The sequence below is a fragment of the Amycolatopsis sp. NPDC023774 genome, from assembly GCF_040639695.1.
Taxonomy (GTDB): Bacteria; Actinomycetota; Actinomycetes; order Mycobacteriales; family Pseudonocardiaceae; genus Amycolatopsis.
On record NZ_JBFAAJ010000003.1, the window covers coordinates 308066 to 421762 of the forward strand.

Sequence of the window (113697 nt, forward strand, 5' to 3'; positions counted from 1 at the left end):
GGGGGCCCGGGGGGGGGGGGGGGGGGGGGGGGGTGGGGGGGGGGCGGGTGTGGGGCCGGCAAAACCCCCCCCAAGGGGGGGGTGGGGGGGGTCGCCCCCCCCCAACGCCACATTGGGGCGCTTGGGACGGGCCGGGGTCAGCGCTTGGGCGCCAGGCCCTTGACCAGGTCGAAGGGGTCGGTGCCCGTGGGGAGGACAGCGATAATGGGGGTGGTGAGGCCGTTGTCCACATAGGACTGGACCTGGTCGCGGCAGGATTCGACGCTGCCGTGGATGACCAGGGAATCGACGACGGAGTCGGGGATGACTTCGTTGGCCTTCTTGCGATCGCCGGCGGCCCAGGCCGCGTGCATGGGGGCGAGGTCGTCGCCGCGGCCGAGCCAGTCGTGGAACTTGGCGTACACCGGAACCGTGAGGTAGCTGGAGATCATCATGCGGCCCAGAGCCCTTGCGGCGTCCTTGTCTTCCGTGGGGCAGACGAAGATGCGGGCGGCGAGTTCGACGTCCGGGCCGATGACACCTCGAACCCGGGGGACGTCGGTGGCGGCGAGCCAGTTGGTGATGGCGCCGTCGGATTCCTGGGCGGCGAGGCGGAGCATGCCCGGACGCAGGGCCGCGAGCATGATCGACGGGGCGGGATCCGGGGCGCGTTCGAGGCGGAACTTGCTCACGGAGAAGGTGGCGTACTTTTCGGACACCTTCTCGCCCGCCAGTGCACTGCGCAGGAAGTGCAGGGTGTCGCGGGTGCGGGCGAAAGGTTCTTCGAACGCGGCGCCGTTCCAGCCTTCGACGATGACCGGGGACGAGGCGCCGATGCCGAGGACGAAGCGGCCCGGGGCGAGCTCCGCGAGGGTAGACGCGCTCATGGCGAGGAGGCCGGGGCCGCGCGTGTAGACGGGCACGATCGCGGTGCCGAGGCGTAGCTGCGGGGCCCACTGCGACGCCAGCACCAGGGGCGCGAAGGCGTCGGTTCCGGCGGTTTCGGCCGTCCACGCGTCGGTGTAGCCCAGGTCGGGCAGTTGTTCCACGAGGGCGCGGTGCTCGCGCAGCGGCACCCCCGTGAGCGGGATGGTCAGGCCCCACCGGTTCATGCGTTCTCCTTGTCGACGGTGACGGCGGCGAGTTCACGCAGGATCCAGTCGACCTGCGTGCGCATCAGGTTTTCCGCGACTTCCTCGGCCTGCGGGGTCATGTGGGTCGCCCCGGCCAGCGGGAGGAAGACGTGGGGCCGGCCCTTCGCCAGCAGCGCGCCGGACAGCCGGAGCGAGTGCGCCGGGAAGACGTTGTCGTCGGCGAGGCCGTGGACGATCAGCAGGGCGCGGGACAGTTCGCCGGCGTCGGCGATCAGGGAATTGTGCTCGTAGACCTCGGGGGCGTCCTGCGGTTTGCCCAGGTAGCGCTCGGTGTAGTGCGTGTCGTAGAGCGCCCAGTCGGTGACGGGCGCGCCGGCGACGGCGGCGTGGAAGACGTCCGGGCGGCGCAGCACGGCCAGCGCCGAGAGGTAGCCACCGTAGGACCAGCCGCGGATGGCGACGCGTTCGAGGTCCAGCTCGGGGTGGTCGGCCGCGGCGGCGTGCAGGGCGTCGACCTGGTCGGCGAGCGTGACGTCGGCGAGCTTGCCCGCGATCTCCCGCTCCCAGGCCGGGCCGCGGCCGGGCGAGCCGCGGCCGTCGGTGACGAGCACGGCGAAGCCCTGGTCGGCCAGCCACTGCGGGGTGAGGAAAGCGTTGCGGCTCTGGAGCACGCGCTGGGCGTGCGGGCCGCCGTACGGGTCGAGCAGCACGGGCAGCTTGCCCTCGCTGGGTTCGTAGCCGCGCGGCAGCACGAGGGCGGCGCGCAGGCCGCGCTCCCCCAGCGTGAGCCAGCTGAGGTTCGGTTCGATCTCGGGGTCCACAGTGGACGAGGCGATCCGGCCGATCTCGGTGCCGTCGCGCAGGACCGTGACCACCGGGCCGCTGTGGGCGAGGCTCCATTCGGTGAGCACGGTCAGCTCCGCGCTGCCGGAACCGACGTGCACCCCGTCCTGAGTGGACAGTCGCTGGACGCCGCCGGAGGCGGTGCGGTAGACGTGGATCTGCGTGGAGTCGGACTCGGACGCGGTGAAGAGCACCTGCTCGCCCGCGTGCAGCACCGCGCGCAGCTGCATCCCCGGCGGAGTGACGGGCTCCCCCGCCACCACGAGCCGGTGGTCGCCGTCGGCCGCGCTGGTGGTGACGAGCCGGCCGTCGGCTGTCCACGCGGGCACGCCCTGCACGATGTCGACCCAGTGCTCGTCGGTCTCGGTGTGCAGTTCGGTCACGGAGCCGTCGGCCGGGTCGAGGGCCAGCACGGTGAGGCGCTTCTGGTCACGCGGCTGCACCGCGAGCAGCGGCGCGCCGCCGGCCGACCAGTGCACCGTGACCAGGTACTCCCAGTCGCCACGCTCGACGTCGACGCGGCTGCCGTCCAGGCCGAGCACGGCGAGCGACACGAGGGCGTTGGGCGAGCCCGCCGACGGGTAGGCCACGACGTTGGCCGGGTGGTCCGGGTTCGCGGGGTCACCGATGGTCCAGCGCGGCACGGGGCCGCGGTCGGAGCGCTCGACGATGAGGCTCTGCCCGTCCGGCGCCCACCAGTAGCCGCGCGTGCGGTCCATCTCCTCGGCGGCGATGAACTCCGCGAGGCCCCACGCGATGTCGTCGCCCTCTTCCTCGACGAGCGCGCGGTCGGTGCCCGTGGCCAGCTCGATCACGCGCAGGCGGCGGTCGCGGACGTAGGCGACGTGCGTGCCCGTCGGGTTGGGGCGCGGGTCGACGACCGACCCCTCGACGAGCACGGCGGTCGCGCCGGTGGCCAGATCGAGCGTGTAGAGCTTGCCGGAGAGCGTGAAGGTGACGACGGTGAACGCATCGTCCACGCCGTAGGCCACCACGCCGCCGCCGGTCTCCCGCGCGCGTTCGCGCCGAGCCCGCTCCTCCGGCGGCAGATCCTCTTCGCCGGGCAGCAGCTCCGCCGCGTCGACGAGCTTGGCCTCCGCACCGCTCGCGAGGTCGAGCGACCACAGGCTGTGGCGCGGGTCGGTGCCCGTCTCGCTGCGCAGGAACAGCACGCGCGAGCCGTCCGGGGCCACGCGGAACTGCTTGGGGGCGCCCAGGGTGAAGCGCTGCGTGCGGGCCTGGCGGCGGAGGAACGGAACGTCGTCGAAAGCAGAGTCGGTCACGCCCGCACTCTTCCAGACGATCAGGCCGGCACGCCATCACCCTTCAGCATCACCAGCTGCTCGGCGACGTCGAAGTGCGGCTCCGGGAACCGCGGCGCCATCTCCGTCATCGTCTCGATCAGCAGCTCCGCGACGGCCCAGTTGCGGTACCACTTGCGGTCGGCCGGCACGACGTACCACGGCGCGTGGTCGGTGGACGTGCTCGCGAGCAGGTCGGCGTACGCCTGCGCGTAGGCGTCCCAGTGGCCGCGGGCCTCGACATCGGACGGCGCGAACTTCCAGATCTTGTCGGGGCGTTCCAGCCGCGCGACGAGCCGGCGCAGCTGTTCCTCGGGCGAGATGTGCAGGAACACCTTGACGATCGTGGTGCCCCCCGCCACCACCTCTTTCTCGAACGCGTTGATCTGCGATATCCGGTTGCGCCGCTCGGCCGCGGTCAGCAGGCCGGACACGCGGGGCACGAGCACGTCCTCGTAGTGCGACCGGTCGAACACCCCGATCTGGCCCGAGGCCGGGAGTTCCTTGCGGATGCGCCACAGGAAGTCGTGGCGGCGCTCGGCGGGCGTGGGCACCTTGAAGCCCTTGTAGCGCACGCCCATGGGGTTCACCAGACCCAGCACGTGCCGAACAGTGCCACCCTTGCCGGAGGTGTCCATGCCCTGCAGCACGAGCAACACGCTGCGGCCGCCGCCGCTCGCGCCCTCGGCGTACAGCGCCTCCTGCAGGGCGTCGAGCCGGTCGCCGGCGGTGGCGAGCTTCTTCTCGCCCTTGCCCTTCTTGCCCGGCCCGACGGGTGAGGACCCCGGATCCGGCAGCTCCGCCGTGGCACGGAGCGCGTCGCGGACCCGGGTCCCGTTGTCCTTCTTCGCCATCCGGCGACGATAACGTCAGGAAGCGGCCTTCGCGGCGAAGAGTTTCAGCAGCCCGGTCCAGCCGTCGTCGGTGTCCACGCCGTCGTGAACCTTCTCGGCGGTGGCGCCGTGCCGCTCGAACGCGCGGTGTTCGATGGCGACTCGCGTGGTCCCGGGCCCCTTCTCGGTGAAAACGACCTCGATCTCGCTCGCGCGTGCCGGGTCCGGATCGATCTTCCAGTCCCCGTCGATGTGCCACGACAGAACCACTCGGCCGGGTGGCTCCCAGGCGAGCACGCGGCCCCAGACACACTCGGACCCGTCGGCGAGCCGCTCGTACCAGCGCCCGCCTTCTCCCGCCTCGAGCACCACCTCGACGAGTTCGGCCTCGCCCAGGTGGTGTTCGCGCGGCCACCAGCTGTCGAAGCCCTCGGTGTAGACCTTGAACGCATGCTCGCGCGAGCAGGCGACGGTGATCGTCTTGCGGATCGGTTCGAGTGTCATGGCTCTTCGCTTCCTCGGTCGGGGGCGGTGGCTTCGGCTTGCTTCGCGAACGAACTCAGCGCGTCCGACCACATCTCGTCGAGGTAGGCGCGCAGCGCGGCGATTCCGTCGGGGCGCAGCCGGTACAGCCGTTTCGTCCCGGCCGCCTGGTCGACGACCAGGCCCGCCTCCTTGAGCACCTTCAGGTGCTGCGAGACCGCCGGACGGCTGATCGGCAACGTCGCGGCCAGCTCACCCACCGCGCGCGGCCCTTGGCGGAGCGCCTCGAAGATCGCGCGCCGCGACGGGTCGGCGAGGGCGGAGAGCCGGTCGCTTCCGTAAGTCGCCACGAACGGTAAGTTACAGCTTACCAATGCCAGCGGTCAACGCCACGCAGCGATTCGCCGGTCAAACCGTTCGACTGCGCAACAAACGCCGGGTGCAAGCAACGTTTCCCGGCTGAAGTCCCCGCCCGTTGGATCTAGCCTGAACGCATGACGACGCTCGCCGGTCGGGAGACCGCCATCCCTGCCTCCGCCGACGGCTTCATCGAGCTCGACGAGCGGTGGAGCACGCACAACTACCACCCCCTGCCCGTCGTGATCGCCGAAGCCGAGGGCGCGACGGTCACCGACGTCGAGGGCAAGTCCTACCTCGACTTCCTGTCCGGTTACTCCGCGCTGAACTTCGGCCACCGCCACCCCGCGCTGATCGGCGCGGCCGTGGAGCAGCTGGGCCGGGTCACGCTGACCTCGCGTGCGTTCCACCACGACCAGCTCGGGCTGTTCTGCCGCGAACTCGCCGAGCTGACCGGCACCGAGATGGTGCTGCCAATGAACTCCGGCGCGGAGGCCGTGGAGTCGGCGGTGAAGGTGGCGCGCAAGTGGGCCCACCAGGTCAAGGGCGTGCCGGACGGCACGGCGGAGATCGTGGTCGCCGGCTCCAACTTCCACGGCCGCACCACCACGATCGTCTCGTTCTCCACCGACGACACCGCGCGCGCCGGCTTCGGCCCGTTCACGCCGGGCTTCGTCACGGTCCCCTACGGCGACGCGGCCGCCCTGCGCGCCGCGATCACCCCGCGCACGGCCGCGGTCCTGCTGGAACCGGTGCAGGGCGAGGCCGGTGTGATCGTGCCGCCGGCCGGCTACTTCGCTGACGTGCGCCGCGCCTGCGACGAGAACGGCGTGCTGCTCATCGCCGACGAGATCCAGTCCGGCCTCGCCCGCACGGGCACCGTGCTGGCCCTGGACCACGAGGGCGTGCGCGCCGACGTCTACACCCTCGGCAAGGCCCTCGGCGGCGGCATCCTGCCCGTGTCCGCCGTGGTCGGCAGCCGCGACGTGCTGGGCGTGCTGAAGCCGGGCGAACACGGCTCGACGTTCGGCGGGAACCCGGTGGCGTGCGCCGTCGGCCGCGCTGTGGTGCGGCTCCTGCAGACCGGTGAGTACCAGCAACGCGCCAAAGAATTGGGTGCGCACCTGCACGAACGGCTGTCGGCGTTGGTCGGCCACGGCCTGTCGGAAATCCGCGGCCGCGGTCTGTGGGCGGGTGTGGACATCGCCGCGGGCGGGCCCACGGGGCGCGCCGCGTCGGAGGCGCTCGCCGGGCTGGGCGTGCTGTGCAAGGAGACGCACGACCACACGCTGCGCATCGCTCCCCCGCTGGTGATCAGCCGCGCGGAGCTGGATCGCGGGATCGACGCGATCGCCCAGGTGGTGCGCGGCTAGGTCGCTCACGGGAGCGTTTCGCCCGGTTCGCTCGTTGAGTCCGGTATGGGACGAGGGGACTGGGTGGAACGGCCGCTGGTCGGCACGGACGACGTCGACCCGGCGCAGCTGTACGCGCGGGGCAAGCGGCTGCGGGAGCGTGCGCCGGTCGAGGCGCACGACCACGCGGCGGCGGGTGCGGGCCGCCCGGGGGTGCGGGAGTACTTCGAGGCGAGCAACGCGTGGCGGCTGCCCGAGCTGGTGGAGCTGCGGCGGGAGCGGATGGAGGCGTCGCCGTTCACGTTCTTCCGCGGGGCGGCCGGGTTGATGGCGGCGGACCTCGCGGGGTCGCCGTCGTCGGGGCTCACCGCGCAGCTGTGCGGTGACGCGCACGCGGCCAACTTCGGGCTGTATGGCACGCCCGAGGGCCGGATCGTCATGGACGTCAACGACTTCGACGAAACCGCACCAGGGCCGTGGGAATGGGATCTCAAGCGGCTGTCGGCGAGTCTGGTGCTCGCCGGGCGCGAGGGCGGCATCGGCGAGGCGGCCTGCCGCGACGCGGCGGAGGACGCGGTGAAGTCCTACCGCCGCACGATCCGCGCGCTGGCGCAGCTGCCGTTCCTGCAGTCGTGGAACGCGCTGCCCGATGCGTCGGCCGTGTCGCGGGCGCGCGCCGACGAGCTGATCGACGACTTCGCCGAAGCCGAGGAGAAGGCGCGCCGCAACACCAGCGCCAAGGTGGTGGCCAGGTGGACCCGCCACGTCGACGACCACGAGACCGGCCTGGCGCGCCACCGGTTCGTCGAGGACCCGCCGGTGCTCACGCACGTGGCCGACGCCACGGCCGACTCGATCGTCACCGCGCTGGCGTCCTATGTGGACACCCTGCGGGAGTCGCGGCGCACGCTCGCGTCGCGCTACCGGGTGGCCGACGTCGCGTTCCGCGTGGTCGGCACGGGCAGCGTCGGGCTGCGCAGCTACGTCGTGCTCCTGCACGGCAACGAGAACGAAGACCTGGTGCTGCAAGTGAAACAGGCGCAGCCCTCGGCGCTGGCGCCCTACCTCGGCGTCTCCCCCGCCGACCACGAAGGCCGCCGCATCGTCACCGGCGCCCGCCTCGTCCAGGCCGAGACCGACATCCTGCTCGGCTGGACGACGATCGACGGCATCCCCTTCGTGGTCCGCCAGTTCCGCAACCTCAAGGGCGCCATCGACCCCGCCGCCCTGCGCAAAGACCACCTCGACGACTACGGCCGCCTCGCCGGCGCTCTGCTCGCCCGCGCCCACACGCGTTCGCTGCACCCCCAGCTGCTCGCCGGCTACTTCGCCGACGACGAGGACCTCGACGAGGCGATCGGCGCGTACGCCCTGCGTTACGCCGATCAGACGGAGGCCGACCACGCGAGGTTCACCGGCTGAGGTGGACAAGTCACCGGCCCACGTTGGAGAACGTATTCCGCGCGGTGCCAAGGCTGAGGTGGCGTTCGGTGCTCACGGTGGTGGTGGGTCGGCGCCGGCCACGCCCGTCGCGGCCTCCGCGGCACCGCAAAGGCGCAAGCGGGCGTTCCGGCTCGGGCGGACTACACGCCGGCCACGCGGTGATTCCACAGGTGGGAGGACTGGCGCGAACGCGACCACCTCTCCGCCCGCTACTGGACGCCCGACCGGCTGCAGACCACCCCGAAGCCCCGTCAACTGGTTCACCGACCCCGCCGCGCTCGACGCGCAGCGCGTGCTGCTCACCAAGCTCGGCGAACGCATCGGCCGGCACCCGCGGTTCCTCGGGTTCGAGCTGTCTAACGAGCCGTACTACCACTGGGACTCCTCCGCCGGCCTCGCCGTCACCCCACAGCAGGCCGACGCGTGGGCCATGAGCCTGTGCGAGAAGGCGGAAACCGTCGCGCCGGGCAAGGCGCACACCGTCGGCTGCGACCGCGCGCCGTGGGGCAACGGGCGGCACAACGTCGTGGCGATCCACCCGTGGAAGTCGTTCTTCGGCACGCTCACGACCGACCCGCTGAGCGCCTTGGCCACCCACAACGCCGAGCGCCTGATCCAGGTCGCGCGGACGTAGGCCATCGACCCGGCGCGCACGGTCTGGATCCCGGAAGACGGTGCCGCGCCATCGATCCACTTCTCCGACGCCAAGCGCCCGCAGTGCGGCGAGCGGCCGTCGCGCTCGATCGGCAACGCCGCGAGCAGCGCCCGCGCGCTCGGCTTCACGGTGGTGCTCGCACGACGTGAACCCAGCGTTGGTGGCGAAACTCGACCCGCTCGCGGACGACCTCGGCCGCTACACCCACGACCGCGAGCTCAAGCCCGCCGGCAAGGCACACAAGACGTTCGTGGCCGAATCGACCGCACCCCACCGAAACCCGAGCCGCGGACCACCGGCATCGTCGTCCCCGACGACAGTCCTACCCAGGGAGATGACTGCCTCTGCGCCCTCGCGACAGCGGGAACCCGCGCCGCGTACGTCCTCCGGAGCCGGGCGAGCGACAGCGCCTACCGGAAAGGCCGCGGCATCACCCAGCTCGTCCAGCCCTAGACGAGCGAAGCCACGTCCTCCGCGCAGCCCACGCCAGCGTGATCCCCGCTCCGCCGTGGCCGTAGCAGTGGATGACGTCACCGACGCGTTCCAGCCGCACGCTCGGCCGCCCAGGCCGCAGGCCCACGCGGGTGCCCAGCACGACGGCGTCGGCCAGCCGTGGCTCCAGCTCGCGGCACCGGCGCACGATCGCCGCCGCCACGGCGGAGTCCGGCTCGAGGTCGTTGCGGCCGATCTCCTCAGTGCCTCCGCACACGACGTGGCGGCCGTGCGGGATCACGTACGTCAGGTCGCCGTCGGCCTCCTCCACCGACCACGACGTGAGCCCGGGGTCGGCGAGGTGCACGACCTGGCCGCGCACCGGGACGAGCGTGTCGTCGCCCGCGAGCGTGCCGCCGGCCAGGCCGGTGGCGTTCACGACCACGTCGGCGTCGAGGTCGGCCGGCGAGGCGACCGTGCGGTACTCGGTCCGCACACCCAGCGCGGCGACCTGCTCGGCCAGCCACGTGAGGTACACCGGCGTGTCCACGAGCGCCGTGGTGAACGCGAGCACGGAGCCCTCGCGCGACACGTCGGTCATCGCGGTGAGCCAGCGGGGATCAGGCACCTCTTCGGGGACGCGGATCCAGCCCGGCAGGAACCGGATGCCGGGCGCGGCGAGCAGCGAGCGGTACACGCCGACGGTGGTCCCGGTCCAGCGCACCACGCGCTCGTCCGGCCGCGCCACCGGCGGGTAGATCAGCCCGCCCGCCACGGCCGACGTGGTCTCCGCCGGCTTGCCCGCCGTCACGACCGTCGCGCTGTGGCCGGCCTCGGCCAGCCGGTACGCGCAGCTCAGCCCGACGACCCCGCCGCCGGCCACGGTGATCCGCATGCCGCTCCCTCCGCTCGTGCTCCCGCCCGTGATCGTCGCCGACGCCGGGCCACCGGCGCCACCCGCCATCCGCGTAAGCTCGCCCCGGGAGGGGAGAAACTGTGAACACGAGCCGCATTCTTGCGCTCGTCGCCGTGCTGTGCGCGCTGGCGACCGTCGCACTGGGACTCGGTTATGCGGGCGGGCACGCCCCCGGCGCGCTCGACGCGTGGGCCGCCGGCGCGCTCGCGGGAATCGGCCACGGGACGCTCGACGTGCTCGTGCTGCCGACCGAGCCGTACGTGCTGATCCCGGCCATCGTGGTCATCGCCGGCACATGCCTGTACCTGCGCCGCCGCACGGACGCGCTGCTGGCCGTCGCGGGCCCGGCGCTCGCCCTGGCGCTGAACACCTGGGTGCTCAAACCGCTGTTCGACCGCTGGAAGAACGACATCCTCGTCTACCCCAGCGGCCACACGGTGAGCCTGGTGACGGTGCTGGTGGTGCTGGTCCTGGTGGCGCGCCCGAAGGTCGTCACCGTCGTGCTCGGCGTGGTTCTCCTGTGCTGCGCGGCGATCGGCATGATCGGCCTCGGTTACCACTACCTCACCGACATCGCCGGCGGCACGGTCTTCGCCACCGCCGTGGTGACCGGGCTGCGGGCCGTCACACCGCGTCGCGTGCCAGCGCCGTCAGCCGGCTGACCGCCCGCAGGTACTTCTTGCGGTAGCCGCCGTTCACCATCTCCTCGGTGAACAGCTCCGGCAGCGCCACGCCCGACACCACGACGGGGATCGCGCGGTCGTAGAGCCGGTCGGCGAACGCCACGAGCCGCAGCCCCACGTTCTGGTCCGGCGCCGGCGTCACGTGCTTGAGGTGCACGCGCCGGACTCCGTCGAGCAGCTTGCCGTAGCGAGACGGGTGCAACTTGGCCAGGTGCGCCACGAGCGCTTCGAACTCGTCCACAGTGGACCCCTCGTGCGCGGCGGCCGACGCTTCGAGCTCCTCGTCGCTCACCGGCGGCGGGGCGTCGGGCAGCCCGCGGTGGCGGTAGTCCGGCCCGTCCACCCGCACCACTTCGAAGCGGCGTGAGAGCGCCTGGATCTCGCGCAGGAAGTCCTCGGCCGCGAAGCGACCCTCGCCGAGCTTGTCGGGCAGTGTGTTGGACGTCGCGGCGATGTACACGCCCGCGTCGGTGAGCTCCTGCAGCAGTCGGCTCACGAGCGTGGTGTCGCCGGGGTCGTCGAGCTCGAACTCGTCGATCGCCAGCAGCCGGTGCTCCGACAGCCGCCGCACGGCCTCGGCGAACCCGAGCGCGCCGACGAGGTGCGTGAGCTCCACGAAGGTGCCGTACGCCTTGGGCGAAGGCGCGTCGTGCCACGTCGACGCGAGCAGGTGGGTCTTGCCCACGCCGAACCCGCCGTCGAGGTAGAGGCCCATCGGTCCGGCCGGGGCGGCCTCGCCGCCGAAGAGCGAGCGCAGCCGCGACTTCCTCAGCGGCCGGTCCCCGATGCGCCCGGCGAACGCCGAACACGACTTCACCGCGGCGGCCTGACTGGGCTCGTCGGGGTTCGGGAGGTACGTGGAGAACCGCGCCTCGCCGAACCGCGGCGGCGGCACCAGCGAGGAGATCAGCTCGTCGGCCCCGAGCTCGGGAAACCGGTCCGTCAGGGCAGCTGCGGGCATGGCTGCAGAGCCTAGCCAGGCCCGGCACCCGGCCGGTCCGGGTGTCCCACCCGCGTATCCCCCGGTCGGGGCCGGATCGGTGCCCGTGCTGGGATAACGGGCGTGCGGAGCGTGTGGCCACCATCACCGGCCGGGACCGGGCCCTTGTCCGACGAGGATCTGGCGCGCGTCTACGGCTACCCCGAGGAGCTGACCGGCCCGTTCGTGCAGGTCAACTTCGTGGCGTCGGCCGACGGCGCGGTGGCCGTGGACGAGCTGTCGAAGGGGCTTTCGCACCCGGCCGACCGCCGTGTGTTCCTGCTCGCGCGCGACCTCGCGGACGTGATCCTCGTCGGCGGCGGCACCGCGCGCGCCGAGAACTACCGCGGCGCCCGGACCAACGCGGTGCGCTCGGCCCGGCGCGCGCGCCTGGGTCTGGCCCCGGTGCCGCCCATCGCCGTCGTCACGCGCACGGGTTCACTCGACCCGGCGGGCCCGCTGTTCACCGACACGCGCGTGCCGCCGCTGGTCGTCACGACTTCGCGCGCCGACGCCGCGGTGGTGCGGGAGGCCGGTGCCGACGTGCTCGTGGCCGGTGACGACGACGTGGACCTGCCGCGTGCGCTGGCGATGCTGGCCGACCGCGGGCTGCGGCGCGTGGACTGCGAAGGCGGGCCCGGGCTGTTCGCGGCGATGATCGCGGCCGACCTCGTCGACCAGCTCAACCTCACGGTCGCCCCGCTGCTCGTCGGCGGCGACGCGGGCCGGATCGCGGCGGGGCCGGCCGCGCGGCCACCGCGCCGGATGGACCTCGCGTCGATCCTCGTGGACGACGGCTTCACGCTGCTGCGCTATCGGCGGGGCAGCGGCTGATGGCCGACAGCGAGGCGCTCGTCGCGGCCGCGGCGGCGGGTGACCACGCCGCGTTCGACACGCTGGTGCGCCGGCAGACGCCGATGATGTACCGCGTCGCACTGCGCATCACCGGCAGCCCGGCCGAGGCCGAGGACGTGGTGCAGGAGGCGTGGCTGGCCGCGTGGCGCTCGCTCGCGACTTTCCGCCACGAGTCGGCGGTGTCCACGTGGCTCTACCGGGTGGTCACGAACGGCGCCCTCGACCTGCTGCGCCGCCACCGCCCGACCGTCTCGATCGAAACCGTGTCGATCGCCGAGGCGCCGGACCTCGTCGTGGACGGCACGCCCGAACGCCAGGTCGTGCACGCCGAGCAGGTGGACGCCGTGCTGCGGGCGATCGCCCGGCTCGACGTCGCGCAGCGCGTGCCGCTCGTGCTGCGTGAACTCGAGGGGCTCAGCTACGAAGAAGTGGCCGAAGTGCTCGAAGTCGGGGTCCCGGCCTTGCGCTCGCGTCTGCACCGGGCCAGGGTGGCGCTGCTCGGCCAGCTGAGGGAGCGGTGATGATGGACCAGGGCGCCGGCGGCCCGGAGGACCCCGAACGGGATCCTCGCTGGGACCTCGTGCGTGCCGTCGCCCGCCGCCACGTCGCCACGCCGTCCGGCCTGGTGGACCGCGTGCTCCGCGCGCTGACCGTCGCCCGCCGGGTCCCGCCGCTCCGGCTTCCGTGCGACGGCGGCGTGCTGACCGTTTCCGAAGCCACGTTGGTCCGCCTGGCCCGCACCGTGGCCACCGACCAAGCCGAAGACGTCGACGGAGTCACGGTTTCCGCCGTCGCCCTGGCCGACGGCGAGCTGCAGATCCTGGCCACGATCCGGTTCGGCGTGGTCGCCGACGAGGCCGCGCGCGTGCTGCGGCACCGCCTGACCGCGGAGCTCACCCGGCTGTTGCGGGCGCGGCCGCCGCGGGTCAACGTCCACGTCGTCGACGTGCGTCCCGGCTGAAGAACCACCGCCGACCGGCCGGGCGGAGTAACCCCTGCGCGGTCGGCTTTCGGCCCTGGATCTGGGGGGCGCTACCCTCGGTGCCGCATCAGTCACGGTGTCTCGGCTGTCTCGCCATCGGGAGAATCGCGTGGCGCTCGAATCGGAAAACACCCCCGTGGGAGTGGACCCGACCCGGGCGTTCGTCGCGCGTGTGTACGACTACCTGCTGGGCGGCAAGGACAACTTCGACGTCGACCGCCACGAGGCCGAGCGGATCATCGCCGCGATGCCGGAGGTGTCCGACGTCGCCTGGGAGAACCGCAACTTCCTGACCCGGGTGTGCCGCTTCCTCGCGAACAACACCGAGGTGCGCCAGTTCCTCGATTGCGGCTCGGGCCTGCCGACCGCCGAGAACGTGCACCAGGTGGTGCAGCGCATCCACCCCGAGGCGAAGGTCGTCTACGTCGACTAGGACCCGGTCGTGGCCGCCCACGGGCGCTCGACGAGACGCCGGGCGCCGAGCTGACCGTGACCGCCGGCGCGGTGCAAGCCGACGCCGAGGCCATCGCCGGCGTCACCCAGGCGCGGGCCCGCGCGGTCGGCACGTCCACCGAGCCGGCGCTGCGCGTGACGCTGTGGTTGAGCGAGGACACCGACGTCCGGCGCATCTGACCGACCTCGACACGTACGTGCTCACGCGCGCCCGCGAGGCGCACGGGCTCGACTCGCTGCCCAAGGCCGTGCGGCTCGAACTCGACACGACGGGCCCGGCACGCGTGCGCTGACCGCGCGTTTCGCACAGAATGCCCGCATGGCCCTCCCCGTGCAGGCTCCGATCAAGCCCATGCTCGCCAAGCCGGCGAAGGCGATCCCCGACTCCGGCGGGCTCCTGTTCGAGCCCAAGTGGGACGGGTTCCGTTGCCTGGTCTTCCGCGACGGCGACGAGCTCACCCTGCAGTCGCGTGCCGAAAAGCCGCTGAACCGGTACTTCCCCGAGGTGGTGGAGCGGCTGCTGGCGACGCTGCCCGAACAGGTCGTGCTCGACGGCGAGCTGGTCGTGGGCAGCGGCGGCAAGCTCGACTTCGACGCGCTGACCGAGCGCATCCACCCGGCCGACTCCCGTGTGCAGCTGCTGGCGAACGAGACGCCCGCGGAGTTCGTGGCATTCGACGTGCTCGCGCTGGGTTCGGAGTCCTTCCTGGACGAACCGACGTCCGCTCGGCGCGCACGGCTGGAGGGCATCGCCGGCGACGGCGTGCACCTCACGCCGGCCACCACCGACCCGGACACCGCGCGGCACTGGTTCGAGCTGTTCGAGGGCGCGGGGCTCGACGGCGTGATCGGCAAGCCGCTCGATGAGCCGTACTCGCCGGGCAAGCGCGTGCTGTTCAAGTACAAGCACTCTCGGACCGCCGACTGCGTGCTGGCCGGGCTGCGCTGGCACGTCGACGGCGAGCCGGGCGAAGCGGTCGGGTCGTTCCTGCTCGGGCTGTACGACGCCGAAGGGCTGCTGCACCACGTCGGTGTGGTCGGCTCGTTCCCGGTCAAGCGGCGCCGTGAGTTGGCCGAGGAGCTGGCCCCGCTGATCACCGACGGCGAGGGGCACCCGTGGGTGGGCGACGCCGTGCGCGAGGGCCAGCGGATCCCGGGCGGCATCACGCGCTGGCGCTCGACCGAGCACGCGTGGGTGCCCCTGAAGCTGGAGCGCGTGGTCGAGGTCGGCTACGAGCACACCGAGGGCGGCGAGCCCGCGCGGTTCCGCCACACCGCGCAGTTCAAACGGTGGCGACCGGACCGGGAACCGGCGTCGTGCGGCTACGCGCAGCTGGACGAACCGGCGCGCTACGACCTGTCGGCGGTGTTCCGCGGCGAGGTCGTGCGGACCCGCTAACTTCCGCGTCACACCCGGCGTGCCAAGCTCGTCGGACAGCTCCACCGACACCACGTGAGGACCAGCCCGTGCGCCGCCGTTCCACCAGCCGCCCCCGTCTGCGCGTCCTGGTGGCGACGCTGCTGGGCGCGTTGACCGCCGCGGGCTGCACCACGGGCCCGTCGGTGCGCCCGGCGGTGGTGGACAACGACGGTCGGGTCACGCAGCCGCCGGCCTCCAGCGCCGCGCCCGTGCCGCTGCCACCGCTCGTGCAACCGCAGTCGACCAGCCTGCGCTGGACCGATTGCGACGACGACACGCGCCAGCGCATGGGCTCCCCCGCCGCGCCGGACTCGCTGCACTTCACGTGCGCGCGCCTGACCAGCCCGCTCGACGCGCCCGACGACACGCAGCACCTGCTCGCGCGCATCCTCGTGCTCAAGGCCGGCGACGGCCCGATCCCGCTGGTGGTCGTGAACGACATCGGCGGCGAACCCGGCTCCGTCTTCGCCGCGCGCCTGGCCTCGCAGCTGCCGCCGGCGTTCCTGCAGAAGTTCTCGCTGATCGGCGTGGACCGCCGCGGCACCGGCCTTTCGGGCGGCGTGCAGTGCGTGCCGCCTGAGGCGCGCGAAGCGCTGCTCGGCGCCGACCCGGCCCAGGGCAACCTCACGGACGTCCTCGACGCGTCCCGCCGCGCCGGCCAGCAGTGCGCCATCGACCTCGACACCGCCCAGACGGCGCTGGACAGCTGGCGCACCGCGGGCGATCTCGAGCAGCTGCGGACCCAGCTCGGCGTGCCGCACCTCAACGCCCTCGGTCGGGGTGACGGCTCGAAGGTGCTGTCGGAGTACGCCGTGCGCTATCCCGCGCAGGTCGGGCGCATAGTGCTGGACGGCCTGCCCGACCCGGGTCAGGACCGTGCCGCGGTGCTGGACGCCGTTGCCGCCGGTGCGCAGGCCACGCTGGCCGCGTTCGGGGCCGATTGTGCTGCTCGTGGGTGCGCGATGGGTGATCCGAAGGCGGCGTTGGAGCAGGTGACCGACCGCTTGCGTGCGGCGCCGGAGACGACTCCGGATGGCGTCACGGTGACTCCCGGCATCGCGACTTACGCGGTGTATCTCGGGTTGGCTGACCGCACCCGCTGGCCTGCTCTCGCCGATGCGCTCGCCGCGGCCAAATCCGGTGACGTGACCGCTCTCGAGTCGTTCGCGGATCCGGTGATCGTCGACGCACAGGGGCGTACGTCGCGGATCGGCGGGGTGATGGCCACGCGGTGCAACGACGCGGCCACCCGGCTGCCTGCCGACCAGATCAACAAGGTCGATGAGGGGATGCGGGCGAAGTACCCGCAGTTCGGCTCCGCTGTCGCGCAGGAACTCGCGTGGTGCGGGGCGTGGCCCGTGCGTCGCGAGCCGTTGCCCGCCGCCGGTGCCCCTGGTGCGCCGCCCATTCTGGTCGCTGCGACGGCCGCTGACCCGGTGACCCCGGAGATCGGGACGACGCGTGCCGCGGATCAGATGCCGAGTGCGGTGACCATCTCGTGGCAGGGTGCCGGGCACGGCGCTGTCGGGCAGTCTCCGTGTGTGACGTCCGCCGTTCAGGCGTTTTTGATCGACGGGAAGGTTCCCACCGACGGGACTCTGTGCCCGGCTTGAAGTTTGTTCCCGGCGTACCCCCGGACAGGAGGTTCACCATGACCGACAGCACTGTGGCCGAGGTACTCGCCGAATTGGCCGCCCTGGAAGACCCGAAGGCCCGCGCGGTGAACGAGAAACATGGCGATGACCATGGTGTGAACCTGAGTAAGTTGCGTGCGCTGGCCAAGCGGTTGAAGACGCAACATGAGCTCGCCGTCGAGCTCTGGACCACGGATCAAACGGACGCCAAGCTGCTCGCGCTCCTGATTTGCCGACCGAAAACGTTCAGCCGCGCGGATCTGGACGCCATGCTGCGTGGAGCTCGGACGCCGAAGGTGCATGACTGGTTGGTGGGGTATGTGGTCAAGAAGAGTCCCCACGTCGAAGAGCTGCGAGTTGCGTGGTTTTCCGATGCCGACCCGGTTGTCGCCAGTGCTGGGTGGGCTCTGACCACCGATCGGGTCGCGAAGGCTCCCGATGGCCTCGATCCGGCCGGGTTGCTGGATGTGATCGAGGCCGAGATGAAGGATGCTCCGGCACGGCTTCAGTGGGCGATGAACCATTGTCTTGCTCAGATCGGGATCGAGCATCCGGAGTTGCGAGAGCGCGCGGTGGGCATCGGGGAGAGGTTGGGGGTTTTGAAGGATTACCCGACTCCTGCGAATTGTACTTCACCTTATGCGCCGGTTTGGATTGCCGAGATGGTGGCTCGTCGATCCCGGTAGTGACGGCTCGGCGCGCGGAACGCACCATGGCCGGATATAGGTGATGGAGATGGCACCCCGATTTTCCATTGTTGCGACGGTAGCGATGAGGAAAAGAATCGGGGGGCGGGAGGCGAGGATACGGGAAGGGTTGGGAGAGCTTCATTCGCGTTGCCAGGTGAGGGTCGGGCAGGGGCAAGGACACGGGGACGTCAGGCGGGGCGGTGAGGTGCGCTGCCGGCGAAAGTCGGGCACGGGCAAGAACACGCAGACGTCACGTAAGGCAGTGAACTGCGCTGCCGAGCGGTGGGCGACGAGAGGCAAGAGCCCGCGAAGCTCAGCGCTTTGGCGGGTTGCGTTGCCGGGGGCGGCTGAAGAGGGACAAGAACCGCCCGGGGTGAGCGCAGCGGCCCGCGAGGCAGGCGGTCGGCCGCTGGGGAGTGGCGAGAGGGCCCCGATGTGGCGTTCGGTGCATTGGACGCAACGGGCGCGGCGTTCGGTGCGCTGAGCGCAACGAACGCCGCATTGGGGCGATGGGACTGTGGGGCTGGGGCTGGGGCTGGGGCTGGGGCTGGGGCTGGGGCTGGGGCTGGGGCTGGGGCTGGGGGTCAGCGTTTCGGGGCTAGACAGCCCAACCGGAAGCGGACTTACCAGCGAGGAGCCGCGAACCCACTCAGAGTTGAGCGGACCGGAACTGCACAACCCGCGCGCGATTTGAAAGGCAACCAAACGACCCGGATCGCGCCGCCCTTGCCCCACTCAACCGCCCTTGCCCCACCCAACCGCCGCCCGGCAACGCAACCCACCAGCGCACTACCCCTCCCCGCACCCTTCCCCCGCCCGGCCCCCGATTCTTTCCCCAACACGGCCTGGGTCGGTTTGTCAAGGCACTCTTTCCCGCCTTGCCAAACCGACCCAGGCCGTAGTGACGATAAAAAATCGGGGTGCTCCAGCACCCACCCCTACACTCGGCAATGGTGCGCTCCGCGCGCCGAGCCGGGCAGGAGCGGGCCAGCACAAAAAACCCTACTGCCGATACCCCTCAACCTCACCCACAGGCCGCACCTTCGCCTCATCCGGGTTCTCGTGGAACTCCGTCCGAGCCCGCCGCTGCCTCAACAGGTCCCAGCACTGATCAAGCTCCTGCTCCACCTTCGTCAGCTTCGCCTGATCATCCCCGGACAGGCCGGTACCGACCGACCGCGACCGCAGCTGGTGCTCCTCCGCGATGAGCTCGTCGATCCGGCCCAGGATCTCGCCATTCGCCATGGGGTGGTCCTCCTCACCTCGTTATACCGGCCCCTGACGCTACCCGCCGCCGGGGAATTCCCGTCCGGCGCCGTCCGTTGAGACAACCATGAGCACCGTTGAGCTGACCACCGCCAACTTCGACCAGACCGTGACCGACAACGACTTCGTCCTGATCGACTTCTGGGCGAGCTGGTGCGGGCCGTGTCGCCAGTTCGCGCCGGTGTACGACAAGTCGTCGGAGAAGCACTCCGACATCGTCTTCGCCAAGGTCGACACGGAGGCCGAGCAGCAGCTGGCCGCCGCGTTCGACATCCGGTCCATCCCGACGCTCGCCGTGATCCGCGACAAGACGCTGATCTACGCGCAGCCGGGCGCGCTGCCGGAGTCGGCGCTGGAGGACCTCATCCGCCAGGCCCGTGAGGTCGACATGGACGAGGTCAAGAAGGCCGCCGCCGAGCAGGCCGCCCAGGAGCAGGCCTGACGAAACACCCCGGAGCCGGGGTCATCCACGACGAAGGCCCCCTCAACCACCGGTGAAGTGGTCGAGGGGGCCTTCGCATGTCCTCAGGATCGGGTGACGAGCCCGCGCAGGAAGAACGCCAGGTTGGCCGGACGCTCGGCGAGCCGGCGCATGAAGTAGCCGTACCACTCGTCGCCGCACGGCACGTACACGCGCACCGTGCGCCCCTGCGCCGCGAGCTTCTTCTGCTCCTCGGGACGGATGCCGTAAAGCATCTGGAACTCGTGGTCGCCGGGCTTGCGGCCGTTGGCGGCGGCCAGCTGCTTCGCGATGGCGATCATCCGCGGGTCGTGCGAGGCCACCATCGGGTAGCCTTCGCCGGCCATCAGCACGCGCAGGCAGCGCACATAGGACTTGTCGACCTCGGCCTTGTCCTGGAACGCCACCTCGTCGGGCTCCGCGTAGGCGCCCTTGCACAGGCGCACGCGCGACCCCGGGCCGGACAGCTCGCGGCAGTCCTGCTCGGTGCGCTTGAGGTAGGCCTGCAGCACCGCACCGACCCACGGGTACTCGCTGCGCAGCTCGCGCAGAATCGCGAGCGTCGAGTCCGTGGTGGTGTGGTCCTCCATGTCGAGCGTCACCGTCGCGCCGACGGCCTCGGCCGCCGCACAGATCTTGCGCGCGTTCTCCAGCGCCACGCCCTCGCCGTCGCCGGGCAGGAACTGGCCGACGGCCGAGAGCTTCACCGAGACGTCGGCACCGGCGGCGAGGCCCTGGTCGGCGAGCGCCGAGAGCAGTTCCTCGTACGCCCGAACGGTGTCGGCCGCCTGCGTGGCGTCGGTCGTGTCCTCGCCGAGGTGGTCGATGGTGATCGACCGGCCGTCGGCGGCCAGCTCACGCGCGGCGCGCACGGCGTCGGCGGTCGTGGACCCGGAGACGAAGCGGCGCACGACGGATCGCGTCGCGGGCACCGCTTCGATCAACGCGCGCATCCGCTGGGATCGAGCGGCGGCGAGCAACGGGGCACGCAGCATGGCGGTCTCCCCCTCAGCCCTGGTGCGGGTAGCGCACGGTGGTCGGCGGCACGAACGTCTCCTTGATCGAGCGCGGGCTCGTCCAGCGGAGCAGGTTGAAGATCGAGCCGGCCTTGTCGTTGGTGCCCGAAGCGCGGGCCCCGCCGAACGGCTGCTGCCCGACGACGGCGCCGGTCGGCTTGTCGTTGACGTAGAAGTTGCCCGCCGTGTAGCGCAGCGCCTGCGAGGCCTTGGCGACGGCGGCGCGGTCGTTGGCGATCACGGAACCGGTGAGCGCGTAAGCCGCTGTCTCGTCGATGACCTTGAGCATCTCGTCGAACTGCCCGTCCTCGTACACGTGGACCGACAGGATCGGGCCGAAGTACTCGGTGCTGAAGATCTCGTGCTTCGGGTTGCTCGACACGAGGACCGTCGGCTGGACGAAGTAGCCCACACTGTCGTCGGCGGTGCCGCCCGTGAGGATCTCCACCTCGGCGTCGCCCTTCACGCGCTCGAACAGCGACGCGTGCTTGTCGAACGCGCGGCGGTCGATCACGGCGCCACCGAAGTGCGACAGGTCGCTGACGTCGCCGTAGGTGATGGCCTCGGTCTCGCTGATCAGGCCGTCCTTCAGCTGTTCCCACAGGCTGCGCGGCACGTACGCACGCGACGCGGCGGAGCACTTCTGGCCCTGGTACTCGAAAGCACCGCGGACCAGCGCCGTGCGCAGCACGTCGAGGTCGGCCGACGGGTGCGCGAGCACGAAGTCCTTGCCGCCGGTCTCGCCGACGAGGCGCGGGTAGCTGCGGTAACCGGCGATGTTCGCGCCGACGGTGCTCCACAGGTGCTGGAACGTCGGGGTGGAGCCGGTGAAGTGGATGCCCGCGAGGTCGCGGTGCGTCAGCGCCACCTCGGACACGGCCTTGCCGTCGCCGGGCAGCAGGTTGATCACGCCCGGCGGCAGGCCGGCTTCTTCGAGCAGCCGCATGGTCAGGTGCGCGGCGAGGCTCTGCGTGGGCGAGGGCTTCCACAGCACGGTGTTGCCCATCAGCGCGGGCGCGGTGGGCAGGTTGCCGGCGATCGCGGTGAAGTTGAACGGCGTGATCGCGTAGACGAAGCCTTCGAGCGGGCGGTGCTCCATGCGGTTCCACACGCCGGGCGAGCTGGCGGGCTGCTCGGCGAGGATGCGGCGGCCGAACTCGACGTTGAACCGCCAGAAGTCGGCGAGCTCGCACGCGGAGTCGATCTCGGCCTGCGTCGCCGTCTTCGACTGACCGAGCATGGTGGCGGCGTTGAGCGTGGCGCGCCACGGGCCGGTGAGCAGGTCGGCGGCGCGCAGCAGCACGGCGGCGCGGTCGTCGAACGACAGCGCGCGCCACTCCGGCGCGGCCTTGCCGGCGGCCGCGATGGCGTCCTGCGTGTCTTCCTCCGAAGCGCTGGAGATGGTGCCCAGCACGTGGCTGTGGTTGTGCGGCTCGACAACGTCGATCTTCTCGCCGCCTCCGGCGCGCTGCTCGCCGCCGACGGTCACGGTCAGGTCGACCGGACCGGCCTGACCCAGTTTCTTCAGCGCCCCTTCCAGCTCGGCGCGCTCGGCGCTGCCCGGTGCGTAGGTGTACACCGGCTCGTTCTTCGGGGCGGGTGTCTGGGTCACGGCGTCCACGGCGGCTCCCTCTGGTCTTTCTTCTGCAGTGGTGCTCTGTACTGCTGGGATGCCCGAACGGTAACTCCGGAAAGCGCCGACAGGTTTGTCCGAGCGGCTAGAATTGGAATGATGAACTTGTCCGATCGGATGAAGGTGGTCCAGTGACTGCCGAAGCGCCGGACGGCCTGCCCGCCACCTCGCTGCGCCACGTGCTGGCGACGCTGGGCGAGCCGCTCGTGCGCGTGCTGGTGGCGCCGCAGGGGCTGGGCGTCCGGGTCGACGACGTGGTGATCCTCGACCCCGAAGACCCCCCGGAGGCCCACCCGGGTGACCTCGTGCTGGTGATCGGCGCGCGCGGCCGGGCGGCCGCCGCGGCCATCCGGGCGGCTGGACGCGGCGGGGCGGCCGCGGTGGCCGTCAAGGGCGAGGGCGGCACGGACGTGGCGGCCGACGCGGGCGTCGCGCTGCTCACGGTGGGGACCGAGGCGCGGTGGGAACAGGTGGAGGCGCTGGCGCGCGGGGTCGTCGACGCGGCCCGGGCGGGCGGCGAGGCGGAGACCGGCGAGGTGCTCGGCGACCTGTTCGCACTGGCCCAGACGGTCGCGACACTCACCGGCGGTCTGGTCAGCATCGAGGACACCGCGAGCCGCGTGCTGGCGTACTCGCGCTCGTCGGACGAGGTCGACGAGTTGCGCCGGCTGTCGATCCTCGGCCGTGAGGGACCCGAGCGGTACCTGGCGATGCTGCGGCAATGGGGCGTCTACCAGCGGCTGCGCGCGGGCGAGGGCATCGTGCGGATCGACGAACGGCCCGAGCTGGGCATCCGCCGGCGCATCGCGGCCGGCATCCACGCGGGGCCGCAGCCGCTGGGCACGATCTGGGTGCAGGAGGGCGCCACGCCGCTCACCGAGCAGGCCGAGGTCGCGTTGCTCGGCGCGAGCCGCACGCTGGCGCCGCAGCTCATCCGGGCCCGCACGCTGCCGAGCCCCCAGCTGCGGCTGCGCGAAGACCTGCTGGCCGGGCTGCTGGAGGGCCGCGTCGACGCCGAGTCGGTGGCCGACGACATCGGCGCCGATCCCGCGCGGCCGGCACAGGTCCTGACGTTCGCGCTGTCCTCGACCGGTCCCGCCGCGTCGGACCGACTGCTGCGGCGCGCGGAGCTGGTGCACCTGATCGCGGTGCACACCGCGGCGTACCGGCGCAGCGCCCTGGTGAGCGTGCTGGGCGGGCGCGTCTACGCGTTGCTGCCCGATCTGCCGGAGCATTCGGACGCGGCGGTGCTGGCTCTGGCCAAGGAGATCGTGACGGCGGCGGAGCGGCACCTCGACGTGCCGGTGCGCGCGGCGCTCGGCGGCGTGGTCCCCCGGCTGTCCGACGCGGCCGCGTCTCGCGGCGACGCGGACCGCGTGCTGGTCGCGATGGCACGCGGCCGCTGGCCCGACAGTGTCGCGTCGCTGGCCGATGTCCGCGCCGACGTGCTGCTGTCGGAGGTTTTGGCGTACCTCGCCGACCAGCCCCGCATCCGCGACCCGCGGCTGACCGAGCTGCTCGCGCACGACGCCGACCACGGCGGGATCCTCGTGCCGGCAGTGCTGGCGTACCTCGACGCGTTCGGGGACGTGCGCGCGGCCGCGAAGGCGTTGAACATCCACCCGAACACCGTGCGGTACCGCGTGCGGCGGGCGGCGGAGGTTTCCGGCGTCGATCTCGGGGATCCGGCTCAGCGGCTGCTCACCCAGCTGCAGTTGCGGCTGTAGAAACCTTGTGCGGGGCGGAGTGCGGCCTCGCTAGGGTGCGGCATGGATCTTTTCCCCGGGCCTGGGGCGCCCTGCAGGAAGCCGTCCACTCCCTCGACGACGCGCAGTGGGTCGCGCCGTCCGGCTGCGCCGGGTGGCTGGTGCAGGACCTCGTGTTCCACCTGATCATCGGGGCGCAGGACATCCTGATCACGCTCGTGACGACCACCGACGCCCCCGCGACACGCGACGCCGTGACCTACTGGGAGCCCGGCGAACCGGGTGACGGCACGGAGGCCGAGTCGGTGTTCGTCCGGCGCGCCGCCGTCGCGTACTCCGGGCCGACCTCGCTCACGCACCACTTCGACGACCTGGCCGTCGCGGCGGGGAAAGCCGCGGCGGCCGCTGATCCCGCCGCCCGCGTGGAAACCCGCGACGAAGTGCTGACGGTCGCGGACTACCTCACGACGTACGTGGTCGAAGCGACGCTGCACCACCTCGACCTGACGCTGCACCTGTCCGGTGTGGACGGTCCACCGGCGTCGACACTGGCGGCGACGCGGGCGGTGGTGGAGGGCGTTGCCGGCCGGCCGCTGCCGTCGGAGGACGACCGGGAGGCGCTGCTGTACGCCACGGGCCGCCTGCCCGCTCCGCCCTCGTGGGCCGGGTTCGAGCCGGTGGCGCTGGGATGATCGTGTGGCTGAACGGCACGTTCGGCTCCGGCAAGACCACGACCGCGCGGGAGCTCACCGGGGCGCTGGGTGCGCGCCTGTTCGACCCGGAGTACGTCGGGTACTTGCTGCGCGTGCCATTTCCCGAACCGGAGGGGGATTTCCAGGACCTCGAGCTGTGGCGTCCGCTGGTGGTCGAGACCATGGCGCGCGTGCACGCGCACACCGGCGGACCGCTCGTGGCGCCGCAGACGATCCTCGTCGAGCGGTACGCGCGGGAGATCTTCGACGGTCTCCAGGCGCGCGGCATCACCGTGCACCACTTCGTGCTGCACGCGGACCGCGACGAGCTGCGCAGGCGCATCGAGGGCGGCGAGCAGGGTATTCGGCGGTGGCGGCTCGATCACCTCGACGCGTACGAGAAAGCTCTTCCCTGGCTTGAAAAATCGGGCACGGTGCTCGACACGGCGGGCACGCCGCCGGCCGAGGTCGCGCGCACGATTCTGGCCGCGGTGAACCGAACGCCGTGAACTGGAGGCCGTCAGCCGAGGGCTGGGGCAGCAGCGCTTCTGCCCCAGCCCCGCGCGCGTCACGCCGGGACGAGGCTGAACCGGCGACGTTCGACGTCGATCTGCTCGATGCGCACCGACAGGCGGACGCCGACTTCAGGAGCGGCGCCGCGGTCGGTCACGAGCAGGCCCCGGATGCCGGGCGCCACCTCGACGAACGCGCCGAACGGCAGCCGCTGCACGACGACGCCGTCAAGCACTCCGCCCGTGGCGTGCTCGGACAGCCAGGAGCGCCAGGTGGTTTCCGGGGCTCCGGTGGATTCCGATGTGGACAAAACGATTTCACCTCCCTTCGCGAACCGCGGAAATGTCCTCGGAGTTCGCGGGGGAGGGGTGGGCCACGGGCCCACCTGGGGGTCACGGCAAGGCCGGGTACCCCGTCTGCTCACGGCGCTCGGCCGACCCGGCAGTCATGCCTTTACCGTAGCAGTGTGTTCCGTTGCGGGTAAGCGTTTTTAAGCTGAGACCGAGAGCCCGGCCAGCTCGGCCAGTGCGGCGAACGACTCGACGCGGGCAGCCTGGTCGTAGGTACTCGTGCTGACCAGGAGCTCGTCAGCCCCGGTGGCCTGGACCAGCTCGCCGAGCCGGTCGGTCACCTCGGCGGGAGTGCCACCGATCTGGCTCGCGACGATGTCGTCGAGGCGCACGCGTTCGCGGTCCGTCTTGGGCAGCGCCAGGATCTCGTCGACGGGCGAGAGCGGCGGGAAGACGCCGTGGCTGCGCGAGTACACCGTCGACCACGCCTCGGGCACCAACAGCCGGCGGGCCTCCTCGTGGGTGTCCGCGACGGCGACCGATGTCGACACGACGACATACGGTTCGGCGCCCGCGAACGTGCTCCGGTAACGCCGGATGGCCTCGACCATCGCCCGCTCCCCGCGCGCCGGCGCGATCACCAGCGGCAGGCCCAGCTCGGCGGCGAGGTCGGCGCCGGAGCCGGTGGCCAGCAGGAACGTCGGCAGGCTCAGCCCCTCCGCCGGAATCGCGTGCACGCCGGGGTAGGCCGTCTGGTCGCCCCCGAAGAACGCGAGCAGCTCGCGCACCTGGCCGCCGAAGTCCTCGGCCGCCTCTCGCCCCTGCCCGAGTGCTTGCCGCACGCCGTCGGTGAACCCCACCGACCGGCCCAGCCCCAGATCGATCCGGCCCGGGAACAGGGACTCCAGCACCCCGAACTGCTCCGCCACCACCAGTGGCCGGTGGTTCGGCAGCATCACGCCACCCGTACCCACCCGGATCCGCGATGTCACCGACGCGACTGCCGCGGCCAGCACCGTCGGCGCCGACCCGGCCACCCCGGGCACGCTGTGGTGCTCCGACACCCAGAACCGGTGGTACCCGAGCCCCTCGATGTCCCGCGCGAACGCGACGGTGTCCCTCAGCGCCTGCGCGCTGCCCCGCCCGCGCCTGGCGGGCGAACGGTCGAGCACGGAGATCCGGAACGTCACCCTGGGATCAACACGGCCGCTGCGCGGCGGATTCCCCGGTGTGGCGAGCTACGGACGCCAGCGTTCGCTGTAGTCCGGGTGGTCGGCGTACGGCAGGGCGAGCAGCCGCAGCGTCAGGCACCAGTTCGACCCCGCCTCGTCGGCCGGGACGTGACAGGTCTCGCACCAGTACTCGCTGCCGTACAACGGAAAACCGGGGACCTTTTCGGACACCGTGGTGCGGTGGGCGAGCATGATACGGCGCGTGACCTCGACCTCGTTGATCATTTGGTTGACCACGTCGAGCTCGATGTCGCCGAGCGCGCGCACGCGTTGTTCGACCGCGACCTTCGTCTCGCCGCGGTTGAGCGCCTCGCCGTTCTTCGCCTTCTGCACCGCCTGCATGATCAGCGCCTGCCGCTGACCCACCCGCGCGGCGAGGAACGCGATCAGGTCGTCCACGAAAGGCCTCCCTCCTCGAGCCGGGCTCCTCCGGCGCGGGATAGTCGCCACGCAGCGCCGGGGCGTTACGCGCCAGACGTGCCGCGGGGGTCAACCCGAGCCCGCCGGACGCTACCCCACCCGCAGGCTGACCTGCGGGAACATTACGCAGCCGTAAAGGTGGGAATTCTTCGCGTTCGCCGAAGTTGATCACGGACGGTGAGTACCCGCGGCGACCGAGCGATCACTCGGTGTCCGGCCGCGCCTTGCTGGGCTGCACGCGCTTGGGTTCACCCGGCATCTTCGGGTAGTCCGGCGGGTACGGCAGCTCCGCGCCGCCCAGGTCGCGGTCGTCGCGGTCGTACCACTCCAGCAAGGTTTCCAGGCCGAACGCCGTTTCGTCCATCGGCGCGTGGAGGTCGCCGTGCTCGGCCAGGAAGGCCGGCACGGTGAGCACGTCGAAGTCGTCCGGGTGCACGTCGTCGAGCATCGTCCAGGTCAGGGGCGTGGACACGGTCGCGCGCTGCGTGCCGCGGACCGACCACGTGGATGCGACGGTGCGGTCGCGCGCCGCCTGGTTGTAGTCGAGGAACACGCGGCCGCCGCGTTCCTCCTTCCACCACGAAACGGTGGCCTTGTCCGGGACGCGGCGTTCGACCTCGCGCCCGAGCGCGATCACCGCGTGGCGCACGGCGATGAAGTCCCATTCCGGCCGGATGCGCACGAGCACGTGGACGCCGCGTCCGCCGGACGTCTTGGGGTAGCCGGTGAGTCCGGCGTCGGCCAGCACCTCGCGGACCACACGCGCCACCGCGACGGCGTCGTCGAAACCGGCCGAGTCCGGCGGGTCGACGTCGATGCGCAGCTCGTCCGGATGGTCCACATCGGACCGCCGAACGGGCCACGGGTGGAAGTCGAACGTGCCGAGGTTCGCCGCCCACGCGAACACCGCGGGTTCGGTCGGGCAGACCTCGTCGGCGGTGCGCCCGGACGGGAACGTGATCCGCGCGGTCTGGACCCACTCCGGCGCGCCCTTCGGCACGCGCTTGGCGTAGAACCACTCGCCCGCAACGCCGTCGACGTAGCGTTTGAGCGTGGTGGGCCGCTCGCCGATCGCGCGCAGCAACGGCTCGCCCACCGCGAGGTAGTGCTCCACCACCTGTCGCTTGGTGATGCCGCGCTCCGGGAAGTACACCTTGTCCGGGCTGGTGACCCTGACGGTGCGCTCCCCCACCTGGTACTCGACCGGATCGCCGTTCTTGGGCATGGGCCCACCGTAGCCGGATCCACGCCGCGCGCCTGCCGATCACGCGTTCCTCTACCGTGGACCGGGTGTCCGGCAGAACCAAGCTGATCCTCGCGCTCACCGTGCTCGTCCTCCTCGCGGCGGCCGCGGTGTTCCTGCCGATCCCCGGCCCGGCGGACCTGCGCCGGTGGGGCCAGGCGACCGGTCCCGCGACGCCGCTGGTGCTGCTGGTCGCGTACTCGTTGCTCACCGTGGCGCCCATTCCGCGCACGGTGTTCAACCTCGCGGCCGGGCTACTCGTCGGCAGTGTCGCGGGGATCGCGATCGGCCTGGTGTCGACGACGATCGCAGCTGGCCTGTCGTTCGGGCTCGCACGATTGCTGGGCCGTGACCTCGTGCTGCGCCACCTGCACCGCGCCCCCGTGCGCATCGTCAACGAACGGCTGTCCGGCGGCGGTGTGCTGGCGATCACCTCGCTGCGGCTGATCCCCGTGGTCCCGTTCGCGCCGCTGAGCTACCTGTGCGGGGTGTCGACGGTGAAACTGGTGCCCTACCTGGTCGGCACGCTGCTGGGCAGCGTCCCAGGCACGGTCGCCGTGGTGGTGCTGGCGGACGCGCTGACCGGCGACACGCCGCCCGCACTCCTCGGGTGTTACGCCGTTTTCGCCGCGGCCGGAGCCGTCGGCCTGGTCACGGTGCTGAAGAAGCGCACTCCCGCCGTCGAGGAGCAAGAGCCCGCCGCCTCCGCACCGGCTGGCTGACGGCGGCAACATCCACCCGACCGCTACACTCATTCGGGTGCGCGAGGGGTATCCGCGCTGAGTAAGGCCAGGATCACCGGGATTTCGTCAGGAGCGGTCGCCATCGACACCGGTCAGCTGATCGCGGGGCACTACCGCCTCGTCGAGCACATTGGTAGCGGTGCCATGGGTGTGGTGTGGCGCGCCGTCGACGTGCGCCTGGAACGGTCGGTGGCGATCAAGCAGATCCTGCCCCAGCCGGGCGTCTCCGAGGCCGAACGCGACAACATGCGCCAGCGCGCCATGCGCGAGGCGAAGAACGCGGCCCGCTTCCAGCACCCGAACGCGATCGTCGTCTTCGACATCGCCGAACACGGCGGCGACCCCTGCCTCGTGATGGAGTTCCTCGACGGCCCGAGCCTCTCGGCCGTGCTGGCCGAGCAGGGCACGCTGCCCGTCGGGCAGGTCGCGCGCATCGGGGAGCAGGTGGCCGCCGCGCTCGTCGCCGCGCACCGCTCCGGGATCGTGCACCGAGACGTGAAGCCCGGCAACATCCTCATCGACGAGACCGGCACCGCGAAGATCACCGACTTCGGCATCTCGCGCGCCGCCGGCGACATGACGCTCACGCAGACCGGCCTCATCGGCGGCACCCCGGCGTACCTCGCGCCCGAGCTGGCGCGCGGCGCCGACCCGGTGCCCAGCTCCGACGTGTTCGCCCTCGGCGCCACGCTCTACCAGGCCATCGAGGGCCAGACGCCCTACGGGAACACGACCAACCAGCTCGCCCTGCTCTACGCGGCCGCCAACGGCCAGATCAACCCGCCGACCCAGGCCGGCCCGGCCACCGCGCTGCTGATGAGCCTGCTGCGCAGCGAGCCCGGCGAGCGCCCGAGCATGGCCGAGGCCCGCGAAGGCCTGGCCAAGCTCGCGGCGGGCGAGCCGGCCGTGGGCCCGGAACTCCTTTCGTCCGGCCCCACCGAACGCCTCGACCGCGGCGGCTCACGTCCGCCGTGGCAGCGCGTGGACGGCCCGAAGCCGGGCGCCCCGATCCCGGCGCAGAAGGCCCCGTCGAACCCGCCGCGCACCCCGACGGCCGCGTTCATGCCGATGCGCTCGCCCGCCGCACCGCCCAACACGCCGCCACGGCCCCAGCCCGCCCTGCCCGCTCAGCCGGCTCCGCCGGCCCGGCCGACGCAGCAGCAGCCCCGCCCGGCTCCGACGGCCGCGGCGCCGAACTACCGCAACGCGTCGAGCACGCCACCGCCTGCCGACAACAAGCGCAAGTTCGCCCTCCTCGCGGGCGGTGCCGCGGCCGTGGTCGTGATCGCGGTGGTGGTGTTCCTGGTGCTGAGCTCGGGCAACAGCGGCGAGGGCAACGGTTCGAACACCGCGAACCAGCCGCAGCAGACGAACTCGACCGGCGCGCCGAAAACCCCCAGCACCGGCCCGTCCGCATCGCCGCCGGTTGCTGGGCTCGGCCAGACGCCGAACGACGGGGGCAAGCTCGCGCTCTCACCCGCCGGCCAGCGGGTGATCGACTTCTACAGCTTCCCGCAGGACGCGGCGGCGGCGTGGGCGATGCTCACCCCGGCCGCACAGCAGGTCTACGGCAGCCAGGCGGCATTCGACCAATACTGGCAGCAGTTCGGCAACGTGAGCAGCAGGGCCGCTCGGGGCAGTTACAACGCCGACAACTCGGTGAACATCTCGGTCACCGTGGTATTCCGCGACCACTCGGAGAGTCGCGAGTTCCGCGTCGTCAACTCCGGCGGACAGATCCTCATCGACTCGGACACGAAGAGCCAGAAGGACACCACCCAGGGCTGACTCGCCGGCTCGCGACGGCGTCACCAGGAGCTACGCCACTGTTGCGAAGCAGTGAGACTCACCGCGCGGGGAGTGTGGTGAGCAGGGGTAATGGCCTACCGTGGAGCCATGGCCGAGAGCGGAGCTGTACAGCCGGGCTGGAATCCTCGGTTCCACGAGGATCTCGTCGGGCTGGATCCGTACGACCCGGAGGCGCGCGCGTTCGCCGCGCACCTCGACCGGATGGAGCGCACTGGCCCGACGTTCACCGTCGAAGCGTGCCTCGACCAGGTCTCCGACTTCGCCGATTCCAGCAGCCGCGCGGGCGGGCTGCGCTACTGGGTTTCGGCGCTCATCGCGGCGTTGATCGTGCTCGGGGTGATCGTGACCGCATGGCAGATCGTGACCCACGCGATCGCTTTCCTGGCGGGGTAACGTGGGCGAAGTGAAAGGTATGAAACCCGTGGTCGGCACCACGCCCCGTGTGGTGAAGTCCGAGCAGGAGTGGCGCGAGCAGCTGAGCCCCGAGGAGTATGCGGTGCTCCGCCAGGCCGGCACCGAGCGGCCGTTCGTCGGCGAGTACACCGACACCAAGACCACCGGCGCGTACGAGTGCCGGGCCTGTGGCGCCGAGCTGTTCCGCAGCGACACGAAGTTCGAGAGCCACTGCGGCTGGCCGTCGTTCTTCGATCCGGCGGACTCCGACGCCGTGCTGCTGCGCGAAGACCGCACGCTCGGCATGCGCCGCATCGAGGTGCTCTGCGCCTCGTGCCACAGCCACCTCGGTCACGTCTTCGAGGGCGAGGGCTACGACACGCCGACCGACCAGCGCTACTGCATCAACTCGATCTCGCTGAAGCTGGTTCCCGAGACCGAGTGACACCGACGATCACCGAAGAGCGCCCTCCCCACCGGGAGGGCGCTTTTTTCTCGGGAGATCAGGCAACCACGACGTCGTCGCGCGCGTGCACGAAACACAACGCACCGGGGGAGGCGCCATGACACTCCTCGCCACCATCGCCGGAACTCTCCTCGGCGTACTCGTGTTCCTCGACGGCCTCCGTCGTGACCGCAGGGCCCGGGCCGGCTTCCGCGGCGCCGCTCGCCCGGATTCCCTGGCGCAGATCGCGTTCCTCACCGCCGGCCGGCACCGGACCGGCGAAACCGTGGTGGCGGCGATGGTCGAACGCGAGCAGCTGCGGCTCGACAGCAGCGGCCGGCTGTACCGCACGCCGCTGGCACCCGCCGACGCGCTGAGCGTGGCCGCGGCCGAGCTCGTGGGCGTCCGGCACCGCACTTCGCCAACGTCGTCCGACGGCTGTCCACGACCGACGTCACGGCCGAGCTCGACGGGGACCTCGTGGTGCGGGGGCTCGTCGTCGACACCGCCAAGCTGCGCCGGCGATGGTGGTGGGCGGCCGCCGCGCAGGCCGCGCTCGCGGTCGGTGGTTTGGTGCTGGGTGTGGCATCCGGGAGCTGGTTCGTCGCCGCGGCCGTGGTTGTGGTCGCCCTTCTCGGGGCGCTGCCGGTCATGCGTTCCCGGCAGGCGGCCGAGCGCACCGACGCGGGCCACGAAGCCGTGCGCGCGGCGTGGGCCGACCGCAGCCTCGTGACGGGAGCCGCGGGCGCCGTCGTGCTCGGCGGGCTGGGAGCCATCCCGACCGCGAGACGCGGATCGTCTTCAGCCGCGGCCGGAAAACCCGGTCCGATCACCCCGAGTACCACCGCGGCGCCGGCCCCGGCGGTGGATGGCTTTATCCGGCGTTGACCGGCTGCGGTTCGAGCTGCGGCAGCGGCTCGGGGTGCAGTGGCGGCTCAGGATGTGGTGGCGGTTCGAGCTGCGGTGGCGGCTCCGGCAGCTGCTGACGGAACCGAGGCGCCGCCGACGGCGTCAGTTGTGCCGACCCACCCGGTGAACCGGGTCGGTATGGTCCGGCGACTGCGAAAGTGAGGGAGGCACACCGTGAACGAGACCTGGGGGATTTCGGGACCGCAGTTCCTGGCGTGGTACGGAATCGTGCTGGCCGTGGTGCTCATGGTGCAGGTGGTGTGGCCGCGCGTCGCGCGCACGCGGGCGGTCGAGCACACCGGTGAGCTTCCGGACGTCTACCACCTCGCGTACCTCGCCGGCGGACCCGAGCGCGTGGCCGACACGGCGATCGCGGCGCTGGTGGACCGCGGCCTGCTGCGGGTGAACAGCGAGGGGCTCGTGACGGCGGCGGGGAAGCGCCCGTGGCACAAGATCGAACGGTCGGTGCACGAAGGCGCCAAGGGCGCCACCGGCGGCACCACTCGCAGCCTGCGGGCCAAGGCCGCCCGGTCGAAGGCGATGAGCGACCTCGAAACCGAGATGCAGCGCACCGGCCTGCTGACCTCCGGCAGCGAAGCGCGGCCGTTCCACACCACGGTCTTGCTGGCTTACCTGGTTCTCCTGGTGGTCGGAGCCGTGCGGTTCGTGACGGGTGCGGCGAACGACCGGCCGGTCGGCTGGCTCTTCCTGCTGCTCGTCGTGGCCTTGGTGCTGACGATCGTCGCCGGGGTCGTGCGCAGCCGCAAGCGCGTGCGGATCACGCCGAGGGGCCGAGGCGCACTCACCCGCGCCCGGTCCTCGAGCAGCACGCAGGGTGCGGCGCAACCGGCCTTGCTGCTCGCCGGAGCGGCCGGCGCCGTGGCGCTGGGCGGGCTCGCGATGTACCCGGACGACGAGCTGAGCGCGGCGCTGATCCCGCCCTTCCAACCGTTCGCCGGGTCCGGCGGTGGTTCGCCGGGCGGCGGTTCATCGTGCAGCAGCAGCTCGTCGTGCAGCAGCGGGTCTTCTTGCAGCAGCGGTTCCTCCTGCGGTTCTTCGTGCGGTGGCGGTGGGGGTTGCGGTGGTTGACCGGCTCGGTGTCGGCATCGGCTGGCGGACCGAGCTGGACCTGTCGATCGCGCGGCTGCCCGGTGTCGACTGGGTCGAGGTCGTCGCCGAGAACCTCCACGCGCCGCACCTGCCCGAAAGCCTGCTGGCGTTGCGGCAGCGCGGCATGCCCGTGTTGCCGCACGCCGTTTCGCTCTCGCTCGGCGGGGCCGAACCGCTGGACACCCAGCGCGTCGAGCACCTCGCCGAGCTGGCCCGGGCGCTCGACGCGCCGCTCGCCAGCGACCACGTGTGCTTCGTCCGCGCGGGCGGGCTCGACTCCGGGCACCTCATGCCGCTGCCGCGCACCCCCGAGGCGCTCGACGTGCTCGTGGCCAATGTCCGCCTCGCTCAGTCCATTGTGGACGTCCCCTTGGCACTGGAGAACATCGCGGCCGTACTGGAATGGCCGGAGAACACGTTGTCGGAGGAGCAATTCCTCACCGAGCTCACCGAGCGCACGGGGTGCCTGCTGATCGTCGACGTGGCGAACCTGTATGCCAACGCACGCAACGTCGGCACCGACCCGGCGGCGTTCCTCGACGGGATCCCCTGGGAGCGCCTGGCCTACGTGCACATGGCGGGCGGGGTCGAGCGCGACGGCGTCTACCACGATACGCACGCGCACCCGGTGCTGCCCGAGGTCCTCGACCTGCTCGCCGAGCTGCGCCACCGCACCGATCCGCCGGGCGTGCTGCTGGAACGCGACGACGACTACCCCACCGACACCGAGCTGGCCGCAGAACTTGCCGCCCTGCGCGCGACGGTGACGGCGTGAGCCGCGAGGAGCTCGCCGCCCGGCAGGCCGCGCTGCTCGACGCGCTGCTCACCGGCGCCCCGCCCCCGCCGGGGTTCGCGCCCGAACGGCTGCGCGTGGAGGCCGACGTCCTGCTCGCCAAACGGCGCCGGCTCATGGCGTACCTCAGGCCCAACCTGGCCGAAAGCCTGGGCGAGCGCTTCGCCCCGCTCTTCGACGCCTACGCCGCCACGCACCCGAAAACCGACACGATCCGTGCGCGCGAGTACGCCGACGCGTTCGCCACCTGGGTCGCCGACCGAGAACCCGCGAAGCGCCGGCGCTGGTTCAGGAACTGACCGGGTGCCACACCGCGCTGTCCGCACCGGGCAGGTGCGACGCGTGGTCCCAGTGCGGCTGGGCGCCCGGCAGGTCGCCGGCCATCTTCACGCGCGTGAGCTTGCCGAAGTCGCTGTCGACTTCTTCGACGAGATCGCCGTAGTCCGCTGAGTCCACAAGGGACGCAGCCGGCTCCTTGCGGCCCAACGAATCCAGCCACCGGCCCGTGCCCGCGAGCGACAGCCGCACGTTCCAGCTGCCGCCCTCGACGACCGTGCGGCGCACCGCCGTCATGATCGCCGCGGCCGCGAGCCAGCCCGTGGTGTGGTCGAGCGCCTGCGCGGGCAGCGGCGTCGGCCGGTCGGTGCCGGCGACGCGAGCGCCTTCCTCGGCGATGCCCGACGCCATCTGCACCAGGCTGTCGAACCCGCGGCGGCGGGCCCACGGGCCTTCCCAGCCGTAGGCCGACAGGTCGGCCGTGACGAGACCCGGCCGCAGCTCGGCCATCTCCTGCGGACCGAATCCGATTCGCTCGAGCGCGCCGGGACGGAACGACTGCAGCACCACGTCGGCGCGCGCGATGAGCTTCTTCAGCCGCGCCCGGCCGCCCTCGGTGTCGAGCGCGACGAACCCCGAACGCTTGCCGTGGCCGGTGTCCATCGTGAGCGCGGGGATGCGCGGCAGGTGCGCGGCACCGACGTGGAGCACGTTCGCGCCGTGGGCCGCGAGCACGCGGCCGGCGACGGGCCCGGCGAGCACGTGCGTCAGCTCCAGCACCCGGACCCCGCCCAGCGGCCGGTCGGAGTCGAAGAGCGTGTTCTTCGGCGCGTCGCCGACCTGCCGGATCTCGGCGATCGGCAGGCCCGCGACGGCCTGGCCCTGCGGGTGCGCGAGCCACTCGTCGCGCGAACGCAGGAGCGCGGCCGCGCCGCCCGCCGTGACCACGGCCGACTCGACCTCGGCGGCCGTCTTGGCGGCCACGGTCTTCGCGACGGCCTCGCGCTGCGCGGGCACACCGAGCGACCAGCACACGGCGGCCTCGTGGCGCGGGTAGTTCGCGTGGAGCTTGACCCAGCCGTCGGACGCGAGGTAGTCGCCGGCGATCGGCCCCCACGGGCTCGGGGGCAGCTCGCCGTCCACTCGCAGGAAGGCTTCGCTGCGCACGGCGGCCGCGGCGTGGCGCGTGTCGGCGCCCACCGTGCCGGGGTCGATGCCGCGCAGGCGCAGCAGCTCACCGGCGGCCAGCGTGGCGGCCGCGATGCCCGCCGTCGCGGCGGCCTCGACCCGGAAAGTCCCGGGCAGCACGGACTCGTCGCCGGTCAGGGACACGGCCGGGAGGGATTCGCCGGTGAGCGTCTGCCACACCCCGGCCAGCACGTCCTGCACCGCGGTTACGGCAGTGCCGCGACGAGCTCGGCGGGCGCCACGCGCGTGCCGGTGTAGAACGGAATCTCCTCGCGCACGTGGCGGCGGGCCTCCGTCGCGCGCAGGTGACGCATGAGGTCGACGATGCGGTGCAGCTCGTCGGCCTCGAACGCGAGGATCCACTCGTAGTCGCCGAGCGCGAACGACGCCACGGTGTTGGCGCGCACGTCCGGGTAGTCGCGGGCTTCCTTGCCGTGGTCGGCGAGCATCTTGCGCCGCTCCTCGTCCGGCAGGAGGTACCACTCGTACGAGCGGACGAACGGGTACACGCAGATGTACTTGCGCGCTTCCTCACCGGCGAGGAACGCGGGGATGTGGCTCTTGTTGAACTCCGCCGGCCGGTGCAGCGCCACCTGGCTCCACACTGGGGTCGACGCGCGGCCCAGCGGCGTGCGCCGGAAGCCGTTGTAGGCGGCCTGGACCTGCTCGATCTCCTCGGCGTGCCACCACACCATGTAGTCGGCGTCGGCCCGGAGCACGGACAGGTCGTAGACGCCGCGCACCACCACGCCCTTGTCGGCGAGCCCGTCGAGGAACTCCGCCGTCTCCTGTCCCGCGGTCCCGCGGTCCTCGCCGAGGCGGCCGGGCTCCACCCGGAAGACCGACCAGGCGGTGTAGCGGATGCTGTCGTTGAGCTCGTTGTAGTTCAGCCGCGCCATGGCTCCATCCTCGCACCGCGCGGCATTCGGGCGCCAAGCGCCTCCGTCACGTCACACTGTGAAGCTCGCCGCGATCCGCTTCGCGGCGGCATCGGCGGTCGCAACGCACGCCGGGAGGCCGACGCCGTGCAGCGTCGCGCCCGCCACGGCGAAGCCGGGGACCCGGTCGACAGCGGTTTCGATGCGCTTCACGCGCTCGAGGTGCCCGGCGCCGTACTGGGGCAGGCCGCCGCCCCAGCGGGTGACCAGCGTGTCGAGCGGCTCGGCGGTGACGCCGGTGAGGCGGGCGAGGTCCTCGCGGACGGCGCGCACCAGGGCTTCGTCGTCGCCGTTCAGCGCGCCCGGCTCGCGGAAGCGGCCGACGGAGCCACGGACGAGCACCGGGCCGGCGGCGCCGTAGTGGGCCCACTTGTTGGCGGAGAAGGTGAACGCCTTCGACGCGTAGGGCACGCCCTCGGGGTCCTTCTCCCCCGCGCCGATGAGGATCCCGGACGCGTCGGACAGCTCGGTGCCGGGCGGCAGCGCGAGGGCGACCACGGCCATCGACGCCAGCTCGACCTCGCCGAACGCCTCGGACGCGGCCGGGACGACGTCGGCGAGGAGCTTGCGCGCGGCGGGCGCGGGCACGGCGAGTACGACGGCGTCGACGTCCACCGGAGTGTCTTCGGGGGCGTGGGCCGGGGCGGCGGCGCCGACGTCGAGGCGCCAGCCGTTCGCGGTGCGGGTCAGCGCGCGGACGGTGGCGGAGGTGCGCACCGTGGCGCGGGACAGCTCGCGCAGGCGGTCCAGGAGTGTGGTCAGGCCGCCGGTCAACGTCCCGAACACGGGCGCGGTGCCGGGGGTTTTCGGCAGCAGGGAGGCCGCGGCGTCGGTGAGCGAGCCGGCGCCCTCGGCGACGGCCTTGGCCAGGCCGGGCATGGTCGCGCGCAGGCCGAGGCCGTCGGCGCCGCCCGCGTAGACACCGCCGAGCAGCGGGTCGACGAGCCGGTCGACGAGCTCGTCGCCGAAGCGGGCACGCAGCAGCGGGCCGAGGGGCAGGTCGGCGGCGGTGAGCTCGACGGGGCCGAGGGAGCGTTCCTTCTCGACGGCGAGGCGGCCTTCTTCGGAGAGCACGCCGGCCACGGCGTCGGCGGAGGCGGGCACGCCCATGACCGTGCCGGCCGGGAGGCCCGTGACGGTGCCACCGGCGTGGATTTTGGCGCGCGCCTTGGTGGGGTGCACGAGGTGCTCGCCCAGCCCGACCTCGGCGACCAGCGCCGTGACCTCGGGCCGGCGGGCGAGGAACGCCTCGGCGCCCACGTCGTAGGGCACGCCGCCGACCACGGCTGTGCGCAGCTTGCCGCCGACGGCGGGGGCGGCTTCGAAGACGGTGATCGCGACGGCGTCGCCGAGCAGCGTCCGCAGGCGGTAGGCCGCGGTCAGGCCGGAGATGCCGCCGCCGACGACGGCGACGTGCTTCACAGCGAGTGCACCAGCTCGACGACGCGGGTGAGCACCTCGGGCTCGACGCTCGGCAGCACGCCGTGGCCCAGGTTGAAGATGTGCCCGTCGGCCGCGCGACCCTCGTCGACGATCCGGCGCACCTCGGCCTCGATCACCGGCCAGCCCGCGTAGAGCAGCGCCGGGTCGAGGTTGCCCTGCACCACGGCCTTGCCGCCGAGCAGGCGCACGGCCTCGTCGAGCGGCACGCGCCAGTCGACCCCGACGACGTCGGCGCCCGCGTCGCGCATCGCCACGAGCAGCTCGCCCGTGCCGACGCCGAAGTGGATCCGCGGCACGCCGTAGTCCGCCACGCCGGCCAGCACCTTCGCCGAGTGCGGCTGGACGAACTCGCGGTAGTCGCGCTCGGACAGCGCACCCGCCCACGAGTCGAACAGCTGGATGGCGTCGGCGCCGGCGTCGAGCTGCGCGCGCAGGAAGGTGAGCGCGATGTCGGCGAGGCGGCCGGCCAGCTCGTGCCAGAGCTCGGGTTCGGCGTGCATGAGCGCCTTGGTGTGCTCGTGGTTGCGGCTCGGGCCGCCCTCGATGAGGTAGCTGGCCAGCGTGAACGGCGCCCCGGCGAAACCGATCAACGGCGTGTCGCCCAGGCGTTCCACGAGCAGGCCCACGCCCTCCGCGACGCGCTCGACCTGCTCGGCCTCCAGCAGCGGCACCGCCCGCACGGCGGCGAGGTCGCGCACCGGCTTGGCCACCACGGGCCCCGTGCCCGGCACGATGTCGATGTCCAGGCCCGCCGCCTTCAGCGGTACCACGATGTCGCTGAACAGGATCGCCGCGTCCACGCCGTGCCGGCGCACCGGCTGCAGCGTGATCTCGGCGAGCATCTCGGGGTCGAAGCACGCGTCGAGCATCGCGACGCCCTCGCGCAGCTTCCGGTACTCCGGCAGCGACCGCCCGGCCTGGCGCATGAACCACACGGGCGTGCGCACGGGCTTCGCCCCGCGCGCGGCGGCCAGGAACGGCGACTCCGCCAGCACTCGCCGCGCGGCGACAGCGGAGGCGGTTTCGGACGCGGAGGACTCAGACACAGACGAAAGCTCAGGCACGAAGCCCATCGTCCCACGCCTCGCGCACCAGCCTGGCCGCGGCGGTGCCCGCGCCCGGTTCGGCCGCGTTTGTCCTCCGTTGCCCGCGGGAGGCGGGCCACTCGGCCACCTCCGGGTTGGGCCTGCCACCGAGACCGGCTGTCCGACCGCGCACGGCGGATCAAGGCGTCCCGGCCTCACGGCCTGGCCGCTCGGCGGCCTCCGAGGTCGGGTTGTCGGACCGGCCGCCCGACCACCATGCCCGGATCAAGCCGCGGCAGCCGGAGTTGTCGTCGGCCCACCGAGCGGCCGGAAGGTCCAGCCGGCCCGCACCGAGCACGCCACCGGACCGGCCGCACGCCCCCCAACCGGCGCTCCGGTCACAACCGGCCGCCCGGCCAGCGGCCGCCGACCTCCGTGAAGTCACACCTGCCCACACCCGCGGTCCTCGGGCCGTACCGGCCCGCCGCCGCGAAGTCCGACCGGCCTTCCCGCCGGATCAAGCCCCCGCGCCGGAAACCGCCCGGCCCGGGCGAACGGCCGGCGGACGGCGCTGTCCTGGCGCGTCGGATCCGATCGCCAGAGTTCGGTCGGTTCACGGTCGCGGCTCCCCCATCCCCTCGGCACGACCGTCGAAGCCGCGACCAGCACCGCGGCCGGATCAAGCCCCCGCGCCCGATTCGCCCGGTCCCGGCGACCCGCCGGCGGACCACTGGGCCGGTCGGGTCGTCCCTCGGCGCGCCTGCGGCCGCAACGGGGCGGCGCCGCCCTACAGTCGTTGCGTGACCGCGATGACACCAGTGCCCGAACTCTTCCGCGAAGCCGTCGCGGCGCTGAAGTCCGTGCGGCCGCGTCCCGAGGTGCGGCTGGAGACCATGCGGGCGCCGCAACGGCTGGCGCCGTGGTCGTTCGCGGTGAGCTGCGAGGTGGCCGGGCCCGCGGACGTGCTGGCGTCGGGGCGGCTGGTGCTGCTGCACGACCCCGACGGCCAGGAAGGCTGGGACGGCGTCCTGCGGCTGGTCATGTACGTGCGGGCCGAGCTCGACCGCGAGCTGGCCACCGATCCGTTCCTGCCGGCCGTCGGCTGGTCGTGGCTGACCGACGCGCTGGAAGCGTCCGGGGCCTCGTGGACCGCGCTGGGCGGCACGGTCACGGAAACCTCCTCGGCGCGGTTCGGCGACATCTCCGGGCCCCCGCGCACCGACGATCTCGAACTGCGGGCGTCCTGGACGCCCACCGACGCCGCGCTGCGCGCCCACGGCTACGCGTTCTGCCAGGTGATGGCGAGCGTGGTGGGGCTGCCGCCGGTCGGCGTCACGTTGTTCGAACAGCGCCAGAGCTCCTGACCCACCGAAGTTCACCCGGACGGGCCGCCCGTCCGGGTCCTTCGCGCGCCGCAGAACGTCCACGAGCGCCCGCGTTGGTCTGGACAACCGGCGACACCGGCGACGGACCGAACGCGATTCTGAGAGCCGTTCACGTCCGTCCACCTGGGACCGCGCGCACTAGCACGCACGGACGCCCACGTTCGTGAAGACCCCATGATCACGGGCTGTCATGCGCCGGTCACGCCTGCAAAGCCACCCCGAGGCCCGCAGAGCCCCCGAAGCAGCCCCACCCAGAGCCCCCTCCACGCCCCGGTGCAAACGTGAAGAAAGTTGATCTTGCCCCGGCGGAGGGCGGTTTCCGGTGTCTGGTGGACTGCTCAGAAGACGTCCAGGCGGAAGCACCCGCAGGTGCACGGCCCACCTGCACGGGCGTTTCGGGTTCGGTAACCCTGTTGCATCGCCTCCGGAAGCCGTTCCGTTAGCAACGAGCTCAGCACTAGCCCAATCGTGTGACGGTGAACGCCCTGAGTGACGAGTCGTTTCAGATAGATACCCGTTCGATCCCCCCGTAATGTCCTCCGGGCGGCTACAGTGCCTTCGACGACACCACTTTCGGTCTAAAGCTGGCGCGGCTGAACGGCCGAAGGTCCCGGTGCCGGTCGGGGGGCACGACCGACTCCAGGGAGGTAGTGACGTGGCTACCGTCGGCTTATCTCAGGCCGTTCGATCCACGCCAGCCGGTGCTTTGCCGGCGAGCATGGTTCCGCACCCGCGGGAAGAGCTTTTTTCCGTGTTGGTGGTCGATGACCACCCGCTGTTGAGGGAGGCAATCGCAGCACGACTCGCACAGATGGGTGCGGGCACGGTCCACGAAGCCGCCACGGTGGCCGAGGCGAGGGCGCGAGCACAGGCCACCGGCCCGTGCGACCTGGCGATCCTCGATCTCGGACTGCCGGACGGCAGCGGCATCGAGCTGGTTACGGAACTCCGTAGCCACGGGTGGCCGCGTGTGGTGGTGCTCGCATCGTCCGACGACCCGTACGCGGTTCGGTCGGCGTTCCAGGCCGGTGCCCAGGCGTACCTGCTGAAGTCCGCTTCGCCGGTGGTGGTCACCGACGGCGTGCGCAGGGTTCTGGAAGGCGGCGTGTACGCCGATCCGAGCGTGGCCCCGGTCCTGGCGACCGGCACGCGGGTCGCCGGTACCGACAACACCCCGCGTGAGCTCTCCGCCCGTGAGGTGGAGGTGCTCCAGCTCGTCGCCGACGGGCAGTCGAACAAGGAGATCGGGGAGGAGCTTTCCCTCTCCGCGCTCACCGTGAAGTCGCACCTCTCCCGCATCGGGCGCAAGCTCGGCACGGGTGACCGGGCACAGATGGTCGCATTGGCTATGCGCGCCGGTGTGATCCGCTGACGAAGGCAGACAGAGGCCCTGCGGGGCGGGCGGACCAGGCGCGGTACGCCCGTCCCGTAGGGTCGTCAGCTATGGGAAGTGCACAGGCGGACGGCGCCCGGACCGGAGAGACCACCACCGAGGACGCCGGATCGCCCGTGCTGCTACGCGAGCCCGCCGAAGGCACACCCCCCGTGGTGACCGATCCGGCGGCGCTCGCCGAGGCGTGCGCGCGGCTCGCCGCGGGAACCGGTGCCGTGGCCGTGGACACCGAACGGGCGTCCGGCTATCGCTACTGGCCCAAGGCGTACCTCGTGCAGCTGCGCCGCGAAGGCTCCGGCACGGTGCTGCTCGACCCGATCGCGCTGGCCGACGACCTCGCTCCTCTGCGCGAAGTCCTCAACGACACCGAGTGGGTGCTCCACGCCGCGTCCCAGGACCTGCCGTGCCTGGCCGAGCTGGACCTGCACCCCAAGAGCCTCTTCGACACCGAGCTGGCCGGCCGGCTGGCGGGCTACGAGCGCGTGGCGCTGGGCACGCTCGTCGAGCTGCTGCTCGGCTACACGCTCGAGAAGGGCCACAGCGCCGCCGACTGGTCGAAGCGGCCGCTGCCCGTCGACTGGCTCAACTACGCCGCCCTCGACGTCGAGCTCCTCAACGAGCTGCGCGAAAAGCTCGAGATCGAGCTGGAGTCCCAGGGCAAGCTCGAATGGGCGCGGCAGGAGTTCGAGGCCGTGCGCACCGCGCCGCCGCCCGCCCCGCGCGCTGAACCCTGGCGCCGCACGTCGGGCGTGCACAAGATCCGCAGCCCGCGCGGCCTCGCCGCCGTGCGCGAGCTGTGGCAGGCCCGCGACGAGCTGGCCCGCAAACGCGACCGCGCGCCCAGCCGCATCCTGCCCGACAGCGCCATCGTCAACGCCGTGACTGCCGACCCGAAAACCGTCGAAGAGCTGCAGGCGCTGCCGGTGTTCAGCGGCCGCGTGCAGCGCAAGTACACGGCCAGCTGGCTGCGGCACCTCCAGGCAGCCAAGGCGCTGCCCGCGAGTGAGCTCCCCAGCCCCACCCAGCCCTCGGACGGCCCACCCCCGGTCAACCGCTGGGCCGACAAGGACCCCGACGCGGCCGCCCGCCTCTCCGCGGCCCGCGCCGCGCTGGCCGCCATCGCCGAGGACCGGCGGCTGCCCGTGGAGAACCTCATGCTGCCCGACCTCGTGCGCCGCACCTGTTGGCGCCCGCCGGCCGACCTGTCGGAAGACGGGGTGGCCGCGGTGCTGCAGGCGGGCGGGGCCCGGCCGTGGCAGGTGGAGTTGACGGTGGGGGCGCTGAGCAAGGCGCTGCATTCGACGGCTTCTGCCTGAAAGCGCCCACGCTCCCCGGCCGCGGTGGATCACATCTCGCCGAGCCACGCGGCGGCCTCGCGAGTCCGCGTGTGCCCCGGGCCGAGAGCCGCGCCGAAGCCGGCGACCACGGCTTCCAAGCCGCGGATCGCCTCCTCGCGATGGCCACGACGCGCCACGACGCGCGCGAGGGTCGCTTGCGCTGCGAGCAGGGCGGGGTGGCCGGCCGGCCAGGCGCCGGTGGCCAGGACTACGCCGGCCTCGCGTTCGGCGGCGTCGAGGTGGCCGGCTTCCAGGTGGGCGCGGGCGAGCGAGCCGCGGATGAGCAACGACCCGCGTGAGGGTTTCGAGCGAGCGGCGAGGACCGAACCCAGCAAGTCCGCGGCCTCCTCGGCTTCGCCCGCGAGCAGCAAAGCTGTGGCGAGGGCCTCCCGGAACCCGGCGGTGCCGTGGCGGGCGAGGAGTTCGCGGAGGGGCGCGACGACCGCCGCCGGATCACCCCGCTGCGCGCGGACCACCAGGCCGATCGCGGCCATCCTGTCGCGCGTGCGGTCGGTCGTGGCCAGGGCTGTCAGCTCCGCGGCCGAACGCTCGGCCTCCCCATGGCGGTCGAGCTCGCGCCGCAAAACCAACTTTCGGGTAGCGGTTCACACGGGTCACCGCGTGAACCGGGCCGAGTTCGGCCGCGCAGGAGCGCCAGTGGGTGTCGAGCACGTCGAGTGCCTCGGTGTAGCGCCCGGCCACTTCGAGCACCAGCGCGAGGTTGAGGCGGGCCTGGAAGGTGCCGGGCTCCTTCGCGCCCCACGTTCGCTCGTAGGCCTCGGCGGTCCGCACCAGCACCGGCACCGCCTCGTCCGGCCGGCCCTGCTCGGCCTGGCTGAGGGCGAGGTTCGTCCACGCGGCCAGGGTGTTCGGGTGCCGGGCACCGACCACCCGCGCCAGCACCGGCGCGAGCTCGGCGAACAACGCTTCGGCGGCCGGCCAGTCGCCCGCCGTCATCAGCGCTCGGCCCAGATCGTGCCGGCGCCGGAGGGCGGGCAGGCTCTCGGGGTTGCGGACCTTCGCCAGCGCAGCCCGCAGCCTTGTGTCCTCGTCGGCCGCGCCGGTTGCGGGCCGGGAACGGAACAGTTTCACGGCTGACGGCCGCTCGGTCTGGGCACCGCAGCAGTCTGCCGGGCGCAGCGCAGACGGTCCAGAACCTCTTGACCAGCCAGCTTTCCCTGGAGGCCCACCGCCGCGGGAATCGCGCAGGAGTGCAAGCCCCCAGCTCGAGGTCCGAGCGGGTCCGGGCCAAGGCCTCAAGTCGGCCCCAGCAGTCCGCTGACCTCAGCTGAGACGGTCCAGGACCTCTTGCGCCGCAACCACTTCCGGATGCCCCACCGGCCACGCCACCGCCGCGAGCACCGCGCGGGCGTGGAAGGCCGCCACCTCCGGGTCCGGGTGGATCTGGGCCAAGGTCCCGCGGTTGCGGAGCGTCTGGCGCCAGCCGCTCCACGACTCGGCGACCAGCGAGGTCAGCAGGGAGGCGGCCTCGGCGTGGTCGTCGGTCAAAACCAGCACGTCGGCGAGACATTGGCGGAAGAAGCCGTGCCGGGGGTGGCGGGTGGCGAGTTCGCGCAGTGGCGGCACCGCAAGAGCGGGGTCGCCCTGTTCGGCGCCGATCTCCAGGCGCGCGGCTTCCGCCCAGTCGAGGTCGAAGGGCTTGCGCAGGTGCGGGACGATCCGCTCCGCCAGCTCGCGCAGCGCCTCGTCCTGGCGGTCGGCGTCGCACAGCGCGATCAAGTCGCCGAAGCGGACTTCGCGGGTCAACGGATCTGCGTCGCCGAGTTCGGCGGCGCAGTAGCGGACGAGGGAGGCCGACGCGGCGACGCGCTCGTCGACTCGGTTGGCCACGCTCAGGGCCTCGACGAGCATGCGGCGGCACCAGATCGTGGCGGCCTCGGCGCCCCACGTCTGCTCGTAGACGTCCTCGGTCTCGGCCAGCAGGGGCACGGCCTCGTCGGGGCGGCCCTGCCCGGACCACGACAGCGCGAGCTGCACCCACAGGCCCAGCGTCTCCTTGCTGCGCGGGCCGAACTCCCGGGTCATGGGCGGCACGAGCTCGCGCAACACCGGCTCCGCGTCGCGCCACTCGCCCAGTTCGCCCAGCCGGACGGCGACCCCGAAGCGCTCCAGCAGGTCACGCGCGCCTTCGCGGCCGCGCGACCACGCCGCCGAGCCACGCAGCGCGGCTGCCTCGTCGAACGGCCGCGAACGGAAGAACTTCACAGGCACCACCGAAGCGAAGTGTCCACAATGCGCATTATGTCCGACCAGCTCCTTCCAGCAGCGCGCGGGCCGCCGCCCGCAGCGGGTCGTCCGGTTCGCCGATGCCGGCCAGCCGTACGACGGCGTCGGCCGCCTCACGGGCGTGGGCCTCGACGTCGAGCGCCGGGTCGTCGCGGCGCGTGATCGCGGTGCTTTCCACCAGACCGAACACCAGGTCCGTGCGGATTTCCGAAACACCCTGCCGGGCGGCGGCCACGAGTGTGCCGTACGCGGCCTTGAGCTCGGCTCGCTCCGCACGGAACCCCTCAAGGTTCGGCGACGACACCTCGGGCAGCAGGTAGAGCGCGCCGATGTTGTGCCGGGCCCCGCCCAGCAGCCGCACGTCCGCGTAGGCCAGTGCCCACAGCCGCACGCTCGCCGGCTCCGGCGAGGAGACCAGCCCGACCGCGACGGCCAGCGAAGGCCGGACCGTGGCCGCCAGCAGCTCGGCGAGGATGTCCTCCTTGGCCGGGAAGTGGTAGTACAGCGACGCTTGCCGCAGTCCCGCCCGCTCGGCGATCGCACGGGTGGTGGTGGCCGCGTACCCCGCGCCCGTGAACAACTCCCCCGCCGCGTCGAGCACCGCCTCGCGCGCGTCCTGGCGGCTCGCCGCCGCGCCGCTCGCCCGGGGCCGCCCCACTCCCGTCGCCTTCCCGTCCACGCGGCCGATCCTGCCAGGCGCCCGGCCGTGTTACGCGCCGCAGCCCCCTCCGGAAACACCCGTTAACACTCGCCTTACGCGGGCGAGACGGCAGCGACCCACCGGCGGCTTAATTTCGGTCAACCGATCGAAATACCCGCCAGCAGACGGGAGCCCCGCATGCCCGCGCCACCGGTCCCCTCCGACGACCTCACTCAGTTCGGCTACCGCCAGGAGCTCCGCCGCAGCTTGGGCGGCTTCTCCGCCTTCGCGGCCGGCTTCTCCTTCGTCTCGATCCTCACCACCGTCTTCCAGCTCTTCGGCTTCGGCTACACCTTCGGCGGCCCCCTGTTCTTCTGGTCGTGGCCGTTCGTGCTCGCCGGGCAGGTCCTCGTCGCGCTCGTCTTCGCCGAGCTGGCCGCCCGCTACCCGCTCGCCGGATCCGTCTACCAGTGGGCCAAGCAGCTCGCGCGCGGTTTCGCCGGCTGGCTCGCGGGCTGGATGATGCTGCTCGGCTGCGTGGTCGCCCTTGCCGCCGCGGCGATCGCCCTGCAGATCGTGCTCCCGTCGGTGTGGAGCGGGTTCCAGCTCGTCGGCGGCGACCCGTCGGTGACGTCGCCGACCGGCGCCACCAACGCCGTGCTGCTCGGCACGCTGCTGATCGTCTTCACCACGGTGGTCAACGCCGCCGGGGTCCGCGTGATGGCCCGCATCAACGACATCGGGGTCGCGGCGGAGCTGATCGGCGTCGTCGTGCTCGTCGGCGGCCTGGCGCTGTTCGCCGTGCGCGGGCCACAGGTCGTGGTGCACAGCGTCCCGGTGAGTGACGGCGCCTCCGCGGCCGGCATCGGCGGGGTGCTCGCTTCGGCGCTGATGGCCGCGTATGTGCTCTACGGGTTCGACACCGCGGCCTCCGTCGCGGAGGAGACGCGCGACGCCCGCCGGGCAGCCCCGCGAGCCGTGCTGCGCGCGGTGCTGGTGTCCGGGCTCGGCGGCCTCGCCGTGGTGCTCACGGCGCTCATGGCCGCGCCGAGCCTCACCGACGGGGAGCTCGCCGGGCACGGGCTGCCGTACGTGATCACGGCCGTCTTCGGCGACACCTTCGGCCGGCTCTTCCTCGCCGACGTCGCGATCGCCGTGATCGTGTGCACCCTCACCATCCAGACCGGCACGATCCGGCTGATCTACGCGATGGCCCGGGACAACGCGCTGCCGTTTTCCGCGCGCCTGTCCGGCGTGAACCCGCGCACCGGCACCCCTCTGTGGCCCGCCGTCGTCTCCGGTGCGCTGGCCATCGCGCTGCTCGGGGTGAACGTCGGCAACCCGACCCTGTTCAGCACGATCACCGGCACCTCGGTGGTGGTGATCTACCTCGCGTACCTGCTGGTCACCGGCCCACTGCTGGTGCGCCGGCTGCGCGGGCGGTTCCCCGCCGAGCCGGGTCTGTTCTCGCTGGGGCGCTGGGCGCTCCCGGTCAACCTCGCCGCGGTCGCCTACGGCGTGGTGATGATCGTCAACATCGCCTGGCCCCGCGCGGAGATCTACGACCTCGCCGGCTCGGGTTCACCCTGGCTGCTGCTGTTCCCCGTCGAGTTCGTCGGCGCCGCCCTGCTGATCGGCTGGTTCTGCTGGCTGCGGCTGCGCCGGTCCACCACCCCCGCCCTCGAACCTGCGGTCTGAGAGGACGTCCATGAGCACGACAGCAACCACGTACGGCGCGCGCGACCACGCCCGCGCCCAGGCGGGCACCGTCGTCGACACGATGCCGACGATCCCGGCGACCGGGTGGCCCGCGCCGCCCGGAGTCGAGCCGACCGCGCTGACGTGGGCCGAAACCGTGGCCGGCGGCGGTTACACGCACAAGGTCCTCGCCCGCGGCACGCGGCTGCGGCTCACCGACCTCGAGGGCGACGCCTGCGCGCACCTGCTGCTGTTCAACGCCGAGGGACCGTGGGAACGGCTCAACGTCGCCGACACCGTGAAGGTGCAGTGGAACGCCTACCTCGGCGAGTCCGTCGCGCTGCTCTCGGATCAGGCCCGGGTGCTCGCGACCGTCGTGGCCGACACCAGCGGCCGGCACGACGCGTTGTGTGGAACGTCTACTGTGGACGGAAACATCGAGCGCTACGGCGACGGCGTACACGAAGGCCCCTCGCCCGCCGGGATGCCGCTGTTCACCTTGGCGGCGGCGAAAAATGGCCTGGGGCCACGGGATCTGCCGCCCAGCCTGTCGTTCTTCCAGGGCGTGCGGGTCGACGCGGAGGGTGGGCTCGAGTTCACCGGCTCCGCGGGCGCCGGGGCTTCGGTCGACCTGCGCATCGAGCTGCCGGTGGTCGTCCTCCTGGCCAACACCGCGCACCCGCTCGACCCCCGCGAGGACTACACCGTGACCCCGCTGCGCGTCCTCGCCTGGCGCGACCGGCCCACCGGCCCGGACAGTCCGGAGTGGACCCACAGCCCGGAAGCGCAGCGCGCGTTCGAGAACACCGCCGACTACCTCACCGCCCGGGGGCTCGCATGACCACGACCGTGCTCGACGTCGAAGTCCCCGCGCGGGCGCCGTTCTCCACGGTGCTGCGCGGCGGCCAGGAGCTATCGATCATCGACCTCGGCGGCAACCAGGCCGTCGACTTCCTCTGCTACGACGCGGCGGACACCGCGAAGCGCTACAGCGCCGCCGCGACGATCGCCGCGCAGCGCAACATCTTCCTCACCACCGGCAGCGTGCTGCGCACCGGCGAGGGCGCGCCGCTCGTCACCGTCGTCGCCGACACCTGCGGCCGCCACGACACGCTCGGTGGCGCGTGCAGCAAGGAGTCCAACAGCCTGCGCTACGGCCAGCACACCCGGTTCCAGCACGCCTGCGCCGACAACTTCCTCATCGAGGGCAGCAAGTGGGACCTCGGCAAACGCGACCTGGTGAGCAACGTCAACTGGTACATGAACGTGCCCGTCGAGGCCGACGGCACGCTCGGCATCGTCGACGGCATCTCCGCGCCGGGCCTGGAAGTCCGGCTTCGCGCCGAGACCGACGTCCTCGTACTGGTGTCCAACTGCCCGCAGATCAACAATCCCTGCAACGGGTTCGACCCGACGCCGGTGCGGATGGTCGTGACCGAACCGGAGCGTGCGGCGTGAAACTGCTGGTGGCCAACCGCGGCGAGATCGCCGTCCGCCTCCTGCGCGGCGCGCGGGAGCTGGGCATCCCGACCGTCGCCGTGTACTCCGACGCCGATCGCACCGCACCGCACGTCCGCCTGGCCGACGAGGCGGTGCGGCTCGGGCCGGCGCCCGCGGCCGAGAGCTACCTGCGGGCCGACGCGATCATCCGGGCCGCGCTCGACACCGGCGCGGACGCGATCCACCCGGGTTACGGCTTCCTCAGCGAGGACACCGCGTTCGCCCGCGCCTGCGAGAACGCGGGGATCGCGTTCGTCGGCCCGGCACCGGAGCACCTGGAAGTGTTCGGCAGCAAGCACACCGCGCGAGAGGCCGCGATCGCGGCCGGGGTGCCGCTGCTGCCCGGTACCGGGCTCTTGGCCGACCTCGACGAAGCCTTGGCCGAAGCGGCCGGGATCGGCTACCCGGTGATGCTCAAGGCGACCGGCGGTGGCGGCGGGATCGGGATGCGCGCGTGTGCGTCGGCCGAGGAGCTCTGCGCCGCGTGGGAGACCGTGCGCAGTGTCGCGGCCAAGAGCTTCGCCAGCTCCGGTGTGTTCCTCGAGCGGCTGGTGACGCGCGCCCGGCACGTCGAGGTGCAGGTGTTCGGCGACGGCGCCGGGGAGGTCCTCGCACTGGGCACGCGTGACTGCTCGTTGCAGCGACGCAACCAGAAGGTCGTGGAGGAGTGCCCGGCGCCCGGCTTGCCGGACGCGGTGCGCCGTCAGCTCACCGACGCGGCCGTGGCGCTGTGCTCGTCGGTGCGCTACCGCTCGGCCGGCACGGTCGAGTTCGTCTACGACCCCGTCCGCGAGGAGGCCGCGTTCCTCGAGGTCAACACGCGACTGCAGGTCGAGCACCCGGTGACCGAAGCGGTGTACGGCGTCGACCTGGTCGGCTGGATGCTGCGGCTTGCCCAGGGCGACCGCGGGATGTTCACCACCGCACCCGGAACCACTCGTCTCGAAACCACTGCTCTCGAAACCACTGCTCTCGAAACCGCTGCTCTCGCAACCACCCCTCTCGAAACCACCGTGCCCGAGCCGCACGGGCACGCGTTCGAGGCCCGGATCTACGCCGAGGATCCGAGCGCGAACCACCGGCCGAGCGCCGGCCTGGTCACCGGCGTCTCACTGCCGCCGGACGTTCGGGTGGACACCTGGATCGAGGCCGGCACCACCGTCACGACGCACTACGATCCCTTGCTGGCCAAGGTGATCTGCACCGGTACCGATCGCGCGGACGCGCTGGCGAACCTGCGGGCGGCGCTCGCGGCCACCGCCGTCGGCGGCGTGCGCACGAATCTCGGCCAGCTCCGCGCCGCCGCCGCCGATCCCGCGTTCGCGAGCGCCGGCCACGACACCGCGACGCTCGACGGCGTCGCCGATGACGAGCCGCGGATCGACGTCGTGCGCGGCGGCACGATGACCACCGTGCAGGAATGGCCGGGCCGCACCGGGTTCTGGCACGTCGGAGTGCCGCCGTCCGGTCCGATGGACGACCTTTCGCTGCGGCTCGGCAACCTCGCGCTCGGCAATCCCGAGGGTGCGCCCGGCCTGGAGTGCACTCTCGACGGTGTCACGCTGCGGTTCTCCGCCGAGACCACCGTCTGCGTCACCGGTGCCACCGCACCCGTGCTCCTCGACGGCGCCCCGGCTCCCGCGTGGACCCCGTTCATGGTCCCGGCCGGCGGCACGCTCGACGTGGGCGCAGGCACGGCCGGGCTGCGCAGCTACGTGCTCGTGCGGGGCGGCCTCGACGTGCCCGAGTTCCTCGGCAGCGCGGCGACGTTCACGCTCGGCCGGTTCGGCGGCCACGGCGGCCGGGCGCTCGCGGCGGGTGACGTGCTCACCCCGGGGCCCGCGCCCGCGGACCCGGTCGCCGGCGCCGTCCCCGCCGGCGACCGGCCGCAACCGGGTGCGCAGTGGACGATCGGCGCGCTGGAAGGCCCGCACGCCGCACCGGAGTTCTTCACACCGGAAGACATCGAAACCTTCTACCGCACGGAATGGCAGGTGCACTTCAACTCCGCGCGCACCGGCGTCCGGCTCGTCGGCCCGCGCCCGGAGTGGGCGCGCGAGGACGGCGGTGAGGCCGGGCTGCACCCGTCCAACATCCACGACACCCCGTACGCGATCGGCGCCGTCGACTACACCGGCGACCTGCCGATCCTGCTCGGCCCGGACGGCCCGAGTCTCGGCGGGTTCGTCTGCCCGGCGACGGTGGCGACCGGCGAGCGCTGGAAGCTCGGCCAGCTGCGTCCGGGCGACACCGTGCGCTTCGTCCCGATCGACGTCGACCACGCCGCGGCCCTGCGCCGGCGCCCGGCGGTACCGCTGCTCGCGAGCCGTAGCGTCCTCGACGACGGCGGGGTGCTCGCCCGGCGGGCCGCGGCGGACGGCGAGCCGTCGGTGACCTACCGGCGCAGCGGCGACGACAACCTGCTGGTCGAGTACGGCGACATGACCCTCGACCTCGCGCTGCGGATGCGCGTCCACGCGCTGGCGGAGCGGCTCGCCGGCGAAGGTGTGCCGGGGATCGTCGATCTCACGCCGGGCATCCGGTCGCTGCAGGTGCACGTGGACCCGGACGCGCTGCCGGTCGGCAAGGCCCTCGGCCTGGTGCGCGAACTGGAGGGCGACCTGCCGGGCACGGCGGACCTCGTGGTCCCCAGCCGCGGGGTGCGGCTGCCGCTGTCGTGGGACGACCCGGCGACGCGCGAGGCGATCGAGCGGTACATGACGGGCGTGCGCGACGACGCCCCCTGGTGCCCGTGGAACATCGAGTTCATCCGCCGCGTCAATGGCCTGTCTACTGTGGACGAGGTCTACCGCACGGTCTTCGACGCCGAATACCTCGTGCTCGGGCTGGGCGACGTCTACCTCGGCGCGCCCGTCGCGACCCCGCTGGACCCGCGTCACCGGCTGGTGACCACGAAGTACAACCCGGCCCGGACGTGGACGGCCGAGAACTCGGTCGGCATCGGCGGCGCGTACCTGTGCATCTACGGCATGGAAGGGCCGGGCGGCTACCAGTTCGTCGGCCGCACCGTGCAGGTGTGGAGCGGCTGGCACCAGCGCGGCGCGTTCGAGCCGGGGTCGCCGTGGCTGCTGCGCTTCTTCGACCGGATCTCGTGGTATCCCGTGTCGGCCGACGAGCTGCTGGACCTGCGGGCGCGCGGCTCCGCCGGGCGGTTGGAGCTCGACATCACCGACGGGGAGTTCCGCCTCGCCGATTACCAGCGGTTCCTCGCCGACAACGCCGAGAGCATCGGCCGGTTCCGCGCCACGCAGTCGGCGGCGTTCGAGGCGGAACGCCGCGCCTGGGCGGCCGCGGGCGAGTTCGACCCGAAGCCGGAACCGGTCACCAGGCCGCCGGCGCGCGTGCAGGCGCCGCCGGGCGGGCACGTCGTCGAGGCCCCGTTCGCCGCCACCGTCTGGCGGGTCGACGTCGAGGCGGGCACGCGAGTGGACCACAAGCAGTCGCTGGTCACGCTGGAAGCCATGAAAACCGAGGCGCGCATCCCCGCGCCCGCGGACGGGAAGGTGCTCGAGGTGCTCGTGTCCCCCGGCGACCAGGTCGCGCCCGGCACCCCGCTGGTGGTGCTCGGATGATCCGCGAACGCGTGCGCGCCGCCTACCGCCGCGTCGAGCAGGTCGACCGCCCCGAGATCTGGCTGGACCTGCGCCCGGAGGCCGAGCTGCTGGCCGAAGCCGAAGCACTCGAGGAGCGGTACACGGCCGGAGAACCGCTCCCGCTGTACGGGCGGCTCGCCGCGGTCAAGGGCAACATCGACGTCGCCGGATTGCCGACCACCGCCGGGTGCCCGGCCTACGCCTACGAGCCCGAGACGGACGCACCCGTCGTCGCCCGGCTGAAGGCGGCCGGCGCGCTCGTCCTCGGCACCACGAACCTCGACCAGTTCGCCACCGGGCTGGTCGGCACACGCAGCCCGTACGGCGCGGTGCGCAACGCCGTCGACCCGGCGTACGTGTCGGGCGGGTCGAGCTCGGGGTCCGCGGTGGCCGTCGCGCTGGGGATCGCGGACCTGGCGCTCGGCACGGACACGGCCGGGTCGGGCCGGGTGCCGGCGGCGTTCAACGGGATCGTCGGGCTGAAGCCGACTCCGGGACTGCTGCCCACGGACGGCGTCGTGCCGGCGTGCGCGAGCATCGACTGCGTGTCGATCTTCGCACGCACGGTGGGCGAGGCGGAACTGGCACTGCGCTGCCTGTCGGACGAGAGCGCGTTCCGGATCGGCGTCCCGGCTGCCTTGGGCCCGCTGCAGGACGGCTGGGCCGAGGCCTACGCCGCCGCGGTGGCGGACTACACCGCGGCCGGCGCGGTGGTGACCACTGTGGACTTGTCGCCTTTTCTCGCCGCGGCTCGGCTGCTGTACGAGGGTTCGTTCGTCGCCGAGCGCTACACCGCGGTCGGCGAGTTCGTCGAGAAGCATCGCGACGACGTCGACCCGACCGTCGCGGGCATCATCACCGCGGCCCGCGACGTCCCCGCGCACCGGGTGTTCGCCGACCAGGCCACGCTCGCCGAGCTCAAGCGCGAGGCCGACGCCGTGCTCTCCACGGTGGACGCCCTGCTGCTGCCGACCACCACCGGGCACCCGACATTCGCCGAGGTGGCCGCGGACCCGGTCGGCGCGAACGCCGCCCTCGGCCGCTTCACGAACTTCGCCAACCTGCTCGGCCTGTCCGCGCTCGCCGTGCCCGCCGGGACGGCCGGCGGGCGGCCGTTCGGGGTGATGCTCGTCGGCCCGGCGCATGCGGACGCGAAGCTGGCCGCGCTGGCCCGCGGCGTCGAGGACCGCGTGCGCCTCGCCGTTGTCGGGGCGCACCTGCGGGGGCAGCCGCTCAACCACGAGCTGACCTCCCGCGGCGGCCGCTTCGTCGCCGAAACCGAGACCGCGCCCGAATACCGGCTGCACGCGCTGGCCACGACCCCGCCGAAACCGGGGCTCGTGCGCGTGGCCGAGGACGGCGTCGCGATCGCCGCCGAGGTGTGGGACCTCCCGGTGGCCGGATTCGGCGCGTTCGTGGCGGCGGTCCCGGCGCCGCTGGCGATCGGGCGGGTGCGCCTCGCCGACGGCTTGGAGGTCTCGGGCTTCCTGTGCGAGCCGGCGGCGCTGGCCGATGCGCAGGACATCTCGGCGAAGGGCGGCTGGCTCGCCCACCTACGCTCCTGAGGGCGGGGGCCGCCCGGGAGTGTGCCGTCGCCCACTCGTCCGGGCCACTCCCCTGGTTACCCGTGGGTAACAAGGGCTATCGTGCGGACAGGATTTCTGTCTACTTCAGGAGCATTCGTGGCCGCACCAGCAACGCCGCCCCTTGCGCCGACCGCGCGTGGGGTGCGCAACGTCGTGTTCGTCGAAGGGGTACGCACTCCCTTCGGCAAGGCGGGCGACAAGGGCATCTACGCCGGGACCCGAGCGGACGACCTGGTCGTCAACGCCATCCGTGAGCTGCTGCGGCGCCACCCCGAGCTGCCGCCCGAGCGGGTGGACGACGTCGCCATCGCCGCGACGACCCAGATCGGCGATCAGGGTCTGACCATCGGGCGCACGGCCGCCTTGCTGGCAGGCCTGCCGAAGTCCGTGCCGGGCTTCGCGATCGATCGCATGTGCGCCGGCGCGATGACGGCCGTGACCACGGTCGCGAGCGGCATCGGCTTCGGCGCGTACGACATCGCCATCGCCGGCGGCGTCGAGCACATGGGCCGCCACCCGATGGGCGAGGGCGTGGACCCCAACCCGCGCATCATCGCCGACAAGCTCGTGGACCCCACCGCGCTCGTCATGGGCCAGACCGCGGAGAACCTGCACGACCGGTTCCCCGGGATCACCAAGGAGCGCACCGACGCCTACGCCGCGCGCAGCCAGGAGCGCTACGCCGAGGCCGTGAAAACCGGCAAGATCGGCCCGGAGCTGGTCCCGGTGGCCATCCGGTCGAAGGAACTCGGCTGGGGCCTCGCGACCGAGGACGAGCCGCCACGCCCGGGTACGACCGTGGCGCAGCTGGCGAAGCTCAAGACGCCGTTCCGACCGCACGGCCGCATCACCGCGGGCAACGCGGCGGGCCTCAACGACGGCGCGACCGCGTCGATCCTCGCCGACGAGGAGACCGCGCGCGAGCTGGGCCTGCCCGCCGCGATGCGGCTGGTCGGCTACTCGTTCGCCGGTGTCGAGCCGGAGGTCATGGGCATCGGCCCGATCCCGGCCACGGAGAAGCTGTTCAAGCGCACCGGCCTGTCGATCGACGACATCGGCCTGTTCGAGATCAACGAGGCCTTCGCCGTGCAGGTGCTGGCCTTCCTCGACCACTTCGGCATCGCCGACGACGACCCGCGCGTGAACCAGTGGGGCGGCGCGATCGCGTGCGGCCACCCGCTGGCCTCGTCCGGCGTGCGGCTGATGACGCAGCTGGCGCGCCAGTTCGCCGAGCGCCCCGACGTGCGCTACGGCATGACCACCATGTGCATCGGCATCGGCATGGGCGGCACCGTGATCTGGGAGAACCCGGCGTTCGAGGGGGCGAAGTAAATGACTTTCACCGCTGAAGAGGCCAAGGCCGCGTTCCCCGACGAGGTCGTGACCACCGCCGTCACGCGCCTGGTGAAGGTGCCCGGGCTGGCCAAGCCCGTCGCGCTGATCACGCTCGACAACGGCCACGACCACACCCGCCCGAGCACGTTCGGCCCGCAGGGGCTCGTGTCGCTCGACGCCGCGCTGGACGTGGCGTTCGCGGCCGAGCCCGCGGCGATCGCGGTCACCGGCAAGCCGTTCATCTTCGCCGTCGGCGCGGATCTGTCCGGCGTGGAGGCCGTGTCGGATCCGGCGCTGGCGCGCAAGATCGCGCAGACCGGCCACGACGTGTTCCGCCGGCTCACCGAGTCGACGATCCCGACGTTCGGCTTCGTCAACGGCGCGGTGATGGGCGGCGGACTCGAGCTGGCCCTGTCGTGCCACTACCGGACGCTGTCGGAGAACACCGCCGCGATCGCGTTCCCCGAGGTGTTCCTCGGCCTGTTCCCGGGCTGGGGCGGCACGCAGCTGCTGCCGAACCTCATCGGGGCCGACGCCGCCGTCACCGTGATCATCGAAAACGCGCTGGCGCAGAACAAGATGCTCAACGTCAAGCAGGCGGCCGACCTCGGCATCGTCGACGAGGTGTTCGGCTCGGCCGACTACCTCGAGCAGTCGCTGCTGTGGCTCGCGAAGGTCGTCAACGGCGAGGTCACCCCCGCGCGGCGCGAGATCGACCGCGGCGCCGGCTGGGACGCGGCGATCGCGCGCGCGAAGTCCATCGTGGACGGTCGCACGCACGGCGCCTCTCCGGGCGCGACCAAAGCCGTGGAGCTGCTGGAGCTGGCGCGGGAGAACGATCTCGACCGGGGCTACGCCGCCGAGACCGACGGCCTCGCCGAGCTGCTGATGTCCGACGTGCTGCGCGCGGGGCTGTACTCGTTCAACCTCGTGAACAAGCGTGCGAAGCGGCCGGCCGGTGCGCCGGACAAGTCGCTGGCGCGCAAGGTGAACAAAGTCGGCATCGTGGGCGCGGGCCTGATGGCGAGCCAGCTCGCGCTGCTGTTCGTGCGCCGCCTCAAGGTGCCGGTGGTCCTCACCGACGTCGACCAGGAGCGCGTCGACAAGGGCGTGGGTTACGTCCACGACGAGATCGACAAGCTGCTCGCGCGCAAGCGCGTGTCGCCGGACGGTGCCAACCGGCTCAAGGCGCTGGTGACCGGTTCCCTGGACAAGGCCGCGTTCTCCGACGCGGACTTCGTGATCGAGGCCGTGTTCGAAGAGCTGGGCGTGAAGCAGGCGGTGTTCGCCGAGCTGGAACAGCACGTCTCGCCCGAGGCGATCCTGGCGACGAACACATCTTCGCTGTCGATCAGCGCGATGGCCTCGAAGCTGCAGCACCCCGAGCGCGTGGTGGGTTTCCACTTCTTCAACCCGGTGGCCGTGCTGCCGCTGCTGGAGATCGTGCGCGGCGAGAACACCGACGACGCCACGCTCGCCACGGCGTTCTCGGTCGGCAAGCAGCTGAAGAAGTCGAGCGTGCTGGTGAAGGACGCCACGGCGTTCGTCGTCAACCGGCTGCTGCTGCGCTTCCTCGGCGAGGTGCTGGTGTCCGTGGACGAGGGCACGCCGTTCGAGGTCGCGGACTCGGCACTGGAGCCGCTGGGCCTGCCGATGTCGCCGCTGAACCTGATGCAGCTCGTCGGCCCGGCGATCGCGCTGCACGTGGGCGAGACGCTGCACGGGTCGTTCCCGGACCGCTTCCCGGTGAGCGAGAACCTCGCCAAGTTCGTGCAGGCGGGCAAGAAGGGCGTGTGGACCTGGGACTCCTCGGGCACCGCGTCCGTCGACCCGGAGGTCGCCGAGCTGTGGACCCGGGGCGACAACCCGTCCACGGCGGAGCAGGTGCGCGACCGCGCGCTGAACGCCATCGCCGAGGAGATCCGCCTCATGCTCGACGAGGGTGTGGTCGCCCAGGCGCAGGACATCGACCTGTGCCTGCTGCTGGGCGCGGGCTGGCCGTTCTGGAACGGCGGTATCACGCCGTACCTGGACCGCGCGGGGATTTCGGAGCGGGTGAACGGGAAGCCGTTCCTGGCGCCGGGTGTCGCTTCGGTGCCGGTGGCTTGAGGTCCGCGGGGCGGCTGTCCGATGTGGACGGCCGCCCCGGTTCGGCTCAGGCGCAGACGTCGCCCGACGCCTCAGGGGCGTACTTGTCCCGCGCGGCCTCGAGGTCGATCATTGTTGCCTTCTGAGCGTCCGGGAACCGCTGCCTCAACTCGGCGGCGTATGCGTTGAGGTCGGTCCCCGGTACCGGAACGACGGTCACCGCCGCCGGCATGGCACTCTCCCTCGTCGCGGCGATTTTCGCCGGGTCCTGGTGGTAGATCTTCTTGAACTCCATCCAGACCAGGGCTTGGGTGTCGAGGTCGACCCGGTGGGCCTTCGGGTCGTCCCCGAGCGCGGCGGCGGCGTGGCGCATCGCATCGTCGTCGCGGAAGTAGACCTGCACGACCATGCACGGCTGGTGTCCGGTTGCCGGCGCCGGTGGCCGGTTCATCGCCACCACCACAGGCCGCACCGCCCCGGCAACCAGGAAAGCGGCACCGGCGCCCACACCGAGCGCGACCACCAGAACCGGCGCGAGCCGGCGCCACAGGCGAAGCCCCATGACCCGATTCTTCCCGACCCGTCAGAACTCTCCCGCACGCGGGCAGGCCAGGCCCCGTTTGTCCGGCTCCACCGTCTGACGGACGGCGTTCAGATCGAAGGGATCGGCGTTCTTCGCGGTCGGAAACCGCTTGGCGAGCTCCGCCGCGTAGGCGGCCAGGTCGGTGCCCGGCACCGGGATCACAGTCACGGTGGCCGGCATGTTCTCCGGACCTGCTTCGGCCAGCAGCTCGGGGCGGTCCTTGAACACCTCCTGGAAACGCACCCACGACTCGGCCTGGGTCTCGGTGTACACGCGCCGCACCTTCGGGTCGTCGGCGCGCGCCGCGGGCGCTCTCCGCATTTCGCCGTCGAGGTCACGCCCGCCGGCCCCCTGTCGAAGAACACCTTCACCGCCGCGCACGGCTGGTGCCCGGCCAGCGGCACCGGGGTGCGGTCCACCGCCAGCGGGTCCGGCCGCACAGCCGCCCGACGACGAACGCCAGCCCGACGCCCGCGCCCAGCGCGAGCACCAGCACCGGGGCGAGCCAGCGCCGGATACGCATCCCCATCATCCGATCATCGCCGGTCCGGCCGGGACCGGTCCTCGGTCAGTACTCGCCCGCACGGGGGCAGGTCCGGCCGTCGCGGGGTTTGCCGAACATCTTGTTGAAGGCGTTGACGTCCATGGAGTAGACGTCCTGCGCCCGCGGGAACCGCGCCTTCAGCCGGGCGGTGTAGGCGACGAGGTCGGTGGAGGGCAGCGGCAGGACGGTGACGACCGCGGGCGAGCTCTCCTCGCCGCCCAGGCCGCGCAGCATCTCGGGGTGGTCCTTGAAGCCGTCGCGCAGCGAGAGGTAGGACTCGTGTTTGGTCTCGACGAAGACCAGTCGCGCCTCGGGGTCGTCGTGGAACGAGGCGGCGGCGCGGGTCATCTCTTCGTCGGTGTCGAAGTACACCTGCACGTCCCGGCACGGCTCGTGCGCGGCCAACGGCACCGGGGTCCGGTCTACCGGTAGCGGGTCCGGCCGCACCACCGCGGCCACGGCGAAGGCCAACCCGACGCCCGCACCGAGCGCGACCACCAGAACGGGCGCGAGCCGGCGCCACAGACGAATCCCCACGCACGATCATCAACGGACGGCGCGGGAACGTTACCGGGCCGGGCCCACCGGCAGGTGCACCGTGACCGTCAACCCGCCGCCCACCACCGGTTCCGCCGAGATCGCTCCCCCGTGGGCCTGGACGGCGGCCCGCACGATCGACAACCCCAGCCCCGCTCCGGAGCGGGCGGTGCGGGCGACGCCGGCGCGGCGGAACGGCTCGAACAGCTCCGGCACGGCCGCCGGGTCCAGCAGCCCGCCCGAGGAGCGCACGCGCAACGTGGACCACTGGGGGCCGGGTGTGGTGGAGACCTCCAGCCAGCCGCCGTCGACGTTGTGGCGCACCGCGTTCTCGACCAGATTGCCGGCGATGCGTTCGAGCAGCGCGGGGTCGCCGAACGCGGGTGCGGCGGCCGTCGAGAACTCGGCGCGCAGGCCTCGCGCGGACGCTTCGGCGCGCACGGCCGCCCAGGCGCGGCCGACGAGCACCGCGAGGTCCACGGGCTCGCGCACCACGAGACCGGCGCCGTCGGTGCGGGCGAGCAGCAGCAGGGAGTTCACGAGCTGGCCCGCGCGTTCGGTGGCGTCGCGGACCACGCCGCCCATCCGGCGCAGCTCGGCCTCGTCCGCTTCCTCGTCGGACAGCGTCACGTCGAGCTCGGTGCGGATGACCGAAAGCGGGGTGCGCAGCTCGTGGCTCGCGTTGGCGACGAAGTGGCGCTGCGCGTCGAACGCGGCCTGCAGGCGATCGAGCATGTCGTCGAAGGTCCGGGCCAGCTCGGCCAGTTCGTCGCGCGAGCGGATCTCGCCGATGCGCTCGCCCATCGACTCCACCGACAGCCGCCGCGCGGTGCCGGTGATTTCGCGCAGCGGCAGCAGCACGCGCGAAGTGAAGGTCCACGCGAGGATCGCCGCCGCGGCCACGACGAAGCAGAACGCCAGCGAGCCGAAGATCAGCACCCGGTTCACGGCGTGCGTACGCAGGTGCTGTGCGAGCGTGGACGCGTCGACGTCGACCCCGTCCACGCGCACGATCGTGCCGGGGGGCATGTGCGGCACGGCGTCCACCGCGTCGCCCACGAGCGACCACGCCAGCCACAGCAGGAGCAGCCCGGCCGCGGCCACCAGCACGGTCGCGAGGATCGTGACCCGGGCCCGCAGGCTGCGTGTGCCGGGCAGGTTCACTACGCGCCGGCCTCCGCGACCGGCACGCGGTAGCCCGAGCCCACCACGGTCTCGATGATCCCCGGCTCACCCAGCTTCTTGCGCAAGGTCATCACGGTCACCCGCACCGTCGTGGTGAACGGGTCGGCGTTCTCGTCCCACACGCGCTCCAGCAGCTCCTCGCTGCTGACCACCGAACCCGCGGCCGACAGCAGGACCTCGAGCACGCCGAACTCCTTGCGCGTCAGGTCGATCGGCCCGCTCGCGCGGCGCACGATGCGCTTCGCCGGGTCCAGCTCCACGTCGCCCGCCGTGAGCAGCGGCGGCGCGGCCGGTGTCGCGCGGCGGCCGAGCGCGCGCACACGGGCGACCAGCTCGGGGAACGCGAAGGGCTTCGCGAGGTAGTCGTCCGCACCGAGGGACAGCCCGTCGACCCGGTCGGAGACGGAACTGCTCGCGGTGAGCATGAGCACCCGCGTGAGCTCGCCGGACGCGACAATCTCGCGGCACAGCTCGTCGCCCGACATCCCGGGCAGGTCGCGGTCGAGCAGCACCACGTCGTACCGGGTGACGGACGACTTCTCGTGCCCGTCGTCACCGGTCAACGCGACGTCCACCGCCATGCCCTCGCGGCGCAGGCCGCGGGCGATCGCGTCGGCCAAGGGCTCTTCGTCTTCGACTACCAGAACACGCACGAGACCACAATCCCACAGTTTCCTGAGAGCACCTGAGAGACCTGAATGGACACTCCGGGCCACCTCACGCGCAGCTCACGGCAAACGTCCGATCGGCGTCACGACCAGCGCAACGCGAACCACAGCCGCATCCGCGTCTCCGGGTCCGCGAGATCCACGCCCAGCGCCCGTTCGGCCTGCCCGATCCGGTGCCGGACGCTGCTGCGGTGCACCCCGAGCTCGGCCGCCGTGCGGTCCCAGCCACCGTGGTGCGCGAGCCAGGTGCGCAGCGTCGCCACCAGCTCCCGGTCGTGCGCGCGGTCCAGCTCCCGCAACGGCGCCAGCACCCGCTCGGCGAACCCCGCCGCGGCACCGGGCGCGACGAGCGCGTCGAAACCCAGTGGATCCGCGGCCGCCACCGGCCGCCCGAGGGCCTGTGCCCGGGCCAGCAGCAGCTCCGCCTCCGCGAGCGCGCCCGGCAGCCCGTCCGCGGTCACGGGCGAGCCGGCCACCGCGAGCCAGCCGTGCTCGCGCAACCCGTCGAGCTCCGGCAACACACCCACCACGGCCAGGAATCGTGGGCCGGGCAGCACCTGCACGAGCGGGGTGTCGAGCCGCGCGCGCAGCCAGTCGTGGCGCACGGTGACCTCGTCCGGGCCACGGCGGTGCGCGGCCCCGGCCACGAGCCGGCCTCCACCGTGCCCAGCAACGTCGTCAGCACGTCCGCGTCGCCCTGGCCCAGCAACAGACCGGTGGCCGCCGCGTCGAGCTCCGCGGTGTCGGACCCGGCGCGGCCGACCAGCCCCAGCAGGGCCGCGCCGACGGCGAGGACCGCCCGGTCCCCACCGTCGAACCGGCGGCGACGGCCGAGCACGAGCAGGTGCGCCGCCGTCGCCTGCGGGTAAACCGGCTGCGCCACCACATATGTGCCATCGGGCAGTTCGGTGGTCGCGCTGCGGATGCCGGTGCCCGCGCGCACCGTCGTGAGCAGGTCCGCGACCTCCGGCGGCAACGGCTGCGGCGCGTCGTGGCCCGCCACGAGCGCGTCCGCGGGCCCGACGAGCGCCACCCACCCCCGCAGGCGCTCGGCCAGCGCCGTCACGAGCGCCCCCATGCCGTCGCCCGCGGCGCGCGTGAGTGCCTCGCGCGCGACCGCCGTGCGGCGCTGTTCGCGTTGCCCCTCCTCGGCGAGCGCGACGGCCACGGCCCGGCTGATCGCGAGGAACGGCGTGCGGGGCGGCACGACCACCAGCGGCAGGCCGTGGTGCACGCACGCGTCACGCAGCGGCTCCGGCAGGGCTTCCGACACCGTCGGCGTGAGGCCGAAGCCGAGCGCGGTCACGCCGGCGTCGCGCAGGCGGCGGACGTAGTGCCCGGGCTCGCGTGGGAGGTTCACGCCGGCGGTGAGCACCAGCTCGGCGCCGAGCAGGTAGGGGGCCGGGTCGTCGAGCTCGCTCACGTGGGCCCAGCGCACGGGCGCGTCGAGCGCACCCGGCCGCAGCGTCTCCCGCACGACGTCGAGTGCGAGCTCCGGGTTGCCGACGACCGTCCGTAACGGAACATTCACTCCTGCGGACTCGTGCTCGAGGTTTTGGGTCATGTCGTCCCGACTCTCGGCGTCCCATGCCGGAGCGGTAGCGCACGAACCTACGGTGACCCGAACGACCCTGCAGAACCGAGGAGGGCCCCGTGGGCGGCGACTACGCGGTGATCGCGCTGTACATCGCGGGCATGATCGGAGTGGGCTGGATCGGCCTGCGCCTGGCGAAGACGAAGTCCGACTACCTCGTGGCGGGCCGGCGGCTGGGCTGGTTCATGTACTCCGGCACGATGTCCGCCGTCGTGCTCGGCGGCGCGTCCACGGTCGGCGGCGTGAAACTCGGCTACACCTACGGCGTCTCGGGCGCGTGGCTCGTGGTCACCATCGGCGCCGGCATCCTCGTGCTGCACGCGGTGTTCGCGCGGCTGGTGAAGCTGCGCGTGTACACCGTCGGCGAAATGCTCGACCTGCGCTACGGCGGCCGCACCAGCGCCGTGTCCGGGGTCGTCATGTGGGGCTACACGCTCATGCTCACCGTGACCTCGACGCTGGCGTTCGCGTCGATCTTCAAGGTGCTGTTCTCCATCCCGAGCTGGGCCGGCCTCGCGATCGGCGGCTCGATCGTCGTGCTCTACTCGGTGCTGGGCGGCATGTGGTCGATCACGCTCACCGACATCGCGCAGTTCGTGATCAAGACGATCGGCATCCTGTTCGTCCTGCTGCCGATCGCGCTCGTCTCCGCCGGCGGCTTCGGCGGAATGGCCGAGAAGCTCGACGCCACCTACTTCGAGTTCACCTCGATCGGCGGCGAAACCATCCTCACCTACTTCCTGATCTACACCTTCGGCCTGCTCATCGGCCAGGACATCTGGCCGCGCGTGTTCACCGCCCGCACCCCGCGCATCGCGACCGGCGGCGGCATCGCCTCCGGCGTCTACTGCCTCGTCTACGGCGTGGCCGGCGCGCTGATCGGCACGGCCGCGAAGGTGCTCTACCCCGACCTCGGCAGCGCGCAGGACGCGTTCGCCACGATCGCCGAGCGCCTGCTGCCCACCGGCGTGCGCGGGCTGGTGCTGGCCGCCGCGCTGTCGGCGCTCATGTCGACCTCCAGCGGCGCGCTGATCGCGTGCGCCACCACCACGACGTCGGACCTGCTGCGCAAGATCGGCCTCAAGGGCGGCGAGGTGCTGCGCAACCGCGTGACCACGCTGGTCCTGGGCATCGTCGCCATCGGCATCGCCATGGTCGTGGACGACGTCGTCAACGCGCTGACCATCGCCTCCGACATCCTGGTGGGCGGCCTGCTGGTCACGATCATCGGCGCGCTGTTCTGGAGGCGCGGCACCCGCCAGGGCGCGTACGCCTCGATGGTGGCCGGCACGGTGTTCGTGGTCGCGTTCATGATCATCGACGGCGTCGCCGCCAACAACCCGATCTACTGGGGCCTCGGTGCAAGCCTCGTCGTGTACGTCGCGGTGAGCCTCGTGACGCCGCGCACCCCGGAAAGCATCCTGTCGGTCTGGACGCGGCGCCTGAACGGTTGCGCGGCCGAGGAAGAAGACGCGGCGACGGAGACCCCGGCCGCCGCGCAGGCCTGAACACCCCGACCACGAGGAGCACACCGCAGTGAGTGACCTGCCCCCGATCGGCCCGCTCGACTCGTCGCGCATCCCGCGCTTCGCCGGCTTCGCGACCTTCGCGCGGCTGCCGCGGATCGACGAGGTGGACCACGCCGACGTCGCCGTGGTCGGAGTCCCGTTCGATTCCGGCGTGTCGTACCGGCCGGGCGCCCGCTTCGGTCCCGCCGCCGTGCGCGAGGCGAGCCGGCTGCTGCGGCCGTACCACCCGGTGCTGGACGTGTCGCCGTTCGCCGAACGGCAGGTCGTGGACGCGGGTGACATCGCGGTGAACCCGTTCCACATCGGCGAAGCGATCGAGAAGGTGCAGCAGGACGCCGAGGCGCTGATGTCCGGCGGCACCCGGCTGGTGACGGTCGGCGGCGACCACACCATCGCGTTGCCCCTGTTGCGCGCCACGGCGAAAGAGCACGGCCCCGTCGCGCTGCTGCACTTCGACGCGCACCTCGACACGTGGGACACCTATTTCGGCGAGCCCTACACCCACGGCACGCCGTTCCGCCGCGCCGCCGAGGAAGGAATCCTCGACACGGCAGCGCTTTCGCACGTCGGCACGCGCGGCCCGCTGTACGGCAAGCGAGACCTGGAGGAGGACCGCCGGCTCGGGTTCGGCATCGTCACCTCCGGCGACGTGCTGCGCCGCGGTATCGACGAGACCGTCGACGCCCTGCGGCAGCGGATCGGCGACCGGCCGCTGTATGTCTCGGTGGACATCGACGTGCTCGACCCCGCGCACGCGCCCGGCACCGGCACGCCCGAGGCGGGCGGGATGACGAGCCGCGAACTGCTGGAGATCCTGCGCGGGCTGCGCGACCTGCACCTGGTGGGCGCCGACGTCGTCGAGCTGGCCCCGGCCTACGACCACGCCGGGATCACCGCCATCGCGGCCTCGCACGTGGCCTACGACCTCGTGAGCCTGCTGGCGGTGGGGAAGAGCGAATGACGCGCATCGGGGGTGACGTCGTCGACGAGACACTGCGCGCGCTCGGCGCGGACACGGTGTTCGGGCTGCCGGGCCAGCACGCGCTGGGGCTGTTCGAGGCGTTGCGGCGGGTGGAAGACGTGCGCGTGGTGAGCGCGCGGGTGGAGAACAACCTGGCGTTCGCGGCCGACGGTTTCGCGCGCGCCCGGCTCTCCGCGGACCCGCACGGGCCGGTGCCGGTCACGCCGATGATCGTGTCGACCGGCCCGGGTGCGCTGCTGACGTTGGCCTCGCTGCAGGAGTCGCGGGCCGCGTCGTGCCGGTGCTCGGGATCTCCAGCCAGATCCCCGTCGCCGGGCTCGGCGGCGGGCGGCACGGTTACCTGCATGAGCTGCCCGACCAGCAGGCGAGCTTCCGCGACGTCGTGAAGTCGGTGCACGTGGTCCGCGCCGTCAGCCAGATCCCGACGGCGCTGCGTGAAGCGTGGACGGCCGCGGCGACCGCGCCGTACGGGCCGGTGTGGGTGGAGATCCCGCAAGACCTCCTGCTCGCGGAGGCTTCTCTGCCGCCCCTGCACGAGGTGACCGCGGTGCCGGCTCCGCTCGAACCGTTGCCGGAGCTGGTGGCGGAAGCTTCGAAGCTGCTGTCCGCGGCGAAGAACCCCGTGATCCTCGCCGGTGGGGGCGCGCTGCGGTCCGGTGCGCATGCGGAATTGCGGGCGCTCGCCGAGGCGTTGCGCGCGCCGGTGGTGTCGACCTTCGGCGGCAAGGGCGTGTTCCCTCAGGCTCACGGGCTGTCCGCGCGCTCGTGGCTGGAGGACTGGCACACCACGGAGTTCCTGGCCGGCGCGGACGTGCTGCTGGTGCTCGGTTCCGGGCTCGGCGAGCTGTCCAGCAACTACCGCGAGTTCGCGCCGCGTGGACGGGTGATCCAGGTGGAGGCCGACCTCGGGAAGCTGGAGTCGAACTACCCCGCCTTGGGCATCCACGCCGACGTGCGGCTGTTCCTGAGGGCGTTGGAAGTTCCCCCGAGGGCCGCGGACGGACGCGCCGAAGCCGCCGTCCAGGATCTGCTCGCCCGTGTCGCGTCGCGATTGGACGGCCAGGACCTGGCCGCCGAACGCAAGCTTGTCGACGACCTCCGCGCGGCGGTGCCCGAAGGCACGCAGACGTTCTGGGACATGACGATCGCCGCCTACTGGGCGTGGTCGGCGTGGCCGCCGGACGGCGCGCCGATCCACACCGCGCAGGGTGCGGGCGGCCTCGGCTACGGGCTGCCCGGCGCCCTCGGCGCGGCCGCCACGGGGATCCCCACGCTGGCCGTCTCCGGCGACGGCTGCGCGATGTACGGCCTGGCCGAGCTCGCCACCGCGAAGCAGCACGGTCTCGACGTCACCTGGCTCGTGATCGACGACCGCGGCTACGGCATCCTGCGCGAGTACCTCACGGGCGCGTTCGGCGAGACGACGGCGACCGAGCTGGCGCGGCCCGACTGCGTGGCGCTGGCCGAGGCGTTCGGGGTTCCGGCCGTGCGGTCCACACCGGGCTCGGTCGCGCCGACCTGGCGAAGGCCCTGCGCACGCCGGGACCGTCGGTGGTCGTGCTGCCGGCCGTGCTGAAGATGTTCGCCCCGACCCACCTGGAGAAGCGGTCACCCATGTCCTGACCTTCGCCGACGGCGCCCTCACCGACATCGGCGACTCCCTACCCTCACCGCCCCAGCGACGGGAGCGCCGTTCGATCATCCTCTTCGGACAGTCCGGAGTCGACAAAGCGATGACCGTCGCGGCCCGTGCCTTGCGCACCTGGGTGACGCAGCACGCCGGCCGCGCGTCAGACCGCACTGCTCAGGCGCGCCGACGCACGGGTGCGCGAGACCGTGCATTTGTCTGGGCATGGGTTGGATCCCGGCCACCACGTTGGGGCTGCTGTTAGCCAAACACGCCGATGATCACGGACCCGTTCGCCGAGGTGGCGGGTGGTCTGAACCTCAACCTGATAGCGACGCTGCGTACGACGACTGCGGTGGCTTATCCGGTGTTAGCGAAAGTGTTTCCTGAGCCGCGGGAGATGTTCGGTCCTGACACGACGGCTGCGGCGGTTGTCGCGGTGGTTTGACCGTGGGACGACCGACTACAGCAGGTCGCGGTACCGGTGCAACATCCTGTTGAACCGTCGGAGCTTGTCGACAGCGTCCTCGGGAACCGGGTCGGGGTGGAAGTGCATGATCTTGTTGCGGATGCGCCGGATCTCCTCCAGGCGCGCGATGAAGACCGCGCGGTCCAGCGGCCAGCCGAGTTTCTGCCAGAGTTCGTCCCTGCCCAGGATATTCTGGTAGTCACCTATCGTTAGCTCATCGAAGCTGGTGACCTTCCTCGCGCAGAACGGCTGGATCGTCGGGATGTCGAAGGCACGTCGGAGGATCCACCGCACCGTCTGGTCGAGCTCGCCGAGGAGGAAGAACGGCGTGGACACTTCACCGTAGTGCCGGGCCACGTCGGTCGTCGTGACCACGCCCTTGATCGTCCGGGTCTCGTCGAGGACGAACACGAACTTGTGCTCTTGCAGCACGGGGAGGACCTCGAAGAGGTCGCGGTCGTACGGCACGGCCTGTGCACTGGAATCGACGGCGTCCGCGAACGTGGCGTCCGGCTTGCGGTGCATCGCTTCCGCTATCGAGCGCCAGGTGACGGCGCCGCGGAGGTTGCGAACACCGTTGAGCACGGCGAGCTGGGAGACGTCGTTCAGGATCATCTTCGTGATCGCTTCTTCGAGAGTGCTGTTCGGGTTGACCGACTCCACGCCATCCAGCTCGGTCAGGTTGCCGACCGTCAGGCGCACGTCCAGGTCACCGTCGCCCTCGTCGTCCTCACCAGCCGGGACATCGTCCTCGGATGTGTCCGCGGTGATGTCCTCGGGAGGCGTGGTCAGCACCACGAACGTGTCGAGGGTGACCGCCCGGAAACCGGGCGAGGTCACCAAACCGTGGTTGGCCAGGTCCGCTTCGATCTGGCTGACCTGGTCGCCGCGGTCCTTCGCACCCCAGAAACCCAGGAGCTCCCGGACGGAGATCCGCTCGGGTTTGTTCTCGTCGGCGCGTGCGCGGGCCTGCCTGAGCCGCTCGTGAATGGCCTGACGTGTCTTGTCTTCGGACTCCTGGTGCGTCTTGGCCGCCTCGGCGGTGATCGCCTGGTCGAGCAGCTCCTGGCGAACGGCGTCCAACAGCCTGTCCTGGTCGACGACCAGCCACGCCCGCCAGCCGTCGACGGCCCGCATTCCGGCCGCCACCATGGCCGCCCGTGACGGCGAGCGGAACTCTTCGCCGCTCGGTTCAAGCCGGATACGGCCCTGGTCGGTCACGGTCGCGTGGAAAGTGTCACCGATGCGAGCGCGCTTGAACTGCAGCTTGGTCCCGGGTTCGAGCAACCCGTTGCTCAGCAGGTCCGAAACCATGACACGGCGACCACCGAGCAGATACATCGAGCGGCCGCCGGTCGTGTCGTCAGCTACCTCAACCACCGGTGCTCACCAGCTCCGCAGCCCGGCGAACTTGCGCCTGGCGCCGACCGCCTGGTTGAGCACCTTCTTCTCGAGATCAGTCCGGCTCAGGCGCTCCACGCGGGTGAGTTGCAGGGCCGTGGCAACCGCGAGCAGGCTCGCCCGGTCGAGCTGCTGCGCGCGGAGGTACTCGGCGCCTTCTTCGTCGTTATCGGCTTCCCGCAAGCGCACGACGATCGCGGCGATTTCAGCCGGCGACTTCTGCGGTTCAGCCGGTGGAGCTGGCTCCTGCCGAACTGGTCGATGTTCGGTTTCGCCAGCGGACGTTTCGGCTTGAACAACGCCGTGGCGAGCCAGAAGATCCACGAGTTTGGCAATGGTGAGGTGGCTGTACCGCCTCAACCGCAGCGACTTCGCCACTTCTTGCATCGTTTTCTTCGACGGGTTGCCCGCCAACAGGCAGCTCCGCCGTTCGCCTTCGGTGGTCAGTGTCGAAAGTTCCAGCAGCAACCGCTCCGGTTCACTGAGCGGCTGGGCCGGAGGAACGACCGGCTGTGCCGCGGCGGGTGCGCCGACGGCGTCGACAACAGCCAACCGCGCTGTTCCGGAGGCGAGGGCCTGCAAGGTCGCCTCGTCTTGCTGCACCAGGAACTCAACCAGCTGAGCCGCCAAGGCGACAACAGGCTTCAGTTCGGTCATCGGGCGCCGCCCAGCGTCAGCTCGAGCGCGCCAAGGATTTCGTCGGCGAGCAGGTCGAACTCCCGCACAACCTCGTCCTTCGCCGCCGACGTGCGCACCATTGCCGGGACGCCGCTTTCGCCGGCGTCGCCGAAGTGGCGAGGGCTGTTGCGGACCTTGTTCTCCAGCAGGGGAACCTGCGAGTTCAGGCGCACTTGCTCGATGTAGCCGTGCTGCGCAAGCGTGACCTGCTGCGAGTAGATCTGGACCATCGTGAAGACCACGCCCAGGAACTGCGGGTCTATCGGCCACTGGTCCTCGGTGCCGCGGTTGTGGTTGGCGAAGTCGTTGAACTGCTTCACCAGGGAGTCGCAGTTGCCGTAGAGGTAGTCCAGGCCCAGCGTCGACAGATAGTCCGCCTTCGCGGGCACGAGGATCTGCTCGCTGGCCACGATCGCGGTCTTGGTGACGAGCCCGAAGTTCGGCGCGCAGTCGATGAGCACGAGGTCGTACTCGTGGAACTGACTGTCCTGCAAGGCATTGCGCAGGCAGCCGTGGAGGTCCAGGAACTTGCGCTTCGACCCGTCGAGCGTGGTGGCGCCGCCGAGCCGGGCGGCCAGTTCGAGGTCGATGTCGATGAGACCGAGGTGCGAGGAGATGAGGTCGACCTGCCCGCCCTTGCCGACGAGAGCCTTGTTGACCCGCTCCGGCGTGACGACGAGGTCGGCCAGCGAGACGTCCCGCCCGGGCATCTCGCCGTCGTACCACTGCTTGATCGTGCGGCCGTCCTTGAGCCGTTCCTGCCAGTCGGTGACGGTGTAGAACGAGAACGTCAGATTGGTCTGGGGATCCAGATCGAGGAGCAACACCCGCAGGCCCCGGGCGGCTGCCACCGCACCGAGGTTCGCGGTTAGCGTCGTTTTTCCCACGCCGCCCTTGTAGTTCATGACCGCCACGACCCGCATTCGCATCTCCCCGGTGTCCCTCGCCGCCCCATCCAGAAGACCCTTGCAGAAGCATTTTGCGGAAAGCAACTGGCGCACCGCGAATTGGACCCGAACGAGCTCGTGTAATGAGCCGATTGCCGCACTGGTACGCCAACCGGTGGCGGCACAGTCACTCTCGCATCGGATTGACAAGCAGCGCTCGGCCATGACCCGTTGTCGCTGCGACGACAAAACGGCGGCGGGTCCTTCCCGAAAGGACCCGCCGCCGAAAAGCGAAAACTCAGCCCCGCGGATTCTCCGCCGGAACATCCTGCGCCGCACCCAACCGCCCCGACGCCCATTCCGTGATGCGCCGCGCCACGTCCTGGGCGGTGAGCCCGACCCGGTCCAGCACCTCGTCCCGCGAGCCGTGATCGTGGAAGCTCTGCGGCACGGCCAGGTCGCGCAGCGGGACGTCGCAGTCGGCGTCGCGGAGGACCGCGGCCAGGGCGGAGCCGAAGCCGCCGTGGCGGCCGCTGTCCTCGACCGTCACCACGAGCTTGTGCTGCTCCGCGAGCGCGACCAGTTCGGCCGGGACCGGGACGACCCAGCGCGGGTCGACCACCGTGACGCCGATGCCCTGGTCGGCCAGGCGGTCGGCGGCCGCCAGGCCCAGCTTGCCGAACGAGCCGACGGCGACCAGCAGTACGTCCGGGGTGCAGGACTCACGCGGGCGGCGCAGCACGTCGACCGTGCCGAGGCGCTCCACGGCGGGCAGGTCGGCGCCGACGGTGCCCTTGGAGAAGCGCAACGCGGTCGGGCCGTCCTGCACGGCGACGGCCTCGCGCAGCTCCTCGCGCAGCGTGCCCGGGTCGCGCGGCGCGGCCACGCGCATGCCGGGCACCATGCCGAGCAGCGACAGGTCCCACATGCCGTGGTGGCTGGGACCATCGGGGCCGGTGATGCCGGCGCGGTCGAGCACGAACGTCACCGGCTGGCGGTGCAGCGCCACGTCCATCAAGACCTGGTCGAACGCGCGGTTGAGGAACGTCGAGTAGACCGCCACCACCGGGTGGTAGCCGCCCATCGCGAGGCCCGCCGCCGACGTCACGGCGTGCTGCTCGGCGATGCCGACGTCGAACCAGCGGCCCGGGAACTTCTCGGAGAACTTCTCCAGGCCGGTGGAGCGCAGCATCGCCGCGGTGATCGCCACCACGTCCTCGCGCTCGGCGCCGATCTTCGCCAGCTCGTCGCCGAACACGCCGGTCCAGCTCGGGCCCTTCACCGGCGGCAGGCCGGTCTCCGGGTCGATCGGGTCGGTCTGGTGCATCTGGTCGGCCTGGTGGTTCACCGCGGGCGCGTAACCGTGGCCCTTCTCGGTCACCACGTGCACGATCACCGCGCCGCCGAACGCGCGGGCGCTCTGCAACGCCTTCTCCAGCGCCACCAGGTCGTGGCCGTCGACGGGGCCCAGGTACTTCAGCCCCAGGTCGGAGAACATCACCTGTGGGCTCAGCGCGTCCTTGATGCCGGCCTTCGCGGCGTGCAGCGCGGCGTAGATCGGCTTGCCCACCACGGGGGTGCTGCGCAGGATCTCGCGCCCGCCGTCGAGCAGGCGCTCGTAGCCGGGCTGCAGCCGCAGCGCCGCGAGGTGGTCGGCGAGCCCGCCGATGGTCGGCGAGTAGGAGCGGCCGTTGTCGTTGATCACGATCACGACCGGGCGGTCCCGGTTCGCCGCGATGTTGTTGAGTGCCTCCCAGCACATGCCGCCGGTCAGCGCGCCATCGCCGACCACTGCCACGGCGTGGCGCGGGGCACCGCCGGACAGCTCGAACGCCTTCGCCAGGCCGTCCACATAGGACAGCGCGGTGGACGCGTGGCTGTTCTCCACCAGGTCGTGCTCGCTCTCGGCGCGCGACGGGTAGCCCGTCGGCCCACCGAGCTGGCGTAGCTTGTCGAACTCGGTGTGCCGGCCCGTCACGATCTTGTGCACGTACGCCTGGTGACCGACGTCCCACACGATCGCGTCGCGTGGCGAGTCGAACACCCGGTGGAGCGCGAGCGTGAGCTCCACGACACCCAGGTTCGGGCCCAGGTGACCCCCGGACCGCCGCACCTTCTCGACGAGGAAATCCCTGATCTCGGCGGCCAGCTCGTCGAGGTCCTCGACGCTCATGCGCTTCAGGTCCGCCGGCCCGTGCACGGAGTCCAGCATCGTCACAGCTCCACCTCGCCTGGTTCCCTCTTGCTCCCGCCAGTTCCGGCCAGTCTACGGATCCGCGCCACCACCGCCGCGCCACCCGCGTCCCGGATCACACGCCGACGCCGAACGCAACTCCACTGCCGGGTGTGAACATGGAGCCTTCGGGCAAGTCGCGGCTACCGCGAGTGGCCACGATAATCCGAACCGGATCAAGATCGAGAGGACCTCATGGCGGACTTGTACATCGGCGGCGAATGGGTGGACGCGAAGGCGGGAGGCCGGCGTGAAATCCGGTGCCCCGCCGACGGGTCGCTCGTCGCCGAGGTGGCCGAGGCCACGCGCGAGGACACCGAGGCCGCGATCGCCGCCGCCCGGCGCGCGTTCGACACCGGCCCGTGGCCCTCGACGCCCGCCGCGCAACGCGGTGACCTGCTGCTGCGCGCGGCCGACCTGCTCGACCGCGACGCCGAGAGCTTCGCTCGCGCCGAGTCGCTCGACACCGGCAAACGCCTGGTGGAGAGCCGCTACGACATGGCCGACATCGCCGCCTGCCTGCGGTACTTCGGCAAGCTCGCGGCCACCGACGCGGGCCGCGTGGTCGACACCGGCAGCGCCGACGCGTTCAGCCGGATCGTGCACGAGCCGGTGGGCGTGTGTGGCCTCATCACGCCGTGGAACTACCCGCTGCTCCAGACCATCTGGAAGGTCGCGCCCGCGTTGGCCGCGGGCAACACGTTCGTGCTCAAGCCGAGCGAACTGACGCCGCACACGTCGATCCTGCTCATGAAGCTGCTCGCCGAGGCCGGCCTGCCCGGCGGCGTCGCCAACCTGGTGCTCGGCGCGGGCCCGGAAGCCGGCGCGCCGCTTTCGGAGCACGGCGGAGTGGACCTGGTCTCGTTCACCGGCGGTCTCGCCACCGGCCGGGTGATCGCCGCCAACGCCGCCACGACGGTGAAAAAGGTGGCACTGGAGCTCGGCGGCAAGAACCCCAACGTGGTGTTCGCCGACGCCGACTTCGAGACCGCCGTGGACTACGCCCTCACGGCCGTGTTCCTGCACTCCGGCCAGGTCTGTTCAGCGGGCGCGCGCCTGATCGTGCAGCGCGAGTGGCACGACGAGTTCGTCGACGAGCTGGTGCGCCGTGCCGAGCGGATCCGCCTCGGCGGGCCGTTCGACGAGCACGCCGAGACCGGGCCGCTGATCTCGGCCGCCCACCGTGAAAAGGTCGAGCGCTACGTGGCCACCGCGCTGGCCGAGGGCGCCGTGCTGCGGGCCGGCGGAAAGCGGCCCGACGACCCCGAGCTGCGGAACGGTTTCTACTACCTGCCGACGATCCTCGACAACGTCGCACAAGGCAGCCACGCCGTGGTCGAGGAGTCGTTCGGACCGGTGCTCACGGTCGAGACCTTCACCGACGAGGACGACGCCGTGCGCATCGCCAACGACACCCACTACGGGCTGGCCGGCGGCGTGTTCACCAACGACGCGGCGAAGGCGCAGCGCGTGGCGAACCGCTTGCGCCACGGCACGGTCTGGATCAACGACTACCACCCGTACCTGCCGCAGGCGGAGTGGGGCGGTTACAAGCAGTCCGGCTTCGGCCGCGAGCTGGGCCCCACGGGCCTGGCCGAGTACACGGAGGTCAAGCACATTTACCAGAACCTGCGTCCCGGCCCGCAGAAGTGGTTCGCCGGCTGACTCCCGTGCGCTCTTAGAAGCGCGTGCAAGCCCTAGTCCGATCGAGAACCACCGAAAGGACCAGTGCCCGTGAGCACCGACACCGGCGGCCGTGGCAACGCGGACACCAGCGACCGAGAACTCGGCGAGTTCGGCTACACCAACCAGCTCAAGAGAACGCTGGGCAGCTTCCACACCTTCGCCGCCGGCATCAGCTACATCTCGGTGCTCACGGGCGTGTTCCAGCTCTCCTACCTGGGGCTTTCCGAGGGCGGCCCGGCGTACTGGTGGTCGTGGCCGATGGTGTTCGCCGGCCAGCTGATGGTGGCGCTGAGCTTCGCGGAGCTGGCCGCGCAGTACCCGGTGGCCGGGTCGGTCTACAACTGGGCGAAGAAGCTCGGCAACGGGCACGTGGCGTGGCTGGCGGGCTGGATGATGCTGCTGGCCTCGATCGTCTCCATCTCCGCGACGGCGCTGGCCTACCAGCGCACGCTGCCGCAGATCACCTCGTTCTTCCAGTTCATCGGCGACGGGTCGGGCTCCAGCGACGCGGCCAACGGCGTACTGCTGGCGACCTGCCTGATCGTGTTCACCACGCTGGTCAACGCGTTCGGCGTCAAGCTCATGGCGCGGATCAACAGCGCGGGGGTGTTCATCGAACTGCTGTTCGCGGTGCTGCTGGCGGTGTTCCTGGCGTTCCACTTCGTGCGCGGCCCCGGCGTGGTGACGGAGACGAACGGCACCGGCGCCGGGCACGCGGGCGGCTACCTCGGCGCGTTCCTCATCGCGGCCATCGCGTCGTCCTACGTGATGTACGGGTTCGACACGGCGGCCTCGCTCGGCGAGGAGTCAGTGGACCCGCACCGCAACGCGCCGAAGGCGATCATGCGCGCGCTCGTCGCGTCCTTCCTGCTCGGCGGGCTGATCATCCTGTTCGCGCTGATGGCCGTCGGGAACATCCACGCGCCGGAACTCGGCACGATCGGCCTGCAGTTCGTGCTCACCGACGCGCTCGGGCCGGCGATCGGGCGGATCTTCCTGTTCGTGGTGTTCATCGCGATCACGGTGTGCGTGCTGGCCGTGCACACGGCGGCGATCCGGATCGCGTTCGCGATGGCGCGCGACAACGCGCTGCCCGGCGGGTCGCGGCTCGCGCGCGTGAGCAAGAAGACCGGCACGCCGGTGCTGCCCGCGATCGTGATCGGCGTGATCGCGATCGCGCTGCTGCTGGTGAACATCAACTCGTCGCAGATCTTCTCGGCGGTCACGAGCCTCGCGATCATCCTGATCTACCTGGCCTACCTGCTGGTGACGGTCCCGATGTTGATCAAGCGTCTGCGCGGCGGCTGGCCGCGAAAGGACTGCCCGCCGGGGCGGTTCTCGCTCGGCTGCTGGGGCCTGCCGGTGAACGTGCTCGCGGTGCTGTGGGGCATCGGCATGACCGTGAACCTCGCGTGGCCGCGCACGGAGATCTACAACGCGTCCCCGCCGTTCCACTGGTACCTGCGCTGGAGCTCGGTGCTCTTCGTCGGCGTGTTCGCGGCCGGCGGGTTCGCCTACTACTGGTTCGTTCAACGCCACCGCATCGGGGTGCTGGCCGGCCACGCCTCGGTGCCGTCGTCGGCGGAGTCCGAAAAGGAGGAGTCCAGGTGAACGAGTTCGACTACGTGGTGGTCGGCGGCGGCACGGCGGGTTCGGTGGTGGCGGCGAGACTTTCGGAGGACCCGGGCGTCACCGTCTGCCTGCTGGAAGCCGGGCCGTCCGATGTGGACGACCCCGCCGTACTCGAGCTGACGAACTGGATGGCGCTGCTCGAATCCGGCTACGACTGGGACTACCTGGTGGAGCCGCAGGAAGTCGGCAACTCCTACCTGCGCCAGGCCCGCGCGCGGGTGCTCGGCGGGTGTTCGTCGCACAACTCGTGCATCGCGTTCTGGGCGCCGGCCGAAGACCTCGACGAGTGGGCTTCCCTCGGCCTGCCGGGCTGGTCGGCCGCCGACATTTTCCCGCTGTACCGACGACTCGAGACCAACGACGGGCCCGGCGAGCACCACGGCCGCTCCGGACCCGTCACGATCCGGTCCGTGCCACCGCGCGATCCCGCGGGTGTCGCGATGCTCGCGGCGTGCGAGCAGGCGGGCATCCCGACCACGGAGTTCAACTCCGGCAAGACGGTGACCCACGGCGCGAACTGGTTCCAGATCAACGCGCGCGAGGACGGCGTGCGCTCCTCGGCCTCGGTGTCGTACCTGCACCCGATCCTGGACACGCGCGAGAACCTGGAGGTGCGCACCGGCGCGCGGGCCAAGCGACTGCTGTTCGACGGCCGCCGCTGCACCGGCGTTGAGCTGCAGCACCCCGACCTGATCCACCACACGAGGGTGACGGCACGGCGCGAGGTGATCGTGAGCTCCGGCGCGATCGACACGCCGAAGCTGCTGATGCTCTCGGGCATCGGTCCTGCCGGGCACCTGCGCGAGGTGGGCGTGGACGTGCTCGTGGACTCCCCCGGCGTCGGCTCCAACCTGGAGGACCACCCCGAAGGCCTGGTCCAGTGGGACGCGCTGCAGCCGATGGTCGCCGAGTCCACGCAGTGGTGGGAGATCGGCATCTTCACGTCCACCGAAGAAGGTCTGGACCGGCCGGACCTGATGTTCCACTACGGTTCGGTGCCCTTCGACATGAACACGCTGCGCCACGGCTACCCGACCACGGAAAACGGCTTCTGCCTCACGCCGAACGTCACGCGCAGCCGATCGCGCGGCACCGTCCGCCTGCGCACGCGCGACTTCCGCGACAAGCCCCGCGTGGACCCGCGCTACTTCACCGACGAGCACGACATGCGCGTGATGACCCACGGCGTGAGGCTGGCCCGCGAGATCGCCGCGCAGCCGGCGCTCGACGAGTGGGCCGGCGTCGAGCTCTCACCGGGCCGCGACTGCGTGAGCGACGACGAGATCGCCGACTACCTGCGCAAGACCCACAACACCGTCTACCACCCCGCGTGCACCGCCCGGATGGGTCCGGACGGCGACCCGGACGCCGTGCTCGACGCCCGCCTGCGCGTGCGCGGTGTCGAGGGCCTGCGCGTGGCGGACGCGTCGGTGATGCCGTTCCTGGTGACCGTGAACCCGTGCATCACCACGATGGCCATCGGGGAGAAGTGCGCGGACCTGATCAAGCAGGATCGCGCCTGACTCGGCGGAGATCGCCACGTGCGCCGGGTTTCCGGTGAGCGGGCACCCTCCACAAGCGTCCGTCCGGGGGCAGTGGAACCGGTCACGGCGCCCGTACACTCGGGTCCCCTGGCCTGGTGGAGGTGTTCGTGAGCGGTGGGTCGCTGCGCGGGACGCGGGCGGTGCTGGTGGCCGGCACGGCCGTGGCGGGCGGGGTGGCCCTCGTCCTGCCGACGGCCCACTCCCTGTCGGGCAGGCTGCCCGCCGACGACCTCGGCCCCGAACTGAGCCTGGCACTGAGGATCGTCTGCGCGGTGGCGCTGGCAGCCGCGTTCGCGCTCGCATGGGTCACGTTCAAGCGCCACAGCGACGAGCCGCTGGCGTTCGCGATGCTGCCGGGGCTCATCGTGGCCGGGATCGCCGTGCGCTACCTCGTGCGGACGCTGCCCGCGTACGCGGATGAGTTCCCGGCCGCGGGCATCGGGCCGGCGCTGGGTGCGTGGCTGTTGCTCGGCGCCGGCGCGCTGCTGACCGTGACGGGCCTCGCGGCCGGTTTCGCGCTCAAGAGCCGCTGACACCCGGTGCCGGCGTGGGGCGGCCTGGGGTGCTCAAAGCCGGGGGGGTGTCCACGGGACTGGCCCTGGCGGCTTGTTCGAGCTCCGGGGAGACCCCGGCAGCGAGCGGTCCGGCCGCGTCGGGCTTTCCGGTCGACGTGAAGGGCGTCGAATGCACTACGAGGATCCCCCGGCCTCCGCAGCGCGTGCTGTCGGTGGGCCAGTACCGCGAGTCCGATGCGGCCGTCGCGCTCGGTGTCGTGCCGCTCATCACCCCTGACCTGCGCAAGTGCCGCCCGGGGGGATGTCGCCGTGGCGCCGTGCAGCTGCCGTAAGGACACCTGGCAGGTCACCACGCGCCGCGTCGCCACGGCGCTGGGCCGCTCCCCCGAGGCCGAGAAGCTCGTGACCGACGTCGAAACCCGGATCAAGGCCGCGAAGGACGCCAACCCGAGCTTCGCCGGGCGCACGTTCACCATCGGCCCGGTCACCGGCGACGGCACGATCACCACGATCAGCAGCGCCCAGGACGCGTCCGCCCTGTTCTTCGCGCAGCTGGGCCTGGTGCTCTCGCCGAAGGTGACGTCGCTGCCCCAGACCTCGATCCCGGGCCGCGCGCAGATCAGCCCGGAACGCCTGGACCTCCTGGGCGCCGACGTCCTCGTGCCCACCTGCACCACGCCGGGCCCGCGGGCGGACCGAGGCGTTGCCGCTGTTCCAGCAGCTCCCCGCCGTGCGCCGCAGGTCGTCCGTCGCGCTCGACCCTGACCACGGCGATCGCACTGGCGTTCCCCTCGGCGCTGAGCGTGCCTTCCGGCCTGAAGGAGGTCGGGCCCAAGCTCTCGGGCGCGATCAAGGCCTGAGCTCTGTTGGTTGCCCCGGCTCCACGCGGGGCGTGCGAGAGCGCCTTTGCGCGAGCCCGGCTCCGTGGAGGCTTCGGTGCGCGGCCGAGCCGCACGCTGAGGCTTCGCCGTGCAGCAGCGAGCCCGGACTCGCGCGCCCGCGCTAGCGAAGCCGTGACCGCGCCGGGTGGATCGGCGTCGAAACAGTCGCCCGGTGGCGCCGCGCGTTGCCGGGCGCGAGGTGCTCGTCGACGCGCAGATGCCTCTCACTCGGCTGCGCACCAATGCCACCGCCGACGCGAACACCATCGCGATTACTGCAGCAGCGCGACGCACTCCACGTGGTGAGTCATGGGGAAGGCGTCGAACGCGCGCAGGTCCGTGAGCGAATACCCGTGGTCTGCGAAGGTCGCCAGGTCCCGTGCGAGCGCCGCGGGATCGCAGGCGACGTACACGATCCGGTCGGGCGAACCCGCCGCGATCGCGTCCACCACCGCGCGCCCGGCGCCCTTGCGCGGCGGATCGAGCACGACCACGTCGACGGGCTTCGGAGCGTCCGCCAGGGCGTGTTCGACCCGGCCCGCGCGCCACGACACCTGCGGCAGGTCTGCGAGGTTGCGCTCGCCGTCCGTCACCGCCTGACGGCCGGACTCCACGGCGAGCACGTGCCCGTCCGGCCCGACCTGCTCGGCCAGCACCGACGCGAACAGGCCGACACCGGCGTAGAGGTCCCACGCGACCCCGCCGCGCGGAGCCTCGGCCCACTCGCGCACGAGCTGCGCGAACGTGTCCGCCGCGGAGGGGTGCACCTGCCAGAAGCCGTGGGCGTCGAGACGCCAGTCGCGGTCGGCGGCGTGCTGCACGGCGAGGCCGCCGGACAGCTGGCGCGACTTCGTGCGGCCGTGGACGGTGGAGAGCTCGCGCAGGTGTGTGTGCCCGTCGCCGTCGGTGGTCGTCTCGAGCTCGGTGCCCGGGCGCCAGCGCTTGGCCAGCGCGACGTCGAGTGTGCCCGGCACCGCGATCGGGCAGTCGTCGAGCGCGACGACGCGGTGGCTGTGGTGCGCGCGCAGCCCGGCGCGGCCGTCACGCCCGGCCACGAGCCGCACGCGGCTGCGCCAGCCGAGCGGGCCGCCGTCGAGCGGCTCCACCACGACGTCACGCGTGATGCCCGCCAACCGCTCCAGCTGCTCGGCGACCACGGCCGCCTTCAGGACGCGCTGGTACTCCGGGTCGGCGTGCTGCCAGTCGCAGCCACCGCAGCCGCCCGGGGCGGCCAGTGGGCAAGGCGGCGTGACACGGTGCTCCGAAGCGCCGAGCACCTCCACCGCGTCCGCCCGGCAGAAGGAACCGCCTTTGTCCTCGGTCACCTCGGCGCGCACGCGCTCGCCCGGCAACCCGTGGCGCACGAACACCACCCGTCCGTCCACACGCGACACGCAGTGGCCGCCGTGGGCGACCGGGCCGATCTCGAGCTCGAGCACGCGGCCGAGCCAGTTCTCCGTCATTCAGCAGTTTCCTTGACCGGTTTGGGGGGCTCTGCGGGCTTCGTGGCACCACCGGCGCTCGCCGTGAACCCACGTCGCACGTCGCCAGCCGCGGGACGGGCCCGGCGTTCGCGCTCGGCCGCTTTCGCCGAGGACTCCAGCTGCCACGGCACGCTCGCGACGATGACACCCGGCTGGAACAGCAGCCTTCCCTTGAGCCGCAACGCACTCTGGTTGTGCAGCACCTGCTCCCACCAGTGGCCGACCACGTACTCGGGGATGAACACGGTGACCACGTTGCGCGGGTTGTCGCCGCGCACGCGCTTCACGTAGTCCAGCACCGGCTTCGTGATTTCCCGGTAGGGCGACTCGACGACCTTCAGCGGCACCTTGAACTTGTGCGCCTCCCACTCGGCGGTGAGCCGGCGGGTGTCGGCGTCGTCGACGTTCACGGTCACGGCCTCGAGCACGTCGGGCCGCATCGCCTTGGCGTAGGCCAGCGCGCGCAGCGTCGGCCGGTGCAGTTTGGACACCAGCACGATCGCATGGTTGCGCGAGGGCAGCACCGTCGGGGTGTCACCGAGTTCCTTCAACTCCTCGGCCACGCGGTCGTAGTGCTTCCGGATCGCCGTCATCAACGCGAAAATCGCCACCATGGCCGCGATCGCGATCCACGCGCCGAGCAGGAACTTGGTGATCAGCACGATGATCAGCACGGTGCCGGTCATCGTGAGGCCGATCGCGTTCACCGTCTGCGAACGCCGCATCCGCCGCCGCACCGCGCCGTCGGTTTCCTTGGCCAGCAAGCGGTTCCAGTGCCGGACCATGCCGGTCTGACTGATCGTGAACGACACGAACACACCGACGATGTAGAGCTGGATGAGCCGCGTGACCTCCGCGTCGAACGCGATGATCAGCACCAGCGCGAAGACCGAGAGGAACAGGATTCCGTTGGAGAACGCCAGCCGGTCACCGCGCGTGTGCAGCTGCCGCGGCAGGTAACGGTCCTGAGCCAGAATCGAGCCGAGCACCGGGAAACCGTTGAACGCCGTGTTGGCCGCCAGCAGGAGGATGATGCCGGTGGCGAAGGAGATGTAGTAGAACGCCGGCGGGAAGCTCGCGAACACGGCCTGGGCGATCTGCGTCACGATGGTCTTCTGCTGGTACCCCGGCGGCGCGCCCTGCAGCTGCTCGGCCGGGTTGTCGGCGAAGTTCACCTTGGTGATCACGGCGAGCGTGATGATGCCGATGAGCATGATCACCGCGAGCACGCCCATGAGCAGCAGCGTGGTGGCCGCGTTCTTCGACTTCGGTTTCCTGAACGCCGGCACGCCGTTGCTGATCGCCTCGACCCCGGTCAGCGCCGCGGCGCCCGACGAGAACGACCGAAGGATCAGGAAGACGAACGCGAAACCCGTCCAGGTGCCCTCGGAGTGCAGCGTGAACCCGGCGCTCTCCGCCCGCATCGTCGTGCCCGTCGCGGCTTCGATCAGCCCCCACCCGACCATGATCAGGATGCCGATGATGAAGCCGTAGACGGGGATCGCGAAGGCTTTGCCCGATTCGCGCACACCGCGCAGGTTCAGCGCGGTCAGCACCGCGACGATCACCACAGCCGCGATCACCTTGTGCTCGGCGACCCACGGGATGGCCGAGCCGATGTTCGCGACACCGGACGAAGTGGACACTGCGACGGTCATCACGTAGTCCACGAGCAGGGCGCTGGCCACCGTGAGGCCGAACTTGCTCCCCAGGTTGGTGCCGGCGACCTCGTAGTCACCGCCACCGCTCGGGTAAGCGTGCACGTTCTGCCGGTACGACGCGACGACCGTCAGCATGACCAGCGCCACGGCCACCCCGATCCACGGCGCGAACGCGTACGCCGAGAGCCCGGCGAAGCTCAGGGTCAGGAAGATCTCCTCCGGCGCGTACGCAACGCTGGAGAGCGCGTCCGAGGCGAAGATCGGCAGCGCGATGCGCTTGGGCAGGAGCGTGTGGCCGAGGCTGTCACTGCGGAACGGACGTCCGAGTACCAGGCGCTTCAGCACGGTCGGGAACTTCGACACCACGGAAGCGTAACCGGCACCCGGCAAGGTAGGTTCGGCGCTGGTGCGCGAGGGTACCTACGAACGGGTTTACCCCCACCTACGAGGAGGCAGGGCGTGCACGTGGTGATCATGGGGTGCGGCCGGGTCGGCGCATCCCTGGCCGCGGCGCTGGAGCGTCTCGGCCACGAGGTGGCCGTCATCGACAAGAACCCCCAGGCGTTCCGCCGGCTGGGCAGCGACTTCCACGGCCAGCAGATCGTCGGCGTCGGTTTCGACCGGCAAGTCCTGATCGAGGCGGGCATCGAACAGGCCGGCGCGTTCGCGGCCGTGTCGAGTGGGGACAACTCCAACATCATCTCCGCGCGGGTCGCGCGTGAGAACTTCGGCATCGAGCACGTGGTCGCTCGGATCTACGACCACAAGCGCGCCGCCGTGTACGAGCGGCTCGGCATCCCCACCGTCGCGACGGTGCCGTGGACCACCGATCGCTTCCTGCGCACCCTCCTGCCGGACGGCGTCGCGTCGGTGTGGCGCGATCCGTCGGGTAACGTCGCGCTGCTGCAGCTGCCGCTGAACGAGGGCTGGGTCGGGCGCAGTGTGCGCGAACTCCAGGAAGCCACCGGCGCACGGGTGGCGTTCATCATGCGGTTCGGCAACGGCGTGCTGCCGGACAACAAGACCATGGTGCAGGCCGACGACGTCGTGTACGTCGCGGCCCGCTCCGGCACCGTCAGCGACGTGACGAGCGTGGCCGCTCGCGCTCCGGAGGAGGAGAACTGATGCGGGTCGCGATCGCGGGTGCCGGCGCCGTCGGGCGCTCCATCGCCGTCGAGCTGATCGACGGGCGGCACCAGGTGATGCTGATCGAGCGCGAGGCGGACCAGTTCGAACCCGACACCGTGCCGCAGGCCGACTGGGTCCTCGGCGACGCGTGCGAGGTCTCGATCCTCGAGGAGTCGGGGATCGAGCGCTGCGACGTGGTGATCGCCGCGACCGGCGACGACAAGTCCAACCTCGTGGTGTCGCTGCTCGCGAAGACGGAGTTCGCGGTGCGCCGCGTGGTGGCCCGTGTCAACAACCCCGCCAACGAATGGCTCTTCACCGACGCCTGGGGTGTCGACGTGGCCGTGTCGACCCCGCGCATGCTCGCCGCGATGGTCGAGGAGGCCGTGAGCGTCGGCGACCTCGTGCGGCTGATGACCTTCCGCCAGAGCCAGGCGAACCTCGTGGAGCTCACGCTGCCCGAGGAGACCCCGTTGGCCGGCAAGCCCGTGAGCGAGATCGCGCTGCCCCGCGACGCCGCGCTCGTCACGATCCTGCGCGGCGACCGCGTGATCGTGCCGCAGCCTGAGGACCCGCTGGAGGCCGGCGACGAACTGCTGTTCGTGGCGACGTCGGACGTCGAGCCGGAGATCCGCACGGCCCTGGGATACTGAGGTACCCGAGAAAGGCCCCTCACGAGCACGTGAGGGGCCTTTCCAGCGTCGTGCGGAAGGCCGGCCTGCTAAGCCTCGGGCGTCGGCGTCTGCGCGTACTTCGCGCGCAGCCGGGCCTCGACCTCCGCGTCGGTCTCCGGCTTCGGCTCGATCTCGGCCAGCGCCTTGAGCCGCTTGTCCGAGCGGCGGACCGCCCAGACGACCACGAGCAGGCCCAACGCGTAGAGCGGGTAACCCATGGCGATCTTCGCGAACGCGAGCCAGCCGGTGTAGTCGCTGTTGTAGAGCCAGCGCTGCACCACGAAGCGGGCGGCGAAGATCACGGCCAGCGCGAGCGTGGCGATGTCGTAGCCGTAGCGCGAGGGCTTGTCCTTGCGCCAGGCCTGGCCGGTGCCGTTGAGCGCGCTCCACACCACACCGGCGATCGGCCAGCGCACGAGGATCGACAGCACGAACACGCCGCAGTAGGCGAGGCTCGCCCAGATGCCGAAGAGGAAGAAGCCCTTGGCCGAACCCGTGCGGAACGCGATGAAGGCCGCGATCGCGACCCCGAAAAAGCCCGAGATCGCCGGCTGCAGCGGCTCCTTGCGCACGATCCGCAGCACCGTGATCGCCACGGCGCTGCCGACCGAGCCCCAGATCGCCGCGGTGAGCCCGAAGAAGGCGTTCACCAGCACGAACACGATCACCGGCACCGACGAGTAGAACAGGCCCGACACGCCGCCCATCTGCTCCAGCAATGTGGGTTCAGGCTTCTCGGTGTCGGTGTGGTGCTGGTCGCTGTCCTGCTTTTCGTCCCCGCCTTCGGGCACGTGCTTCTCGTCGCGGGGAGCGGGTTCAGTCACGGGAGTCGATCAACCTACCGGGCTCTGGAGTTCGTAGTACGGGTTGTATAGCACCTTCTGGCCGTCACGCTCTGCCATCCGGCCGCGGACCTTGATGGTCCGACCCGGCTCGATACCGGGGATCCGGCGTCGGCCCAGCCAGATTAGCGTCACGCCCTGTGTCCCGTCGAACAGCTCGGCCTGGAGCGTCGGAGTTCCCTCGCTCGGGCACAGCTCGACACTGCGCAGCCTGCCGAGCACTGTCGCCTCTTCGCCGGACCGGCAGTCACAGGCGCGGCGAGCGCCTTCGGCCCCGGACCTCTCGGACATCTCGTCGGCGTCGAGGTCCTCGACGTCGCTGGTCAGCTTGCGAACCAACCGGCTGAAGTAGCCGCCGTCCTTGGCGGACATGGTGTGCTCCTGTGCTCCGGGGCCCCGACTTCGCGGCCCGTGCGTAATCAAGCGTAGCTCTGGTTCACGTCAGCGAAACGGGTTTGCGCCAAGATCGCAACGTGACGTCCGCGATCCCCGACATCCCCGTTGTCCTGCTGCCCGGAACGGGGTCCGACGAAACGTTCGTTCGGTCTGTGTTCACCGGCCCGCTGGCGCTGGTGGGCGCGCGGCTGATCGCGCCTCCCCCGCCCCCCGGCGCGGCGCTCGCGGACGGCTACCTGGAGGAGCTGGACCGGCTCGCGCGGGTGCACGGATCACTGATCGTCGGCGGGATCTCGTTCGGCGCGCACCTGGCCGCGGAGTGGGCGGTGGCCAATCCGGGCCGTTGCGAGGGGCTGGTGTGCGCGCTCCCGGCCTGGCACGGCGAACCCGGGTCAGCGGCCGCGGCCGTCGCCGCGCGGGCCTCAGCGGATCTGGTGGCCTCCCAGGGCGTTGACGGCGCGCTGGCCGCCGTGGCCGCCGGGAGCCCCGGGTGGCTGGTCGACGAGCTCTCGCGGGCGTGGCGACGGCAGGGAAACGAGCTGGTGGCCGGGCTGCGGGTCGCGGCGGAGCGCCGGGCGCCGTCGTTGGCCGAGCTGGCGACGGTCGCCGTGCCGGCCGGGATCGGCGGGTGCGCCGGTGATCTGGTGCACCCGGTAGCGGTGGCGCGCGAGTGGGCCGGGGCGCTGCCGAAGGGCAGGCTGGAGGTGGTCGAGCTGGCCGGCTTCGGGCGGGACCGAGAGGTGCTGGGGCGCGCGAGCCTGGTGGGGTTCCTGAAGGGCCGGTTCGGGCGGGCCGAAGGCGGTACGTGGTGAAAAGAAACGGACGAAGGCCCCGGCACGGGTGCGTGCCGGGGCCTTCGTCGCGTGGGTGTCAGCCTTCTTGCTGCTCGGCGATGTGCTGCGCGACGGCTTCCGGGAGCGTGATGGGAAGCGGGGTGCGCACCGGCATCGGGGAGTCGCCCCGGTCGACGATCGTGTGGCGCACGATCATGCGCAGCACGTCGGGAGCCTGCGCGGACTGTGACTGCGGGCCGGCGATCACGCCGCGCAGCATCCAGCGCGGGCCGTCCACACCGACGAAGCGCAGCGCGACGTCGCCGACGATGGCGGACAGCTCCAGGCCCCACTCGCCGCGACCGACCGTCACCTTCGCGCCGTCGGCGCGCAGCTGGTCGGCCAGCTCGGCGCCGACCTCGCGCCACAGACCGCCGGAGCGCGGCGCCGCATAGGCGCTGACCGTGATCTGGCCCTGCTCGGTCACCACGTGGACCGCGCGGACACCACCGGCCTCCGGGTCCATCTCGACCTGCACCTGCGAGCCGTCCGGGACCGGGACCCGCACCGACCCGAGGTCGATGCGCGGGATGCCGTCCTCTTCGGCGTCGGCGACGTCGAAGGGCCCCTGCTCGGTCTCCGACAGCTGGTTCTCGGGTTCGATCGCGTCGTCGGCGTTCCCCCCGGTGTCGCCCGCAGCACCGTCGCCGTGCTCGGTCACCCCGTCGACCGCGCTGCCGGACTTGCGCTTGCGTCCGAAGATCCCCACTACTTCTCCGTTCCTTCCCCAGTGCCCGCGTCCGCGCCGGGCACGTCCGGGACCAGTGTGGCGTGCCCGCCGGTCGAGCCGTAACCACCGGCGCCACGTTCGGTGTCGCCGAGCTCGGCGACCTCCACGAACACGGCCTGCTCGACCCGCTGGATCACCAGCTGCGCGATCCGGTCGCCGCGCGCGAGCACCACCGGCTCGTGAAGATCATGGTTGATGAGGCAGATCCGGATTTCACCGCGGTACCCCGCGTCGATCGTGCCGGGGGTGTTCACCACCGAGAGCCCCACGCGGGCCGCGAGCCCCGAGCGCGGGTGGACGAACCCCGCGAACCCCGGCGGCAGCGCGATCGCGACGCCGGTTCCCACCACCCCGCGTTCGCCGGGCCCGAGCACGATATCCGAGGTGGTGACGAGGTCGGCGCCCGCGTCGCCGGGCCGTGCGTACGCGGGCAACGGGACGCCGGGGTCGAGCCGGGTGAGGAGTACCTGAACGCTGGACACGGGCGGCGAGACTACCCTTGTCGCGTGGCTGACACCGTGAACACCGCCGTGAAGCGCGGACTGGCGCACTCCGAACGGCTGTACGTGCCGTGGTGGGGCTGGCCGCTGCCGATGCTCGGCGCGATCCTGCTCGGCGTGGAGATCCACCTCGGGTACCCCTCGGTCCCGGTGTGGATCCCGCTGCCCGTCGCCGTCGTCGTGATGGGCGCGCTGCTGCTGTCGCTCGGCCGCTCCCGCGTGCGGGTGACGAGCGGTGACGAGCCGGAACTGTGGGTCGGCGACGCGCACCTGCCGCTGCGCTTCGCCGGCGTGGTCGAGATCCTCGAAAAGGACGACAAGCGCCGCGCCCTCGGGCGCGACGGCGACCCGGCCGCGTTCGTCATGCACCGCGGCTGGGTGGGCCCGGCGATCCGTGTGCAGCTCACGGACCCGGCCGACCCCACGCCGTACTGGCTGTTCAGCACGCGCAAGCCGAAGCGCGTCGCCGAACTGCTGCGCGCCCGTTCCTGAAGAGCGCACCGGTAGCGTCCGCGGAACCGGTCCCGCGGACGCGGAAGGGGGCCGGCCTGGTGGGCCGACCCCCTTTACCCAGCTCGCGAGCGAGCTTCCCCGGACCGCCGCGACTGTGTTTCCCCTGAAAAACCTGTGTTTCCCTGAAGTCCTGTACGAGATCCCCGTACGCCGTCAGGCGCAGGCTGTGCTCAGGCGCAGTCGCGGCAGATCAGCCGGCCGCCGTTGTCTTCGGCGAGCCTGCTGCGGTGGTGCACCAGGAAGCAAACCGAGCAGGTGAACTCGTCAGCCTGCTTCGGCACGACCTTCACGGTCATGTCCTCACCGGAAAGCCCGGAAAGGTCGGCACCAGGAAGCTCGAAGTTCTCGGCGTTCGCGTCCTCGTCGACGTCGACGACGCCGGACTGGTTCTCGTTCCGCCGGGCCTTCAGCTCCTCCAACGAGTCTTCGGCCAGCTCGTCGGCTTCGCTGCGGCGCGGAGCGTCGTAGTCGGTAGCCATGTGTCCCTCACCCCTGCGAATCAGCTTGTCTTGTTCTTTCGGTCCCGCGGGCGTGCCCGTGAGCCGGTCGTGCCGCTGGTCAACGTTCCAGGGCCCCTGTTTGTGCCCGGCGCCCGCAGTGACCGAGGTCTCAGCCAGGTGCCCCTCTTCCTGCGGCCGGAGCCCGGGAAGGGTAGCTCACCGTTCGCCGAGCTCCGCACCGAGTCGCACATTGCTTGAATTTCGTCACCCGACAGGGGGAACCCGCAGGTGAGACGGCTGTGTTCCGGTCGGGTTGCCCGCGCGTCGCGAAGATCACCCGGCAGTGCTGTCCGCTTGCTCCCGCGGAGGTCTCCGTGGTGCGATCGGCGGGCCGGGGATTCGCGGCCCGGCCTCGGCGGGGACGGGGCGGGCACACGGTGACCCGCGCCACCGGGTGCGGCACGGAACGCCTACGCTGGGCGGCTACGGCGGCCCGCACGGTGTCGCCTGGTACACCGGGGACGACACCGGGGGACGACATCGACCGGGGCGGGCGACGCCACGGGTTGTGGGGTTCCGCGGACTGGGGTCGGCGGATGGGGATTCCGCGTTCGGGAAGGGACGGGGCAGGTGGCGTCGGGGAACGGCTCGGGGGACCGTGGTGCGCGGCCCTATCGCAAGCACCGGCCACTGCCCGCGCTCATCGTGATCGGGGTGCTCGCCCTCGGCGCAGTATTCGTGTGGGTGAACGCCGTGGTCGGCCGAGGGGACATCGACGCGGCCGTGCTCTGCACGCCGGCGCCCACCGCGCCACCGGGCACCACCTACACGACGGTGGCCCACAACGGCCTCGACGACCGCTCCCCCGTGCCGCCCGACAAGGTGGCGCTCAAGGTCCTCAACGCCAGCACCACGCGTGGCCAGGGCGGCATCACGACCACGGCCCTGCGCGAGCTCGGCTTCACGGCCATCGGCGACCCGGCCAACGACCCGGCCTATCCCAAGGGCGACGCCAAGTGCCGCGGCCAGATCCGCTACGGCGAGAACGGCGCCGCGGCCGCACGCACGGTGAGCCTCGTGGTGCCGTGCGCCGAGCTCGTACGCGACAACCGCAAGGACGCCAGCGTCGACCTCGTCACCGGCACGCTCTTCGACGACGTCCGCCCGCGCCCGGAGGCGCGCCAGATCCTCCAGAAGCTCGCCGACTGGTCCAAGTCCCACCAGGGCGGGGGCGGCAACGAGCAGTCCTCGGGCCCCGGCGCGCCCGTGATCGACCCGACGCTGCTCGCTGCGGCCCGCGACGTCACCTGCTGACCCTGCTGGCCCCCCGGGCGGGGGTCGAGGGCACGCGTCAGACCCTCTTGGCGTCCAGCGAAGCCAGCACCTGCCGCAGCGGCTCCGCGATGCCGGGCGCCGCCGCGAAGGTCACGTCGTCGCCCAGGTCGGGTGCCGAGCCCGGCAGGAGGATCGTCGCGCCGGCCTCGGCAGCGACAAGCGCTCCGGCGGCCCAGTCCCAGCGGTGCAGACCGTGCTCGAAGTACGCGTCGAGCCAGCCCGCGCCCACTGCGCACAGCTCCAGCGACGCCGCCCCGCCGCGGCGGATGTCCCGCACGTGGCCGAGCAGCTCGCCCGCGAGCGCGCCCTGGCGCACGCGGCGGTCGCGCGCGTAGGCGAACCCGGTACCGACCAACGACAGGTCCAGGCGCGTCGGCGAGGACGCCGACAGGCGCCGGCCGTCGAGCCAGGCGCCCTGCCCGCGCGCGGCCGTCCAGCGGCGGCCGCTGACGGGCTCCACGACGGCGCCGGCGACCGACACCCCGTCGACCTGGGCGGCCAGCGACACCGCGAACGCCGGCAGCCCGTAGAGGAAGTTGACGGTCCCGTCGATCGGGTCCACCACCCACGTCACTCCGGACCCGGCCGCGGCGCCGCCGCCCTCCTCCCCGAGCACGGGCTCGCCGGGGCGCAGCTCGGCCAGCCGCTCGCGCACCAGCTCCTCGGACTCCTTGTCGATCGCGGTGACCACGTCGGTGTCCGCCGACTTGGTGTCCACGCGGACCACCCCGCCCGCCTGCATGGCGGTCCAGGCCGCCCGCACCAGCCCGGCCGCCTCGACCGCCACCTGCTCCGCAACGCTTTTCAGCAACGACTCGTCAACTCCCACGTCCGACATGTCACCACACCCGGTTAAAGTCTCCGGAGCAGACATCTGAATCGTGCGAGAAGGGACCACGTCAGTGACGGCGACCCGAGGTTTCGGAATCGACATCGGCGGCAGCGGGATCAAGGGCGCGCTGGTCGATTTGGAAACGGGACAGCTCATCGGCGAGCGACACCGGATCGAGACGCCGCAGCCGTCCACGCCCGAGGCCGTCGCGGACGTGGTGGCCCAGATCGTGCGTACCGCGGAGTGGGACGGACCGGTCGGCGTGACGCTGCCGGCGGTGGTCAAGAAGGGGGTCGCGCACACCGCGGCCAACATCGACCACGCCTGGATCGGCACGGACGCCGACGCGCTGTTCGCCAAGCGCCTCGGCAAGAGCGTCGCGGACGTGGCGATGCTCAACGACGCCGACGCGGCCGGCATGGCCGAGATCCGCTTCGGCGACGAGGCCGCGCGCACCGGCATCACCGCCCTGCTGACCTTCGGCACCGGCATCGGCAGCGCCGTGTTCCACGACGGCAAGCTCGTGCCCAACACGGAGTTCGGTCACCTGGAGGTCGACGGCCACGACGCGGAGAAGCGCGCCGCGGCGTCGGTGAAGGACAACGAGGGCCTGAGCTACCACCAGTGGGCCAAGCGGGTACACCGTTACCTGACCGTGCTGGAGAACCTGATCTGGCCGGATCTGTTCATCGTCGGCGGCGGCGTGAGCAAGAAGGCGGAGAAGTGGGTGCCGATGCTGGACGTCCGGACGCCGGTGATCGTGGCTTCGCTGCAGAACAACGCGGGCATCGTCGGCGCCGCCGCGGCCGCGGTCGAGGGCATCGAGCACTGACCGAGCACTGATCGTGCACTGACCTGGAGAGGCCCGTGAACGGCCGCGAAACCTACGCGCGGGTCACGGGAAGGTCACGTACGGGTACCGTGCGGCAGGCCGGAGGGTGATCGCTTCGCGACGCACTGCCCGGCCGTCGTTACAATGGAACGCGGCCCACGGCTGCGGGAGTGAAAACCGCAGGCCGAGGCGTGTTCCCCGAATGTGAGGCAGTCGAGGTGGCGATACCTCGGCTCGTCATGATCGACCGCTGCGAAAGGGCGTAAGTGGCAGCCGCAAGAACCGCAACCCGAAGCGGGACGAAGACAGCGACCGCAGCCGGCGAGCCGGCCGACGAGGCAGCCACCGGCGCGGCGAAACCCAAGACCGCCACCAGGTCTGCCGGCGCGAAGAAGGCTCCGGCCAAAAAGGCGCCGGCCAAGAAGGCCACCACCAAGGCGCCCAAGACCGAAGACGGCGATCCGGACGGCCCGGTCGACCTCGACGAGGCCGAACTCGACAGCCCGGACCTGTCCGACCTGGAAGAGGTCGAGGTCGACGTCGTCGACGAGACGGTCAACGACGAGGTCGCCGAAGACGACTCCGACGACTCGGAAGACGAAGCCGAGGAGACGGAGACGCCCGCCGCGCGCCGCCGTAGCAACGCAGCCGCCGAGAAGGGGCCGAAGTCCTCGGACAACCCCGACTTCGTCTGGGACGAGGAGGAGTCCGAGGCGCTGCGCCAGGCGCGCAAGGACGCCGAGCTCACCGCCTCGGCCGACTCGGTGCGCGCCTACCTCAAGCAGATCGGCAAGGTCGCGCTGCTCAACGCCGAGGAGGAGGTGGAGCTCGCCAAGCGCATCGAGGCGGGTCTCTACGCCGCCGAGCGCGTGCGCACGGCCGAGGAGGAGGGCGAGAAGCTCGTCACCCAGATGCGCCGCGATCTCAAGTGGATCGTGCGCGACGGCGAGCGGGCCAAGAACCACCTGCTGGAGGCGAACCTCCGGCTCGTGGTCTCCCTGGCCAAGCGCTACACCGGCCGCGGCATGGCGTTCCTGGACCTCATCCAGGAAGGCAACCTCGGCCTGATCCGCGCGGTGGAGAAGTTCGACTACACCAAGGGCTACAAGTTCTCGACGTACGCCACGTGGTGGATCCGCCAGGCGATCACCCGCGCGATGGCCGACCAGGCCCGCACCATCCGCATCCCGGTGCACATGGTCGAGGTCATCAACAAGCTCGGCCGTATACAGCGCGAACTCCTGCAGGACCTCGGCCGCGAGCCGACGCCCGAGGAGCTCGCCAAGGAGATGGACATCTCGCCGGAGAAGGTCCTGGAGATCCAGCAGTACGCGCGTGAGCCGATCTCGCTGGACCAGACCATCGGCGACGAGGGAGACTCGCAGCTCGGTGACTTCATCGAAGACTCCGAAGCGGTCGTCGCGGTCGACGCGGTGTCGTTCACGCTGCTGCAGGACCAGCTCCAGTCGGTGCTGCAGACGCTGTCCGAGCGCGAGGCCGGCGTGGTCCGGCTGCGCTTCGGCCTCACCGACGGCCAGCCGCGCACGCTCGACGAGATCGGCCAGGTCTACGGCGTCACGCGTGAGCGCATCCGCCAGATCGAGTCGAAGACGATGTCGAAGCTGCGGCACCCGTCGCGGTCCCAGGTCCTCAGGGACTACCTGGACTGATCACTCAGTCTCGACGAAGAACCCCGTCACCGGAATCCGGTGGCGGGGTTCTTTGCTGTCCGCGACAGCTCCACTGGGCACTGATCCGACCGGCCACTGTGGACGAAGCGGGCCCGGGCGCACAGGACTGGACCTCCGCCGGCGGGTCAACGCGGCGGAGAGGTCCAAACCACGACCGGTATGTCCGTTTCCAGTGTTCCGCGGGCGCTCGCAACATTTCCGTCCGCCCCCGGAAACATTTCCGGAACGTGATCCGCGGTATTCGCCCACACACCCACCGCGACGAGCCGCACGTAGTGAATACCTCGCGAGCTCCGTCCACCGCAACACCCGAAAGTCGGTCCTTCACGTGCCCGCGGCGGAAATCGTGATTATTTGGTTGCCTGGGAACGAAGATCGAAGGGCCTTCTCCGGATTATGCTGCGCCGACAACGAGCGTCAGCAGCATTCGGAAGGCAGCACCGGCTAGTGTTTTCGACGAAAACTCAATCGGGCGAGAGTCAGGCGTGGCCGTCGGTACGGAGTGGAACCTCCGTTCCCGGTGAATCGAGGAAACCGTGATCGGCTTCCTCTTGCGCCGCCTCGTCAACTACGTGGCATTGTGCCTGGTCGCCACCTTCGCGGCCTTTTCCTTGGCGTCGCTGGCTTTCAGCCCGCTCGACGCGCTGAAGCTGCGAAACCCACCGGCTCCGCAGTCCACTATCGACGCCAAGGCGGCCGAGCTCTACCTGAACCAGCCCATCCCCGAGCGCTTCTTCACCTGGCTCGGCGGAGTGCTGCACGGGAACTTCGGCCGCACGGTCGCCGACCAGCCGATCACCGACGAGCTCTTCCGCCGGGCCGGCGTGAGCCTGCGGCTGTTTCTGCTGGGCATCACGATCGGCATCATCATCGGGGTGCTCGTCGGTGTGGTGAGCGCGATCCGGCAGTACAAGGTCAGCGACTACGTGGCCACCACGTTCTCGTTCGTCGTGCTGTCGACCCCGGTCTTCGTGATCGCCACGATCCTCAAGGCGGGCGCCCAGTCGGTGAACGACAACCTCCTCGGCGGGTACCAGTTCTTCATCGTGCAGGGCGAGACCAGCGGGCTCGACGGCAGTTTCGGCGACGTGCTGCTCGACCGGTTGCAGCACATCATCGTGCCGACACTGGCGATCGTGCTGACGCAGGTCGCGTACTACAGCCGCTACCAGCGTTCGGCGATGCTCGACGTGCTCGGCTCCGACTTCCTGCGCACCGCCCAGGCGAAGGGCCTCACGCGCCGGCGCGCGCTGTTCAAGCACGGCCTGCGCACCGCGTTGATCCCAATGGCGACGCTGTTCGCGTTCGGCTTCGGCCTGCTCATCACGGGCGGCATCTTCACCGAGCGGATCTTCGGCTGGTACGGCATGGGCGACTGGCTGGTGACCGGGATTCAGAAGCAGGACACCAACATCGTCGCGACCGTGACACTGTTCATCGCGATCTGCGTGCTGCTGGCCGGGTGGCTGGCCGACGTGCTTTACGCCGCGCTCGACCCGAGGGTGAGGATCTGATGGCCGCTCCCGTGAACGAGGCCGACATCGCCGACTCCGCCGTGCTGGCGGTCGACCCGGGCAACGAGGCCGAGAGCAAGTCCTCCAGCCGCGGCAAGCTCGTGCTGCGCCGCTTCCTGCGCAACAAGCTCGCGGTCGTCTCGCTGGCCGTGATCGTGCTGTTCTACGTGCTGGCCTTCACCTACACGTGGTACTCGCCGTGGTCGTACGACGAGCTGGACCCGCTGTCGAACCTGCTGCCGCCGGACGGGAACCACTGGTTCGGCACGAACCAGATCGGTGGCGACATGTTCGCGCAGACCATGCGCGGGCTGCAGAAGTCGCTGACGATCGGCCTGCTGGCCGCGCTGTTCTCGACGGGCGTCGCCTCGATCGTCGGCGCGGCCGCCGGCTATTTCGGTGGCTGGACCGACCGCATCGCCATGTGGGTCGTGGACCTGCTGCTGATCCTGCCGCCGTTCCTGATCATCTCGATCCTCTCGCCCGCCTTCCGCGGCAAGACGTGGCTGATCCTGGTCGGCCTGATCGCGTTGTTCCAGTGGATGATCACCGCCCGCATCGTGCGCGGCATGACGCTGACCTTGCGTGAGCGAGAGTTCGTGAAGGCCGCGCGGTTCATGGGCCAGCCCTCGTGGCGGATCATCGCCAAGCACATCGTGCCGAACATGGCCTCGCTGCTGATCATCGACGCGACGATCAACGTCGGGGTCGCGATCATCACCGAAACCTCGTTGTCGTTCTTCGGGTTCGGCGTGCAGTCGCCCGACGTCTCGCTCGGCACGCTCATCGCGAGCGGCACCGACGCGGTGCGCACCTTTCCCTGGCTGTTCTACATCCCGGCGGGCTTCCTCGTGCTCACCGTGCTCGCGGTGAACTACGCGGGTGACGGCCTGCGCGACGCGCTCGACCCGTCTTCGTCGCGGTCGCGGCGCAAGGAACGCAAGCGCATCGCCGAGAAGACGAAGTCCCCCAGCACCACAGGAGCCACCGCATGACCGCCTCGCTCGCACTGGGCGCGGAGACCGAGAAGCCCACCGGCACCGTGCTGGAGGTCTCCGACCTCGACGTGTCGTTCCCGTCCGAATCCGGCCGCGTGCACGCGGTCCGCGGGCTGTCCTACCAGGTCGCGGCCGGCGAGGTGCTGGGCATCGTCGGCGAGTCCGGCTCCGGCAAGTCGGTGTCCTCGCTCGCGGTCATGGGCCTGCTCCCGCCGCAGGCGCGCATCTCCGGCTCGATCCGGTTCCAGGGCAGCGAGCTCATCGGCAAGTCCGACACCGAGCTGTCGAAACTGCGCGGCAAGAAGATCTCGATGGTCTTCCAGGACCCGCTCTCGGCCCTGACGCCCGTGTACACCGTGGGCGCGCAGATCGCCGAGGCGCTGCTCGTGCACGCCAAGGGCTCGATGACCAAGCAGCAGGCCAACAACCGGGCAGTGGAGCTGCTCGACCTCGTCGGCATCCCCAACGCCGCCGCGCGCGCCAAGGCGTTCCCGCACGAGTTCTCCGGCGGTATGCGCCAGCGCGCGGTGATCGCCATCGCGATCGCCAACGACCCGGACCTGATCATCGCCGACGAGCCGACCACCGCGCTCGACGTGACCGTGCAGGCCCAGGTGCTCGAAGTCCTCAAGACCGCGCAGGAGGTGACCGGCGCCGGCATCGTGATCATCACCCACGACCTCGGCGTGGTGGCCGGGTTCGCCGACCGCCTGATGGTCATGTACGCCGGGCGCGCGGTGGAGCAGGGCCCGGTCGAGACCATCTACGCCCAGCCGCGGATGCCGTACACGCTGGGCCTGCTGGGCTCGATCCCCCGCGTCGACGCGCACGAGAAGCAGCCGCTGGTGCCGATCGAGGGCCAGCCGCCCTCGCTGGTGAACCTGCCCTCGGGCTGCCCGTTCGCGCCGCGCTGCCCGCTGGCGATCGACGCGTGCCACCAGGCCGAGCCTGAGCTGTTCACGATCACCCCGGGCAACCCGAACGCGCCGGTCGACACCACGCACCGCGCCGCGTGCATCCGCACCGAGGAGCTCGCCGGCCCCAAGGCCGACGCGGCCGAGGTCTACGGCGCCGAGGTGATCGAGGAGACCGCGGTCGCGAAGCTGCCGCGCACCCAGCGCACCACCGTGCTCGACGTGCAGGACCTGCAGAAGCACTACCAGATCACCAAGGGCGCGGTGCTCAAGCGCAAGGCCGGTGTGGTCAAGGCGGTCGACGGCATCAGCTTCGACATCGTCGAGGGCGAGACGCTGGGCCTGGTCGGCGAATCCGGCTGCGGCAAGTCGACCACGCTGATGGAGATCCTCGAGTTGGCCGCCCCGCAGAACGGCTCCGTGGCAGTGCTCGGCCGCGACGTCGCGAAGCTCAACGGCAAGGGGCGTAAGGAGATCCGGCGCGACCTGCAGGTGGTGTTCCAGGACCCGATGGCCGCGCTGGACCCGCGGCTGCCGATCGGCGACATCATCGCCGAGCCGATGGTGACCCACGGCTACGACAAGGCACGCATCGCCCAGCGTGTGCCCGAGCTGCTCGGGCTCGTGGGGCTGCGCGCGGAACACGCCGACCGGTACCCGGCGGAGTTCTCCGGCGGTCAGCGCCAGCGCATCGGCATCGCCCGGGCGCTCGCGCTCGAGCCGAAGCTGATCGTGCTCGACGAGCCGGTGTCCGCGCTGGACGTGTCGATCCAGGCCGGCGTGATCAACCTGCTCGACGAGCTGAAGGCGAAACTCGGGCTGTCGTACCTGTTCGTGGCCCACGACCTCTCGGTGATCCGGCACATCGCCGACCGCGTGGCCGTGATGTACCTCGGCAAGATCGTCGAGATCGGCGACGTGGAGACGGTCTTCGACGCGCCGCAGCACCCGTACACGCAGGCGCTGCTGTCCGCGATCCCGATCCCCGACCCGATCAAGGAACGCGAGCGGACGCGGATCATCCTCACCGGTGACCTGCCCAGCCCGGCGAACCCGCCGTCAGGCTGCCGGTTCCGCACGCGCTGTTTCGTGTTCTCGCAACTGTCCGAACAGGACAAGCAGAAGTGCATCGATGTCGAGCCGCCGCGCGAATCCCGCGCGGACGACCACGACGTCGCCTGTCACTACGCCAAGACCCGCGAAGTCGTGTAGCCACGCATCCGTTGGCACACAGGGAAAGAAAGGTAAACATGATGCGACGGAGTATGGCCACGCTCGTGGCTCCCGTTGCCGCTCTGGGGCTCCTGCTCGCCGCTTGTGGCGGCGGCTCCTCCAGTGGTGGCAACAGCGGACTGCAGGACGCCGGCACCCAGCAGGTCAAGACCGCGGACATCAACGCGATGCCGGTCGACCAGCTCAAGGACGGCGGCGACTTCAAGTGGCCGGTCGACCAGCTGCCCGACAACTGGAACTACAACGAGGTCGACGGCACGGTGGCCGACGGCGCTTACATGGACGGCGCCATCATCCCCTACCCGTTCCCGCAGAACGCGGACGCGACGGTGGGTGTCGACCCGAGCTACCTCACCTCGGCCGAGGTCATCAGCACCGACCCGCAGGTCATCGAGCTGAAGATCAACCCGAAGGCCAAGTGGAGCAACGGCCGGCAGTTCTCGTGGGAGGACTACGCCGCGCAGGCCAAGGTGCTCAACGGCAAGGACCCGGCCTACCAGGTGTCCGGTACCACCGGGTACGAGGACATCGCCAAGGTCGAGAAGGGCACTGACGACCAGGACGTGAAGATCACCTTCGCGAAGAAGTTCGCGGAGTGGAAGTCGCTGTTCAGCCCGCTCTATCCCAAGGAACTGAACGCCGACCCGGACACCTTCAACAAGGGCTGGGCCGCCAAGCCGGCGATCACCGCGGGCCCGTTCAAGGTCAAGAGCATCGACGCGACCGGCAAGACCGTGGTCTTCGAGCGTGACCCAAACTGGTGGGGCCCGAAGCCGAAGCTGGACACCGTGACCTACAAGGTCGTGGAGCGCGCCGCGCTGCCGGACGCTTTCGCCAACGGCCAGATCGACTTCTACAACCTCAACAACGACATCAACGCCTTCAAGCGCGCGCAGGCCGACCCCAACACGGTCATTCGCCAGTCCAACAACCCGGACTACACGCACGTGACCTTCAACGGCGCGTCGGGCGCGATCCTGGCCGACAAGGATCTGCGCGTGGCGATCATGAAGGGCATCGACACGGTCTCGATCAGCAAGGCGATCCTCGGCCAGATGCAGAAGGACACCACGCCGCTGGGCAACCACCTGTACCTCAAGGGTTCCAAGACCTACGAGGACAACTCGGGGCCGTACAAGTTCAACGCCGACGCCGCGAAGGCCGACCTGGACAAGCTGGGCTGGAAGCAGTCCGGTGACCTGCGCGCCAAGGACGGCAAGCAGCTCAAGCTGCGCCTGGTGATCCCCTCGGCGACTCCGATCAGCCAGCAGACCGGCCAGATCATGCAGTCGGAGCTCAAGGCGATCGGTGTCGGGCTGGACATCCAGGCCGTGCCGAGCACCGAGTTCTTCAAGAACTACGTCAACGTCGGCAACTTCGACCTGACGCTGTTCCGCTGGCTGTCGAACTCGTTCCCGATCGGCGGCAGCAAGGGCATCTACTACCTCGACCCGAAGAACATCAACCAGAACTACGGCCGCATCGGTGACGACAAGCTGAACCAGCTGCTCGACACCGCGGCGCAGGAACTGGACGACACGAAGCGGGCCGCGGACATCAACGCCGCCGACAAGGAGATCTGGGCGCTGGGCCACCAGCTCCCGATCTTCCAGTCGCCGGGTGCCTTCGCCGTGCGCAAGACCCTGGGCAACTTCGGTTCGCCGGGCTACGCGAACACGCCGTACGACTACACCAAGATCGGCTTCGTGAAGTAAGTCTGTACCCCTGGGAGAGCGGCGCGGGCCCCGGCCCGCGCCGCTCTTTCCTTTGTAGACACCTAAGGTGGAACGCATGCGGAGTTTCCTGCGGCTGCGGCCGGTGCGCCACGTCGTCGTGACGAGCGCCGTGGCGCTGCTCGTGTGCGCGGCGGTGTTCGTGCTGCAGCTGCTGGAGTTCTCCCACGCGCAGGCCGAGGTCCGGGGCATCACGGCGCAGGCCACGGGCACCGTGGTGCGCGGCGGCGACGGTTCGGCGACCGTGCGCTTCCCGGTGGCTGGCGGGTCCGAGGCGACGGCCGACGTGCAGCTCGACAGCTCGGCGCCGAAGACCGGCACGAGCGTGCCCGTGCTGTACGACCCCGCGCAGCCCTCCCGCGCGCTGATCCGCGACGCCACCCCGATCGTGACCGCCGACCGCGCGACGACCTACGCCACGGTGACGGTGGTCGCGGCCGCCGCGGTGCTGGCCGTTGACCTCTTCCTGTTCTTCACGCGCTTCGTCCGGCCTGCGCGGGCCGCGGCGTCGACGTCACCGATCCCGGTGCGGCGGGTGAAGGTGCAACGCGGTCTGCTCACGCGGTCCTGGCTCGAAACCGAGACGGCGTCACCGCGCTGGATCCCCGTGTACTTCTCCCCCACCCTGATCGGCCTGGCCGCGCCGGCGAAGGTCGTGATCCGCGGCGACGTGCGCCGCGACCGGCTCGTCGCCGTCGAGGTGGGCGAGGAGCTGCTGTACTCGGCCGGCTCGGTGCGGGCCACCGAGCCGCGCGGCCGCCGCACCGACAACCCCGCCGAGCCGGACGAGGACCGCGCGCTCGCCGCGGCGCGCCCGGTGTCGCTGGCCCGCCAGTTCCGCGCCGACCTGCCGGTGCTGGCCGTCGCCCCGATCGTCGGGGCGTTCTGGGCTTTCGTCGACGGCAGCGGCTTCAGCGGCTGGCTCGTGGTCACCGTGCTCGTCGCCGCGTTCGGGTTCTGGTGGGCGGCGCTGCGCGGCTCCGACCCGTCAGTCTGAGCCCAGCTCCGCGAGGACGGCGGTCAGCTCGTCGTAGGAGTCCGCGAGCTGCTTCGCCTGGTCGAGGCGGTGGCGCTCCAGCCGCAGCGCACCGAGGTGCCGGGCGCGGTAGTAGAGCATGCGCCGCCGGGCCTCAGACGAGGTGTCGAGCGGGCCGTAGGCCTGCCAGAACTCGTCGCGCTCCGTGCCGGGTTTGGCCAGCGCCATGCGGATCGGCCAGTCGGCCGCCGGGTCGCCCCACCAGCTGCGGTCGTGGTCGTAGACGCCGGTGACGCGGAGGTCGTCGGCGAGCATCACGTTCACCGTCCACAGGTCACCGTGCAGCAGGCGCGGTTCGGCGACCTCGTCGAGCAGCGCCGAGTCGAGGGCGGCGAGCTTGCCGATCTCCCGCACGTCGGCGGCGTCGAGGCCGCGGTCCTCCAGGTCGAGCGCGGCGTCGGCGAAGAACGCGACCAGCGCTTCGCTCCACGTGGCGAAGTGCGGTCCCGCGACCGGACCGAAGCCGGGCCCGCGCACGTCGTGCACCAGGCGCGTGAGGCGGCCCAGCTCGTGGAAGAACGGCCCGCGCTCGGCCGGCGGGTGGCCGGGCAGGACGTCGGGCCCGGCGCGGCCGGTGAGCACGGCCTGCACCACGTAGTCGCGCGGGAGCACCTCGTGGGTGAAGTCGGCCGCGATCGTGCGCGGCAGCAGGTGCGCGATGGGCGCGAAGTAGGGCGCCGCGATGTACTCGTTGCGCATGAACTGCCACTCGGTCCGCGCCTGGCGCGCGGGCTCGGGGGCCACGCGCAGGATCACCGGCCCGTCGGCGAGCTCCACGCGATACGTCGTGTTGTAGCCGCCCCAGCCCAGCTCGGTCGCGGCGCGGACCACGGTCGCGGGCCCGAACACGCGCTGGCACACCGCTTCGATCTGCTCGGGGCCGAGCTGCTGCTGGAACGCCCCGATCGGGCGGTCGAGGGGGCGGAAGTCCATAGGCTCATCCTGGCAGCCCGGTGGCGGCGCCGATCACGAGTCTCACCCCGGCCGCTCAGGGCACCGCCAGGCCCTCGCGCCGCAGCGACTCCTCGACGCGCAGCCGTTCGAGATCGCGGTCGATGCCCTCGGGCAGCGACTCGAGCCGGTGCTCGACGCCGACCGCGCGGCAGGCCGTCTGGAGCAGCTCGTCGTAGGCCTGGCGGGTGCCGATGCGCCGGGCGGCCGGTGTGCCGGACGGGTAGGAGGCGAGCACGCGGTGCACCCGCCGCAGGTCCGCGGAGAGGCGTTCGACGGGCGGGCCCGCCGGGCGCGGCTGCTCGCGGCGGCGGTCGCGCAGCCAGCGGTAGACGGCGGGCACGCGCAGCGCGCACCAGAAGAGCGCCGAGGGGGCAATGCTGACCACGGCGAAGAGGACGAGAGGCCCGGCCACGCTGCCGGTCGCTTCGGCCACGCATCCAGTGTAAGCCGCGTCACAGGTGATCGCGCCGGCGTTTTCCGGTCTGTCCCGCGAACAGCACGGCCGCGCCCACCGCGAGCATCACGCCGCCGGCCGCGATGTGTAGCCGAGGGGCAGCAGGTGCAGCTGCACGAACCAGCTGGGGTTCGTCGAGCCGGCGACCCGGTGACGAGCCCGCCGGCCCCTGAATCACGAGCAGGAAGCCGAGGACCTCGGTCACGCGGTCACCTTCTCCTGCCGCGTCGGCTCGTCCTTCTTGCCGAACAGCTCGCGGTGCTGGAAGCCGTACGGGAGAACAGCGTGCGCGCGCTCGACGAGATACGGACGATGATCGGCCTGCTGCGCGCCGCGTCGGAGCGCGACGACGACGAGTACGAGACCACCGCCCACGCACAGCTCGCCGAGCTGTGCGGCTGGTGGAATCCGCGCGCGCCACGGGACGGAGGTCGTCGTGGAATCCCGAGTGGACTCCTCCGCCCGCCTGCCCGCCTCACCACGTACCGGATCGCGCAGGAAGCGCTCACCAAAGCGGTGAAGCACGCACCGGGCGGGCGGGCGGGTGGGTGGGTGGTGGACCTGCGCTACGACGGCGGCATGCTCACCGTCGAGATCGCCAACGAGCTGCGTTCGGCGGCCGCGCGCACCGGGAGCACGGTCACCGCGCCCTCGGGGCTCGACGACCTGACCGACCGCGAACGCGAGGTGCTGGGCTGCCGAGATCGGCACCCGCCTGCACATCGGCGAGACGACGGTGAAGACGCACGTGTCGCGTGTGCTCACGAAACTCGGCCTCCGTTCGCGGGTGCAGGCCGCGATCCTCGCCCAGGAAGGAGGGCGCCCACTGGACTTGAAGTCCGCGCCGAGCTGCCGATCTGCAGGCCGGCCGGTGAGCTTTTAACGTTCTTCCATGGGTGTGCGGAGAACGTTGGACGTGGACGAGGTCCTGAAGCGACAGGACTCGGGCGAGCTGAAGCGGCGGCTCAGGGGACGCGACCTGGTGGGGTTCGGCGTCGGGATCATCATCGGAACCGGGATCTTCACGCTCGCCGGCGTCGAGGCCAAGACCCACGCCGGGCCGGCGGTCACGCTGTCGTTCGTGATCGGCGCGATCGTGGCCGGGCTCGCGGCGCTCTGTTACGCCGAACTGGCCTCCAGCGTGCCGACGGCCGGCAGCGCCTACACCTACGCGTTCGCCACGCTCGGCGAGGTGTTCGCGTGGATCATCGGCTGGGACCTGCTGCTGGAGTTCGCGCTCGGCGCCGCCGTCGTGTCGCGCGGGTGGTCCGGGTACCTGGCGAACCTGCTCGGGTTGCCGCCCACCTGGTTCGGTGAGGACGCGAAGGTCAACATCGGCGCGGTGATCATCATCGCCGTGCTGACGGTGGTGGCCGTGCTGGGGATCAAGGAATCCGCGTGGCTCACCAACCTGCTGGTGTGCGTGAAGGTCGCGGTGTGCGTGCTCATCGTCGTGGTGGGCGTGTTCTTCATCAAGGGCGCCAACCTCACGCCGTTCATCCCGCCAGCGCAGCCGCCCTCGGGTGGCTCGGGCGTGTTGGAACAGCCAGTGGTGCAGGCCGCGCTCGGCCTCGAGCAGTCCGTGTACGGCATCGCGGGTGTCGTGACCGCCGCGGCCGTGGTGTTCTTCGCCTACACCGGGTTCGAAGCGCTGGCCAACCTCGGCGAGGAGACCGTCAACCCGCGCAAGGACCTGCGCGTGGGCATCCTCGGCGCGCTGGCCGTGTGCGCCGTGCTCTACATCGCCGTCTCGATCGTGCTCACGGGGATGATCCCGTTCACCGACATCGACACCGGCGCCCCGCTCGCGGCCGCGTTCGACAGCGTCGGCCAGCATTGGGTCGGCGCGCTGATCTCGCTCGGCGCGGTGACCGGCCTGACGTCGGTGATGATGGTCGAACTGGTGACCATCGGCCGCATCGGCTTCGCGATGGGCCGCGACGGCCTGCTGCCCAAGGCCATCGGCACCACCCACCCCCGCTGGGGCACCCCGCATCGCATGACCATCCTGGGCGCCGTGCTCATCGCGGTGCTCGCCGCGTTCGTGCCGATCTCCGCGCTGTCCGACATGGTCAGCATCGGCGCCCTCTCGGCGATGATCATCGTGGCGCTGGCCGTACCGGTGCTGCGCAAGCGCCGCCCGGACCTGAAGCGGCCGTTCAGCGTGCCGTTCTCCCCCGTGGTCCCGATCATCGCCGCCGTGGCGTGCTTCTACCTGATGCTGAACCTCGACGTGCTCACCTGGATCCGTTTTGCCGCGTGGCTCGTGCTGGGGCTGCTGATCTACTTCTTCTACGGCCGCAAGCACTCCCGCCTCGCACCGGACAAGCGGACCGAGTCGACCACCTAGACGAAGCCGGGCCGCAGGCCCGCGCCGGCGACCGCTTGGGCGAGCTCGCCGGCGTGGGCCGCGTCCGCGACGAGCAGCAGTACTCCCGAGGTGGCCAGTGCGGCCGTGACCCATTCCACCGGCTGGTCGTGGATCCCGTTGTCCCCCAGCACGGCGTAGGTGTCCACAACGGACAGCAGCGTGCCCTCCGCGCCGATCCGCACGCCGGCCACCAGAAGGTGGTGGTGGCCGGGCGGGCGCCACCGGTTCGTCCACAAGGGAGGGACGCCGCTGTGGAGGTAGTCGAGCAACGCGCGTTCCGGGGTGTCGGGTGAGCCCAGCTCGGCCGGGTCCAGCCGCGCGAGCACCGCCACGCGCGGCAGGTCCCACAGCGCCACCAGCAGGTCGACCAGCGCCCGCGGGGACCACTCCCCCACTGCCGGTACGACCCGCAACCGCTTGCCCGACAACGCTTCCACGGCGGCGGCCAGCGCTTCCGGCTCAGTACCCGCCGTCGCGGCGTCGCACGGGACGGGCAGCCGGAAGTCGTCGCGGTTCTTCGCCCCGGACGGCGGTTCGCCCGGCGCGCGCACAGTGCCGGCCGCCGCCGCGACCTCGTCCTGGTCCGCGACGGCGCAGCCGGCCGCCCGCAACACGGCCAGCGCCGCGAAGGCGGCCGAGAGCCCGTCCTTCTGCGGCAGCTCGGCGCGTGCTTCGGCGATGAGCCGCGCGGCGCCGGGCAACCAGTGCACGGCGGAGAGCTCGGCCACGCGGTCAGTACCGCCAAGCGTGGGCCGCGACGATTTCCTCCGGCGTGCGGTCCGCGGCCCACGCCGCGTCGGACGCGCGGACCGCGCGGAAAGCACCCAGCAGGTCGTCGCCGAGGGCGCCCGAGACGCGGGGCGACGCGAGCAGCGCCGCGGCCTGGTCGGCGGGGTTCGCGGGCAGCGGCAGGACGCCGCGGGTCTCGCGTTCGCCCGCCGTCCAGCCGCCCGGGTCCTCGGCGATCGGTTCGGGCAGTGGGGCGCGGTCCTCGATGCCGGCCATTCCGGCCGCCAGCACGACCGCCAGCGCGAGGTACGGGTTGGCCGACGCGTCGGAGGTCTTGAGCTCGACGTTCGCGTGGTCCGGGCCGAGTAGCGCCGAGTCCGGCACGTACCGCAGGGGCGCTTCGCGATTCTCCACGCCCCAGAACGCGTACGCGCCGGCGAAGTAGCCGGGGCGCAGCCGGAGCGTGGAGGGCACGCTCGGGGCCGTGACGGCCGTCAGGGCGGGCAGATCGCGCAGCAGGCCGCCGAGGTAGGCGGCACCCTCGCCGACGAGATCGCCGGGCCGGCCCTCCCCCGCGAGCAGGTTGCGGCCGCGGCGCCGCACGGAGGTGTGCAGGTGCCAGCCGTTGCCGGCCGCCGCGAGGCTGACCAGCGGCGCGAAGCTCACGGCGAGGCCGTGGGCGTGCGCAGCGGCGTGGATGGTCTGGCGGGCCAGGAGCTGGTCGTCCGCGGCCGACACCGGATCGGCGGCCGCCAGCGACAGCTCCAGCTGGGCCACGCCGTACTCGGCGTGCAGCTGGCCGATCTCCAGGCCGTTGGCGGCGAAGTCGTGCAGGAGGGTGGCGACGAACCCGTCGAGGCCGACGAGCGCGTGCGGGCTGTAGGCGGGACCGGGGTGCCCCGGAGCCGAGACGACATCGGTGCTGCCCGCGGGCGCCACGGCGAACTCGAGCTCGTAGCCGGCCCGGAATTCCAGCCCCCGGCGGCCGGCCTCCGCGACCTGGCGCTCCAGCACCGAGCGCTGGCAGTAGGGCCAGGGCGAGCCGTCGGCGGCGACCTGCCGCGCGGGCGCCCAGGCGAGCGCGGGCTGGCCGGCGAGGCGCCGCAGGCGTTCCAGCACCGGCACGAGGCGGATGTCGCCGGACGGCGTCGCCAGGCCCGTGTGGCCGTAGGTGATGGCGTCGTGGCTGTCGAACACGGCGAACAGCGAGGTCGCGCCCACGCCGCGGATGGCGGCGCCCGCGAGGCCGTGGATGGGCACGATGCGCGAGCGCGGAATGCCGTTGTTGTCGGCCCAGGAGAGGTGGACCCCGCGCACCCCGGACAAGGCCAGGTCCTTCGCGACCGCCGACGCCGCCTTGGTCATCGCCACCTCCGGGGGTTCGGGTCAGTATCGCGGCTCCGGCGAGGCATCGTCGACCGCGGGCTCGTCCCTGCGGCGCAGCGCGACCCCGGCGACCACCGCGAGCGTGCCCAGCGCCTCCGGCAGGCTCGGCACCTGCGCGAGCAGCACGTACCCCGTGACGCCGGCCGTGACCGGGAGCAGCGCCAGCAGCACCGCGAAGCCGGCTCGGCCCACGCGCCGCAGCACGAACTGGTCGAGTACGTAGGGCACCACCGTCGAAAGCACGCCCACGCCGATGCCGAGCAGCAGCATACGTGGCGAAGACCACACCTCACCCGTGCCGAGCGCCAGCGGCGAGAGCACGACGGTGGCCACGGCGAAGCCCACCGCGAGGCTGTCCACACCGTCGCCGGCCACCGCGACGCGCTTGCCCAGCACGATGTACCCGGCCCACGCGGCCGCGGCGGCCAGGGCGAACCCGACACCCAGCGCGCTGCCCTCCAGCCGCACGTCGGCGATCGCGACGACGCCGACGGTCACCAGCGCCAGCGCGCCGAGATCGCGGCGCGTCCGCGACCCCACGGCCGCCACGACCACGGGCCCGGCGAACTCCAGCGCCACGACCGTGCCGAGCGGGAGCCGGGCGATGGCCTCGTAGAAGGCCACGTTCATGACCGCGGTGACCACGCCGAACGCAGCGGCGAGCAGGAACCGCCGTCCCCGCCAGGCGGCGCGGGCGGGCCGGCGCCAGGCGAGCAGCACCACGGCGGCGCCCAGGCAGCGCAGCCAGGCCACTCCCGACGGCGAGGCGTGCCCGAAAAGCCCGACTGCGATGGCCGCTCCGGCATACATCGAAATTCCGCTGAGAACGAACAAGACCGGGGCCGGAATGGCCGGCGCACGTTTTCCGGATAGCACAGAACCCACTCGCGCATGGTGCCTGACCTCGGAAAACGGCTACGCACAGGCACCCTCGTCCTAAGGGGCGGGACGGGACTACGACAACTGGGGTAAATCGGCGTGACACAGGTCCCACCGGTGCGGGAACACTTGCGGGCGGCGAAACGTCTGGAACAGTGGAAGCACGAACACCACGGAGCCGGAGGCGATCCCGCCGAGGGCATCACTTCCGAAGTGGGCGTAGCTGGATCGAGGTACTGGGTCACCAGTACCGGGACGGAGGGAGACCCCCATGACATCACCCACGCTCACCCGCCCCGAATTGACCGCCGCCGACCGATGCGACCGGTGCGGGGCTGCGGCTCAGGTACGCGCCGTCCTCAGCTCCGGAGGTGAGCTGCTCTTCTGCGGGCACCACGCCCGTGAGCACGAGGCCAAGCTCAAGGAACTGGCCGCGGAGATCCAGAAGTAGGGGTCTCGAAGACCACGCCGAGACGAACTTCTCGGCCCCGGAGGCGGCAGGTGCCCGATGCACCTGCCGCCTTCGGCGTATCGAGGCCCATTCGCGGTGAAACCGGAACCCGGCGACTTCGCCGCTTGCAACTTCACGTTCTGCACCAGGTGCGGAATTGACAATTCCTGTCCGGTCCGAAACCGGACCGAAACCGAATACCGGGTACTTCCGTGGCAAACGCCACATCCGGCAATTCACCGCGGGTAATCGCCGGGCAGTCCGTGAACGGCACCGTGAAGGGCACCTCGGCGGCCGCCGAGGTGCCCTTCACGGAACTGCCTAGACCGTGTCGAGGACGACCTCGAACGCCACCTCGGCGGCGCCCAGCAGCTTCACGTCGGCGCCCAGCGCCGAGCTCACGATCCGCGTGCCGCCGACGGCCCGGCTCACCAGGCTGCGTCGGCGGACCTCGGCGCCCACGGAGCGGATCACCGACTCCGGCAGCACCGTGAGCAGGTCGCCCAGCACGACGAGCTGCGGGCCCAGCAGGTTGACCACGTTGACGAGGCCGAGCGTGAGCCACTCGGCGAACTCCGCGAGCCGCGTGAGGGCCGCCTCGGGGTCGCGGGCCAGCTCCCGCAGCTCGAACAGGATCGCGCCGCGTGCGGTGTCCTCCGGCAGACCCAAGGCCCGGCACAGGGCCGCCTCGCCGATCTCGGTCTCCCAGCAGCCACTGCTGCCGCAGTAGCAGGGTCGTCCGCCCGGGCGGACGACCATGTGGCCGATCTCCCCGACGTAGCCCGCGCCGCCCCGCAACGACGAGCCCTGGGCGATGACGCCGCCACCGACACCGACATCGGCGGACACGAACACGGCGTCGGACGATCCGCGGGCGGCTCCGCGCAGGTGCTCGGCGACGGCGCCGAGCTCGGCGTCGTTGCCGACCAGCACGGGGATGCGCAGCACGCTGGACAGACGCTCGCCGAGGGCGACGTCGGTCCAGCGCAGGTTCGGCGCCTCGTGCACGTGGCCGTCGGCGCGCCGCACGACCCCGGGCACCGACACCCCGACGGCCACGGGCGTGACCCCGAGGTCGCCGGCCAGCACGGCGGTCGACTCGATCACGTGCGTGATCACCTCGTCGGCCTCGCGCATCCGGCCGCGCAGGTTCCAGCTGTTGCGGCCGAGGATCTGGCCGCCCAGCCCCACGAGCGCGATCGCCACGTGCTCGACCTGCAGGTCGACCGCGAGCACGACCGCCGCGTGCGGCTGGGGCAGGACCAGGAGCGAGGGGCGGCCCGCCCCTCGTCCCGGCCTCGGCACCTTCTCCTCGACGACGCCCGCTTCTGCGAGCCCGTCGACGAGGGTCTTGATCGTGCTCCGGTTGAGGCCCAGCTCCGCCGCCAGGGTCGCCCGGGTGCTCGGTCCGCCGACGTGCAGCAGGCGGAGCAGGGTCGTGCGGTTGTGCCGGCGCACCTCGTCGGGTCGTGCGACGGACGAGCTCGTCACCGGCTTGACCGTGGCATCGGGCGTCAGCGTGCCGACGCAGCCGCTCGGCGCCGCGACAGCGCGTCGACGGTGGCCGCGAGCAGCAGGACGAGACCGGTGACGATGTTCACGACGGCCGCGGACTGCTGGAGCAGGCCCAGACCGTTGTTCACGATCGCCAACACGGCACCACCGATGACCGCGTCGATGATCCGGCCCTTGCCGCCGAACAGCGACGTACCACCGATGACCGCCGCGCCCACCGCGAACAGCAGCGTGTTCAGGCCACCGGACTGCGGGTTGACCGAGCCGATCTTCGACGAGTACACGATCGCGCCGATCGCCGCGAACGACGAGCTGATCACGAACACGCTGGTGCGCAGCTTCGCCACGTTGATACCGGCGCGACGGGCCGCTTCCTGGTTGCCACCGACGGCGTAGAGGTGCCGGCCGTACTTCGTGCGGTTGAGCACATAGGTGCCCGCGAACAGCAGCACCAGCACGATCGGGACGACGTACGGGACGCCGTCGATGACCACGGCCGCGTTGGACGAGCGGTCGATCGTCAGCAAGTACGTGGCGACGGCGGAGATCACCACGACCACGCCGACCTTGAACAGCACAATCGGTGTCGGCTGCACCACGAGGCCGCGTTTGAGCCGCGAGAAGTGCTGCCCCAGCGCGATGACCGCGTAACCACCGGCGGCGACGAGGAACATGATCCAGCTGCCCAGCACCGACAGGTTGCCGTTGGCCACCGCGTTGAGGGTGTCGCTCGTGCTGATCGGCAGCGTGCCGCCCTCACCGATGAACTGCAGGATCACGCCCTGCCACACGATGAACAGGGCCAGGGTCACGACGAACGACGGCATGCCGATCTTCGAGACGAGGAAACCGGTGATGCAGCCGATCGCGGTACCCGTGGTGATCGCGATGATCATCTCGAGCCACGCGTTCTGCGGAGCTCCGATCAGGATCACGATGATGCCGATGAGCGAGACCGCGGCCCCGGCCCAGATCCGCTGCAGCAGGGCGAGGATCACGGCGATCGCGAGCACCGCGATGAACGTGATGAAGACGCCGCCACCCATCGAGCCGAGCAGGTTGCCGTTGCGTACGTAGTGCAACGCCATCAGAGAGGCCGCCACACCGGAGGCGGTACCGGCCGACAGGTCGATCTCGCCGAGCAGCAGCACGAAGACGATGCCCATCGCGATGATCGTCTGGCCCGCGCCCTGCGAGAGCAGGTTCGCGATGTTGCGCAGGGTGAAGAAGTCGCTGGAGAGGGAGCTGAAGAGGATCGCGAGGACAATCACGCCGAGCACGGCGGGGACCGAGCCGAGCTGGCCGTCCTTCATCCGCGCGAAGTAGTCCTTGATCGCCTCACCCGTCGACATCGACGTGGTGTCGATGCCGAAGTCGGCGATCGCGTTCGCCGAGTCCGGCTTGGCGGGCTTGGCAGGGGTCTCAGTCATAACCGGTTCTTTCTCGTTGCTCACAGCACGACGTGTTCGGGGCGGGCCAGGCCGAGGTCACCCGACCGGCCGGAGGTGATCAGCTCGACCACCTGGTTGGTCGTCACGTCCTTGGTCTGGACCTCGGCGACCAGACGGCCCAGGTACAGCACGTCGATGCGGTCGGCGACCTCGAACACGTCGGCCATGTTGTGACTGATCAGCACGACACCGAGGCCCTGCTCGGCGAGGCGGCGGACCAGGTCGAGGACCTGCCGGGTCTGGGCGACACCGAGGGCCGCGGTCGGCTCGTCGAGGATCACGACCTTGCTGTTCCACAACACCGACTTCGCGATGGCCACGGTCTGGCGCTGTCCACCGGAAAGCGCGGAGACGGGCGTGCGCACCGACTTCACGGTGCGCACCGACAGCGAGGCCAGCGTTTCCCGCGCGGCCTTCTCCATGCTCGCCTCGTCGAGCAGCCAGCTGTTGCCGCGTTCGCGGCCGAGGAACATGTTCTGGACGATGTCGAGGTTGTCGGCCAGCGCGAGGTCCTGGTAGACGACCTCGATGCCGAGCTCGGCCGCGTCCTTCGGGCTGTGGATGTGGACTTCCTGGCCGTTGAACCGCACGGTTCCCGTGTCGTACGGGTGGATGCCGGCGATGCACTTGACCATCGTCGACTTGCCGGCGCCGTTGTCGCCGACGAGCGCGGTCACTTCACCCGCCCGTACGGCGAAGTCCACGTCGTGCAGGACGTGGACCGGGCCGAAGCTCTTGTTCAGGCCTTTGATGTCGAGAATGGGCTCGCTCATGGGATTCGCATATCTCTCGCGTGGGTACCGGGCCGGGACGCGTCGTCGGGGTACGCGTCCCGGCCCGGCTGCTGGGTTGGTGCTACGCGGAACGGATCAGCTGATGCCGTACTGGGTGCACTTGGCGGCGACGTCGCCGGTGCAGACGTCGGACGCCTTGACGTAGCCCTGCTGGATGACCGTCTTGACGTCGTTCACCGTGATCAGGGTCGGCGCGAGCAGGACCGACTTGATGTCGCGGTTGTTCTTCGGGTCGTGCAGGGTGCCCGTGGCGATTGCGTCGGCAGCGGCCTTGTCGTTCTTGGCCAGTGCCGCAGCCAGCTTCGCGGTGTTGTCGGCTTCCTGCTTGATCGGCTTGAAGATCGTCAGGAGCTGGTCGCCGCGCAGGATGGCCTGCAGGCCGGCCGCGGTGGCGTCCTGGCCCGTGACCGGGACCTTGCCGTTGAGGCCGTTCTTCTTCAGCACGGTGATGACCGCGCCGGCGAGCTCGTCGTTCGCCGCCACGACACCGTCGACCTTGTTGCCGACGCGGGTCATGATCTGCTCGAAGGTCGTGCCACCGACCTGCGGGTCCCAGTCGTTGATCGGCTGCTTCTGGACCAGCGTCAGCGCGCCCGACTGGTACAGCGGCTTGAGGACCTTGTCGTGACCGTCGCCGAACAGGGTCGCGTTGTTGTCGGTCGGGGCGCCCTCGAGCTGGACGACCGCGGCACCCTTCTTGTCCTTCAGCGCGTCGGCCATGCCCTGCCCCTGCAGCTCGCCGACCTTCTCGTTGTCGAACGAGACGTAGTAGTCGGCCGAACCGCCGAGGCTCGGGCGGTCGTAGTCGATGACCGGGATGCCCGCGGTCTTCGCCTTGGCCTCGATCGCGGCACCGACGGCCGGGTCGGACGGGGCGATGATCAGGACCTTTACGCCCTGGCTGATGAAGCCGTCGGCGAGGGTCGAGAACTTCTGGTTGTCACCCTGGGCGTTCTGGATGTCGGCGCTGAAGCCCTGGGCCTGGAGAGCGGCCTGGAGCATCGGCTTGTCGAACGCCTCCCACCGGGCGGAGGTGGCGGTCTCGGGCAGGATCACGCCGACCTTGCCGTTCGCGCCGCCGCCGGCGGGGGCGGAGGCCGAGCCGGAGGCGGAGCTGTCCCCCGTGCCCCCGGAGTTCGAGTTGGCACCGCACGCGGTCAGCACCAGGCCGGCGCTCACCGTGGCGGCAAGGAGGGTAAGGGTTCTGCTGCGCATCCTCGTTCCTTCCGGATCATGCTCGCGGGGCGGTGATCCGGAAGACCCGGCGCACCGACGCGCATATGTTGTGGCCGACAACATATGCCGCTGAGCAGCTTCGCGGAAGATAGCTGGATCGATTAAATGACACCAATTGGACACGGTTCGGCAACACAACCAGACCACAGCCCGGAAAGGGTAAATCCACTGACGGAGTGATCGCCAGTGCGCACCGAGCGTGACGACATCGACTTCGCTGACTCTTCGTGAGCCGAACGCCCCTCGGCGCCCCAGCGGAGTCCCCCGGACACGTTCGGTGCACAAATTCCGTTACGCGCGGCCGATCCACGCGCCACGGTCAACCGGGCAGGATTCGGGCGTCGACCGGGCCGTCCCGCTCCCCGCCCCCGGACGGTCGCGCGGGCCCTCGAACGGAGCAAGCCTCACCAGGAACGCAGCGTGACGATCCGCTCTTCGAGCTGCTCCACGGTCGCCATGGCGGTCGGCGGGCCGCCGCACACCCTGCGTAGCTCGTTGTGGATCGCGCCGTGGGCCTTCTTCGTGCGGTGGTGGTAGACGCCGACCAGCGCGTTGAGCTCCTTGCGCAGCGAGCCGAGGCGCTCGCTCACCGACTGGGGCCGCGCGGGCGCCGGAGCGGCCTTCTCGGCCTCCGGCTTGCGGCGCTTCTCGTCGGAGAGCTGCTCCTCCTGCCGCTTGCGCAGCAGGGCGCGGACCTGGTCCGGTTCGAGCAACCCGGGCAGGCCGAGGTACTCCTGCTCCTCGTCGGAGCCGGAGAAGACGGCGGTCCCGAACGAGTTGCCGTCGTAAATCACCTGATCGAGCTCGGCCGAAGCGCCGAGCGAGGTGAACGCCTTCTCCTCTTCGCCCGGTTCGTCCTCCGTGCGGTTGGCCTGGGCGAGCAGCTCGTCTTCCCAGCCGTCCTTCTCGCGGTGGGGTTTGCCGAGCACGTGGTCGCGCTGTGCCTCCAGCTCGCTGGCGAGCTCCAGCAGCACGGGCACGCTGGGCAGGAAGACGCTCGCCGTCTCACCCTTCTTGCGGGCCCGCACGTAGCGGCCGATGGCCTGGGCGAAGAACAACGGGGTCGAGGCACTGGTGGCGTACACGCCGACCGCCAGGCGCGGCACGTCGACGCCTTCGGAGACCATGCGGACGGCCACTATCCAGCGCTCGTTGGTCTCCGAGAACTCCTTGATCCGGCCCGACGCCTTCGGGTCGTCCGACAACACCAGCGTCGGCATCTCCCCCGAGATGC

General features: G+C 71.3%; 112 protein-coding genes and 2 pseudogenes (1 of these 114 running past the window's edge). 60 read left to right on the top strand and 54 right to left on the bottom strand.

What is annotated here, in order from left to right:
- Positions 1-137 precede the first annotated feature (137 nt).
- Genes AB0F91_RS10940 through AB0F91_RS10960 form a run of 5 tightly spaced genes read right to left on the bottom strand, consistent with a single transcriptional unit; the run spans position 138 to position 4883 of the window.
- Positions 138-1091: an LLM class F420-dependent oxidoreductase gene (locus AB0F91_RS10940; RefSeq protein ID WP_360596720.1), complete on the bottom strand. Its 954-nt coding sequence runs from the start codon at positions 1089-1091 to the stop codon at positions 138-140.
- Positions 1088-3199, bottom strand: a complete 2112-nt coding sequence (locus tag AB0F91_RS10945; protein WP_360596721.1) for a prolyl oligopeptidase family serine peptidase — start codon at positions 3197-3199, stop codon at positions 1088-1090. The genes AB0F91_RS10940 and AB0F91_RS10945 overlap by 4 nt, the downstream gene beginning before the upstream one ends.
- Positions 3200-3219: 20 nt before the next feature.
- Positions 3220-4071 carry a PPK2 family polyphosphate kinase gene (locus AB0F91_RS10950; RefSeq protein WP_360596723.1) on the bottom strand — a complete coding sequence of 284 codons (852 nt, stop codon included), beginning with the start codon at positions 4069-4071 and terminating at the stop codon, positions 3220-3222.
- Positions 4072-4086: 15 nt separating this feature from the next.
- Complete coding sequence (locus tag AB0F91_RS10955) at positions 4087-4554, bottom strand: SRPBCC family protein (protein WP_360596725.1); 468 nt, start codon at positions 4552-4554, stop codon at positions 4087-4089.
- Complete coding sequence (locus tag AB0F91_RS10960) at positions 4551-4883, bottom strand: metalloregulator ArsR/SmtB family transcription factor (protein ID WP_360596727.1); 333 nt, start codon at positions 4881-4883, stop codon at positions 4551-4553. The genes AB0F91_RS10955 and AB0F91_RS10960 overlap by 4 nt, the downstream gene beginning before the upstream one ends.
- A 144-nt stretch (positions 4884-5027) precedes the next feature.
- Here AB0F91_RS10960 and rocD point away from each other — a divergent pair, with 144 nt between their 5' ends.
- The 3 genes from rocD to AB0F91_RS10975 all read left to right on the top strand — a co-directional run bounded on the left by rocD (position 5028) and on the right by AB0F91_RS10975 (position 8319).
- On the top strand, positions 5028-6263 hold the full coding sequence (rocD, locus tag AB0F91_RS10965; RefSeq protein WP_360596728.1) for an ornithine--oxo-acid transaminase: 1236 nt from the start codon (positions 5028-5030) through the stop codon (positions 6261-6263).
- A gap of 45 nt (positions 6264-6308) precedes the next feature.
- On the top strand, positions 6309-7664 hold the full coding sequence (locus AB0F91_RS10970) for a DUF2252 domain-containing protein (protein WP_360596730.1): 1356 nt from the start codon (positions 6309-6311) through the stop codon (positions 7662-7664).
- Between the two features lie 313 nt (positions 7665-7977).
- Positions 7978-8319, top strand: a complete 342-nt coding sequence (locus AB0F91_RS10975) for a hypothetical protein (protein ID WP_360596732.1) — start codon at positions 7978-7980, stop codon at positions 8317-8319.
- A gap of 451 nt (positions 8320-8770) precedes the next feature.
- On the opposite strand, the gene AB0F91_RS10980 is transcribed toward AB0F91_RS10975, so the two are convergent.
- Complete coding sequence (locus tag AB0F91_RS10980) at positions 8771-9667, bottom strand: FAD-dependent oxidoreductase (protein ID WP_360596733.1); 897 nt, start codon at positions 9665-9667, stop codon at positions 8771-8773.
- 101 nt (positions 9668-9768) lie between these two features.
- On the opposite strand from AB0F91_RS10980, the gene AB0F91_RS10985 reads away from it, so the two are divergent.
- On the top strand, positions 9769-10350 hold the full coding sequence (locus AB0F91_RS10985) for a phosphatase PAP2 family protein (RefSeq protein ID WP_360596735.1): 582 nt from the start codon (positions 9769-9771) through the stop codon (positions 10348-10350).
- On the opposite strand, the gene zapE is transcribed toward AB0F91_RS10985, so the two are convergent.
- Positions 10313-11332, bottom strand: coding sequence for a cell division protein ZapE (gene zapE, locus AB0F91_RS10990; RefSeq protein ID WP_360596737.1), 1020 nt, complete (start codon positions 11330-11332; stop codon positions 10313-10315). The genes AB0F91_RS10985 and zapE overlap by 38 nt on opposite strands.
- Before the next feature lie 102 nt (positions 11333-11434).
- On the opposite strand from zapE, the gene AB0F91_RS10995 reads away from it, so the two are divergent.
- From AB0F91_RS10995 to AB0F91_RS11035, 9 genes are all read left to right on the top strand, one after another.
- A complete protein-coding gene (locus tag AB0F91_RS10995) occupies positions 11435-12184 on the top strand; it encodes a pyrimidine reductase family protein (RefSeq protein WP_360596739.1) in 750 nt (249 codons plus the stop codon).
- The gene (locus tag AB0F91_RS11000) at positions 12184-12726 is read left to right on the top strand and encodes a sigma-70 family RNA polymerase sigma factor (protein ID WP_360596741.1); all 543 of its coding nucleotides are present in this window, start codon (positions 12184-12186) and stop codon (positions 12724-12726) included. Before AB0F91_RS10995 ends, AB0F91_RS11000 begins: the two co-directional genes overlap by 1 nt.
- Positions 12726-13166 carry a hypothetical protein gene (locus tag AB0F91_RS11005; RefSeq protein ID WP_360596743.1) on the top strand — a complete coding sequence of 147 codons (441 nt, stop codon included), beginning with the start codon at positions 12726-12728 and terminating at the stop codon, positions 13164-13166. The genes AB0F91_RS11000 and AB0F91_RS11005 overlap by 1 nt, the downstream gene beginning before the upstream one ends.
- Before the next feature lie 130 nt (positions 13167-13296).
- Complete coding sequence (locus AB0F91_RS11010; RefSeq protein ID WP_360596745.1) at positions 13297-13620, top strand: SAM-dependent methyltransferase; 324 nt, start codon at positions 13297-13299, stop codon at positions 13618-13620.
- 56 nt (positions 13621-13676) lie between these two features.
- On the top strand, positions 13677-13820 hold the full coding sequence (locus AB0F91_RS11015; RefSeq protein WP_360596747.1) for a hypothetical protein: 144 nt from the start codon (positions 13677-13679) through the stop codon (positions 13818-13820).
- Positions 13784-13933 carry a hypothetical protein gene (locus AB0F91_RS11020; protein WP_360596748.1) on the top strand — a complete coding sequence of 50 codons (150 nt, stop codon included), beginning with the start codon at positions 13784-13786 and terminating at the stop codon, positions 13931-13933. Before AB0F91_RS11015 ends, AB0F91_RS11020 begins: the two co-directional genes overlap by 37 nt.
- Before the next feature lie 26 nt (positions 13934-13959).
- Positions 13960-15039, top strand: a complete 1080-nt coding sequence (locus AB0F91_RS11025; protein ID WP_360596749.1) for an ATP-dependent DNA ligase — start codon at positions 13960-13962, stop codon at positions 15037-15039.
- 68 nt (positions 15040-15107) lie between these two features.
- Positions 15108-16673, top strand: coding sequence for an alpha/beta hydrolase (locus AB0F91_RS11030; protein WP_360596751.1), 1566 nt, complete (start codon positions 15108-15110; stop codon positions 16671-16673).
- A gap of 38 nt (positions 16674-16711) precedes the next feature.
- Positions 16712-17380, top strand: coding sequence for a DNA alkylation repair protein (locus AB0F91_RS11035; RefSeq protein WP_360596753.1), 669 nt, complete (start codon positions 16712-16714; stop codon positions 17378-17380).
- Positions 17381-18385: 1005 nt separating this feature from the next.
- Here the strand turns inward: AB0F91_RS11035 and AB0F91_RS11040 are convergent.
- Positions 18386-18628: a DUF2630 family protein gene (locus tag AB0F91_RS11040; protein ID WP_360596755.1), complete on the bottom strand. Its 243-nt coding sequence runs from the start codon at positions 18626-18628 to the stop codon at positions 18386-18388.
- Positions 18629-18716: 88 nt separating this feature from the next.
- Between AB0F91_RS11040 and trxA the strand changes: the two genes are divergently transcribed.
- The gene (gene trxA, locus AB0F91_RS11045) at positions 18717-19091 is read left to right on the top strand and encodes a thioredoxin (RefSeq protein ID WP_360596756.1); all 375 of its coding nucleotides are present in this window, start codon (positions 18717-18719) and stop codon (positions 19089-19091) included.
- 83 nt (positions 19092-19174) lie between these two features.
- Here trxA and AB0F91_RS11050 read toward each other — a convergent pair whose 3' ends face one another.
- Together AB0F91_RS11050 and pruA are read right to left on the bottom strand one after the other, a co-directional pair.
- On the bottom strand, positions 19175-20104 hold the full coding sequence (locus AB0F91_RS11050; RefSeq protein ID WP_360596758.1) for a proline dehydrogenase family protein: 930 nt from the start codon (positions 20102-20104) through the stop codon (positions 19175-19177).
- Positions 20105-20117: 13 nt separating this feature from the next.
- Positions 20118-21746: an L-glutamate gamma-semialdehyde dehydrogenase gene (gene pruA / locus AB0F91_RS11055; protein ID WP_360596759.1), complete on the bottom strand. Its 1629-nt coding sequence runs from the start codon at positions 21744-21746 to the stop codon at positions 20118-20120.
- Between the two features lie 143 nt (positions 21747-21889).
- Between pruA and AB0F91_RS11060 the strand changes: the two genes are divergently transcribed.
- From AB0F91_RS11060 to AB0F91_RS11070, 3 genes are read left to right on the top strand one after another with little or no spacing between them, the layout of a single operon-like run.
- Positions 21890-23485 (top strand): helix-turn-helix domain-containing protein, encoded by a 1596-nt coding sequence (locus AB0F91_RS11060; protein WP_360596760.1) that lies wholly within the window; start codon positions 21890-21892, stop codon positions 23483-23485.
- Between the two features lie 35 nt (positions 23486-23520).
- Positions 23521-24156, top strand: a complete 636-nt coding sequence (locus AB0F91_RS11065) for a maleylpyruvate isomerase N-terminal domain-containing protein (RefSeq protein ID WP_360596762.1) — start codon at positions 23521-23523, stop codon at positions 24154-24156.
- Positions 24153-24665 carry an AAA family ATPase gene (locus tag AB0F91_RS11070; protein ID WP_360596763.1) on the top strand — a complete coding sequence of 171 codons (513 nt, stop codon included), beginning with the start codon at positions 24153-24155 and terminating at the stop codon, positions 24663-24665. The genes AB0F91_RS11065 and AB0F91_RS11070 overlap by 4 nt, the downstream gene beginning before the upstream one ends.
- Before the next feature lie 59 nt (positions 24666-24724).
- Here AB0F91_RS11070 and AB0F91_RS11075 read toward each other — a convergent pair whose 3' ends face one another.
- The 4 genes from AB0F91_RS11075 to AB0F91_RS11090 form a co-directional block, all read right to left on the bottom strand.
- A complete protein-coding gene (locus tag AB0F91_RS11075) occupies positions 24725-24979 on the bottom strand; it encodes a hypothetical protein (RefSeq protein ID WP_360596765.1) in 255 nt (84 codons plus the stop codon).
- A 180-nt stretch (positions 24980-25159) separates the two neighbouring features.
- A complete protein-coding gene (locus AB0F91_RS11080) occupies positions 25160-26149 on the bottom strand; it encodes an LLM class flavin-dependent oxidoreductase (protein ID WP_360596767.1) in 990 nt (329 codons plus the stop codon).
- A gap of 48 nt (positions 26150-26197) precedes the next feature.
- Entirely contained in the window at positions 26198-26590 is a 393-nt protein-coding gene (locus AB0F91_RS11085; protein ID WP_360596769.1) for a DUF6221 family protein, read from the bottom strand.
- 223 nt (positions 26591-26813) lie between these two features.
- Complete coding sequence (locus tag AB0F91_RS11090; protein WP_360596771.1) at positions 26814-27836, bottom strand: DNA polymerase domain-containing protein; 1023 nt, start codon at positions 27834-27836, stop codon at positions 26814-26816.
- Between the two features lie 65 nt (positions 27837-27901).
- Here AB0F91_RS11090 and AB0F91_RS11095 point away from each other — a divergent pair, with 65 nt between their 5' ends.
- The 4 genes from AB0F91_RS11095 (at position 27902) to msrB (ending at position 31244) form a co-directional block, all read left to right on the top strand.
- Positions 27902-28576 carry a TVP38/TMEM64 family protein gene (locus tag AB0F91_RS11095; RefSeq protein WP_360596772.1) on the top strand — a complete coding sequence of 225 codons (675 nt, stop codon included), beginning with the start codon at positions 27902-27904 and terminating at the stop codon, positions 28574-28576.
- 117 nt (positions 28577-28693) lie between these two features.
- Complete coding sequence (locus AB0F91_RS11100) at positions 28694-30385, top strand: serine/threonine-protein kinase (RefSeq protein ID WP_360597090.1); 1692 nt, start codon at positions 28694-28696, stop codon at positions 30383-30385.
- Between the two features lie 108 nt (positions 30386-30493).
- Positions 30494-30799: a hypothetical protein gene (locus AB0F91_RS11105; RefSeq protein WP_220238380.1), complete on the top strand. Its 306-nt coding sequence runs from the start codon at positions 30494-30496 to the stop codon at positions 30797-30799.
- Positions 30800-30818: 19 nt separating this feature from the next.
- Positions 30819-31244: a peptide-methionine (R)-S-oxide reductase MsrB gene (gene msrB, locus AB0F91_RS11110; RefSeq protein WP_360596774.1), complete on the top strand. Its 426-nt coding sequence runs from the start codon at positions 30819-30821 to the stop codon at positions 31242-31244.
- Between the two features lie 58 nt (positions 31245-31302).
- Here the strand turns inward: msrB and AB0F91_RS11115 are convergent, their stop codons facing one another.
- The gene (locus AB0F91_RS11115; protein WP_360596775.1) at positions 31303-31656 is read right to left on the bottom strand and encodes a hypothetical protein; all 354 of its coding nucleotides are present in this window, start codon (positions 31654-31656) and stop codon (positions 31303-31305) included.
- Between the two features lie 71 nt (positions 31657-31727).
- On the opposite strand from AB0F91_RS11115, the gene AB0F91_RS11120 reads away from it, so the two are divergent.
- The 4 genes from AB0F91_RS11120 to AB0F91_RS11135 all read left to right on the top strand — a co-directional run bounded on the left by AB0F91_RS11120 (position 31728) and on the right by AB0F91_RS11135 (position 34355).
- Complete coding sequence (locus AB0F91_RS11120) at positions 31728-32132, top strand: hypothetical protein (RefSeq protein ID WP_360596777.1); 405 nt, start codon at positions 31728-31730, stop codon at positions 32130-32132.
- 195 nt (positions 32133-32327) lie between these two features.
- The gene (locus tag AB0F91_RS11125) at positions 32328-33242 is read left to right on the top strand and encodes a TIGR04222 domain-containing membrane protein (protein ID WP_360596779.1); all 915 of its coding nucleotides are present in this window, start codon (positions 32328-32330) and stop codon (positions 33240-33242) included.
- Positions 33235-34038 (top strand): DUF692 domain-containing protein, encoded by an 804-nt coding sequence (locus AB0F91_RS11130; protein ID WP_360596780.1) that lies wholly within the window; start codon positions 33235-33237, stop codon positions 34036-34038. Before AB0F91_RS11125 ends, AB0F91_RS11130 begins: the two co-directional genes overlap by 8 nt.
- Complete coding sequence (locus AB0F91_RS11135; protein WP_360596782.1) at positions 34035-34355, top strand: hypothetical protein; 321 nt, start codon at positions 34035-34037, stop codon at positions 34353-34355. The genes AB0F91_RS11130 and AB0F91_RS11135 overlap by 4 nt, the downstream gene beginning before the upstream one ends.
- On the opposite strand, the gene AB0F91_RS11140 is transcribed toward AB0F91_RS11135, so the two are convergent.
- From AB0F91_RS11140 to hemE, 4 genes are read right to left on the bottom strand one after another with little or no spacing between them, the layout of a single operon-like run.
- Positions 34345-35721 (bottom strand): CoA transferase, encoded by a 1377-nt coding sequence (locus AB0F91_RS11140; protein WP_360596784.1) that lies wholly within the window; start codon positions 35719-35721, stop codon positions 34345-34347. The genes AB0F91_RS11135 and AB0F91_RS11140 overlap by 11 nt on opposite strands.
- A 5-nt stretch (positions 35722-35726) precedes the next feature.
- The gene (gene hemQ / locus AB0F91_RS11145) at positions 35727-36419 is read right to left on the bottom strand and encodes a hydrogen peroxide-dependent heme synthase (RefSeq protein WP_220238375.1); all 693 of its coding nucleotides are present in this window, start codon (positions 36417-36419) and stop codon (positions 35727-35729) included.
- 51 nt (positions 36420-36470) lie between these two features.
- The gene (hemG, locus tag AB0F91_RS11150; RefSeq protein WP_360596785.1) at positions 36471-37880 is read right to left on the bottom strand and encodes a protoporphyrinogen oxidase; all 1410 of its coding nucleotides are present in this window, start codon (positions 37878-37880) and stop codon (positions 36471-36473) included.
- A complete protein-coding gene (gene hemE / locus AB0F91_RS11155; RefSeq protein WP_360596787.1) occupies positions 37877-38974 on the bottom strand; it encodes a uroporphyrinogen decarboxylase in 1098 nt (365 codons plus the stop codon). Before hemE ends, hemG begins: the two co-directional genes overlap by 4 nt.
- Before the next feature lie 752 nt (positions 38975-39726).
- Here hemE and AB0F91_RS11160 point away from each other — a divergent pair.
- The 3 genes from AB0F91_RS11160 (at position 39727) to AB0F91_RS11170 (ending at position 43020) form a co-directional block, all read left to right on the top strand.
- Positions 39727-40290, top strand: coding sequence for a DUF3000 domain-containing protein (locus AB0F91_RS11160; protein WP_360596788.1), 564 nt, complete (start codon positions 39727-39729; stop codon positions 40288-40290).
- 676 nt (positions 40291-40966) lie between these two features.
- Entirely contained in the window at positions 40967-41683 is a 717-nt protein-coding gene (locus tag AB0F91_RS11165; protein WP_033291604.1) for a response regulator transcription factor, read from the top strand.
- Between the two features lie 71 nt (positions 41684-41754).
- On the top strand, positions 41755-43020 hold the full coding sequence (locus tag AB0F91_RS11170; RefSeq protein WP_360596791.1) for a ribonuclease D: 1266 nt from the start codon (positions 41755-41757) through the stop codon (positions 43018-43020).
- A gap of 29 nt (positions 43021-43049) precedes the next feature.
- Here the strand turns inward: AB0F91_RS11170 and AB0F91_RS11175 are convergent, their stop codons facing one another.
- The 4 genes from AB0F91_RS11175 to AB0F91_RS11190 form a co-directional block, all read right to left on the bottom strand.
- Positions 43050-43535, bottom strand: coding sequence for a hypothetical protein (locus tag AB0F91_RS11175; protein WP_360596793.1), 486 nt, complete (start codon positions 43533-43535; stop codon positions 43050-43052).
- Positions 43495-44133 (bottom strand): tetratricopeptide repeat protein, encoded by a 639-nt coding sequence (locus AB0F91_RS11180; protein ID WP_360596794.1) that lies wholly within the window; start codon positions 44131-44133, stop codon positions 43495-43497. The genes AB0F91_RS11175 and AB0F91_RS11180 overlap by 41 nt, the downstream gene beginning before the upstream one ends.
- A gap of 192 nt (positions 44134-44325) precedes the next feature.
- On the bottom strand, positions 44326-45273 hold the full coding sequence (locus AB0F91_RS11185) for a hypothetical protein (RefSeq protein ID WP_360596795.1): 948 nt from the start codon (positions 45271-45273) through the stop codon (positions 44326-44328).
- Between the two features lie 28 nt (positions 45274-45301).
- Positions 45302-45967, bottom strand: coding sequence for a helix-turn-helix domain-containing protein (locus tag AB0F91_RS11190; protein ID WP_360596797.1), 666 nt, complete (start codon positions 45965-45967; stop codon positions 45302-45304).
- Between the two features lie 159 nt (positions 45968-46126).
- Between AB0F91_RS11190 and AB0F91_RS11195 the strand changes: the two genes are divergently transcribed.
- From AB0F91_RS11195 to AB0F91_RS11225, 7 genes are all read left to right on the top strand, one after another.
- Positions 46127-47626: an amino acid permease gene (locus AB0F91_RS11195; protein ID WP_360596798.1), complete on the top strand. Its 1500-nt coding sequence runs from the start codon at positions 46127-46129 to the stop codon at positions 47624-47626.
- Between the two features lie 10 nt (positions 47627-47636).
- Complete coding sequence (locus AB0F91_RS11200) at positions 47637-48467, top strand: urea amidolyase associated protein UAAP1 (RefSeq protein ID WP_360596800.1); 831 nt, start codon at positions 47637-47639, stop codon at positions 48465-48467.
- Complete coding sequence (locus AB0F91_RS11205) at positions 48464-49084, top strand: urea amidolyase associated protein UAAP2 (protein ID WP_360596801.1); 621 nt, start codon at positions 48464-48466, stop codon at positions 49082-49084. Before AB0F91_RS11200 ends, AB0F91_RS11205 begins: the two co-directional genes overlap by 4 nt.
- Positions 49081-52719 carry an urea carboxylase gene (gene uca / locus AB0F91_RS11210; protein ID WP_360596802.1) on the top strand — a complete coding sequence of 1213 codons (3639 nt, stop codon included), beginning with the start codon at positions 49081-49083 and terminating at the stop codon, positions 52717-52719. The genes AB0F91_RS11205 and uca overlap by 4 nt, the downstream gene beginning before the upstream one ends.
- Positions 52716-54305: an allophanate hydrolase gene (locus AB0F91_RS11215; RefSeq protein WP_360596803.1), complete on the top strand. Its 1590-nt coding sequence runs from the start codon at positions 52716-52718 to the stop codon at positions 54303-54305. The genes uca and AB0F91_RS11215 overlap by 4 nt, the downstream gene beginning before the upstream one ends.
- Positions 54306-54467: 162 nt before the next feature.
- Positions 54468-55658 carry a thiolase family protein gene (locus AB0F91_RS11220; RefSeq protein ID WP_360597091.1) on the top strand — a complete coding sequence of 397 codons (1191 nt, stop codon included), beginning with the start codon at positions 54468-54470 and terminating at the stop codon, positions 55656-55658.
- Positions 55659-57770: a 3-hydroxyacyl-CoA dehydrogenase NAD-binding domain-containing protein gene (locus AB0F91_RS11225; protein ID WP_360596805.1), complete on the top strand. Its 2112-nt coding sequence runs from the start codon at positions 55659-55661 to the stop codon at positions 57768-57770.
- A 46-nt stretch (positions 57771-57816) separates the two neighbouring features.
- On the opposite strand, the gene AB0F91_RS11230 is transcribed toward AB0F91_RS11225, so the two are convergent.
- From AB0F91_RS11230 to AB0F91_RS11265, 8 genes are all read right to left on the bottom strand, one after another.
- On the bottom strand, positions 57817-58311 hold the full coding sequence (locus AB0F91_RS11230; protein WP_360596807.1) for a hypothetical protein: 495 nt from the start codon (positions 58309-58311) through the stop codon (positions 57817-57819).
- Positions 58312-58332: 21 nt separating this feature from the next.
- On the bottom strand, positions 58333-58605 hold the full coding sequence (locus AB0F91_RS11235) for a hypothetical protein (RefSeq protein WP_360596808.1): 273 nt from the start codon (positions 58603-58605) through the stop codon (positions 58333-58335).
- Positions 58606-58699: 94 nt separating this feature from the next.
- Positions 58700-58855, bottom strand: a complete 156-nt coding sequence (locus tag AB0F91_RS11240; protein ID WP_360596810.1) for a hypothetical protein — start codon at positions 58853-58855, stop codon at positions 58700-58702.
- A gap of 45 nt (positions 58856-58900) precedes the next feature.
- Positions 58901-59413, bottom strand: coding sequence for a hypothetical protein (locus tag AB0F91_RS11245; protein WP_360596811.1), 513 nt, complete (start codon positions 59411-59413; stop codon positions 58901-58903).
- Between the two features lie 30 nt (positions 59414-59443).
- Positions 59444-60577, bottom strand: coding sequence for a HAMP domain-containing sensor histidine kinase (locus AB0F91_RS11250; RefSeq protein ID WP_360596812.1), 1134 nt, complete (start codon positions 60575-60577; stop codon positions 59444-59446).
- A complete protein-coding gene (locus tag AB0F91_RS11255; RefSeq protein WP_360596814.1) occupies positions 60577-61251 on the bottom strand; it encodes a response regulator transcription factor in 675 nt (224 codons plus the stop codon). The genes AB0F91_RS11250 and AB0F91_RS11255 overlap by 1 nt, the downstream gene beginning before the upstream one ends.
- Before the next feature lie 98 nt (positions 61252-61349).
- On the bottom strand, positions 61350-61784 hold the full coding sequence (locus AB0F91_RS11260; RefSeq protein ID WP_360596815.1) for a helix-turn-helix domain-containing protein: 435 nt from the start codon (positions 61782-61784) through the stop codon (positions 61350-61352).
- Positions 61724-62830, bottom strand: a complete 1107-nt coding sequence (locus AB0F91_RS11265; RefSeq protein WP_360596817.1) for a PucR family transcriptional regulator ligand-binding domain-containing protein — start codon at positions 62828-62830, stop codon at positions 61724-61726. The genes AB0F91_RS11260 and AB0F91_RS11265 overlap by 61 nt, the downstream gene beginning before the upstream one ends.
- Positions 62831-62919: 89 nt before the next feature.
- Here AB0F91_RS11265 and AB0F91_RS11270 point away from each other — a divergent pair, with 89 nt between their 5' ends.
- The 4 genes and pseudogenes from AB0F91_RS11270 to AB0F91_RS11285 all read left to right on the top strand — a co-directional run bounded on the left by AB0F91_RS11270 (position 62920) and on the right by AB0F91_RS11285 (position 67446).
- Complete coding sequence (locus AB0F91_RS11270) at positions 62920-64368, top strand: sodium:solute symporter (RefSeq protein WP_360596819.1); 1449 nt, start codon at positions 62920-62922, stop codon at positions 64366-64368.
- Between the two features lie 37 nt (positions 64369-64405).
- Complete coding sequence (speB, locus tag AB0F91_RS11275) at positions 64406-65350, top strand: agmatinase (protein WP_360597093.1); 945 nt, start codon at positions 64406-64408, stop codon at positions 65348-65350.
- Positions 65347-66994 (top strand): annotated as a pseudogene (locus AB0F91_RS11280) (thiamine pyrophosphate-binding protein). The gene speB and the pseudogene AB0F91_RS11280 overlap by 4 nt, the downstream one beginning before the upstream one ends.
- Before the next feature lie 281 nt (positions 66995-67275).
- Positions 67276-67446, top strand: a complete 171-nt coding sequence (locus tag AB0F91_RS11285; protein WP_360596821.1) for a hypothetical protein — start codon at positions 67276-67278, stop codon at positions 67444-67446.
- Between the two features lie 15 nt (positions 67447-67461).
- On the opposite strand, the gene AB0F91_RS11290 is transcribed toward AB0F91_RS11285, so the two are convergent.
- The 4 genes from AB0F91_RS11290 to dxs form a co-directional block, all read right to left on the bottom strand.
- On the bottom strand, positions 67462-68847 hold the full coding sequence (locus AB0F91_RS11290; protein ID WP_360596822.1) for a CBS domain-containing protein: 1386 nt from the start codon (positions 68845-68847) through the stop codon (positions 67462-67464).
- A 6-nt stretch (positions 68848-68853) separates the two neighbouring features.
- Entirely contained in the window at positions 68854-69525 is a 672-nt protein-coding gene (locus AB0F91_RS11295) for a hypothetical protein (RefSeq protein ID WP_360596824.1), read from the bottom strand.
- On the bottom strand, positions 69522-70469 hold the full coding sequence (locus AB0F91_RS11300; RefSeq protein ID WP_360596825.1) for an AAA family ATPase: 948 nt from the start codon (positions 70467-70469) through the stop codon (positions 69522-69524). The genes AB0F91_RS11295 and AB0F91_RS11300 overlap by 4 nt, the downstream gene beginning before the upstream one ends.
- Before the next feature lie 262 nt (positions 70470-70731).
- Positions 70732-72651 carry a 1-deoxy-D-xylulose-5-phosphate synthase gene (gene dxs / locus AB0F91_RS11305; RefSeq protein WP_360596827.1) on the bottom strand — a complete coding sequence of 640 codons (1920 nt, stop codon included), beginning with the start codon at positions 72649-72651 and terminating at the stop codon, positions 70732-70734.
- 210 nt (positions 72652-72861) lie between these two features.
- Between dxs and AB0F91_RS11310 the strand changes: the two genes are divergently transcribed.
- The 6 genes from AB0F91_RS11310 to AB0F91_RS11335 all read left to right on the top strand — a co-directional run bounded on the left by AB0F91_RS11310 (position 72862) and on the right by AB0F91_RS11335 (position 78808).
- Positions 72862-74331, top strand: coding sequence for an aldehyde dehydrogenase family protein (locus AB0F91_RS11310; RefSeq protein WP_360596828.1), 1470 nt, complete (start codon positions 72862-72864; stop codon positions 74329-74331).
- 69 nt (positions 74332-74400) lie between these two features.
- Positions 74401-75963 (top strand): amino acid permease, encoded by a 1563-nt coding sequence (locus tag AB0F91_RS11315; RefSeq protein WP_360596830.1) that lies wholly within the window; start codon positions 74401-74403, stop codon positions 75961-75963.
- A complete protein-coding gene (locus AB0F91_RS11320; RefSeq protein WP_360596832.1) occupies positions 75960-77507 on the top strand; it encodes a GMC oxidoreductase in 1548 nt (515 codons plus the stop codon). Before AB0F91_RS11315 ends, AB0F91_RS11320 begins: the two co-directional genes overlap by 4 nt.
- Positions 77508-77635: 128 nt before the next feature.
- Complete coding sequence (locus AB0F91_RS11325) at positions 77636-78061, top strand: hypothetical protein (protein WP_360596834.1); 426 nt, start codon at positions 77636-77638, stop codon at positions 78059-78061.
- Between the two features lie 47 nt (positions 78062-78108).
- Complete coding sequence (locus tag AB0F91_RS11330) at positions 78109-78375, top strand: hypothetical protein (protein WP_360596836.1); 267 nt, start codon at positions 78109-78111, stop codon at positions 78373-78375.
- A complete protein-coding gene (locus AB0F91_RS11335) occupies positions 78353-78808 on the top strand; it encodes a hypothetical protein (RefSeq protein WP_360596837.1) in 456 nt (151 codons plus the stop codon). Before AB0F91_RS11330 ends, AB0F91_RS11335 begins: the two co-directional genes overlap by 23 nt.
- Before the next feature lie 388 nt (positions 78809-79196).
- Here AB0F91_RS11335 and AB0F91_RS11340 read toward each other — a convergent pair whose 3' ends face one another.
- Together AB0F91_RS11340 and AB0F91_RS11345 are read right to left on the bottom strand one after the other, a co-directional pair.
- Entirely contained in the window at positions 79197-80387 is a 1191-nt protein-coding gene (locus AB0F91_RS11340; RefSeq protein WP_360596839.1) for a class I SAM-dependent RNA methyltransferase, read from the bottom strand.
- Positions 80384-82432, bottom strand: coding sequence for an APC family permease (locus tag AB0F91_RS11345; protein ID WP_360596841.1), 2049 nt, complete (start codon positions 82430-82432; stop codon positions 80384-80386). Before AB0F91_RS11345 ends, AB0F91_RS11340 begins: the two co-directional genes overlap by 4 nt.
- A gap of 96 nt (positions 82433-82528) precedes the next feature.
- On the opposite strand from AB0F91_RS11345, the gene AB0F91_RS11350 reads away from it, so the two are divergent.
- Both AB0F91_RS11350 and AB0F91_RS11355 read left to right on the top strand, forming a co-directional pair.
- Positions 82529-83194, top strand: a complete 666-nt coding sequence (locus tag AB0F91_RS11350) for a TrkA family potassium uptake protein (RefSeq protein ID WP_285968976.1) — start codon at positions 82529-82531, stop codon at positions 83192-83194.
- On the top strand, positions 83194-83850 hold the full coding sequence (locus AB0F91_RS11355) for a TrkA family potassium uptake protein (protein ID WP_360596843.1): 657 nt from the start codon (positions 83194-83196) through the stop codon (positions 83848-83850). The genes AB0F91_RS11350 and AB0F91_RS11355 overlap by 1 nt, the downstream gene beginning before the upstream one ends.
- Positions 83851-83918: 68 nt before the next feature.
- Here the strand turns inward: AB0F91_RS11355 and AB0F91_RS11360 are convergent, their stop codons facing one another.
- Together AB0F91_RS11360 and AB0F91_RS11365 are read right to left on the bottom strand one after the other, a co-directional pair.
- A complete protein-coding gene (locus AB0F91_RS11360) occupies positions 83919-84578 on the bottom strand; it encodes a DUF3159 domain-containing protein (protein ID WP_360597095.1) in 660 nt (219 codons plus the stop codon).
- 126 nt (positions 84579-84704) lie between these two features.
- Complete coding sequence (locus AB0F91_RS11365; protein WP_220238342.1) at positions 84705-85085, bottom strand: OB-fold nucleic acid binding domain-containing protein; 381 nt, start codon at positions 85083-85085, stop codon at positions 84705-84707.
- A gap of 101 nt (positions 85086-85186) precedes the next feature.
- Between AB0F91_RS11365 and AB0F91_RS11370 the strand changes: the two genes are divergently transcribed.
- Complete coding sequence (locus AB0F91_RS11370; protein WP_360596845.1) at positions 85187-85921, top strand: alpha/beta hydrolase; 735 nt, start codon at positions 85187-85189, stop codon at positions 85919-85921.
- Positions 85922-85979: 58 nt separating this feature from the next.
- Here the strand turns inward: AB0F91_RS11370 and AB0F91_RS11375 are convergent, their stop codons facing one another.
- Positions 85980-86603 carry a DUF3710 domain-containing protein gene (locus AB0F91_RS11375; protein ID WP_360597097.1) on the bottom strand — a complete coding sequence of 208 codons (624 nt, stop codon included), beginning with the start codon at positions 86601-86603 and terminating at the stop codon, positions 85980-85982.
- Positions 86604-86650: 47 nt separating this feature from the next.
- Positions 86651-87154 (bottom strand): dUTP diphosphatase, encoded by a 504-nt coding sequence (dut, locus tag AB0F91_RS11380; protein WP_285968981.1) that lies wholly within the window; start codon positions 87152-87154, stop codon positions 86651-86653.
- Between the two features lie 24 nt (positions 87155-87178).
- Here dut and AB0F91_RS11385 point away from each other — a divergent pair, with 24 nt between their 5' ends.
- Complete coding sequence (locus tag AB0F91_RS11385) at positions 87179-87664, top strand: DUF3093 domain-containing protein (protein WP_360596846.1); 486 nt, start codon at positions 87179-87181, stop codon at positions 87662-87664.
- Between the two features lie 191 nt (positions 87665-87855).
- Here AB0F91_RS11385 and AB0F91_RS11390 read toward each other — a convergent pair whose 3' ends face one another.
- Positions 87856-88164 carry a DUF4193 domain-containing protein gene (locus tag AB0F91_RS11390; RefSeq protein WP_204090248.1) on the bottom strand — a complete coding sequence of 103 codons (309 nt, stop codon included), beginning with the start codon at positions 88162-88164 and terminating at the stop codon, positions 87856-87858.
- 591 nt (positions 88165-88755) lie between these two features.
- Between AB0F91_RS11390 and cei the strand changes: the two genes are divergently transcribed.
- Entirely contained in the window at positions 88756-89439 is a 684-nt protein-coding gene (cei, locus tag AB0F91_RS11395) for an envelope integrity protein Cei (protein ID WP_360596848.1), read from the top strand.
- A 37-nt stretch (positions 89440-89476) separates the two neighbouring features.
- Here the strand turns inward: cei and AB0F91_RS11400 are convergent, their stop codons facing one another.
- Positions 89477-90298: an inositol monophosphatase family protein gene (locus tag AB0F91_RS11400; RefSeq protein ID WP_360596849.1), complete on the bottom strand. Its 822-nt coding sequence runs from the start codon at positions 90296-90298 to the stop codon at positions 89477-89479.
- A 64-nt stretch (positions 90299-90362) separates the two neighbouring features.
- On the opposite strand from AB0F91_RS11400, the gene ppgK reads away from it, so the two are divergent.
- From ppgK to AB0F91_RS11435, 7 genes are all read left to right on the top strand, one after another.
- The gene (ppgK, locus tag AB0F91_RS11405) at positions 90363-91124 is read left to right on the top strand and encodes a polyphosphate--glucose phosphotransferase (RefSeq protein ID WP_360596851.1); all 762 of its coding nucleotides are present in this window, start codon (positions 90363-90365) and stop codon (positions 91122-91124) included.
- 266 nt (positions 91125-91390) lie between these two features.
- A complete protein-coding gene (locus AB0F91_RS11410) occupies positions 91391-92794 on the top strand; it encodes an RNA polymerase sigma factor (protein ID WP_360596853.1) in 1404 nt (467 codons plus the stop codon).
- 557 nt (positions 92795-93351) lie between these two features.
- Positions 93352-94329: an ABC transporter permease gene (locus tag AB0F91_RS11415; RefSeq protein WP_360596855.1), complete on the top strand. Its 978-nt coding sequence runs from the start codon at positions 93352-93354 to the stop codon at positions 94327-94329.
- A complete protein-coding gene (locus AB0F91_RS11420; RefSeq protein ID WP_360596856.1) occupies positions 94329-95324 on the top strand; it encodes an ABC transporter permease in 996 nt (331 codons plus the stop codon). Before AB0F91_RS11415 ends, AB0F91_RS11420 begins: the two co-directional genes overlap by 1 nt.
- Positions 95321-97453: an ABC transporter ATP-binding protein gene (locus tag AB0F91_RS11425; protein ID WP_360596857.1), complete on the top strand. Its 2133-nt coding sequence runs from the start codon at positions 95321-95323 to the stop codon at positions 97451-97453. The genes AB0F91_RS11420 and AB0F91_RS11425 overlap by 4 nt, the downstream gene beginning before the upstream one ends.
- Positions 97454-97491: 38 nt before the next feature.
- The gene (locus tag AB0F91_RS11430; RefSeq protein ID WP_360596859.1) at positions 97492-99189 is read left to right on the top strand and encodes an ABC transporter family substrate-binding protein; all 1698 of its coding nucleotides are present in this window, start codon (positions 97492-97494) and stop codon (positions 99187-99189) included.
- 76 nt (positions 99190-99265) lie between these two features.
- On the top strand, positions 99266-100204 hold the full coding sequence (locus AB0F91_RS11435; protein ID WP_360596861.1) for a DUF3592 domain-containing protein: 939 nt from the start codon (positions 99266-99268) through the stop codon (positions 100202-100204).
- Here the strand turns inward: AB0F91_RS11435 and AB0F91_RS11440 are convergent.
- Genes AB0F91_RS11440 through AB0F91_RS11450 form a run of 3 tightly spaced genes read right to left on the bottom strand, consistent with a single transcriptional unit; the run spans position 100196 to position 101856 of the window.
- A complete protein-coding gene (locus tag AB0F91_RS11440; protein WP_360596862.1) occupies positions 100196-101176 on the bottom strand; it encodes an aminoglycoside phosphotransferase family protein in 981 nt (326 codons plus the stop codon). The genes AB0F91_RS11435 and AB0F91_RS11440 overlap by 9 nt on opposite strands.
- A gap of 55 nt (positions 101177-101231) precedes the next feature.
- Positions 101232-101630: a hypothetical protein gene (locus AB0F91_RS11445; protein WP_360596864.1), complete on the bottom strand. Its 399-nt coding sequence runs from the start codon at positions 101628-101630 to the stop codon at positions 101232-101234.
- 19 nt (positions 101631-101649) lie between these two features.
- Entirely contained in the window at positions 101650-101856 is a 207-nt protein-coding gene (locus AB0F91_RS11450) for a hypothetical protein (RefSeq protein ID WP_360596866.1), read from the bottom strand.
- A 452-nt stretch (positions 101857-102308) separates the two neighbouring features.
- Between AB0F91_RS11450 and AB0F91_RS11455 the strand changes: the two are divergent.
- Both AB0F91_RS11455 and AB0F91_RS11460 read left to right on the top strand, forming a co-directional pair.
- Positions 102309-102534 (top strand): annotated as a pseudogene (locus AB0F91_RS11455) (helix-turn-helix transcriptional regulator); the annotation flags it as partial.
- Positions 102535-102543: 9 nt separating this feature from the next.
- Positions 102544-104001 (top strand): amino acid permease, encoded by a 1458-nt coding sequence (locus AB0F91_RS11460; protein ID WP_360596867.1) that lies wholly within the window; start codon positions 102544-102546, stop codon positions 103999-104001.
- Here the strand turns inward: AB0F91_RS11460 and AB0F91_RS11465 are convergent.
- Genes AB0F91_RS11465 through AB0F91_RS11475 form a run of 3 tightly spaced genes read right to left on the bottom strand, consistent with a single transcriptional unit; the run spans position 103998 to position 106947 of the window.
- Positions 103998-104750 carry a hypothetical protein gene (locus tag AB0F91_RS11465; protein ID WP_360596869.1) on the bottom strand — a complete coding sequence of 251 codons (753 nt, stop codon included), beginning with the start codon at positions 104748-104750 and terminating at the stop codon, positions 103998-104000. The two genes, AB0F91_RS11460 and AB0F91_RS11465, sit on opposite strands and share 4 nt — an antisense overlap.
- A 4-nt stretch (positions 104751-104754) precedes the next feature.
- A complete protein-coding gene (locus AB0F91_RS11470) occupies positions 104755-106116 on the bottom strand; it encodes a glutamine synthetase family protein (RefSeq protein WP_360596871.1) in 1362 nt (453 codons plus the stop codon).
- A 21-nt stretch (positions 106117-106137) separates the two neighbouring features.
- Complete coding sequence (locus AB0F91_RS11475) at positions 106138-106947, bottom strand: EamA family transporter (RefSeq protein WP_360596873.1); 810 nt, start codon at positions 106945-106947, stop codon at positions 106138-106140.
- Positions 106948-107287: 340 nt separating this feature from the next.
- Here AB0F91_RS11475 and AB0F91_RS11480 point away from each other — a divergent pair, with 340 nt between their 5' ends.
- Positions 107288-107467: a hypothetical protein gene (locus tag AB0F91_RS11480; RefSeq protein WP_204090267.1), complete on the top strand. Its 180-nt coding sequence runs from the start codon at positions 107288-107290 to the stop codon at positions 107465-107467.
- Between the two features lie 321 nt (positions 107468-107788).
- Here the strand turns inward: AB0F91_RS11480 and AB0F91_RS11485 are convergent, their stop codons facing one another.
- The 5 genes from AB0F91_RS11485 to AB0F91_RS11505 form a co-directional block, all read right to left on the bottom strand.
- Positions 107789-108925, bottom strand: a complete 1137-nt coding sequence (locus tag AB0F91_RS11485; protein WP_360597098.1) for an ROK family transcriptional regulator — start codon at positions 108923-108925, stop codon at positions 107789-107791.
- 56 nt (positions 108926-108981) lie between these two features.
- The gene (locus AB0F91_RS11490) at positions 108982-110412 is read right to left on the bottom strand and encodes an ABC transporter permease (RefSeq protein WP_360596875.1); all 1431 of its coding nucleotides are present in this window, start codon (positions 110410-110412) and stop codon (positions 108982-108984) included.
- Between the two features lie 20 nt (positions 110413-110432).
- A complete protein-coding gene (locus AB0F91_RS11495; protein WP_360596877.1) occupies positions 110433-111206 on the bottom strand; it encodes an ATP-binding cassette domain-containing protein in 774 nt (257 codons plus the stop codon).
- Positions 111207-111302: 96 nt separating this feature from the next.
- Complete coding sequence (locus AB0F91_RS11500) at positions 111303-112442, bottom strand: substrate-binding domain-containing protein (protein WP_360596878.1); 1140 nt, start codon at positions 112440-112442, stop codon at positions 111303-111305.
- A 425-nt stretch (positions 112443-112867) separates the two neighbouring features.
- A protein-coding gene (locus tag AB0F91_RS11505; RefSeq protein WP_360596880.1) for a DEAD/DEAH box helicase crosses the window boundary here: on the bottom strand, positions 112868-113697 show its 3' end. It continues 919 nt past the right edge of the window; only the last 830 of its 1749 coding nucleotides appear in the window; its start codon lies beyond the right edge, outside the window — the gene reads right to left on this strand; its stop codon occupies positions 112868-112870.

What these genes read in the sequence shown, in the direction of transcription:
- AB0F91_RS11355 (WP_360596843.1), top strand. Translation starts at nt 83,194, where the DNA reads ATGCGGGTCGCGATCGCGGGTGCCGGCGCCGTCGGGCGCTCCATCGCC.
- AB0F91_RS11090 (WP_360596771.1), bottom strand. Translation starts at nt 27,836, where the DNA reads ATGCCCAAGAACGGCGATCCGGTCGAGTACCAGGTGGGGGAGCGCACC.
- AB0F91_RS11490 (WP_360596875.1), bottom strand. Translation starts at nt 110,412, where the DNA reads ATGACTGAGACCCCTGCCAAGCCCGCCAAGCCGGACTCGGCGAACGCG.
- AB0F91_RS10970 (WP_360596730.1), top strand. Translation starts at nt 6,309, where the DNA reads ATGGGACGAGGGGACTGGGTGGAACGGCCGCTGGTCGGCACGGACGAC.
- AB0F91_RS10980 (WP_360596733.1), bottom strand. Translation starts at nt 9,667, where the DNA reads ATGCGGATCACCGTGGCCGGCGGCGGGGTCGTCGGGCTGAGCTGCGCG.
- zapE (WP_360596737.1), bottom strand. Translation starts at nt 11,332, where the DNA reads ATGCCCGCAGCTGCCCTGACGGACCGGTTTCCCGAGCTCGGGGCCGAC.
- AB0F91_RS11400 (WP_360596849.1), bottom strand. Translation starts at nt 90,298, where the DNA reads ATGTCGGACGTGGGAGTTGACGAGTCGTTGCTGAAAAGCGTTGCGGAG.
- AB0F91_RS11050 (WP_360596758.1), bottom strand. Translation starts at nt 20,104, where the DNA reads ATGCTGCGTGCCCCGTTGCTCGCCGCCGCTCGATCCCAGCGGATGCGC.
- AB0F91_RS11215 (WP_360596803.1), top strand. Translation starts at nt 52,716, where the DNA reads ATGATCCGCGAACGCGTGCGCGCCGCCTACCGCCGCGTCGAGCAGGTC.
- AB0F91_RS10950 (WP_360596723.1), bottom strand. Translation starts at nt 4,071, where the DNA reads ATGGCGAAGAAGGACAACGGGACCCGGGTCCGCGACGCGCTCCGTGCC.
- AB0F91_RS11005 (WP_360596743.1), top strand. Translation starts at nt 12,726, where the DNA reads ATGATGGACCAGGGCGCCGGCGGCCCGGAGGACCCCGAACGGGATCCT.
- AB0F91_RS11475 (WP_360596873.1), bottom strand. Translation starts at nt 106,947, where the DNA reads ATGTATGCCGGAGCGGCCATCGCAGTCGGGCTTTTCGGGCACGCCTCG.
- AB0F91_RS11240 (WP_360596810.1), bottom strand. Translation starts at nt 58,855, where the DNA reads ATGCGTATCCGGCGCTGGCTCGCCCCGGTGCTGGTGCTCGCGCTGGGC.
- AB0F91_RS11340 (WP_360596839.1), bottom strand. Translation starts at nt 80,387, where the DNA reads ATGACGGAGAACTGGCTCGGCCGCGTGCTCGAGCTCGAGATCGGCCCG.
- AB0F91_RS11225 (WP_360596805.1), top strand. Translation starts at nt 55,659, where the DNA reads ATGACTTTCACCGCTGAAGAGGCCAAGGCCGCGTTCCCCGACGAGGTC.
- AB0F91_RS11175 (WP_360596793.1), bottom strand. Translation starts at nt 43,535, where the DNA reads ATGGCCGCGATCGGCCTGGTGGTCCGCGCGCAGCGGGGTGATCCGGCG.
- AB0F91_RS11440 (WP_360596862.1), bottom strand. Translation starts at nt 101,176, where the DNA reads ATGGACTTCCGCCCCCTCGACCGCCCGATCGGGGCGTTCCAGCAGCAG.
- AB0F91_RS11205 (WP_360596801.1), top strand. Translation starts at nt 48,464, where the DNA reads ATGACCACGACCGTGCTCGACGTCGAAGTCCCCGCGCGGGCGCCGTTC.
- AB0F91_RS11420 (WP_360596856.1), top strand. Translation starts at nt 94,329, where the DNA reads ATGGCCGCTCCCGTGAACGAGGCCGACATCGCCGACTCCGCCGTGCTG.
- AB0F91_RS10940 (WP_360596720.1), bottom strand. Translation starts at nt 1,091, where the DNA reads ATGAACCGGTGGGGCCTGACCATCCCGCTCACGGGGGTGCCGCTGCGC.
- trxA (WP_360596756.1), top strand. Translation starts at nt 18,717, where the DNA reads ATGAGCACCGTTGAGCTGACCACCGCCAACTTCGACCAGACCGTGACC.
- rocD (WP_360596728.1), top strand. Translation starts at nt 5,028, where the DNA reads ATGACGACGCTCGCCGGTCGGGAGACCGCCATCCCTGCCTCCGCCGAC.
- AB0F91_RS11495 (WP_360596877.1), bottom strand. Translation starts at nt 111,206, where the DNA reads ATGAGCGAGCCCATTCTCGACATCAAAGGCCTGAACAAGAGCTTCGGC.
- AB0F91_RS11295 (WP_360596824.1), bottom strand. Translation starts at nt 69,525, where the DNA reads ATGACCGAACTGAAGCCTGTTGTCGCCTTGGCGGCTCAGCTGGTTGAG.
- AB0F91_RS11105 (WP_220238380.1), top strand. Translation starts at nt 30,494, where the DNA reads ATGGCCGAGAGCGGAGCTGTACAGCCGGGCTGGAATCCTCGGTTCCAC.
- hemE (WP_360596787.1), bottom strand. Translation starts at nt 38,974, where the DNA reads ATGGGCTTCGTGCCTGAGCTTTCGTCTGTGTCTGAGTCCTCCGCGTCC.
- AB0F91_RS11200 (WP_360596800.1), top strand. Translation starts at nt 47,637, where the DNA reads ATGAGCACGACAGCAACCACGTACGGCGCGCGCGACCACGCCCGCGCC.
- AB0F91_RS11035 (WP_360596753.1), top strand. Translation starts at nt 16,712, where the DNA reads ATGACCGACAGCACTGTGGCCGAGGTACTCGCCGAATTGGCCGCCCTG.
- AB0F91_RS11000 (WP_360596741.1), top strand. Translation starts at nt 12,184, where the DNA reads ATGGCCGACAGCGAGGCGCTCGTCGCGGCCGCGGCGGCGGGTGACCAC.
- AB0F91_RS11195 (WP_360596798.1), top strand. Translation starts at nt 46,127, where the DNA reads ATGCCCGCGCCACCGGTCCCCTCCGACGACCTCACTCAGTTCGGCTAC.
- AB0F91_RS11435 (WP_360596861.1), top strand. Translation starts at nt 99,266, where the DNA reads ATGCGGAGTTTCCTGCGGCTGCGGCCGGTGCGCCACGTCGTCGTGACG.
- AB0F91_RS11460 (WP_360596867.1), top strand. Translation starts at nt 102,544, where the DNA reads ATGGGTGTGCGGAGAACGTTGGACGTGGACGAGGTCCTGAAGCGACAG.
- AB0F91_RS11390 (WP_204090248.1), bottom strand. Translation starts at nt 88,164, where the DNA reads ATGGCTACCGACTACGACGCTCCGCGCCGCAGCGAAGCCGACGAGCTG.
- AB0F91_RS11500 (WP_360596878.1), bottom strand. Translation starts at nt 112,442, where the DNA reads ATGCGCAGCAGAACCCTTACCCTCCTTGCCGCCACGGTGAGCGCCGGC.
- AB0F91_RS11265 (WP_360596817.1), bottom strand. Translation starts at nt 62,830, where the DNA reads ATGACCCAAAACCTCGAGCACGAGTCCGCAGGAGTGAATGTTCCGTTA.
- AB0F91_RS11480 (WP_204090267.1), top strand. Translation starts at nt 107,288, where the DNA reads ATGACATCACCCACGCTCACCCGCCCCGAATTGACCGCCGCCGACCGA.
- msrB (WP_360596774.1), top strand. Translation starts at nt 30,819, where the DNA reads ATGAAACCCGTGGTCGGCACCACGCCCCGTGTGGTGAAGTCCGAGCAG.
- AB0F91_RS11310 (WP_360596828.1), top strand. Translation starts at nt 72,862, where the DNA reads ATGGCGGACTTGTACATCGGCGGCGAATGGGTGGACGCGAAGGCGGGA.
- AB0F91_RS11470 (WP_360596871.1), bottom strand. Translation starts at nt 106,116, where the DNA reads ATGACCAAGGCGGCGTCGGCGGTCGCGAAGGACCTGGCCTTGTCCGGG.
- hemQ (WP_220238375.1), bottom strand. Translation starts at nt 36,419, where the DNA reads ATGGCGCGGCTGAACTACAACGAGCTCAACGACAGCATCCGCTACACC.
- AB0F91_RS11070 (WP_360596763.1), top strand. Translation starts at nt 24,153, where the DNA reads ATGATCGTGTGGCTGAACGGCACGTTCGGCTCCGGCAAGACCACGACC.
- AB0F91_RS11040 (WP_360596755.1), bottom strand. Translation starts at nt 18,628, where the DNA reads ATGGCGAATGGCGAGATCCTGGGCCGGATCGACGAGCTCATCGCGGAG.
- AB0F91_RS11425 (WP_360596857.1), top strand. Translation starts at nt 95,321, where the DNA reads ATGACCGCCTCGCTCGCACTGGGCGCGGAGACCGAGAAGCCCACCGGC.
- AB0F91_RS10955 (WP_360596725.1), bottom strand. Translation starts at nt 4,554, where the DNA reads ATGACACTCGAACCGATCCGCAAGACGATCACCGTCGCCTGCTCGCGC.
- AB0F91_RS11430 (WP_360596859.1), top strand. Translation starts at nt 97,492, where the DNA reads ATGATGCGACGGAGTATGGCCACGCTCGTGGCTCCCGTTGCCGCTCTG.
- AB0F91_RS11025 (WP_360596749.1), top strand. Translation starts at nt 13,960, where the DNA reads ATGGCCCTCCCCGTGCAGGCTCCGATCAAGCCCATGCTCGCCAAGCCG.
- AB0F91_RS11285 (WP_360596821.1), top strand. Translation starts at nt 67,276, where the DNA reads ATGATCACGGACCCGTTCGCCGAGGTGGCGGGTGGTCTGAACCTCAAC.
- AB0F91_RS11170 (WP_360596791.1), top strand. Translation starts at nt 41,755, where the DNA reads ATGGGAAGTGCACAGGCGGACGGCGCCCGGACCGGAGAGACCACCACC.
- AB0F91_RS11300 (WP_360596825.1), bottom strand. Translation starts at nt 70,469, where the DNA reads ATGCGGGTCGTGGCGGTCATGAACTACAAGGGCGGCGTGGGAAAAACG.
- AB0F91_RS11365 (WP_220238342.1), bottom strand. Translation starts at nt 85,085, where the DNA reads ATGTCCGCCAAGGACGGCGGCTACTTCAGCCGGTTGGTTCGCAAGCTG.
- AB0F91_RS11230 (WP_360596807.1), bottom strand. Translation starts at nt 58,311, where the DNA reads ATGGGGCTTCGCCTGTGGCGCCGGCTCGCGCCGGTTCTGGTGGTCGCG.
- AB0F91_RS11360 (WP_360597095.1), bottom strand. Translation starts at nt 84,578, where the DNA reads ATGGGCGGCGTGTCGGGCCTGTTCTACTCGTCGGTGCCGGTGATCGTG.